The organism is Bacteroidota bacterium (assembly GCA_019637975.1).
Lineage (GTDB): Bacteria > Bacteroidota > Ignavibacteria > UBA10030 > UBA6906 > CAADGV01.
Map to the genome: position 1 here is coordinate 1 of JAHBUR010000017.1, position 90920 is coordinate 90920.

Below are 90920 nucleotides of genomic sequence, written 5' to 3' on the forward strand. Positions count from 1 at the left end.
GCAGCAGCCCCGATATGGGGTCGCTTCATGAAATACGTCAATGCAGACAAAACCATCAACATGCCACTTGAGTACTTTGTACAGCCGCCAACCGTGACGAAGGATTCGGTGTGTATTGAGACAAAACAGCTTGCAACACAATTCTGTCCCGGAAAGTACGCCGAGTATTTTGTGGATAGAATGCGGCCGGACAGTTGCGCAGTTCACACACATGCGCATTGGAGGGATTTCGAGGAGAGACGGGGAACTATCAACTACTAAAACAGAAAATGCCCCTCGGGGCACTCCTGCTCACAACAAAGTCCAGCACCAAGCTACAGGTTATTCCACCCGCAAATCGCGCTCAAAGATATCGTCATCATCGGGGTCGGCTGCGCGAATCGGCTCTCGCCTCGTCTTCTCGATCAGCAACAGCGGCACCGATGCCAGCGCAAGCAAAGCAAAAAACTTGAAAAATTTCATGTTGTTTCTCCCACCATGAGAAAATTGTTGTTGTTGTTATCGCGCTGAATCAATGTAACAGGACATCAAGGGTGTTATCGTGACTCTAGACACAAGGCGTTGAGATAGTCACGACTGCCGTGTGCCTTCGGATTTATCTGACATCCGGAAATGCCTCCAAATTGTCACTTTTCCCTGCAACTCAAGCCTTTGCCGAAAACGGCACAATACACTGTGAGCGGGAAGCGTTGCGGATGTTCCTGATCGAGTCTTGCTTGTCAATACCAAGACTTCGAAAATATACAAAAGGAAGAGAGGATTGCAAACACGCGGCGAACAACTTAACCCACACTTAATACGAAGTATCCTGCTGCATCAACAAATCACGAAAGCCTGAATTGTTGCGAAATCTGGCCAGATCGAGATCAAGCACACTCGCCGTAAAGAATCTTTTGTTCATCGCCTTAACGAGATACCGTGCGGCATCGGGAGATTGATTCCGCTGCAAGGCGTGGAGGCGTGCCGAATCATAGAGAATATGAACATCCGACGGTGAAAGAGCGAGGGCATTTGCGTTGCTCGCCAATCCATCGCCAAAACGGCCAAGCCGTGTGAACACAAGTCCGCTATAGGAATGCGCAGCGGCAGAATTGGGACGCACTTTGAGCGTATCATCGATCAGTTGGAGTGCCTGAAGAAATACCTTCTCCCACTCGGTTCTGGATTTTCCGGCAAGTTGATACATACGTCCGAGATCGTAATGAGCAATGAAACTCCCCGGTGCTTCCAAGGTCCGGCTTTTGAGAATATCAATTGCGCGTTCGTGTTGGTTCGTGGCAACCAACGCAACGAGGTATTCATCAGAATATGAATTGGACTTGCGATCGGAATGAAACTCGAGTTCGCGAAGAGCATTTACCGCATCGTTGTTCATCAGATGGATTGTTGCAAGCATCAAGCGTGAAGAGTGCGTACGCGGATCCCTTTCTACCAGTGTCTGTCCAGCTTTTACCGCTTCCTCGTTTCTGCCTGTCCGAAGATATGCAAGGGCGAGCCATCGTTGTGTCTCAATATCACTTGCGGCGATTTGCGCAGCCTGTTCAAGCCGGTTGACCGCTTGCTGAAAATCCGACTTGAAGAAATCAATCACACCCCACAGGCGATACACCTCGGATGATCCTCCTCCCAAATTCACAGCCCTGTGCAGACTTTGCTGTGCCGAATCAAGATACGGGGAGATCGTCTCTTGTTGAGATGCGTGAACGAGAATGTGTGTCCACCCTAATGACGTTTCGGCATAAGGAAACGTCGGATCAAGGCTCCGGGCACGGGAGAAAGCCGAGATAATCGAATCGAGCGGCACGTTGCCGGACTCACGCAGCATCGCACGTCCAAGCAAGTAACTTTCGTACGCTTCGGCGTTTACCGACGAGGTCATGAACGCAGCCTGCATTTCCTTTGCATCGACATTCATCGCGTTGGCCATTCTCGATGCTACGTCACTGCACCACACAGGTAATTCATCATGCATGCTGCCGGATGAGTATTCCAACACGGGTTTCCTTTGTTCCGTCTGAATCAATGTCACGTCAATGTTTGTACTTCCGCCGGTTCCGGCTATACTCCATTGCACAACATAGTCAGCACCTAACAGGCGCGCAGTAGCGATATCATCGCCGCTTCGTATTGCCCGTGAGGTGTTGGAGGAATATGCTCTCACAGCGCGTAAGTGAGAGAGGTGGAGAAGGAGTTCTTCGGTAAGGCCGTCGGCGATATATGCCTCGCTATGCGATACACTGGGCGGAAGAACGAGCACCCCGACCGTCGGTGGAAAATATGCAACCCGAACTTGATTGAGAACGATAAACACAGTAGCAACGCCGAACAAGGCAACCAGCGAAATCCCGAAAAATGACAGAATGCGCAAGCTGAAGGAACGCTTCTCCTTCCTGGCTTCCTCCGACTCGGTTGAGACGGGCACTTCCGCCTCGATCTTCCTATCCCCCATGATTTGAGATTCGACGGATTCCCGTGCAACCCTCACGATGTTTAGCGGTAGGAGTTCTTCCTTATTCTTCTCTTCTTCTCTTCGGCGTTGCTCTTCGTGGAGAAGTCGTTCAGACAGGTTCTTGGCCTTTTGGATTTCATGTTGCAATGCACCAGCTTCTGCATGGTTCGGTGCCAGCGTTGCAACGCGATCGAGATCGCGAAGCGCGTGCTCGTATTCTTCACGTTCATACTTCGATCGAGCTGAAAGGAGGAGGCCTGCTATACGTTCATACTTTGCGGATTCGTCTTCTCGAGTCGGAGGGATGTTCTCCTGGCTGAAGGCAACTTCGTCCATCACCTGCAGTTCAGGATACGCGTCAAACTCTGATTCTTCAATCGTGGATACAGGGTCGGAGCAGGAGAATGTCTCTTCTGCGGCGGAGAGGCTCTGGGATAGTCTCGCTTCCTCGGCTTCAATCCTTGCAAGTTCCGCGGCTTCCGCCCGCTGCCGGATTTCCTCGAGCAGCGTTGTCCTATCCTGAATATCATTGCTTTTGTTGAAACCCATTCCCTCTACACCGGAGCGCGATTCTTCAATGATTCTCGAACATATGCCATCGTATGGATTATCGGCAAAAGCCCCGGGACTCTTCAGGTCTATCTACCCTGCGAATCGGCGAGAATAACGAGGAGGTCTTCTTCCATTGAGGTTTTGGGGGATTCCACAACCCGTCCAATTTCAACGCCGTGTTTCAGGAAAATGAAGGTAGGCACCAATCTGATGTCATATCGCTCTGTAACGCCGTCGTCGCTCGCTTTTGTGCGGTCAACGCCATAGAATTTTATGTGAGAAGGAGGAATGGTGGCAAGGTCGGCGATCTTGAGGAACCGGGCTACCTCACGCTTGCTGTCACCGCACCACGTACCGAGTACGACAACAACCTCGACTCCCTCGTGCAGCGTCTGAATCATCTGAACAAAATTCTCATCTACCTGATATGAATCGTAGTTCTCCTGAAATCTCGGATATTCGGGCTGCATGAAATCTTCGCGCACAACCCATCCTATCACCATTTTCTCCGACGCCGTTTGCGTCTTTTCCGCTTCTTTCGTCGAACAACCTGCCAGCAGCAGCACGAAGAGCATTACGGACAATCGACCCATTTGTATTCTGTGATTTATTTTCATTGGTGAATCAAGTATATTATGTGCCCATTAAAGGTACCAACTCACGTACTGAAACACAATGCAAGGAAAGGGTCACGCAATGCCTGAAGCATTGGACAGACGTTACGATGTCCAGGATAGTTCCTCTATTGATGTACATGCCCTCGAGACGTTTCCCTACGAGTATCCCGGAAAGGACATCATCGTCAATATAGACACGGATGAATTCACCGCTGTTTGTCCCTGGTCGGGACTTCCCGATTTCGCCACAATAAGGATTGAGTACATCCCCAGCAGGTCGCTGATCGAACTGCGTTCCCTGAAGTATTATCTTCTTTCCTACAGAAATGTCGGGATCTACCAGGAACACCTCGTCAACCGGATTTTGGAGGATCTTGTGCAATGCTGCCACCCAAAATGGATGAAGGTGGCAGCCGACTACAAAGTTCGGGGCGGAATTCATACGATTGCGAGCCGTGAATTTTCGGCAAAGAAGAAACGTTCGTAACGTGCATGTTCAACACGTTCCTCATAGCCCTGTATGTGTCCTGCGACCTGATTGCCAACGTCACCGCCTCAAAACCTGTCACGGTGTTGGGTTTCTCGGCACCTGCCGGAGTGTTCATCTATGCGGTGACATTCACTCTTGTTGATCTCATCAACGAACGCCTTGGGAAAAAGGGGGCGCGGCAGGTTGTGTATGCGGCGTTCGCGGCAAACATACTACTTGCAGCGTACACGTTGCTTGTCGTTCATCTCCCCTCGCCCGACTTCTATACACATCAAACGGCGTTTGCGGCAACCCTCGGATCAACGCCACGCATTGTTGTTGCGAGCCTTGTTGCATTTATTGTCAGTTCGCTCATTGACGTCGAGATTTTTGCGTGGTGGAAGGAGAAGATTGGACGGTACAAATGGGCGAGAGTAATTGTTAGCAATGCGGTTTCTACATTTGTCGATAGTCTTGTTTTTGTTGGGATAGCGTTTACCGGGGTAATGCCGCTTGTTCCCCTGATTGCGGGCCAATATGTGCTGAAGATGGGAATAACGGTGGTAAGCGTTCCGCTTATTTACCTCATCCGTCAAGAAGCAGCGAAGGCAAGAAACGACTAACGAAGGCTCGATTTCAGGAACACTGCATCCGCCAAATTCCTGTGCAACCGCCTTGAAGAATCGAGACGGGAGATGTCAACCCGAAACGTATGCAGGCCTTTCCCTTTTGATGTTCTGCTCGAGAAGATCAATTTGCCCGAGGGATCGAACGCATAGGAATATCCGCCTTCTGTATCGCTGGCATTGCATCCGACAACAAAAATCTGGTTTTCAATCGCCCGTGCTTTCAGCAATGTCTGCCACGCGTCGTCCCGCACTCTCGGCCAACGGGCCGGAACAAACAGAATCTGCAAACCTCTAAGTGCCAACGCTCGGATCAATTCCGGGAAGCGCAGGTCATAGCAGATCACTACACCGGCACGCAACCATCCGTGTCGGGTTGAGATTCGAAACGTGGATGTATCAGACCTTCCGGGTCTGAAGAATTTCCTGTCGCCCGCCGGCTTGAACAGATGAATCTTGTCGTAGCGGTGAATGACTCTGCCGCGATGGAATACGAGAGAGGTATTTGTGGGAAGTAACGTTCCTTCGCCGAGGAACAGACTGCCGGCAACAACGGTGCAGTGCGTTTGTTTCGACAGGTTCCTCAGTGAAGAAATCAGTTGGTCCGCAAAATGATGCGGAGGCGTGCCCTGCCGGAGGGCACGATATCCTCCATCCATCAATTCCGGAAAGAGAAGAACATCTACCGATGTAAGGCGTGCAGCGAAGCGGGCATCATGAAGCGCATCGGCGTCAAAACAAAGACCCGCACGCAATATGCTCATCCGATCTTACTTGCGGGCAATATTGATAGCGCGTTTTCCTTTTTGCTCATTCTTCACATCGAACTCGACCAGGTCTCCCTGTCGCAGTTGATCCCGGAAGCCGGTTTCTTTCACATTGCTTTGGTGAAAGAAAATATCCTCGCCTCCGTTAACCGTGATGAAACCAAACCCCTTTGTTGCGTTAAAAAACTTTACAGTGCCTTCCATGCGAAATCCTTCCTTGTGTACTAAAAGAAAAAAACAGAAAGCCCCAATCCCGATGGTTCGGGACCAGGGCCGCAAATTACAGATGGTAACGAAGTCAGACCTTGCTCACGTTGGATGCCTGCAATCCTTTCGGCCCCTTTTCAACATCGAACTGAACCTTATCCCCCTCGTTCAGCGTTTTGTAGCCATCGCCAACGATGGCTTTGTAATGGACGAACACATCTTCGCCCGTTTCGCGTTGAATGAAGCCGAAGCCCTTGGCTCCGTTGAACCACTTAACTGTTCCTTTTTCCATCGGAACAATCCTTTCAGAAAAGTCCTACAAGCGTACGGCTGAGCCGCCCAGATAGGGCACCAGAATAATTTGCCTCTTAATAGCCAACAGCTCTGGTAGCGGGTGTCCACACTCAACTATCACCGCTGTTACGTCCTCTGCCGAACATTCGTACGAACTTCGCTGCAGCAACGGAACCATTAAAAGTGCAATAACGGTGTACTGTTGTTTGCGCTACCAAGATAGGATTTTGAAAGCCGAATTGCAAGCCCATTTTTGCGGTTTTTCTCAAAGAAAAAGGGTGGAACGTATCGCCTCGTTCCACCCTTGTGTCTTGACGGTTCTCCCCATCCCACCAGGGGAGAGCCTCAACCACCCGGCATCTCATTCCGTGAAAAAGTCATCAACATCGTAACGAAAATCCGTGTCCAGTAGTTGCGGGTTTGATGGCGGTTGCACCGAACCTGTGACTACAGTTGTTCTTCTACTGCTCAGGAGGAAGGGTATCGCAACCAACACACCAAGGAATGCTGATATAGCTACTGCTTTCATCGCTGTCGCGCCTTGCTATTGAATGCACATGAACACTTCATCACTTAGAATGCAGCTGTACGTTAGTGCGTACCAAGCCTGCACGTCAATTTCTTCCATCAGGATCATCTCCAGAAACTCCCGTTCCCCTTTGGAGAGTTGCCCGAACCGATATGACTTTTTCATGGCGTACCCCGCTCTGCTATGTTGTGATTTCTCTGCCATCACTTTTTAGTACGAAAGGTGTGCCAGAAAAGATTCCCCCCTATTTCAACACATCTTGTTTGACTTGCGAGCACATCCATGGATAGAGGAGGTATTTTTTGCCTATTCTTGTGGACAAAGAGAGGAAAAAAGTACATTCTGGTTCTTAGCCATGACCATCACATGGACGATATTTCTTCTTTCAAATCTATGAGATTTTGCCTATTATTGTTCCCGAAGCGACAACGTTTCCTCCCCTGTTCATTACCAAAATCGAACTCGACAGATTCTTACTTATCAATTCAACGTAGGAGAACTATCCCATGATGAAAAATATTGAACAGCTTTTGGGGGCAGATGCGAAAGGCCTGCTGGAACACCAATGCAAGACGATTCCCAAAGAATCACTTCACCTGCCCGGGCCGGACTTCATCGACCGCGTATGGATTCCAAGCGACAGGAAGTCGGGTGTGTTGCGCAGTATTCAACAACTGTACAGCCACGGACGGCTGGGCGGGACAGGCTACCTCTCGATTCTTCCTGTGGATCAGGGTATTGAACATTCGGCCGGGGCTTCGTTCGCTCCAAACCCGATCTACTTCGATCCCGAGAATATTGTAAGACTTGCAATCGAGGGTGGTTGCAACGCTGTTGCCTCAACCTTCGGAGTGCTCGGTTCGGTTTCGCGCAAATACGCCCACAAGATTCCGTTCATAGCGAAGATCAATCATAACGAATTTCTTTCCTACCCGAACTCCTACGACCAGATCATGTTCGGGGATGTTGATATGGCATTCGAAATGGGCTGCGTTGCCGTAGGGGCTACCATCTACTTCGGATCTGATGAGTCGAAGCGCCAGATTCAGGAAGTCAGTGCAGCGTTCAAGTACGCCCACGAGCTCGGAATGGCGACAATCCTGTGGTGCTATCTTCGCAATCCCGCCTTTAAGACGAAGGAAAAGGACTATCACGTATCGGCCGATTTGACGGGCCAAGCGAACCATCTCGGCGTAACAATCGAAGCCGACATTATCAAACAGAAACTGCCCGAGAACACAGGCGGCTACAATGCGCTGAACACAAAAGAAAATCCTTACGGCAAAACGCACAAGAAAGTCTACAGCGATTTGAGCAGCGACCACCCGATTGATTTGACGAGGTATCAAGTTGCCAATTGTTATATGGGACGATCCGGCCTGATTAACTCCGGCGGCGCTTCGTCCGGCGAAAGCGACATCGCGGAAGCCGCAAAGACTGCCGTCATCAACAAGCGGGCGGGCGGCATGGGGCTGATTTCGGGCCGCAAGGCATTCCAGCGCCCGATGGCCGAAGGCGTGACAATCCTGAACACGATTCAGGACGTGTATCTCGCCAAAGAAATCACCATCGCATAACGGGTAGAATATTTGCGGAAAAGGCGCCTTGGTTTTCAACGAGGCGCCTCGACGGCACGCTGACTTGCATTCCTGTTCAAATTCAAGTATCCTTCTGTCACACATTCCGGCTGTACTCAATTATCACACTCCGGGGAGTTCGTATGGCAAAGCCCTCACCTGCTGCACACTCGAAATCAGCGAAACCCTCATCCCTCGACCCCCTTATTGAAAAGCTGAATTCATTCTCTGCGGATAACTATTGGGATCTCGGAAAGTTTCTTGTTGAGAAGGTGATACCCGCTGCGTTGAAAGAAGGAATTTTCGGAGAACAGATTCTCAAGCGCATGGCGGACGTTCCGGGCTTCAAGTTCCCCTATCATATGTTGAAGCAATGTCAGATGTTCTATACGTACTACCCTGACGTTGAGAAGCGCCCTCTGCCTGAAATATTCTACTTCGAGCTTGCGACAAAAGTCGACGAAAGCCGCAAGAGAAGCGAATATGAAAAGACGGCAATAAGTCACAAATGGACGATTTCCGACCTACAGAAGAAAATTCGTGAAGACGAACTTGTCCGGCGGGAAGATGAAAAGACACGCTTCGGTTTTGACTTGAAGGAACGGAACATCTGGTCGTTCGACACACCCGATCCGCGTTTCGGTAAAGCCGGCTTCAAGGGTCGTCTGCCCGGGCAGGTGATTGCCAACGCGCTGTTCTACTACACAGAACCGGGCTGGTTCGTTGTCGACCCGATGGCCGGAAGCGGCACAACAGGCGATGTTATCGGATCGGTTCCGTACTTTGCGAATCGTACGATGAAGATGTACGATATCGAGCCATCGGATGAACGCATTCAGCGGGCGAATATTTTGCAAACGGGAATTCCCGAGCAATCCGGCACAGTTGACTATGTCTTCCTCGATCCGCCGTCGGATTTCTATCCAAAGGCCGGGGATTCTGATTTTTCCGCCGGCGCCGCGAAAGCGGATACGATGATGAAGCTGAAGTCGATTGCCCGCGAAGGCGTTCGCATATTAAAATCAAAGGGCAGGCTCTCCATAGTTGTCGAACCGACAGTCGGGAATTTCGGCTTCATTGATTTTCCGTTTGAAGTCGCTTCCGTTATGAAGGAACTTGCGATGAAACCGGTGGGGAAAGTGTACCTGCCGCGGCGCGGAGACTCTGCAAAAGTGCGTGCGCACACATCAACTGAAGGGCCGAAGCCGATGAGCAGTGAGTGCCGAGAGTTGCTTACGTTTGAGAAGCCTTAAGAACAAAGAAGGATCACTATGGCCGAGCGAAAGAAACTATCCGACGAGGAAATTCAGGCTTCTGTTTCTGCTTTGACGGGTTGGAGTATTCAGAATGCAAAACTGCATAAAGAGTTCATTTTCAAGAACTTTGTTGAAGCGTTCGGCTTCATGTCACGTGTTGCGCTGATTGCGGAAGGTATGAACCATCATCCCGAATGGTTCAATGTGTACAATAAAGTTGTGATGGATTTGACGACGCACGATGCAAGCGGCATCAGCAATCTGGATTTCCAATTTGCAGGAAAAGTGGAAAGGTTGCTGCAATAACACAAAGGGGGAATTTCTTCCCCCTTACTGATTTTGAGAATCCGTGGATGTTCTCTATTTCTTCAGTGACTGAACAAGGGAGTTGAAGTCACTCTCCGCCTCTGCGATGGTCTTTGCCGGTCCTGTTAGCTTGAAGAACACGGATCCTTCCGGTCCGGCCACAATCGCGCCAAGGAGCCTGTACTTCTCGAACTTCCCGCTTGATTGCATCATCGGGCCGCCCGGCGCAAGATACGTTCCGTCGATCTGCACCAATTCCACCTTCATGCCGTTCACCTCTTTCGAGGATTGCTTCGGCTTGCCGTTCTCAAACTGATTCACCCAACGGTCGATGTTCATCTGGACGTCGCCACCTTGTCCGCTACCGAAATAAAACACCCCGCACTCGCCGCCTTCCTTATCTCCGGCCGCGGCCGGAGTAGTGTACGTTGCAACTCTCATGGGCTTCTGTGATCCCTCACTCCATCGCTCCGGAACAGTCCAACTCACACCGGCGACCGAAGTTGCGCCTGTTACGCCAATATCGGGGTGGCCGCTGGGCAGTTGCTGCTGTATTTGCAGGTCACGCGGGGCTTCGGTTTGCGGTTTCTTGTCGTTGCAGCCGGCGAGCAGAATACCTGCGGCGGCAAAAAGGATGAAGAAGCGGCTCATAATACAACCCTTTGAAGATAGTGTTGGGGAAATGTGAATACGAAGTGTAGCTATGATAGCGGATTTCGCGTTTGCAAGCAAGCATATGAAGAGAATTTCAGAAAGGCGCGTGAAGTGAAGTACATCACCCTCCTGATCATGCCTGTTGAAAGGACGGGTCGATTTTTCTACATTCGAACTGCACTCGATTTCCGACCCGCGCTAATCACCGGGTCGTGTCAACCTCTACTCTGTTTCATCACCACGCGAGAGGAACTTCCATGCAAAACTCCGGGCTGCGCAAGCGTTCACTCGTCGCTGTTGGATACGTGATCATCATTACCTGTATTTTCCTCGTCGATCTTCGTGAGCCGCTTGCCTTCGCAATCTGGCCCCTATATGTTCTTCCTTTGTTTCTTGCCCGGTTTCACCTGGGGAGAAGACTCTCCATGTTGTTCGCGCTTCTTTCCACCCTCTTCATCGCAATTGCATTTTTCGTTTCGCCGATGCAGGAATTGGCCTCCTACGATTCCGTGAACCGCGTGCTTGGTTGTGCCATTCTCTGGTTCATTGCAGGTTCCGGAGTGGGGCTGAACACGCGTGAAAAGTCGGGAGACGGAACTCTGCCTGATTCGCATGATTGGACAGTCGTTCGCATTGTTGCCGCATACTTGATCGTCGCCGGAATCTGGATTCTCGCCTCCGACCACATGCTGGGCTCGCTCGTTTCAGACCCGGAAAAGCTCATCGAATTCTCCCAGGCAAAGGGATGGATCTTTGTGCTTTTCACGGGCACGCTTCTTTACGTACTGCTGCAGCGGTACGTCTCATCCCGCAAGCGCGTCGAGAACGACCTCCGCCGAAACCAGGAACGATTGAATCAGATCACCGGTGCAACGCCATCTCTCATTCTGGAAATTGACCGGCAAGGCCGGATTCTGTTCGCAAATCGAATGCATGATGAAACCACTCCATTCCGTCACATCAACAGCCAGTTTGCCTCTTGGTTTCCCGAACGCCGGCAGCCGTTTTTCAGGAACCTGATTGAGGAGGTTTTCGCAACGGGGGCTTCGCAATCGGCTGACTTGGAAATTTTGCTTCCCAAAGCAACCGTGCAGACATACGCCGCCGCTTTCACTCCTCTCCACACGGCGGACGGCATTTCAAGCGTTCTCGTGACGGCAACCGATATCACACGTAGAAAGCAGGCCGAAGATGCATTGAAGGAAAGCGAGGAACGCTACAGGTCGCTGTTTGCCAACAGTCTCGATGCTGTGCTCCTGTCATCCCCCGATGGCCGCATTCACGCGGCAAACGCCGCCGCATGCGCCATGTTCGGATATACGGAAGATGAACTCCAGCATGTGGGAAGGCAGGGCATTCTCGATGAATCAGACGTTCTTGTAATCGACGCATTACACCAACGCAATACCACGGGCAAATTCAAGGGTGAACTGACATTCACGGCGAAGGACGGAAGGCGCATCCCCTGTGAAGTCTCCTCCACCATATTCCCGGCAGCGAAAGGTGAAGATCGTACCAGCTGGATTATCAGGGATATCGTTGAACGCCGACGGCTGGAGGATGCCGTACGGCAAAGCGAAGAACGACTGCGCCTCGCACTTTCAGCTGCAAACCAGGGCTTGTTTGATTTGAATATCGTAACGGGTGATGCCATCGTCAATGAGAATTACGCCTCAATGCTCGGCTACGATCTTAGTGAATTTCATGAGACAAATGCAAGCTGGATCAGCAGGCTTCATCCCGACGATTTCGAACGCGTGACGGCAACCTACAAGGCGTACGTTGCAGGCGAAATACCGGAGTACAGTGTTGATTTCCGCCAGCGGACGAAGACCGGTAAATGGAAGTGGATTCTTTCCGTCGGGAGAATTGTCGAATATGACGTTGAAGGCAGGCCGTTGCGCATGCTCGGCACGCATGTGGACATCACGGACCGGAAAGCCAACGAAGAAAACCTTCTCAAGCTGAATCGCCTCTACTCCTTCATCAGTCAGGTCAACCAAGCCATTGTCAAGGCACCGACACGGCAGAAGGTGTTTGAAGATGTATGCAGAATTGCAGTTCAGTTCGGCAAGTTCCGAATGGCATGGCTCGGAGCCGTCGATGAACAGAACAATGTTGTTCCTGTAGCGCACGACGGCGCGGAGGATGGTTATCTTGCTGCTATCAAGAAGGTCACCGTCGACGAGACCCCCGAGGGAAGAGGACCCACGGGCAGGGCACTCAGGCTGGGAAAGCCCCAATTCTCCAACGATATTGCCGCTGATCCTCTCATGTCACCCTGGCGTGATGAGGCTTTGCGTCGTGGATATCGTTCGTCGATCGCATTGCCGCTTCATGTAAACGATCAGCTTATCGGATCTCTGAATTTGTATGCCGGAGAAACGAATTTCTTCACACCTGACGAAATCAGTTTGCTTGAAACCGTCGCGAACGACATCTCTACTGCAATCGAAAAGTTGCAACAAGAGGAAGTCCGCAAACAAACAGAGGAACAAATCCTGTTTCAGGCACGCTTGCTTAACACTGTCGGGCAAGCAGTTATTGCAACGACTTTGGACGGGACAATCACCTACTGGAACAAGGCTGCCGAACTACTTTACGGCTGGCCTGCTGCGGAAGCTACAGGGCGAAATATTCTGCAGACTATAATACCGGAATCATCCGGACATAATGCTGAAGATATTCTGAACGCGTTGGCGCAAGGAGCCACCTGGTCGGGCGAGTTTCTTGTCAGACGCCGCGATGGAACTACCTTTCCCGCAATGGTCAGCGACTCTCCTATCTATGATCAAAGCGGAAACCTTGTCGGTGTCATCGGCATCTCGACGGATATTACGGAACGGAAGCAAGTCATCGAGGATTTGCGAAAATCACATGAACGGTTCCAGATCCTCTCGAACGCCACAAACGATGCGATTTGGGATTGGGATATTCAAGCAGACAGAATATGGTGGAATGAAGCCTTCTACAAATTGTACAGCTACGAGCGTGATGCAATCTCCAACATCGCAAGCTGGGAACGTGCCGTACATCCGGACGATCGTGAACGCGTGACGGCGACATTCAGAGCGGCGCTGGAATATCGGGTCGACACGTGGTCGGAGGAGTACCGCTTTCTTCACGCAGACGGAACCTACGGATATGTTGTTGATCGCGGATTTCTCGTTCGAAACGACGAAGGCAAGCCCGTCCGCATGATTGGTTCAATGCTGGATATCACATCACTGAAACTGGCCGAGTTGGATCAACGGTTCCTCGCGGAAGAACGGAGCCGGCTCGTCAAACAGCTTCAGCTTCAATTCGACAGGATGCCGATCGGGTACGTACTCCTGAATGAACAACTTAGGATTACCGAATGGAATCCGAGTTGCGAGCGCATCTTCGGATATTCCCGGGAGGAGGTTATCGGCAAGCACCCGTATGATCTTGTTGTCCCCCCTTCGGCAAGGAATTTTGTCCAAAACTTTGTCGAGGAGTTGAAGCAATCCAATCAGACTCTGAGCGCAATCAACGAAAACATGACAAAAGACGGCAGAACAATCCTGTGCGAGTGGTTTGACACGCCGCTGAAAGACGATCATGGCAACTACATCGGCCTCATGGCAATGGTGCAAGATGTGACGGAGAGAAAGAAAGCCGAAGTGGAACTGATCCGTTCCAATGAGCAGTTGCGCCAACTGTCCAGGCATCTCCGGTCCGTACGCGAAGAGGAACAGAAAAGGATCTCCCTTGAAATCCATGATGAACTTGGCCAACAACTGACGGCACTGAAATTCGAGGCGGCAATGATCGAGAAGGCCGCTCTCCGCATCGACAAGCAAATTAACAGCGGGCCTATTCTGGACCACGTGCACGGACTGGAGAGCATCATCGACACAGCCATTTCGACAGTCAGGCGGATTGCAACCGAACTGCGGCCCGGCGTGCTTGACAGACTTGGCCCTATGGAGGCGCTTGAGTGGCAAGCTCAGGAATTTCAGAAGCGAACAGGGATTGTGTGCACATTCCATTCAGATGCCTCCCCCGACAATGTTGACGAGGACACTGCCACAACACTGTTCCGGGTGTTCCAGGAAACGCTTACCAATGTTGCACGCCATGCAGAAGCGTCGAACGTGCGGTCGCTGCTCACCGAGCGTGATGGTTTTCTGGAGCTTCAGGTTATCGACAACGGACGCGGAATCAGTGCCGAAGAAATTGCCAACACAACTTCCCTTGGCCTTCTTGGAATATCGGAACGGGCACGCATGGCGGGCGGAACCGCATCCATACACGGTACTGCGGGTCAAGGAACCACGGTAATCCTACGGTTGCCTCTTGTCGGATCTCCTCATCATCATAAGACACGCGCATGATTCGCATACTTGTAGCCGACGACCACGCCATGGTGCGTGAAGGACTCAAAAAGACGCTTGGCGACGAACCCGACATGCGTGTTGTTGGAGAGGCGAAAGACGCACGCGAAGTTCTCTCGCTTGCCCGTGACGTTCCCGCCGATGTTCTTGTTCTTGATATTTCCATGCCGGGCGAAAGCGGACTCTCGATCTTGCACGAACTCTCAAAAACTGCAAAACACCTGCGCGTTCTCATTCTCAGTATGCACCCCGAGGAACGATTCGCCGTCCGCGCATTGAAGGAGGGCGCATCCGGGTATCTGACGAAAGAATCTGCCCCTCACGAGCTTGCAATGGCAATCAGAAAAATTGCCTCAGGCCGGAAATATATCAGCACAGGAATGGCGGAAAAGCTGGCCGACGGATTGCAGAGCGGTAACACTGCGTTACCACACGAACTTCTGTCAGAACGCGAATATGAGGTGTTTTTGCAGCTTGCTTCAGGCAGGTCCGTAGGCGATGTTGCAAAAGTCCTTTCATTGAGCATTCCTACCATCAGTACACATCGCAGACGTATTCTGGAGAAGATGCACCTCCGCACGAATGCCGAGATTATTCAGTACGCGTATGCCAACAAATTGATTCATTAACGGAAGGCACGCCTTGACTCGCCATTAAACCGGTGTTTGTTCACACCGCTTCGGGCAAGTCCATCCTGCCAAATCGTCATCAGCGATATTGCTGTCAGCGGTATGATGATTTGTAAATCATACTCCTGACTACGCCTGCCGCCTCTCCCGGTCACTATCTTTCCGGTACACCTTTCTGACATGTGGCAGAAAGTCAAAGTCGTAACGGGGGAAACGCGATGTCAATAACAATTCTGAATACTCATGCTGCGCCGCAGGGCGAGGCAAGACGTTCTGTGTCCCTCGACATCATGAGCAAGGATCGGCTCGAGCGTATCCTGCAATACATGCATGATATTGTCGGCGAAGCGGACCTTGCCGGAATGTTCTTATACGCAAGTCCGTCATACAAAACCGTGCTGGGATACGAGCCGGAGGAACTTCTTGGCCGTTCGATCTTCGAGTTTGTCCACGGTGATGATGTGTGTGCTGTTCTGATTACGTTTGACAACGCCATCAAGACCAAATCCTCCGGGAGAGTGCAGTTCCGTTGCCGCAAAGCCGACGGCGAGTACATCTGGATGGAAGCCACCGGCAATGCAATCGTGAATGACGGTGAGGTCACAGGGGCGGTATTCAGTGCCCGCGACATTACGGAGCGTGTTGTTGCAGAGAAGAGTGTAGCCCACAATCATGCCCTGCTCCATGCCATCCTTGAGAGCAGCGATTCGGCAGTGTTTTCGGTCGACGGCAACCATTGTTACACCTCCTTCAACAAGGTTCACGCAACGTTCATGCGCGAGCTGTATGGCGTAGATATCCGCCCCGGCACGAGCATATTTGATTTTATGCCGGATGATTCTCTCACGTCCCAATTTAAAAAGCATCTGGAAAGAGCGTTGCGAGGGGAGTGTTCTTCGATTGACCTGCTGCATCGAAAAGAGGGCAGGTACTTTCAATGCACGTTCACGCCCATCCGAATGACTGCGGGAGATGTCTCAGGAGCCGCCATATTCGCGCGGGATATTACGCAACAACAACAGAATCTACGAGAGACCCTTGAACAAAAGCAGTTTCTGGAGGCGCTACTCGACGTCATTCCTCTTCCGGTATTTTATAAGAATCTCGAAGGCACATACCTCGGTGTCAACAGGGCATTCCAACAAATGGCGGGGAAAACCCGCGAACAACTTCTTGTAAGTACCGTTACCGATTTTACGACAGAGGATGAAAGCAAGATTCATCTTCAAGAAGATCAAGAAGTACACACGAATCGCCAACTCAGCGTCTATCATATCCCTTTTAAGGATAATGCAGGCAAAGTGCATCAACTGATCGTGCACAAGGCGCCCTATTTCGACATCAGCGGAAATCTCGCAGGGGTCGTCGGCGTCTCGATGGACGTAACAGAACTGAAAAGTACCTACGACAAGTTGAACGCCGTCGTGTCGCAAAAGGATCTTCTTCTGAAGGAAACCACGCGACAGCGTGCTTACTTCCAGCAACTGTTCGAGGCATCTCCCGACGCTATTGCAATTGTGGGACGGGAGGGTTTCCTGGTCGATATCAACCGGGCATTCACGGATATGTTTCACTACCGTCCCGATGAGGTTCGCGGCAGAAGACTTGAAGACTTGGTGGTTCCTCCCGGACTTCCTAAAGACTCCATCAAGCAGGCGGCGCTGAAAGGCGAGGTGGTTCGCAGCGAAACGCAGCGGATGCGAAAAGACGGCTCGAAGTTCACTGCATCTGTAGTTGTCTCGCCCATTCTGTTAAATGAGAGCACTGTCGGCCTTTATGCGGTGTACAGAGATATCTCTGCACGGAAAGCTGCCGAGGCCCGGCTTCAGCAACTCTCCGTCGCGGTGGAGCAAAGTCCCGCCTCTATTGTCATTACAGACACATCCGGTGCAATACAGTATGTGAACAAGAAGTTCACTGATGTAACCGGCTACACACTTGAGGAAGTTGTTGGCAAAAATCCCCGCATACTCAAATCGGGTGAAACTGGTGCTGAGGTATACCGGAAGTTGTGGGAAACCATCACGGCGGGGGGTGAATGGATCGGTGAGCTTCATAACAAAACCAAGTTCGGTGAGTTGTACTGGGAGATGGCTCATATTAGCGGCATCAAAAACGAGAACGGCGTTGTGACAAGCTTTCTTGCAGTCAAGGAAGATATCACCAGGCAGAAGCATGTCGAACAACTCCGCGTTCACCTTGAAAGCGAACTCCGCTCGCGCAACGTGGAGTTGGAGAAAACACTTGCCGAAATGAAGCGAATTCAGGAAGGCCTCATCCAATCGGAGAAGATGGCATCCATTGGCTTGTTGACCGCGGGCATCGCGCACGAGATTAATAACCCGCTTGCATTTGTTTCGAGCAACCTGAATCGTTTCAAAGAATATTTCGAGGATGTCATCACCCTGTTGGATGCGTGGCGGGAACTCGGCAAAATCCTCCCCGCCGACGGGACTGCCGCACAGCCTCTTGCCGAATTGCGTTCGAAGGAAGAACAGATCGATCTCGCATTCGTAAAAGAAGATTTCGGCACATTGATGCAGCACTCGCGTGTGGGCGCCGATCGGATCAAGTCAATTGTCGAGCAACTTCGCGGTTTCTCGCACATGAGCGATGCCGTTGACAGTGCCGCCGATATCAACAAGGCGCTTGAAGATTCCGTGACGTTGTCATGGAACGAAATCAAATACAAGGCAACAGTGAATAGGGAATACGGGGAAATTCCGCCGGTGTCGTGCAACCTTGGCGAGTTGAAGCAGGTATTTGTAAATCTACTCGTCAACGCAGCGCATGCTGTTGAGCCGATGGGGTTGATCACGCTGCGAACGTCGGTGTGTGATGATTATGCGGTGGTTGAAATTACCGACACAGGATGCGGCATACCGGCGGAGAATCTCCCTAAAATTTTCGACCCCTTCTTTACGACTAAACCGGTCGGGAAGGGAACGGGGTTAGGCCTGTGGATTTCAGCCACCATCATACAAAAACACGCCGGAACGATATCCGTGAAGAGCACGGTCGGGACCGGATCTACATTTGCCATCCGTCTGCCGTATCGGGAGAAGGGAAAAGGAGAGATAGCGGAATGAGTGAAGCGCTGACAGCCGGAACTTCCGGATGCACGCCACCGTCGGTGGTAGTGATTGATGATGAACCGGCTATTCTTGCAGCCGTAACAAGTTTGCTGCGCCGCCAGAAGCTTGCGGTTCGAACGTTTGATTCCGCGGCTGAAGCGCTTAACTATCTCAACCTGAACCCGACGAACATTATCATGTCGGATATGCGAATGCCCGACATGACCGGAAGCGACTTGTTGACAAAGGCGGCAACCATCAACCCTGACAGCATTCGTATTGCGATGACCGGATACGAAGACAAGGATGTCATTTTCGATGCCATCAACAACGGCATTGCCCAGTACTATATTTTCAAACCATGGGACGACGACGCGCTTCGCGAAACCATTACCGACGCAATTCGCGTACAAAACGAACTCGTCAGCCTTCGGCTTAAAGAGGGATTGAAGTCGCTTACCGCGCTTCCGTCACCTACAAAGTTCCAGACCGGGTTGTGGGAAGTGCTGTCAAACCCGGATTCAACTGCGCATGACCTTGCACAACAGATTGAAGGGAGCCCGGCTCTCGTCGCACGATTACTGCGTTCGGCTAACTCGGTGTATTTCGGGTCCCGACACAAGATCAGTTCAGTGCTTGATGCAATTCGGATCATCGGGACAGCCAACGTCGCGGCAATGGCACTCGCCGTGGAGTCGTTCGGTTCGATCTGTCAATGCTCCAAAATCGAACTGACTGCAGAGATTGATCACATTTGGGATCAGGCATTGCGCCGCGCCGGGCTTGCCAAAACCATCGCGGCCTCATGGAATGGGTTCGAGCAATCGCATGCCATCAATATCGCTGCACTCCTTCAGGAGATAGGCATGGTTGTTCAACTCTGCACAAAGCCGGAGAAGTATGCCCGTTACCGCGCTTCGATAGCCGACGGTACTGCGCCCCGGCATGTTGTCGAGCGTGAGATCTTCGGCGTAACACATGACGTTGTTGGCGAGGCTGTTCTCGAGTTCTGGAACTTCCCGAAATTCATCAGCTCTGCCGTTGGCCGTCATCACGGGAATGTACAGGGCGATAGTGTGGCAACAATTCTGCAAATAGCAAATGTTCTCGACAACGAATACGACGCGTCCCCCTACGATCCGTCCCTCAACGGTCTGATCGATAAATGGAGAACACGAATCTACAACTAAACACATGGCGCGAAACGTATGACCGAATCAACAACAACATCATTCACCCCCAATCGCAAAGTACTGTATGTGGATGACGAGGCCCACCTGCTCTCGTCGTTTGCCTCGCTTCTTAAAAAGAAACGGGTCGAGACTCTCGTGCTGCAGGATTCGCAGAAGATCGAGAGCGTTCTCTTTGAACACGGGCCGTTCGCAGCCGTGTTTTCAGACCAACGCATGCCCGTTGTGGATGGGGTTGCGGTGTTGGAAAAAGTGGCAAGATTTCACCCCGATACAATCCGTATTCTCGTAACAGGGTATGCGGACTATGCTGACACCATCCGCGCAATCAACGTGGGTGGCATCAGTCATTTCATCGCAAAGCCGTGGAAGGATGATGAACTGCGCAAATTGGTCGGCGATACGATTAGCAGATTCAATCTTGCAAAAGAAAATGCATTCCTTCTCGATGAGATCAAAAGAGCCAACGCAGACCTTCAGGAATTGCTGGACGGCACGGTAACCGGCACGGTTCAAATCCTCCGCGATATGCTCACGTACGGGCATCCGTCGGCTTCGTCGCAAGTCGAACGTATACGCAAACTCGGCCTGGCGTTTCTGGAGATGAGTCCGGACATTTCTGCACTGGAACAATGGGAAATACGGCAAGCCCTCAACCTCTTTAATTTCGGCCTCGCGTTGCTTCCGCCGTCTCCCGCAAAAAGGGAAACAACGCCGTTAACTCCCGAAGCGCGAAACCACACAACGGTTGCCGCCGAACTTCTCAAAGACATTCCGCGCTTTGAAGGCGTTGCCCGCATTGTTCTTTTGCAACACAAGAATTTCGATGGCACCGGGTCTCCTGCCAACGTTGCTGTTGCCGGAAAAACCATTCCCCTCGGATCCCGTTTGCTTCGTATTCTGCTTGATCTGGATGTTGCCCTGATTGCACGCAAGAACGGACGCTCAGCACTGGAAACCATGAGCCATCTGCCTTCCAAGTACGATACTGATATCATTGCGCGCATGTTGGGTGTCGCACCTTCATACCAGGATTCCGAGTTGCCGCAAGAAACGACATGTAATGTTCACGAATTTCGCCCCGGCATGGTTGTCTTGGAGGATATTGTCACGCAAAGCGGAAAACTTCTCCTCAAGTCGGGATTCAGTTTAACGGAAACAAGCCTGAAAATACTCCTGCAATGGCACAACGGCGACCCCGTTTCAGGAGAATTCCGGGTACGGCTGAGCGCGTAGTGCCTTCTGAAATTTGTTCGACATCACTATTCTGAATCGGCGCGGGATTTCGGCTTGCAATCCCTCATGAAAGCGCGTATCTTGAAACAGAGGTAACGCTCTCTCTTTCCTTTCGTTCTTTACATTCCCAACGCATCACGACTCCCGTTTCGTTTTTTCGCATTGCGCCGGTATGGCGTCGGAGTGTCTTCTTGCGTCCGAACATGAAGAATATCCGGAAGGAGATGATCACAACATGGTCACATTCAACAAGCCAAATCTATGAAGAAGTCCACGAAAGCAATTCACGCAGGATTACCGCACAAATCCCGCTATGGTGAAGTGTCGGTGCCGATCTATCAGAGTTCAACATTCTCCTTTCCATCCGCTGAAGATGGGGCCGCACGCTTTTCCGGAAACCAGTCCGGCTACATCTATACGCGCATGGGAAATCCGACGATCAACGCCCTTGAGGAGAACGTTGCTGTACTTGAAAATGGCTACAAGGGAATGGCAACCGCGACGGGAATGGCGGCAATCAGCACGGTGTTTCTTGCCCTTCTTGAGAAGGGATCACACATTATCAGCAGTGATTGCGTGTACGGCCCGACGCGAGTGATTCTTGAGACCGCGTTTGCAAAATTCGGCGTCGAATCCACATTTGTCGATTCATCAGATTTGACGCAGGTCGAGAAGGCAATCCGCCCCAATACGCGCATTGTGTTCATCGAAACGCCGGCGAACCCGACGATGAAAATTTCCGATCTTGCCGGAGCAGCACGTATCGCCCACAAGAACGGATGCGTACTTGTCGTTGACAACACCTTTGCCAGTCCGTACCTTCAACGCCCGTTTGAGCACGGAGCTGACGTTATCGTTCACAGCCTGACGAAGTTCATCAACGGCCACAGCGATGTTGTCGGCGGGATGATCGTCACGAGAGATGAATCAACGTACAAGCAGATAAAGCCGGTGTTGAACCAGTTCGGCGGAACGATGGATCCTCATCAGGCGTGGTTGGTGTTACGCGGTGTCCGGACGTTGCATCTGCGTGTTGAACGTGCACAGGAAAACGCAATGGCACTTGCACGCTTCCTCGAAATTCATCCCATGGTGGATTGGATTCTCTATCCCGGTCTGCCGAATCATCCCCAGCACGACATCGCGGCAAAACAGATGGACGGATTCGGCAGCATGATCGCCATTGGGGTGAAGGGTGGATTGGATGGTGGAAGGATTGTAATGAACAGCGTGCGACTATTCACTCTTGCCGTTTCACTCGGCGGCGTCGAATCTCTGATTGAGCATCCGGCATCAATGACGCATGCATCTGTATCCAAAGCGGAGCGGGAACTTGCAGGCATCTCCGACGAATTGGTGCGCATCTCCGTCGGATGTGAGGATGTGGGGGATTTGCAGGAAGATTTGGATACTGCTCTGAATGCCATCTCCGGAATGCTCAATCCGTTCCCGCTGGAAAGAGCAGACGAGAGACATCCGTTATTGGAGGAAGATAGGTAGAGGGTCGGCAGCGTGCCGAGAAATGCTTTTCGCCCCACAGCAGTCATTTGACGCACGAGAGAGCCTCATGAGCTCTCTCGTGTTTTTTGTACGACAACGTATTTCATACCACCTCAGAAAGCGCTGACAAATCCAGCGCTTATCTTGTTTGCTTTCGCCACAAAATCATACGTATACTCGCCGACAAGACGGATGTTGCGTGCAGGCAGGAAGCTGAAATGACCGGTTGCAGAATGGTACTTGTACGTTCCGGGGAGTATCTCCATCCAGTTATACAACGCAGCGGCATACCAGCGACTCTTGTCCCCGTCAGGTGAGTATATCATTTCACCAAATGCGCCGCGGGTTTTCGTTTTTCGTCCCGAGTTCATGAACGCGGGATCCGTGTCCTGACGTTCCACGTACTGCACATTCAACTCGAGTTGTTCTGTCGCAAGTGTCACGTCGGGACCGACCATCCAAAGAGAATTCACTTCGCCGAATCGTTCTTCCTTCCCAACATAGCCGAATCCGCCAATCCGGACATGCTCTGATACATCTTGCGACACACGGAGGAAGAAATTCTTATACTTGTCCGAATCAAAGCTGTACGGCGCATCCATTCGGCCAATGCCGCTGCCGTTCAATATCTCCAGCGTAATATCGGTTTTCGTGGGGAATCCGTATGTGAACATAATCCCTCGATCATAGGCAAGATTCACCCGCGAAAAGCCGGGCGCTGTTTTGTAGATCTGGTAGTCATCAAGTGTCAGGCGAAGCTCGCGCTTGAACAGCGGATCGGAAACTTGGAACTGTCCGAGATAGATATCCAGTTCGCTGCCGAAAAGGTTGTTGAACATGATGAACGCGTCTTCAATGCCGGCAACTTCTCCCCGCTCTGAAAAGAAGAAGTAGAAGTAGTAAGAAATATCCTTTGCAATGATCCCTCCTGAAAGAATCTTAAGCAGATACGGTGCCTGAAAGTCGAACCGGCGCGCGGTTTGAGGTTGCCAACGCATGTAGCCCTCAAGACGAAGAGCAAACGGAAGCTCTCGCATCAGCAGAAGTTCATCATCACCTGTATCGCGGAAGAATCGCGGCGATTCCTTGTCTGCAAGCTGGAATCCGTTTCCCGCAAACTCGTCGCCGTATGGTTTCAGCTTGGGAAACGGTGCGTGACATGTAGTGCAGCTCATATCGTATTTGCGGGCAAACGCAGGAATGGCGAAGCTCTGACCAACAAACAGTAGAATGCTGAGAAGAACGATCACATTTCTAAACGTGTTCATAATTGTGCCTTTGATTGGAAGAATGAAGCGCAGAAAACGGTGTTACTCTCGTGTGCCGGACTCCACTCATGGCAGAACGGTCACGGTTGTTGTGTGTGAGTTCACTTCTATGATTTCGGCTTCCTCAAGAGGAACACCTAAGAACTCGGCAATAGGTAACGGCAATTTCTGGTAGTTTAGCGTTGCTTTCACCGCCATAGAACCGGGCGGCGCTTTTGCCGGCAACGTCCATGTATATGTTTCCAATTTGGTTTCCCGCGGCCCGAATCGATAATCGGTTCCGAGAGATGCGGTGTTCCACTGCATGATGGTCATTCGCCCCTGCGGGTCAAAGTACGGCAGACGGAAAATCCGATCTCCGACCGGAACGCCATCACGTTGGATGCCTTTGAAGTCGGGGATGTCGAGCGGAATTCCGAAATCCTGATACGCGAGCGTATTCGCCGCAATCATATACTCTTCCCCCTCAAATCCCTTTTTGTCAACGGGGAGATGGTAAACATTGCCCTTTGCATCTGTTGCTTCAACATGCAACCAGACCAGCCTTTCTTCTGCCGAGCCGGTCGGGAATTTATGACCTGTTTTTTGGTTGAACAACGCAACGGTGAATCTGATACGCTCACCCGGTTCTAACTCACGAATGTCGGGGTGGATGCGTACTTCAATCGTTCCGCGAACTTTGCCGGGGTCATGCGCACCGTGAAAGAGATGCTGCCGCGCATCGGCGACTTGCGGCGCCAGTTGAGCAACCTGTCCTTGCGCCTTTGTCATGTGGCAATCCTGGCATCGCACGCCTTCCTTTGCGTACGGGCCTTCCTTCCACTCAAGATGTGTGGATTTCACCCAAACGCCATACGGATCCTTTTCGTTGTGGCATGTTCCGCAGAATTCCGCCGTCTGGATGAACTCTGATGGTTGTGTCTTATGTGCCGGTGAAACGACTCCCTCGCGCGGACCGTACTTTGTCTTCCCCGGCTCCGAGATGTAGTTGAAGTTGTACGGAACATCTCCCTTGAAACCGGTAATCGTGTGGCACACATCGCATGATACTGATTCGTTAGCTCTGCTGTTGAACTCCGGTTTCGGCGGAGGAACATCATTCGCAAGAAATGCCATCGGCGAATGACAACCGTTGCAGCCGGCTTTGACTTCGGCAACTTTGGGATCCTTTTCCGCATGCGGCACAGCCAACTTGAAATACTCGATCTCATCCCAATGATGCGTGTAGGCTTGCGACATCATGGCCTGAGTCCACTGCTGGTAGAAATCCACGTGGCATGATTTGCCGCAGGAAGCTGGCTTCTCAAATTCGTCATACGATCTGCTTCCAAGCGCTTCGTCCCCTGCTTTCTTCTCTTGAGCGTTGAGTGACATCAGCAGGATGATACTGGAGACCATCAGTGTGAAGGTTGTCTTCATGGGGAACCTCAGTCGTCGTGGCAATAATAATGGAAAGATTCATGTAGAGTATTCGGGGATGTGCAAAGAATGCACGTCGCAAAGTAAGTGCCACCACAAAATGCTGTAGAATCTGGTAATTCGGGAACTTTCGTTTAGGGGCGGAAGAGAACTTCGCAGATTTAGGAATGAAGCAGGAGCGGTAGGATTACGTTCTCTTCAGTAGATATACAAACAGCGGCGCCCCGATTGCGGCAGTAACGGCGCCTACGGGTATTTCGGTCGGGGCAAGGAGTGTTCGCGAGATGAGATCCGCAACAATCATGAAACTCCCGCCGAGCAGGATCGATGCGGGCATCAGCAAACGGTGGTCGGGGCCGAACATCATCCGGCACATATGCGGAATAATCAGCCCGACAAATCCAATCACGCCGCTCACGGAAACAACCACTCCCGTAATCAACGACGCGAGAATGTATGACAGACGCTTGATATGACGAACATCAACACCGAGCTGCATCGCAGTCTCGTCGCCTGTGGCAATGAGATTGTACTTCCTTGATTGCATCAGGAGAAAGGCGGAGGCAACAAGCACAAGCGGCGCCACAATCGTAAGTGATTCCATGTTTGCGTTGCTCAGGTTGCCCATCAGCCACAAGAATGAGTTGCGCAACTCCTGATTGAACAGGGCGATAATGAGGAGAACAGCGGCGTTGAAGAACGCGCCGATCATAACTCCCGCAAGAAGAAGTGTGTTGGTGTCAAGCTGGCCTCTCCGATGAGCAATAGTGTACACCAGCAACATCACAAGGGCCGATCCGAGAAACGACGCTAACGGAGTCGTCACTGCGCTGAACCCCAAACCTAACCCGATGGCAAGGATGGCTCCAACCGTTCCTCCGCTCGAAATGCCTAAAATATACGGTTCGGCAAGCGGATTCCTCAACAACGCCTGAAACACAGCGCCCGAAATCGAAAGGCTCGCTCCGACAAGCATCGCGAGGAACAATCGCGGCAACCGGATATCAACCACGATCGTCCTGAGCGATTGGTCAACTGACGCATCTCCGAAAAGCGAAGGTAAGATTGCAGCAAACGGAATATCAACGCTGCCGACAGACAATCCAACGATACAGACTGCAACCAGCAAGAGTGAAAGCAAAACGAGAATACTGATTGTCCGTTTCAGGTCAAGCGGTTTACGTTCGATGTGTGCGGCGGCCACGGTTCACTCCCAATCGCGTCGCCGGTTCCGGGTTGGTGTACGGCGGCGGGCTTTTTCGCGTGCAGCACGGCGCTCTTTGGGCGTCGGGTTGGTTGGTGCAGGCCTCATATCGTCTCTTTTGAACACAGCAACGTGTTTCCACATTTCGTCGACAAGTTCCCGAACGCCGGTGTTGGCAACAGCCGAAATGGGGAACGCCTTCACTCCCTTGAACTTCTTCTTCTTCAACTCCTTGAGCCCGTCATCGCCCACCGCATCGATTTTTGTTATTGCAACGAGCACCGGTTTTCTAAGAAGATCCTTGCTGAACAACCTCAGTTCCTTCTTGAGAACGGCAAAGTCCGACTCAATGTCGTCACGGGTCCCGTCGAGCAGAAAGACGAGCATCTTCGTCCGCTCGATGTGCCGGAGAAACTGAATGCCGAGTCCTTTCCCTTGATGCGCCCCTTCAATCAGGCCGGGAATGTCGGCAACAACGAAGCTTGCGCCCTCCGCAACGCGTACGATTCCCAAATTTGGAACAAGTGTTGTAAACGGATAGTCGGCAATCTTTGGTTTCGCCGCCGAGATCACGGAGATGAGTGTTGACTTACCGGCGTTCGGGAATCCCACAAGCCCGACATCGGCAAGCAGTTTCAGTTCCAATTCAATGTCCCGCTCTTCTCCCGGCTCGCCGACTTCATATTGTCGCGGCGCCTGATTTGTTGACGTCGCAAACTCCGCGTTGCCGCGGCCGCCCAACCCGCCACGCGCGACAATCAGTTGCTGGTCCGCTTCCGTCAAATCTCCGATCACTTCACCGGAAGAACCATCCCGCACAAGCGTACCAACCGGAACATCAATCACGAGATGCTCACCGCTCTTTCCTGTCTTGTTTGAGCCGAGGCCGTGAGCGCCGCGTTGCGCCTTAAACTGCATCTTGAACTGAAAATCGAGAAGGGTGTTGAGATGGGAATTTGCCCGGAGTATGATGCTCCCCCCTCGTCCGCCATTGCCGCCATCGGGCCCCCCTTTCGGAACAAACTTCTCGCGTCTGAAGCTTACTGTCCCGGCACCGCCATCACCGGCTTTGACATGAATGGGGGCGAAATCGATGAACTTCATTCAGTCTTTCGCAGTTCGGGCTGGTAACGCGCCTGCATCGCATCGGTGAACTCGACGACTTCGGGCGACAGCATGTCGAGTTTGTTCATCTCAAAAAGGTCGCGCAGATACGGTTGCGCTTCGCGCCAGGTCTTTGCCGTATTGAGAGATGTGAAGAATACGAAGCTCGAGTTTGCGTCATCATGAAAGATGGTGGAAATGAATCGTGCGCGCTGCCCGGTTGTCAGCATCTCGTGAATATCCGGCAACTCCTCCGGTACTTTTTCTTCAGCAGGACGTTGAGGGAATGTGAGCATCGTTTTGTATTGTTGTGTTTCGCGCTCTTTGGCGTATGCAACAAGCTCATCGGCGCTGACAACTGGCTGTACCGGCAATGGCGGTTCGGGAAGATCCTTCTCCAGTTCCGTCGTATCCAATTGTGTAACATCAATCGCAGCCGCTTCATCCGCGTGTTCTTCCACAGCGGGTGGCTCGCTGATGCCCGGCGAAACCGGCACAGATTCCTCTGCGGGTAGTTCGGCAACCTCGCGTGATTCAAGTCCGGGCGGTTCCGGCGAAGGTTCGGATTCAACGGCCTTTTCCGTGGCCTCAATGGTGTGTTCGATGGGTTTAAGAATCTCCTGTTCCGATTCCTGAACTTCTTCTTTCACTGTTGTTTCGACGTTGTAGAGGTCTTCGAGAATCCCCGTCAACTCTGCAATGGAAATCTGCGTGCGTGAGCGGACGTGACAAATACGCTCGATGTACTCCTTCACGCCCATCATCTTCTTATCATCAAAGAAGAGAAGAATCGACTCGACAGGAACGGGCCTTGTCGGGGTAGAGTCGCCATACAGCAGGAAATCGAATATCGGCTTTGTCAGATAGGCAAGCTCGCGGGGAGAATGCTGGCGGGCAATCTCTTCGTCGATCCTTGCAATCAACGTCGCAAAGGAGTGCTTGTCCATCTCATGCATATTTCTGCGTCGGGCATGCCGCTCGACAAGTGTTCCGTAATATGCGTAATCGACGACACGCTCGAATTTGCGAACGAGCGTTTCAAACGGAATCCGTTCCTCCTTCTCAAACATCATCTGAACCAACGTCCACTGCGGGCGACAAAGATAGTTTTCCAGAAAGTGAACCGTGTCCTCGACGAGCTTTTCAAACTCACTCCGCTGCAACACGTATTGCGTTGCGAGTGATCGAAGCACCGTTCGTTCGGCAACCACCGTGGAACCGATGCGTTTCGTTATGCCCGACAGCGTATGCGATTGTTTGAACTCATCTTCCAGACGATCCATCACGGCGGCAAGCATGTATGATTTCACCCCACGGGGAATTTGCGCCCCGACAACCTCGCTCAGAGGAAGCGCCTCCCGGCCGTTGATCGTCGACTCGATGATAATTTGCTTGATGAGTTCTGTTTCCCGTTCCAACATGATAGCGGATTCCCCTCTTGAAAAACTTCAACGGATAGTTGCGAAACTCTCTTATGCGTCTAAACTTACGATTTATTCTTCTGTGTGGCAAGGAGCGCATGAGATAAGGAATGAGAAGGGCATTATTGCTCTAAAACGGAGATGGACATACTGTCAATAGCATATCCGGTTACATGCTCCACGTGTTGTTTTGCCCTCGCGAGGCAGTAGACTTGATAGCCAGCCTCACGGACGAGGGCAACTTCGTGTTGTTTGAGGTACGCAACGAAGAGAAGTCCGGGATTTCCCGCTTTTTGAGTCAGGAGGAAGTGCCCCTGACTATAGGATAGCGAGTGTATAAGACTTGAATCGCCTGCTGGCTCGACATGTGGATTCTCAAACCAGAACGACGGGCCGTCGCTTGTCATGACAATGGCTTTCTCGGGCAGCGAATACGATCCGACAGCCTCGCGCTCGCGCAACATCTGAGTTCTATTGTGAAGCTCCTCGAAGACCATTCCTTCGTGTACATTTACGCCGAATGCGCGCCGGTTGCCGACCTGTATAACGTCAACTGTTACGAGCCCGGAAAGAACGAGCAGAACGGTGAACACGGAAAAGGCTCTTCGGGGAGAACATCTGTCCATCAGGAGCAGCAGAAAGGGGAGCGCCGGAAGCAAATATGCGCGCTCGAGCGGCAGCCACAGAAACAAAAGAAGAAACGTGACAACACCAATAATTGATGCCAGAATGATCGGATCGCGAACTCGAATTGATCGTACAGCCACTACCCGGTTCACAAAGAGAACATACCCCGCAACGGCCGCAGTAAGCGGACCGATGAAGTAAATTGAACGGTAGAGAAAAGCGGCCACGCGCATTACAGGTTCAAGATGCACGTCGCTCATTTGTTCACGCGTTGCAGTAAACCAGCCGGTAATCCCATATTTGATGACAAGAGGGAGAAATACAGCCGTTGTTGTCGCACATGTCACGAAAGCAAGTTTCAGCAATTGTCTTCTATCCATCCTCTGAGCAATGATCAGGCTCAATAGCGGCACCACGGCAACAAGATTTGCCGGGCGAAATCCGGCGGCGATCCCGAGCGCAATTCCCGCCAGCACAATGCGCTGTTTCAAGATAGCATGAAGTGACAGCAAGATTGCAAGAAGCGACCACATGTAATCGAGCGTGACAGCAGAATGCTGCCAAATAACAGGCGAGAACGCAAATGCGATGACCAGCATTTTCTGATGTCGCGCGAGCCGCTGGACTATACTGTTCCAAATATACACCGCAATGAGGGTTGCAACCAAGGTAGCCGCGTTGGAGAGCGGCGCTCCACCTGAAGGGACAAACAGCGCTGAAACGATTTCATGCAACGGGTAGCCGGGTAATCGGGATTCGAGGTACGTTCCCGTGTTCCGCAATGTCGAAGCCGAGTTGGCAACCAGCCACGCATCGGCATCCGCTCCATAACCTGTCCACAAGAAAGGAACTCGTGTGAAGACGACAGCGGAAAGTACAAGATAAAGCCAATACCGTGAAAGGAATGTGTCGTTGGAGGATAGACGATGCATACGGGCTCAAAACAACAGTAGGGACACAGCCACTTGTGTCCCTACGACTTTGATGAGATACAGCAAGGAAAACGCCGCGGTTACTCCTGGATGAACTTCGCTCTCATGTACTCGCGATTCAGTCGCGCAATATGTTCCACGGAAATGTTTTTCGGGCACTCGGCTTCGCATGCATACGTGTTTGAACAATTTCCAAAACCCTCCTCGTCCATTTGCGCAACCATTGCCTCGACACGCGCTTTGCGTTCGGCATGTCCTTGAGGAAGCAAGGCAAGTTGGGAAACCTTTGCACTCACAAACAGCATCGCCGAGCCGTTTTTGCATGCGGCAACACATGCGCCGCATCCGATGCATGCGGCGGCATCCATTGCTTCTTCGGCAACGGGCTTTGCAATCGGGATGGCGTTTCCATCGGGCGCACCGCCGGTTCTCACAGAAACGAAACCGCCCACGGCCATGATTCGGTCGAACGCCGAACGGTCAACAACAAGATCCTTGATAATGGGAAAGGGTTTTGCGCGCCACGGCTCGATCACAATCGTCTCGCCGTCGTGAAATGTACGCATATGCAACTGACAGGCGGTGACACCACGGAGCGGCCCGTGCGCCCGTCCGTTGATGTACAGGCTGCATGTTCCGCAGATTCCTTCGCGGCAATCGTGATCGAATGCAACCGCATCTTCGCCTTTACGGACAAGATCAAGATTCAGCAAATCCAGCATTTCGAGAAACGACATGTCGGGTGAAACGCCGGGCATGGTGTACGTAACGAACTGGCCGTCGGAGTTTCTGTCCTTCTGGCGCCAGATTTTCAGCTTGATGGTCATTGTGTTCTCGGACATTCGGTAATGCTCCTTGTTGTGTGGAAGCGGCCTTGGCCTCTTCAAAATTTCAGATCACTATTTGTAACTTCGCTGGCTCGGTTTCACGTATTCGAATGTCAGCGGCTCTTTGTGCAGCGTCTCCTTGCTGCCGACTCCCTTGAACTCCCACGCGGCAACGTACGAAAACTTCTCGTCGTCACGCTTTGCTTCACCGTCATCTGTTTGAGACTCCTCACGGAAATGTCCGCCACACGATTCTTCCCGATGCAAAGCATCGGTGCACATGAGTTCGCTTAACTCAAGAAAATCCGCCAGTCGGTGGGCCTTCTCCAATTCCTGATTGAATGAATCCGAGCTGCCCGGAATCAACGCATTGTTCCAGAATTCCTCACGCAGCTTCGGAATCTCCTGCAACGCCTCCTTCAATCTGCCCTCGGTGCGCCCCATACCGCATTTATCCCACATGATTTTGCCGAGTTGCTTGTGAAGCACATCCACCGGCTTCTTGCCTTTAATGGACATCAACCTGGAGGTCATTTCCGAAAGATCCCGTTCAGCATCCTTGAATGCGGCATGACTCGCATCCACTTTCGGGAATTTGCCTGTGGCAAGATAATCGCCGATCGTATACGGGATAACGAAGTACCCGTCTGCCAAGCCTTGCATTAACGCGCTGGCACCGAGTCGGTTGGCCCCGTGATCGGAGAAGTTGGCTTCGCCGAGAACGAACAAGCCGGGAATTGTACTCATCAGATTGTAGTCAACCCACAAACCGCCCATCGTATAGTGAACGGCGGGATAGATACGCATCGGCTGTTCATAGCCGTTTTCACCGGTGATCTGCTGATACATGTCGAAGAGATTGCCGTACTGTTCCTCCACCCACCCTTTGCCAAGTCGTTGAATGGTTGAAGAGAAATCAAGATACACGGCAAGGCCTGTTGCCCCGACACCGTGTCCCTTGTCGCACATTTCTTTTGCACGACGTGAGGCGACATCACGAGGAACAAGATTGCCGAACGATGGATAGAGCCGTTCGAGATAATAATCACGTTCATCTTCCGGAATATCGTTGGGATGCCGCTTGTCTCCTTTAGCCTTCGGCACCCAGATGCGGCCGCTGTTGCGCAGGCTTTCACTCATCAGCGTGAGCTTGGACTGATGGTCGCTTGATACCGGGATACAGGTCGGATGAATTTGCGTGAAACACGGGTTGCCGAAGAACGCTCCGCGTTTATGCGCACGCCACGTTGCCGTAGCGTTGCACATCATTGCATTCGTAGAAAGGAAGAACACGTTGCCGTATCCACCCGTAGCCAATATCACCGCATCACCAACGTATGATTCGAATTTACCGGTAATCATGTTGCGGGCAACAATGCCGCGTGCCTGACCGTCAATCACCACTAAATCAAGCATCTCTCTTCGTTCATAAAACTTCACGGTTCCCAAACCCATTTGGCGGCTGAGCGCGGAATACGCGCCGAGCAGAAGCTGTTGACCGGTTTGCCCGCGGGCGTAGAATGTGCGGGAAACCTGTGCCCCGCCGAACGACCGGTTATCCAGCAATCCGCCATACTCTCGTGCAAACGGAACTCCCTGGGCAACACATTGGTCAATGATGCTGTTGCTTACCTGTGCAAGACGGTAGACATTTGCCTCGCGTGCACGGTAGTCGCCTCCCTTTACTGTGTCGTAGAAGAGGCGCCAGATGCTGTCACCATCGTTGGGGTAGTTCTTCGGCGCGTTGATGCCCCCTTGCGCCGCAATGCTGTGGGCACGACGCGGTGATTCGTGATAGCACAGTGCCGTCACGTTGTATCCCAATTCGGCAAGCGAAGCTGCCGCGGAGGAACCCGCGAGTCCCGTACCCACGACAATGATGTGATACTTGCGCTTGTTTGCGGGGTTCACCAGCTTCATGGTGAAGCGGTGGTTATCCCACTTCTGTTGTACGGGTCCGTCAGGAATTTTCGAATTCAGTGTCATGGCGACTCTTATCGTTTAGTATGCAAAGAGAAAATACAATGGGATGATGGCGAAACCGACCGGGATCAACAACCAGAACACAATACCGATGGCATGCACAAGCTTCTCAAGCTTTCCGGAACGCACGCCGAATGTCTGAAAGGCCGATTGAAATCCATGCTTCAGGTGATACGCAAGAAATACAAGTGCAACAATGTAAAACGCCACATACGCGGGACTGCTGAAGGCATCAATCATAAGCTGGATCATCGGGCCTTTGCCGAGGAAGCGCGACTCCACAAAGAACGTATTGACATGAACGACGAGAAACACACCGACGAGTATTCCGGTAAGCCACCCGAAGCGCGAACTCCATGTACTGTTCTCGCTCGCTTTGTTCACTTCGTACTGAATGGGCCGCGCCTTGCGATTGAGAAGATACAGATAGATGCCCAGGATGGCATGAAGCAGAAAGCCCGCAAACAGACCCCACTCCAACGGACGGATAATGGGATGGGTCGCCATGAAATGTCCGTATATTTCGAACATCTCGGCTCCCCGGAACTCGGCGGTGTTGCCGCTGCTCGCTTGAAGAGCAAAGAGATTTATGGTGAGATGCACAACCAGAAAACTGCACAGGAACAATCCCGAGAGTGCCATCGTGATCTTCCTGCCGACAGATGAGCTAAGAAACGTTGCGGTTTTTCCCATTGAGAGTACTTTCTAAATTGTTGGAACCTCCTGAGGAGTCCATCGGACCTGGAAATGAGGCTTGAAGAACATGGTAAGCTGAAACCGGGAAGCAAAAGCCCGAAAAAATGTAAGAAGGATTCTGAACTTTAGCAAGGCTCAATCAGGTCGCGACGCGCATAAACCGGACAATTGAAATTACTGCGCCAAGCAATCCCAATGCAAGGCCTGTTGCTATTACAACTGCATAGAACACCGACGGCATGTGAATGTATGCCGAGAAATCGCTTGCAACCAGACGGGCGGCATATTCCAGCACAATGTACAGTACACCCGCAGCAATCATTCCACCGACAACTCCCTGTACCATTCCCTCGATGAGGAACGGGAGTCGGATGAATGTCCATGTCGCGCCCACAAGCTCCATCGTTCGAATCAGCTTTCGTTTCGCGTAGATAGCAAGCCGGATGGTATTGGAGACAAGCAGGATTGCCGAAATGCTGATCAGCAACCCGAGGCCGAGAGTCACATTATTGATGGTGGTAGTTCTTTTGTCAATCAACTCAAGCAGCTCTTTCCGATAGATGATCTGATCTATTCCTCGAAGGGCAACAAGCTCGCGATAGATACCATCGACGGCGGCGGTTGTCCGGAAATCGGGCTTGATATAGATCTTGAACGACGGCGGAAGCGGATTGAAATCAAGAACCTTCTTGATATCCTCGCCGAACTCTTCCTTGAAGATCTTTGCCGCCTCATCTTTTGAAATGTAGATGAGACTGTCAACGCCCTTTACAGCCAGCACACGGTTGATCAACGTGTTGATTTGATCGCGGGTTACCGGCTCCTGCAGAAACGCCTCCAGTTCAACCTTTGCCCTCAACATCTCGATGAAGCGCGACGTGTTGATGCTGATAACGGCAAACACGCCTAACAATACCAGCGAAATGCCGATAGTGATAATCGAAATAGCCGTCGAGAGTTTGGTTCGCGTAAAGCCGGAAAGGCTTTCTTTAACGGTATAGGAAAGACTCATGTTGTTGCTTTAGAAATTCGATTCGTCGCGCCATCGAACAATTTTCCAGGGCGAGGTGGTTGTTGTCTGTTCGAATGTGAGATTGGCATATCCCCCGATGCGCTCGATGGAACTTGGATTAAACGTGATTGTCAGATTAAACCCGCGGACAAAGTTGATCCGCTTTGCAGTGGTTGATGTATCAACAGAACTTGAAACAATGTTATTCCATATCAAGTCAAGTCGTTGCGCGTTCTGGAACAGGCCGTATGTCGTACGCAATTCTGTATCCCGTCCCCACGTCACGTCGATTCCCCCGTTTTCATAATCACGGTACACAAACACAAACGATTCATCGAGCAAGGGCGCATACACCGACGTATCGCGGAATGTGTACGCAACACGCAAACATTGAAAAATCCCCTCCGGCGACGATGGATCGCATGACGATGAAGCGGGCGACGTATCGAGTCCGGGCGCGAACGGGTTCTTGCATGTGAGACTCACGAGAACAAGCAGGGCACAGCCCGGCAACAACACCGATTGAGCTGAAAGCTTCATCAGTTGCTGAATTTGCCTTTGAAACTGCTCCAGGTCAAATCGTTTGTGGTCTTCAAATCTACCCACCGTGAAATCGTCCACTCACTGTTGTCATTCACCAGAGTAAATTGCGTCGTTCCCCGCGCAGTTTGCGTGAAGCCCGGCTCGATATGTTCGAATGTCAACGTATAGTCGAAACTGTACGTGCGGGAATCCCCGCTGATGAGTGAATCTTTCGGAATCAACGTGAGATTGGAAAAACTTTGCGGCTGCCTTCTTTTCGCAACAAGATTTTGAAAGTAGGATTGTTCCTGCTGTAGTGTCCAATTCCGAAGAACGCTTGCGTAAATCTCCGCCGCATCACCCGACGGAATGAATGTGAAACTATGTTGCGAACGGGTCGAGTCGGTGAAGTTGGCAACATAGCCCGCAACATCCTGCTGCCCGATGGAGTTCTGCAGATTCAGAATGACGTTCGAGGGAAATGTCCGCGGAAGATACTGAAAGCCGGATTGCGACGGGGGCTCTGCTTCACGCGGCTCGAACACGTTGCATCCGGCAGCGAGAAGCAAACACCAAGTGATATGAATTCCCAACTTGTTCACAATTCAACCCGTCCTTCAAGCGCACGAGAGAGGGTCGCTTCATCGGCAAATTCGAGATCGCCACCGACGGGAATGCCGCGTGCGATACGGCTCACCTTCACACCCAACGGCTTCAGCAATTTGGTCAGATACAACGTTGTTGCTTCACCTTCCACGTTAGGATTGAGGGCAAGAATCACTTCGCTTACTTCCCCGTTCATTCGTTGAATCAACTCGCGTACTTTCAAATCGTCCGGCCCGATGCCGTCAAGCGGAGACAGCGAGCCTCCGAGAACGTGATACAACCCTTTGAACTCGTTTGTTTTTTCCACTGCCATCACGTCGTTCGGCTCCTCGACCACGCAGACAATGCTCCGCTCGCGTTTGGGGCTTGAGCAAATGGGGCACGGATCGATCTCAGTGATGTTCCAGCACGTAGAACAGTAGCGAATCTTATCCTTCACATTCACCAATGCCCTCGCCATCTGCACAATCTCGTCGCGGGGCTGCTTCAGAATATGCAGGGCAAGACGTTGCGCCGTTTTTCTGCCAATGCCCGGCAGAGCCGCAAATTCCTCGATGAGTTGTTGTAGCGCTTCTGATGTATAAAGCATACAATTGTTGGTTACATTCCCGGCAAATTCAGTCCGGGGATGTTGGGCATCATGCCGCTCGTGACTTTTGCCATCTCTTCTTGTGCCATCCGCGACGAGTCTTCGAGTGCCTTGTTCGTTGCCGCGAGAACAAGATCTTCCAACATCTCAACATCGTCCGGGTTCACGACTTCCTTGTCGATTTGAATCTTCACAACCTGCTGCCTTCCGTTTGCGGTCACTTTTACCATGCCTCCGCCTGAATCTGCCGTAATGGTTTTCTGCTCAAGTTCCTGCTGTACTTGGGCCATCCTTTCCTGCATCTTCTGAACCTGCTTCATCATTCCGGCCATGTTCGGCATGCCCTTCATTGCGTCCCTTTCGATATTGAGTTTTGATGTGTTCGTTTCTGAAAAAATATACCCTTATACGCAAGGAAAGTCAACGAGATGGGTGGCTGCCAAACCTATGGTTTCATTGGATAAATTCCGGCTTGCAAATCTGACGCAACTTGTTACTTTTAGAGCGAGTACTATCACAGGGGCCTGCTTGCCACAAAAGTCCGCACTCGGTTTTCTCGCAGCGATTGTCATTCTTGCCTGCACGTTCGTCTTGTTCAGCCCGACGATGGGATTCGATTTCGTGAATTGGGACGACGACATGTACGTGTACGAGAATGATCGTGTTCAGGCGTTCACCGTCGAAAACGTGACGTGGTTTTTCTCGCATTCCTACTATCATTCGTACATTCCCCTCACCATGCTCTCCCATATGATTGATTTCGCTATCTGGCGGTTCAATCCTTCAGGACATCACCTTACGAATGTCATTTTGCATGCGTTGAATGCAGTTTGGGTATTTCTGTTAAGCCTCCAACTCTTTGCCATCCTCAAACACGGAACGGCAGTCCGCGGGTTTCGTGAACTGCTGTTTCGGGAAGTGGACCGTGCAATTCTCTTCCCTGCCGCATTTACCGCCTGCCTCTTTGCGTGGCATCCGTTGCGGGTTGAATCGGTTGCATGGATTTCGGACCGGAAGGATCTTCTATGCTTTTTCTTCCTCCTCCCCGCGACCATTTATTACATCAACTACATTGCGACAAGAGGCACGCCGAATGCCCGACGTTGGTATGTGACAGCTTTTGTCCTGTTCGTTCTTGCTTGCTTTGCAAAGTCTGTCGCAGTGGTTGTACCGGTTGTGTTTTTATTGATAGATGGAGCCTTTCTTCACAGAAAGAAACGGGGTATATCTCTCAAGAGTCTTGTTCTTGAGATAACGCCTTTCGTTCTTGTCGCTGTCGTTGTTGGTGTTCTCGCCATCAGGAGTATGCCGGAGCTTTCAACAAGCGATATATACGAAATCCTCGCTCCGGTGCAGAGAATGCTTCTCCCCTTCCACAATCTCGTGTTGTATATCGGAAGAACTCTGTTCCCCTCCGATCTCTCGCCGATGTATCCGCTTGCAGGAGAGGGGGAAATGATGGCATCAGTTGCGCTGTTCGCCGCCGTTTCGGCTGCATGTCTTTTTCTTTTCAAGAAAGAAGTAAGAATGCCGTTGTTTGTCCTCGGGGCGTACATTGTACTCGCTGCGCCTTCGGCCGGATTTGCATCCGCTGTCGTGCAAACAACAGCAGACAGGTATTCCTATTTGTCGACAGTACCGCTGTACTTGCCGGCCGGTTGGATTCTGGGAACATTGATCGAGAAGTTTCAGTTTCGGAATACGAACGTCTATGCGATTACGGGAGTTGCCGTGCTTGCAGCGGGATTTTTCGGCTATCTGAGTCTCCGCCAGTTGCCGATGTGGATGAATTCGGAAACCCTTTGGGGACGAACGATAGCGTTGTATCCGACTATGCCGCTGCCGCACAACAACTACGGATTGGCGTTACAGGGACGGGGGGCTTTGGACAAGGCCGAGGAATCATTCCGGCGTGCCATTCAACTCAAGCCCGATTATCTTGAAGCACATTTGAATCTTGGCAACATCATGTTTACGAAGGGAAATTGGGATGAAGCGGAACGGCTGTTCTTGCGCGCTTCCGAGCTGCAGCCGAACCAAGCCGAAGTGTACAACAATCTTGGTGTGGTAGCGAACACCAAGGGGAATACGCTGGATGCCCTTCACTGGTTCCGGCGCAGCGTTGAAGTCAATCCCGAATACGCGCACGGATATTTCAATCTCGGCGTGCTGTACGAGAAGATGGGAAACGCGACCGCCGCCACAGAGGCATTAACGAAGGCGGCCCGTCTCGGACATCTTGCTGCCCAACATTCGCTGACGAAAGCCGGAGTTGTGTGGTAGTTTCTTGCCTTCACTTCCTTACTTTTGTATCTTGATACGCAGATTTTGCAGCATTCGGGGCGTAGCTCAGCCCGGCTAGTTCCATTCCGACCGAACTTACCGCTTCCCAGGTAAGTTCGTCTTGTCGGAATGCGAATCCCGCCGGAGGCGGAAAGCGCGCCCGCTGGCAGACAAAGAGAACTGTGTTTCACACGGGGCGTAGCTCAGCCCGGCTAGAGCGTGGCGCCTTCGGCGCCAAAGTCGCAGGCTCGAACTCATGGTGGCATACATACTGCGTAGCCAAAAAACAGGAAGATACTACACCGGTGTAACGGAGGACCTTGCAGCTCGTCTGCAACAACACAATGCCGGTCGGACTTCCTCGACACGACACGGGGTACCGTGGGAAGTCGTCTATTCACGCAGCTGCGAGAACCGTTCGCTGGCTGTGCAATTGGAACGTGAAATCAAATCTCGCGGAGCAAAAAGGTTCCTTGAGAGTCAGGAGTATTTCAAAATCCTACGGGGCGTAGCTCAGCCCGGCTAGTTCCATTCCGACCGAACTTACCGCTTCTCAGGTAAGTTCGTTTTGTCGGAATGCGAATCCCGCCGGAGGCGGGAAGCGCCCGTTGGCAGAACAAAAGAGAACAGTGTTTCATACGGGGCGTAGCTCAGCCCGGCTAGAGCGCTTGCTTTGGGAGCAAGAAGTCGCAGGTTCGAATCCTGTCGCCCCGACTACAATAAGACAACGGTCGCAGGTTCTCAGCCGAAGGCTGATCCGCCTCCGGCGGAGAATCCTGTCGCCCCGACGAACATCTTTTTGTGAGAAAACAGGTTGAGTTTTGTGCAGAGAGGATTCACCCGCCCGCGGTAACCATCAACAACCCTCGCCGCAACAGTTCCGCACACACTCTCTCCATCAGCATATATTCCCCAATGTGCAAGGAGGCACTCCATGTGTAAGCAACACTCTTCACTTGTAACCGCAGTAATGTTCATTCTGCTCAAGCTTTCGGCGTTTCAGATCGTCTTTGCCGCAAACGTGACAAACGCCATCGTCGTCGGCGGTGTTACAGAGAGTTCCGCGCGATTTTGGGTGAGAATATCGGGACCGGGAACAGTTCAGATGCAGCTTTCGCAAACAACTGATTTTTCTTCTCCCATCCTCAGTTCACAGGAGAGTGCATTGGAAGTGCGTAACTATGCGGCTATCGTCTCCGCCCAAGGATTGCAGGCAGACAGGAAGTACTACTACCGGGCGTTAGTGGATGGAGTCCCCCACACACGCATCGGCTCCTTCTACACATTTCCATCACCGGGAACCGCTTCCAACTTTACGTTTGCATTTGGTTCTTGCCAACAAGGCTCGCCATTTGTCCCCAGCTCCGGCAGAGGCGGCGTATTTCGAGAAGTCGTGAGGGCACATCCCAAGTTCTTTCTCCAGATCGGCGATTGGGGGTATCCTGACACAACGGATAACATCCCTGAAGACAGTACATTCTTTTCCTATGATTACAGCCGTGTTCAATCGAGTTATCTTGAACGAACAATACCCGGCTACCCGATGGATTCCCTGATGCTCATCTCACCTGTAAACTACGTGTATGACGATCATGACTTTCTGAACAACAACTCCTCGGCAACAACGGCAAGTTTTTCCATTCCCGTTCGACCCAGTCCGTACGGCGATGACTTCATTGCACGGGAGATTCTTGCCTTTCCGGAGGGCCGCCTGAACAGCATCCGCGGCTACAAGGAGAACATGCCGACCTACCCGCTTGTGAACGAATCACGCGGCATCTATCATAAATTCACGTACGGCAATGTCGATGTCTTCATGCTCGATTTGCGTGCGCAGCGCTCGCCGAATCAAGAGAGCCTGAGAAAGAATTCCGCAACGCAACGCTGGGAGTTTGTTCCACCGGCGGGACATTCCATCATCGGCAGAACCGGCGCACCCGGCTCCGGCCAAAGTCAACTTGATTGGTTTTTAGGTGAGCTTCAGGCTTCGACTGCAACGTGGAAGTTCGTTACCAGCACGGTTCCGTTTAATGTTTCCCAGATAGGGGCATTGCTTGCGGGAATATTTCTTCAGGATTCCCTTATCACTCTGCCGGGTGTGCCCATTCCGGTGAGCGCCATTTTTGCGGCAATGGAATTGACAGACAAGTGGTGCGGCTTTCCGCAGGATGCGCAGGCGGTTCTCGATTTCGTCAACACGAATAACATCAAGAACGTCATCGTCCTGAGCGGCGATCAGCATACCGCTGCCATTGATGACGGGGCAAATGCAGGCTTCCCCGAAATCATGGCGGGCGGGCTCGACATCACCAACTCACGAATCGTTGCCCTCTTCGAGGCGTTCGGACTTCACATCTGGAACAAAGGCGGACAGGGAATCACGACAAACGAATTCAATAACGCGTACGGGAAGATCAATGTCTTTGGCGAGGACTCCGTCCAACTGCAACTCATCGATGAATTCGGGACGATGTTCGCCACTCACACTGTTCTGAATCAACTGACAACCGGGGCGGAAGAAGCTTCCGGGCCGTCAGCTTTTGCATTACTGCAGAACTTTCCGAACCCGTTCAATTCGACGACAACAATCCGCTTCAACATTCCTCACGTGCAGACACGTAGTCTTGTAACCCTCAAGGTCTATGATGTTTTGGGGCGGGATATTGCCACGCTGGTAAACGAGGTTAAGGAGCCGGGCACACATACCGCCTTCCTTGATGCCACGAACCTTGCAAGCGGCGTGTACTACTATCGCCTGAAAGCAGGGGAAAACGTCCTGACGAAGAAGATGGTACTTTTACGATAGTGCCAAATGACCGGCGGAGGAGATCCGCTGCCCGTCATTTTGACGGCAGCACAAATTGCACAACTACGGGGACCGTCTCACTTTGTTTCTTGTCTGTCCCCCCTTCGCTTTTCTCCTCATAGAACTTGTATGCCGTAATCGCCTTCAGCACTTCTTCGTCGCAGCCGCCGCCCAAGCGCTTGGTGATTTTCACTTCGGAGATGCGTTTCTCTTCATTCAACGCAACGCTTGCGAAGACGGCTCCCTCAATTCTTTTGCTCACTGCCTCCGGGGGGTAAGCGATTTTCGCCTCGAGCGATGCAGGACCCTCGACGATAAGTACCGTCGGGGATTTGATTTTCTTCGGCAACTCTTCCGAGTTCTTTTTGATGATATCCGATTTCGGGCTGAGTTTGAATTTGAAGGGGATGCTGACCCAGCAAGCAACGGGTTTCTCCTTGATTGTTCCGGGCGAAAACCGGAATTGCCGCGCTGCATCAATTGCCGATTGTTCGAACGCTTTCTCGGACGATTTCAACACTTCGATCTTCACAGGAACGCCTTTGTCCGATACAAGAACCTTTAGCCAAACCAAGCCTTCAAGATTGTTTTCCATTGCTTCCTTTGGGTAAACGGGATGTACGCGGGAGGTGATTGCCGGTTCTTTGTCAACCATTTCGAAGGCACCGTCTTTCTCCTGCGCGTTCAACCATGTTCCAACAAAGAACAGAAGAAAGACAACGAGATGTCGTTTCATTTTTTTTCTCCTATTGAATGTCGTGATGAGTCTGATTGTGTGTTCCCTGCACTTCTACGGGCTGCAGGCCGATAACGTACACTACCTTTTGCGGTTCACCTTTCTTCGTTTGACGTTCTGACAGGAACAGCATCGAGGTTGCAAGCGAAGCAATGAGCAGGAGGAATGCAGCGGCGAGAGCGGGGGCCGGAACGGCAAACTTCTCTTTCCAGAATTCTGAGAACCTGGATCTGTGCGACGTTGCAGTGTGAAGCGGCATCGACAGAACCTTCTCGTCCAGCGTTGCAGGAACCGCCACTTCCTTGCTTGCCGTAAGAGCAGACCGCAACTGCAGCAGGGTTCGCATGTAGTTCCTGCACCGTTTACACTCCCCCAAATGATGGAAGGTCGTTGCGGACTCCGGCTCCTGTAACTCGTTGTCCATCAATGCGCTGACGAGCTCCTGATATTCGTTGCAGTTCATGACTTCGCCCTTTCTCTCATCATTGGCTCAAGGTTCTTTGCGAGCGCCTGCCGCGCTTTGAAAAGCCGGGACTTCACCGCACTCTCCGTCGCGCCCGTGATGCGGGCAATCTCGGTGTACGAAAGCTGCTCATATTCCCGCAACATCAATACTTCACGGTACTCGATTCTCAGACGGCTCATCATCTGATGGACAATGCCGCTGATGTCTTTGTCAACAAGAAGCGTTAGCGGCGTCTCTTCGTCCCACACATCATCCAGCCCGTCATCTGATGATGCTTTGCGTTGGCGTAAGTTCATCAGAGCCTCGTTGCGCGCAATCTGAAATATCCAGCCGCGAAACGAGCCGGGATTGCCGACTGTGTGTGCGCCGTTACATATCTTCACGAATGTATCATGCACAGCATCTTCCGCCTGCGCTTCGTTCTTGAGCAGATGCAGGCAGAAGCGGAAGAGATGCACCTTGTAGCGACTGTACAGGTGTGCAAGCGCTGTACGCTCGCCACGGCGAATGCGCTCAAGCAGTTCTTCGTCCGAATCGGGATGCATGGCCTGTTCAGTTGCTTCGGTAGTCTCTGTAGAGAAGATGCACAAAGGGGAGAAAAGTTGCTGGGAGGCTGTTGGGCAAAGAGACTCTGCGCTTCTCCGCCACTTTTCTTGACATTACAGAGAAAACCGGGTATCTTGCTGCTGTTGGAAAAACCTTGGTTCCCGTTCTCTCAATTGCCGACGCCGTGGGGACAAGGCAGGGTGGATGACCTTACCTTACCTTACCTTACCTTACCTTACCTTACCTTACCTTACCTTACCTTACCTTACTGCGCTCGCGCATTCATCGTGACACTTTTGGTGGAGGAATCACCATGAACAAACGCATTGTGTTCATTCTCGGTTTCACAACTCTTCTCCTCGGCGGACAAGTGTCCTCGCCGCTGTACCGCTCGCCCCTCTACCCACAGCTTGAAGCGCTGAAGGAGCGTGGGATGACATACCGCCTGCTGGACAACGATCTTGTTGAAGTGAAACAAGAGTGGAGCGGCATGTCACGAGTATTCTCCCTCCGCATGCCGAGTGACCAAGAGATACGCGCATGGGCACAAGCACGGGGCATTCCAATAATTGAAATAGATCCCAACGCGATTGATACGAGCAGGTTTACAGGGTGGTACAGATACTGGACGCAGGTGCCGTTGTCGAATGATGTGCTTCTGCCTCTTGTTGTTGCTGACATAAACCGCAATGGGAAACCAGAAGTGTACGGGTCATTTCGAAACTTTGCCTCCACGGATTTTGAAACTCGCACATATGAGGTTGATAGTGCTGGCGAAGTAATGTTGGTTCACAATTATGGTCAGCCAAGACCGGGAGTATCACGACTCGCAGTGGACGCTGATTCCGATTCCCTACTGGAAGTAGTATTCACGCTTGGCGGCATACTCAAAGATTACGAACAAAGCACAATGTCACACTTTCCTACTGAACTAAGATTCTCTTATCAACGCTACCAAAGTCCTGCCGTGGGGCCGGGCCTTACTGGGATCTTCATGGGCTCCTTGGACGGGGATGGCTTCGTTGATTTCCTCTATATGGGTTCCGAACCTGACTCGGCTGACACAACACGAGGAATAGTGAAGCAGTACGTCGCAGAGTTTGATCCAGTGCTTGGCAATTTTCGTCGAGTGTGGAGTCAAGCATTGCATCCCAATCTTGGTGGCTTTGCGGTCGGTGATTTTGATTCAGACGAAAAGATGGATTTTGTATCGTCAAGCCTGTTCGGTAATGTGTATTTGGTTGCAAATACCGGGAATGACCAATATCAATTAGTGTGGCAGGATAGTTTGCCTTTTGTGAATGCGTACTATCAAACAGCAGGTGATGTGAACGGAAACGGCACACCAGAGTTCTTTGTCGGCGCCGTGATGAACGGATACTATCTGATGATGTACGAAGCGGACTCTGTTCATCACTACTCGCCGAGACTTCTCCTCCACTTTCTTGCCGGGGACCTGTACCCGAACAACTATTGCGTTGACGTGGACGGAGACGGAAGAGTGGAATTAGTGACAATGGTTGGGACGAATCTAATCATTCTCAAGGCAGATGCAAACAATCACTATTTCGTTTGGTATCTCAAGAGAGAGGACAGGAAGGATGCATTTGGTATCTGCGATTTTGACAGAGATGGCAAATTAGATTTCATCATAAGCAAGTCAGAGGTAAACAGTCAAGGTCGGCTCCGACTCTATGCAGACGCGTATCTCTCCTCCGGCCCTGTAGACGTTTCAGAACCACGAGTCCAAAGAAGGACAAGTTCTTTCCAAGTCGACACCTATCCCAATCCATTCAATCCTGTCATTACAATCAGGTATCAATTGCCAACTACAGACATGGTTTCAATTGTTGTGCTGGACATTGGCGGAAGGGTTGTTGCCAGCGCGTTGAATAAGAGAATGCAAGAAGCCGGTCAGCATTCATTACAATGGAACGCGGATGGCTTGCCGTCAGGTGTGTATTTTGTTCAATTGAGAAGCAGGATGGATGTCTTAACAAGGAAGACCCTTCTTATTCGGTAACCCAAAGGAGGTTGGGAACTGCCGGATGAGGAAGTAATAAAAACCGGGCGGCAGTGCGTTCTCACCGCCGCCCGTCTAACGGCAAACGGTTGTCCCGGGACAGCTTGGCTTCGGATGCACTCGGCTGTTCCGGAGGTTTGCCGTTGGTAAAGTGCATAACAAAGAATCAACAATCAACACCAACTTTACCAACGGAGGTACTTATGTGTTCTCCACGATGTATTCTCGCTCTTTACTTCCTCGTTTGGTCATACGCGGCAATTGCCCAGCCAAGCTTGGAAGACACACGCTCGCTTTCTGTCACTGCTCACAGTATGGCATCGGATGGTTACGGCCTGCATTCGGTTAGCGTGGATGGGAATGGGTATGTAAATCACCATTTGCTGGATAACAATGGCGTTATTATTTCCGGCTACTCCAGCACCATTGCAGCCGGTCAATATCCCGTAGTTACGTCTTTTGGCGGTAAGCTTCGCGTTGCATTGAAAACTGGTCAGCAATCAACCACACTCTACCAGAGCAGCAACGGCGGAGCGTCTTGGTCTGCGATTCCAAATATGCCGACAATTACATCGGATGTTTTCGATCTTGATTCCTACACTGATGATTACGGTACGCATATCGTATGGTCTACGGGAACTTTCGGAGATGTCGAAGTGTGGCATATGAGTTTCCGAGATAACACAAGCGAATGGTCTACTCCCTTCAACGTCACCAACCTTGCGTCACCGGAGTACGGGTACCGTCCGAAGGTTACGGCAAGCGAGACAAAGGCGAATGTGTTGTTCTTATGGAGCGGCCAGTTGCACTCCCGTGATCTCACCCTCAGCACAAACCAGTGGGATAACAGCTACGCAACAGTACCAAACACCAATGCTGCCCTTGCGGTGAACGCCGTAACCTTGGGAGATTCTGTTTATGCTCTTTTCGCACTGATGCCGACAGTACAGGAAAGTCATCAGTATCAAGATTTCTTTTTCACTCAGCGACACAAGAATACGACGACTTGGCTGAACCCGACCTATGTATCCACAACGACATACGGCCTCGCCTATAGCTATTTGCGCAATCGCATGGTAACGGCGGGCGACGCGGTCTACTTTCTTATCAACTGTAATTACAATTTTCTGATACCTCCGCCAGAGCAGATGTGCTATATCCCCGTGTTGTATCTATGGAGGTATTCTTCCGCTTCCGGTCTTGGCCCTGAGGCGTTGTTTGTCGGCGAGACAAACTTGGAGGCAACAGATGGCTCTTCGCTGCTTCTCAGCAAATGGAATAATGGCGTGTACGCGTTTTGGTCGGGCGATCCAAACGGCTACAACATGCGCCGCAAACCATTCGCGCTAAACGGAACCGTTTCGGAGAGGACACTTCTCACGGGAAACAATTGGGTGAGCTACGTTAGCGGGATAGCAGACGGTGCTACGTTCGACACAAGTGTTGCGGTTGATGCCATGCCCGGTTCCGAAACGTTTGTGCTTGCAAGTGGTACAGCATCTCCTACGAAATTGATCGCTTTAGGAACCTTGAACGCACAGCAGAACTCGCGCTTCACGTGCGGCGAAAACACGAAAATCGAAGTATACGGCCAACTGAATGCGCTCGGAACAAGTTCGGAGCCCGTTGTCTTCGATGCAGCAAACCCGGCACAGAAATGGGACCGTCTCGCAGTTTCAACCGGGTTGGCCGTTTCAACAATCAGTTACTGCACAATTCTCAATGCAAACATTGGAGTGGATTGCGCGTACTCGCGGCTCATTATGAGCAACGCAACAATTTCGGAATGTCTCACGGGGTTATCCGTCATCAATCCACATCCGAAATACTATTGCATAGTGTCGCAGTCCACGATCAGTAGCTGCGAGTACTATGGCGCGAGCGTGTTTGATTCCTACGGTGTATTGTTGGATGGCAATCTCATCGCGGACAATGATTGGGGTGCAATGATCAGCGGTGGAACGGCGTTGCTCACAAAGAATGCCTTTGCCGGAAACAATGTTGGCTTTGCTGCATCATACGGGTCCTACCCGCGCTTGGGCGAAATGGCATTAGACAGTCCGGGCGAGAATAGTTTCGACAACGCAACCATTGAGATAGCCGCCTTTCTTACCTCGGCGCCCTTTATGGGCCTCGCATCTCAATACGGAGACATGGGTGGATACAACTGCGTGATTAGTGACGCTCCTGTATTTGTTGACGCATACGACGAGTCGTATGTACTTGCGCAAAGGAATTCGTGGAACGCCGATCCACCGGACGATTGGCGTTTCCGCGTGTGGGATCATGCAGTGATTGATTACGACAAACATCTCCCCGAATGCTCTTTTCTGGAAGCAAAACCGGTCGCGGGTCAACCCTCGCTTCCTTCATTGATGCGAGTGACTCCAGAAAACCGAATGTTGTCCGAGGGAATGATCCATCTTGGCCGAAGAAGATTCGGAGACGCTATACAGACACTAAGGTCCCTCGTTGCGGACTACAGCACGTCTGCCGAGGCGCGGGCTGCTCTGGTACACCTTGCGCACGCATACCGTGCATACGCCGCGGAACGGGGCAATGATAGCTCGCTGCAAGTGATGAGGCTCTATTTGAGAAACCAGGTGCTGCACAATGAGAACAGCAGTATGCGGAGAATCGCCAGGATTTTGCATGCCGGCGAATTGTCAAAGGCGGGCGATTTTACGGGCGCCCAGCAGCAATATAGCACGTTGATTAACGAGTCACGCTCATCGAACGAGAGGCTTCATCATGTATTTGCTGCCTTCATGCTCCAGGCAATAGCGATGGAAAGCAAGAGCAGCGCACTGCCGTATCTTACACGCTTGAGAGCCGAATGGCCCAACGAACATTTGTCGAAGTTGGCTCAACTCCACTTCGATGGAATTTCTCCGATCTCACGCAGAACTCATCTTGAGAAGAATGGTGCGACACACAATCCCCAAGCAGTACCGCAATCGTACGCACTGTTCCAGAATTATCCGAACCCGTTCAATCCGTCAACAACCGTCCGGTTCCAAACCCCACATGACGGGTTCGTTTCAGTCAAAGTGTACAACATGCTCGGGCAGGAGGTGGCAACTCTTGTCAATGAGCAGCGAGTGGCGGGCGTGCATGAAGTGATATTCGACGCGTCGAGGTTCTCCTCCGGCGTGTACATTTACAAACTTACGGCGGGCGGTTTCACAGCAGCGAAGAAGCTTGTGCTGGTGAAGTAAACTCCGTGTGCAATGCCAGATCACCAACAAAGGGCGAGTCACTTGACTCGCCCTTCTCATTTCATGGCGACAGTACAAACCTTTTGCACAGTTGTCGTCACGGCACCGAGGTCGCGCACGTCTGCCGTGACGACCCAGTGGAGGTTCTACCGCTTCTTCGGCAAATAATACTTCTTCGTATACTCCACCACCATCCTATCCGTATTGTACTGCGGAATGAGTGACGCCATCGAGTGGCGAACACGCTTGAGCCACGCATGCGGGATGCCGTCCTTGCCGCGGTCGTAGAACAACGGGAGGACTTCTGTTTCAAGAACGGTGCGGAGCGAGTACGCGTCCTTGTCGTCTTGTTCGTGATCGGTCGGGGCGGTGGCATCTTCGCCGACAGCCCAGCCGTTTTTGCCGTCGAACGCTTCACGCCACCATCCGTCCATCGTGCTCACGTTCAATCCGCCGTGCAGGATTGTCTTTTCGCCGCTTGTGCCGCATGCCTCCATCGGGCGCCGGGGCGTGTTCAGCCACACGTCGGAGCCGGAGACGAGGTAGCGCGCAACGTTGATGTCGTAGTTCTCAACAAAGACGACCTTGCCGAACATGTCGAGCCGTTTCGTCATGTTGATGATTTCCTGGATGAAGTGCTTGCCGGCATCGTCCCGCGGGTGAGCTTTCCCCGCAAAAATAATCTGTACAGGTTTCTCTTTATTGTTCAACATGCGGATGGCCCATTCCATGTCGCGGAAGAAAAGCGGGGCACGCTTGTACGTGGCAAACCGGCGTGCAAAACCGATCGTCAGAACGTCGGGAGAAAGAAGATTCTCGTAGACGCCAAGGCCGTCGCCGCCGTGGCGGAGGTGTTGTTCGCGCAGCCGCTTGCGGGCAAATTCAATCAGCTCGCGGCGGAGTGAAGTACGCAGCGCCCAGAGTTCGGCGTCGGAAATCTTCTTCGACTCGATGGATTTCTGCCAATACTTCGCATCGCGGATGCGTTCATGCCATTTCGTTCCGAGCGTGCGGCTGAAAAACTGTGACGCCGTCGGCGACGCCCAGCCGTTGATGTGAACACCGTTGGTTATGGCTCCGATCGGATCTTCGTCTTTGTTCCAATCGGGGTACAAATCCTTCCACATCTGTACGCTCGTTCTGCCGTGCAGTTCGCTTACGCCGTTCGCGGCGCGTGACATCTTCAGAGCGAGTACCGTCATGCAGAACGTCTCGTTGATATCATCGGGGCGGATGCGGCCGTAGCCCATCAAGTGATCGATAGTCAGTCCCGATACCTCGGAGAATTTGTGGAACGCCGTATTCATCAGGTCGCGGCTGAAGCGATCGTGGCCCGCAGGGACAGGTGTATGCGTTGTAAACACACAATGATCTTTCACAAACGCTTCTGCTTTTTCGAGAGGCTTCTTCGCATTCAGTTGTTCTCTCAACAATTCCAAGGTCAGGAATGCCGAATGTCCCTCATTCATATGAAAGACGGAAGGATTGATGCCGATGGCCCGCAACAACCGCACGCCGCCGATGCCGAGTACAATTTCCTGAGCGATGCGCGTCGTCTGATCGCCGCCGTACACATGCGCTGTGATCTCGCGGGAACGGTCGTCGTTTTGCGGCAGCTTGGTGTCCAGAAGATACACGGTGACTCGGCCAACATGAACTGCCCACGCTTGAAACGCAACGAACGTGCCGTTGATTTCAATCGTGCAGACAACGGGATTTCCTTTCTTATCCTTGACGAGAGTGAGAGGAAGTTTCAGCGGGTCATAAACAGGATAGAGTTCTTGCTGCCACCCATCGTTGGAGATTTGCTGGTTGAAGTATCCCTGACGGTAGAACAGACTGATGCCGACAAACGGCAGGCCGAGATCACTGGCGCTTTTGGCATGATCGCCGGAGAGGATGCCGAGGCCGCCGGAGTAGATGCGGAGACTTTCATGCAAACCGAACTCGGCACTGAAATATGCAACGGGGGCCTTCTTTAACGACGATGCATTCTTCGATCCCCACGTTCCCTTCTGACTCATGTACAATCGGAAATCATTGCACACTGCACTCGCATGCTTGAAGAAATCGGGATCCTGTAATTTTCCGCGTAATTCTGGGCCGGAAATCCAGTTCATCACCTCGACAGGATTATGATTGCTGTGTTCCCAGAAGAACGGAGAGAGTTGTTGGAAAATAGACTGTGCCGATGGATTCCACGACCACCACAGGTTACGGGCAAGCTCGTGCAACTCTGTTACAACCTTATCGATGTGTGTTTCCGAGATTCGTTTGATTGCCACGATGATGAAGTCTCCTAGTAAAGATGAAACATAGTCCTTGCCGCACGCTTACGTGCCGGGCGGTGGTGGATCTTCCGCTACCGTATGTATCGGCATGGAATACACTCCTGTGCAGATGCCCCTTGTGATGTCACGCCTGCTGCGCGACAAGAGAGTCCGCTTTCTTCTTGGTCATGCGGTTTCGTTCGTTGGCATCGAGATACCGTTTCCTGATGCGGATGGAGTTTGGCGTGACTTCCACGTATTCGTCGTCACTGATCCACTCGACGGCTTGCTCGAGTGTGTGAATATGCGGCGGCTCAAGCCTGATTGCCTCATCAGCCCCTGAGGCGCGCATGTTGGTAAGCTGCTTCGTTTTGCAGACGTTCACAAGCATATCCTGCTCGCGCGAATTTTCGCCGACAACCATTCCCGCATACACCCGTGTTCCGGGTTCAATAAAGAAGGTGGAACGTTCGGCAAGCTTCCACATTGCATAGGCTGTTGCATCCCCCGTTTCCATGGCAACGAGGGCCCCTTTGGTACGATGGGCGATGTCGCCTTTGTAGGGCTCATACCCGGCAAAGTTGTGATGAAGAATGCCCGTGCCTTTCGTCTGCGTCAGGAACTCGCCGCGGAATCCTATCAGGCCGCGGGCCGGGACGTAGAACTCAAGACGCGTGTTGCCGCTGGCAGAAATCATATTCTTCATTTCGCCCTTGCGGCGTCCGAGATTCTCAATCACCACGCCGATGTGTTCTTCGGGCACATCAATAATAACATGTTCAATCGGTTCGGCAAGGACGTCGTCTATCCGCTTGTAAATGACTTCGGGACGCGAGACCTGCAATTCATATCCCTCCCGCCTCATATTCTCAATAAGAATCGCAAGATGAAGTTCTCCGCGGCCACTCACCTTGAACACATCGGGTGAATCCGTCAACTCAATACGCAGACTGACATTCGAGCGAAGCTCACGCGTCAACCGCTCGGCCAGATTGCGCGTCGTAACGTACTTGCCGTCCAATCCTGCAAACGGCGAGTTGTTGACGATAAAGTTCATCGATAGTGTCGGCTCTTCGATGGCAACGAACGGCAGCGGCGTCGGATCGGCGGCATCGGCAATCGTTTCGCCGATATCGACATCTTCCATTCCTGCAAGCGCGATAATATCGCCGGCACTTGCTTCATGCACTTCAATACGCTTGAGCCCGTCAAACGTGTACACTTTGGTTACTTTGGCGTCTTCAACGACCTTGTCGCGATGGATGATCTTCATCGGCGAACCTAACTTGATGGTCCCGCGGTGCACACGTCCTATCCCCAGGCGTCCGAGATATTCACTGTAATCTATTGTGGTGACGAGCATCTGGAACGGGGAAGCAGTATCGCCGGGCGGCGGCGGAACGGTGTGAACGATGGCATCAAGAAGAGGCTCGAGCGTTGTACTCTCGTCGTCCAATTCCCGTTTTGCAATTCCTTGTTTTGCAATGGCATAGATGGTCGGGAAATCGAGCTGATGATCGTTGGCGCCGAGCGAGAGGAACAACTCGAATACCATATCGAGAACTTCGTGCGCCCTCGCATCTTTCCGATCTATCTTGTTGATGACCACAATCGGTTTGAGATTGAGGTCGAGGGATTTTTTGAGAACGAACTTCGTTCCCGGCAAGGGGCCTTCCGCCGCATCAACCAGCAGAAGAACGCCGTCCACCATCGTGAGCGTGCGCTCGACTTCGCCGCCGAAATCGGCGTGACCCGGTGTGTCAACGATATTGATCTTTGTTCCTTTGTAATGGATGGAAGTATTCTTCGCGAGAATCGTGATACCGCGTTCCCGTTCAAGGTCGTTCGAATCCATTACCCGCGTTACCATTTGCTGGTTTGAGCGGAATGTACCGGTTTGCCGAAGCATGTGATCCACCAGCGTCGTCTTGCCGTGATCAACATGCGCAATAATGGCGATGTTGCGTATATCTTCCCTGCGTGCCGTTGACAATCTGTACCTCTCTCCTTCAAAAAAAGTCGTGGAGAATAGCGTTCGTGCGAACCTTCCCCCAAGAACAAAAAACGCTTCAAGCACTCAACCGCCTGCTCGAAGCGGCATCAATATAGGGATTGACGGGCAGAATTCCAATCACGAAATCTTAATGCTTCTTAATGGGAAATGGAACAGGAGAGTTGGAAACAGAAAGATGTTTGCAGATTCGCCGTGAAGACGTATCTTATGCTGTTTTTAATTCCCGAATGAGGGTAGAATGAACATTTCGTTGTCAAACAAAGTCAGCCTGATAACGGGCGGCTCGCGCGGCATTGGTGCAGCAACAGCGCTGATGCTCGCCGAAGCAGGCTCGGAGATCATCCTCAACTACGCTCGCAACACCGAACGGGCTGGCGCGATTGCAAGCGCGATCCGTGAACTCGGGCGCAAGGTTCTTGTACAAAAGGCGAATGTCGGAAACGCAGCCGAGGCTCGCTCGCTGGTCGAAGCGGGCATCACATCATTCGGCAAGATCGACATCGTCGTGAATAACGCAGGCATCTGGACGTACGGCGAGATTGGGGCGATGGACGAAAAAGTGTGGGATGAGACGATGGATGCCAATCTCAAAAGCATTTTCAATATCTGCAACGCTGTCGTCCCTCACATGAAGCGCAATGGCGGCGGACGAATTATCAATGTCGCTTCAACTGCCGGACAGCGAGGGGAGGCGTTTCACTCGCATTATGCCGCGTCGAAGGGGGGAGTGATTGCTTTCACGAAATCCATCGCCGTCGAGCTTGCGCCGTTCAACATCCTCGTCAACACCGTTGCGCCGGGTTGGGTTGATACGGAGATGACGGAAGCTGCTCTGGGCGATGAAATGTCCAGGAAGGAGATTGCCGCGACCATTCCGCTCAATCGGATCGCAACGCCCGAAGATATTGCCGGACCGGTTCTCTTTCTCGCATCCGATCTTGCGCGGCACATCACGGGCAGCACGATCAGCGTCAATGGCGGCAGCGTGCTTCTGTAACATCGTCAGGATTGTGCTATGATCGTCATGAAATTCGGGGGAACATCCGTTGAGGATGCCTCCGCGTTGCGGAATGTCGCGCAGATTGTTGATGCGCGTCGACGCCTCAAACCGCTTGTCGTCCTTTCCGCCTGCGCGGGAGTAACAAACGCCCTCATCAAAACGGCACACGACGCGGCGGCAGGAAACAAAAAAGAGGCGCTGAAGGGATTTGCGGCGATGCACGAGCGACACAATATGATTGCCGACGAACTGCTCGGCTCCGACGCGCATTCCGCAAAAGAAGTTTTTGAATCGGATTTCGCCGAGCTGCGGCAGCTTGTGCACGGACTTTCCATTTTGAACGAACTGACGCCGCGGGCGCTGGATCAGATTGTTGCACACGGCGAACGCTGGTCGTCAAGGCTTCTCAGTCTATTTCTTCAGAAAGAGAAAATCCCTGCCCTGTTCGTTGACGCGCGAACGGTGATGATTACGGGAAACGAATTCACCAAAGCCGCTCCGCTGTTCGACATCATCGAAGAGAAAGCGAACGAAATCCTTCAGCCTCCGCTCGAAGCCGGAAATATTGTCGTGACGCAAGGATTTATCGGCTCTACAAAAGAAGGCATTACCACGACAATCGGCCGGGGCGGTTCCGATTATTCCGCTGCGATTTTGGGCGCAGTATTGAATGCCGATGAAATCCAAATCTGGACCGACGTTGACGGCTTCCTGACTGCCGACCCGAAGATCGTTTCAGATGCCCGCAAGATTCGTGAGATGACGTTCACCGAAGCGGCAGAGCTAGCCTACTTCGGCGCGAAGGTGCTGCATCCGAGCACGATTCTGCCCGCCGTTCAGAAGAACATTCCCGTCCGTGTACTCAACTCAAGGCGGCCCGAGGGAGAGGGAACCCTCATCACCAACACGGCCCCGGGATATCCGGGCTGCATCGTGAAATCGGTGGCGTACAAAAAGGGAATCACCGTCATAGGCATTCAAAGCACGCGCATGCTCATGGCGCACGGCTTTCTTGCCCGTGTATTTGAAGTGTTCGAGCGCCACAAGAAAAGCGTGGATGTTGTTGTCACATCGGAAGTTGGCGTGTCGCTCACGGTTGACAACGATTCCGATGTAGAGAAGATTGAAGAAGAACTTGCCCGCTTCGCGGATGTGAAAGTCGAGCGAAACAAGGTCGTCTTCTGCGTTGTCGGCGAGCGGATGAAGCTGACAAAAGGCGTAGCCGCTCGGGTCTTCAGCGCGCTTGCCGATGCAAAAGTGAACATCGAGCTGATCTCGCAAGGAGGATCGGAAATCAATCTTACATTCGTTGTTGATGAGGCAGACGTGGACAGGACCGTGCGTGCCCTGCATATCGAGTTCTTTTCGGATAATGCGGAAGAGGCGGGGTTGTTTGATGAGATCCCTGATAACAGTAACAGAGTGTGACACGAGGAGGAAGCATGGCATTCACAACCATCTTGATGAAGAAGTGGAAGGAGATTGCATAAGAAAACATGACCAATCTTGTCACATTTTCCGTTAAGAATTTTCTCTTCCCGCAGATTTTTTTCTTGACACTACTGTATTTCTGACGTACATTTCTCCCGTGATGGGAGAGAGAAACAGAGCCAAGCTCTCTCTCTCTCTCTCTCTCTCTCTTAATATAGCAATGATCTGAAGTTCGATACTCGAATCCTCCTCCCGAACCGCTGAAAGGACGAACATGAGAAGAGAGAAGCTGATTGCGGCGAGGGCCTTCCTGCATACCATTTCCACATCTACTCACTGCCATATCCATACGCTCAAGGGTGAACTATGACTTCGCGCGGAGCTTTCCGTCTGTTCAGCATGTTCATTGCTCTCATGTTTGCTCTGCCGCCGGCGAGAGCCGACGAGCCCCTGAGAACTCTTCAATCGTTCGGCGTTGCCGTTCAGCACGGCCAGCCCGTCTATCCCCTCCCTGCCAATGTTGCCCTTGGCCTGTTCAATCCCGACCCACTCCCAGATTTGTTGTATCATGTTGAAAACACAGTCCAACTCTGGCAGAATAACGGCGATGGTACTTTTGGAATAAGGCCGGTCTTTGAGCGACGAGCGCAGGGAACCATCCTAAAAATGGAGATCCGAAAGAGCAAGATGATGGGGGACAACATTCAAAACCCCGCGAGTTGGGGAGAAATTGTCCTAGCATATGCGAACGGGTCCGAAGAAGTAATTTCGCATACGCGTATTCTGCAGAGTAGGACACCCTTTGCATCACTTCCCCAACACTCCAACGGTCCGCAATTGTGTTTTCGCGAGGTATGGAAGAGTGAACCTAATGCTGGGTTGTGTGACCAAGTTTCCATAGGCGATATCGATAATGACGGCCGGTTAGAAATGGCATACTGGTTCTACTCACCACCCGGACAGCCCGACGTAAACCGGCTTGCCATCTACGAGGTCGTAGGAAACGATTCAATCCGTCTGGACTGGGATACCTTGTTCTACGGTGCAGCGGGAGGTCCGTTTGGCCTGTCGGACATCGATAAAAACGGCCGTAAAGAGATTCTGATTTTTCGTAACGGATGCGCATTTGTTGAATGTTTTGGGCCGGGACAATACCGCTACTATTCCACAAACCTCTACCCTCCCATCACTGGTGCAACATTCCGCATGATGGAAACGGATATTGATCATGACGGCACAAAAGAAATAACAATGCTTACAAGTGATCTCAATGCAGTAGGAGAACAGACGATATTCTCAATTGGTCGATACTCAGGGAAAGGACAGGCCTCGGATGGCACTTGGTCTATATCGTTCAGCACAGTTCAACTTGCCCGCTTCCCATGGTACTCATTTGATATGGCAATTGGACAAATTGATGGTACAGGCCGAGACGAAATTGTCCCGGCAGGAGGATCGTTTGGGGTTAACCAACCTGTCCCAATAAACTATCTTTGGTACAGCGGCATCCCGGGCTTACAACTGTGGCAAAGGCGACAAATCCACACCGGCTTGAAATCGGGAACGGGCGCAGTAATGTTTGCGAATTTGGATAGCGACACGGTCAAAGAGTTCATCAGCGGTGCGCCCGGGCCTATCGGACATGGTTCCATGTTTGCGCTGAAGTATATCTCCGATACAACCTGGACTGTGTTATGGGCCGATTCTTCACTGCGGAACGCACCGCTGTGGGTGAACGCAGGAATGCTTTCCGGCACACCCGTCGTCGCCGGGGCGAATACATTCAGTCCGAACTTCGACACCATTTGGAGCAAACTGAATACGTATGCCGCCAACGGCGCGAGCAATGGGGTTTGGTTGCGAGATTCCGGATCGATTCAACAATTTCATTTCGTCGATATCAATCACAATGAGAAAACAAACCTTGTCTTTGCCCAGTTGTCGCATCAGTTGAACCACAGGCTGGCAGTTTTTGAGGCCGAGGAGCCAACTCGTGTTCCCAACGCGGAGCACTCCCCGGCATCAATCTCATTGCATCAGAATTACCCAAACCCGTTCAACCCGACTACAACGATACGCTTCGAAATTCCTCTTGCCGGCTTGGTTAGCATAGCAGTATTTGACATTGTTGGCAGGGAGGTGAAAACGCTCATCAACGATAACCTGCAAGCAGGGGTGCATAAGGTCACCTGGAATGGAACGAATAGCAAAGGAGGTGATGTGAGCAGCGGCGTGTACCTGTACCGGCTTGTCGTATCCGACCGCAACGGTAATGTGCACAGCGCAATAAAGAGAATGGTTCTCATAAAGTAATCGCATCGACCGGCAGTCAGCCGGCAGAAGAAAGCACGACATATCAGGCTTTTCGCAAGGTAAAAAGAGTCAACTCCGGCACTGTTCCCAACCTAATCGGCGGACCCCAATAGCCGACTCCGCGGTTCACGTACACCCACATGCTGCCGTGTTTGTGCAATCCTTCGATGTACGGTTGGTTGAGCCGTGCAAGATAGTTGCCGGGAAAATACTGTCCGCCGTGCGTATGCCCCGAAAGCTGGAGGTCGAATCCTGCTTTCGCGGCTTCTGCAATGCTGCGCGGTTGGTGGGCAAGGAGAATTTTTGTCAATCCCTCCGGGGCTCCGGCAATTGACGATGAGGGATTCGACCTGTGTGCGCTTCCGAAATCCCCGCCGCCGTAGTCCGTCACGCCCGCGAGAACAATCTTCCCTTCTCCTTTTTCAACGATACGATGCTCATTCACCAGCACGTCGAACCCGAGGTGCGACGCCTCACGCATCCACGAATCAACTCCCGAATAATACTCATGATTCCCGGTGGAGAAGTATGTCCCGAACGGCGCCTTCAGTTCCTTCAGCGGAGCGACATCATCCCGGAGCCACGCAACCGAGCCGTCAACCAAATCTCCCGTAAAGACAATCATGTCCGCTTTCTGATCCAGAATCTGCGCGACAACCTCCTCCACATACTCCCGCTTGATCGTCGGGCCGACATGCAGATCGGAGAATTGGAGAATGCGAAAGCCCTCGAACTCCGGCGGAAGAGTGCCGAGAGGAATATCCACCGATTCGACAGTCGGGCGGCGGTGTGCCTGCATGAATCCGTACCCGCTTGCCGCGGCGGCAAGGCCGATGATGCTGATGTTTGTTGCGTGCACAAGAAATCTGCGGCGATCGTCGTTCACCGGCGCCGGCACTGGATTTTTTGTGAAGATCTTCTTCCCCTTTTCGATGAGTCTGCTTGCCAACACCACAAGATCACGCAAGACAAAGAAGGTCAGCACGAGCGTGAAGAACCCCATGACGATGTAGCCGAGATAGGAAAGAATGTCCAGCACGCTGCTTTGAACGCCCGCAAGGAAGAAGGCAAACGGGACCTGGGGAATGAGAAACAGGAGAATCACCACAGCCCGGGCAATGCGCGCCTGTTCGCGAGTGAATTGCGCCGCCTTGATAACCCGCCTGCCGACATACCAATGCGCCAGCCCGATGACGCCGAACCATATAGAGAAGAAGATGAGAAATTGAAGTCGCATGTACTCTGTTACAGATTTGTTTGTTGGAGAACTCGTTGCACAGTCAAACGGCAAAACGCGTTCGATAGTTTCAATCTATGCAATTCCCTGATTTTTCCATCGCGAGATGCCTGCTGCGACGCTGTGGTTGCATTGCCATTCGGAACCCTTTTCTCTATATTTTTCCTTAAGAATAATGCCACAAAGGAACCAAGAACTCGAAGGATTCACAAAGGATTGGAGGAGACTGGGATTTGTGAATTCTTCGTTACTTGAGTCTTTGTGGCTTCATCCGTACATAAAGTACAGACATCTGAACTGAGGAAAGGTGGCGTTATGGCTCTCTCAAAGAAAGCAAAAATCTGGATCATAATTCTAGGTATCCCCGTTGTGTTGATTCTCGGCGCAATCGGCGTTCTGAAATTCTACTTTACAAACGAGCGACTGAAAGCCCTTCTGATTCCGCAAATCGAATCGGCCACCGGACGGCAAGTCACCATCAACGATATCAGTCTGAACATCTTCCCCGCCATTGCTTTGGACGTCCGCGGTCTCACGATTGCCAACAAGGCGGGCTTTTCCGAGAAGCCGATGCTAGCCCTCGACAGAATGTTGGTTGATGTGAAGCTGCGTCCCTTGTTTGACAAACGAGTTGAGATTTCATCCCTCCTCCTCGAAAAGCCGAGCTTGATCCTTGAGACAAATGCTGACGGGTCGGTGAATTACAGGGAGAAAGCCGCTCCGGGCGCTGACGAGCCTGCGCCGACGGGCGAACCTGCAAGCATAGCCGGAGTCCTCCTCTCCGACCTTCGCATCATCAACGGATATATCGAGCTGGTTGACCGCCGCTACAATTCGAAGCAGGTGTACGGTGGTTTCCACGAGCAGGCGAGCGTTGATTTCAATCCCTCCACCAACATTGCACGCATCGAAAGCAAAACCGCCATTGATTCGTGGAACTACGGTTCTCTAACCTCGATGCTTATCACCGATTGGCGCATCACCGCTGACGCAACGCTTCTCTTCGATGTAGCGAAAAACCATCTCACCATCGAAAACGGCAAGGGTTTTTTGAACGGCATTCCGATGGATGTTTCGGGAATGGTGGATATGATGGACAAGCCGACGATGGATCTGGCGATTGAAGCAAAGAATGTGAATGTTGCACAGCTTCTGAATCTGACTCCGCGGGAGTATGTGGAGAAGATCAAAGGCGTGAAAGGAAACGGCGAGGTAGAGGCGAAGTTCCTCATCAAAGGAATGTACGACAGCGAAACACAGACGCTGCCCGACATTACAGGCAACATCAACTCGACGAACGCGTCCATTCAGTATCCCGATATCCCGAAGCCGATCACGAATATCAACATCGTTTCTGATTTTGTCAGAACAAAAACAACGCAGGAATTCCACATCCGAAAACTCTCCGCCAATCTCGGGCAGAATCCCATTTCGGCGACTGTTGATGTGGTGAACTTCGATGATCCCTCGCTGACCATGGCAATCAATGCGGCATTGAATCTTGCCGAGGTGAAAGACTACTATCCCGTTGAGGCGGGCACGACACTCAGCGGCAACATGAAAGCCAACGTTAACATTGCCGGGAAAACAAGCAACCCAGACGCGATGAAGGCGTCCGGCAATATGGAATTCCAAAGCGTCACGATTGCGACAGCAACAAGCAAGAATCCGGTAAAGGATATGAACGGCACGATTACGTTCAACAACCAGATTCTTGAATCGAAGAAACTTTCGATGACGATCGGCAAATCGGATCTGGCGCTGGCGTTCACCGTCAGAAATTATCTTTCGATGATGTCGGATAAAAAAGATGCGCCGAAAGCGACGGCGAATGCGTCGCTCACCTCCAATCGGCTCTTTACTTCCGACATCATGAGTGATGACGAGACGAAGCCTGCGGGTGGCACAGCTCAACCGAAACAGGCAAAAGCGGCAATGCCTCTGCCAAATGTTGACATGGACATTGCAGCAAACATCGGCACGTTGACCATGCAGAAGTTTGAGATGAAAGATGTACGCGGCACGATGAAAATCGCCAACGGCATCATCAATATGCAGAACCTGACGATGAAGATGTTCGACGGCGCGATTGCGAGCAAGGGCTCGATCAATCTGCAGAATCCGGAACGTCCAACGTTCAACCTGAATCTTGACATGAGCAGCCTCAACGCGAACACGGCATTGTCCTCGTTTACATCGTTCGGGCAAAGACTGCTGGGCGATCTGAATATGAACATCCAGATCAACGGAGCGCTGGATGATACGCTTGGGCTTATACCATCCTCGCTGAATGCGAGCGGCAAAGCCGGTGTCAACAACGGCAAGGTGCAAGGCGTGAAAGTGAATCAGCAAATTGCGAGTCTGCTCAGTGTTCCGGATGTAGCGGAAATCAATTTCAAGGATTGGGTGAATGCGTTCAGCATCAAAGACGGGCGGGTTAACATCCCCGACTTGAATATTGCAGCCCTCGGTGCCGACTACACAATCGCCGGCTCACAAGGATTGGACGGGTCGATGGATTTCAAGATGGCGATGCTGCTTTCCGAGGCAACGTCGGCAAAGGCGAGTGTTCCGGGATTTGCAGGCGAAGCGCTGAATGCGTTGAAGGAACCTAACGGCAGATTGAAGCTCGATTTCCTCGTTGGTGGAAGCGCCGATAACCCGAAAGTCCAGCTTGACACACAATCGCTGCAGGCCCGTGCCGCCGAGTTCGCAAAATCAAAGCTCGACGCCGAGAAGCAAAAACTGCAACAGAAACTTGAGGATGAGGCGAAGAAAAAAGGGGGGGATCTTCTCAAGGATTTGCTCAAGAAGAAATGAGGACATATCCGTAGGGACGTTCAATTGAACGTCCCTGCACCTACCGTGAAGACCATCCGCCCTAAACAATCCCTCGGACAGAATTTCTTGCGCGATGAGAACATCGCCCGGAAGATCGTAGGCTCGATGAACATTCAGCCCGGCGATCTCGTTCTCGAAATCGGACCCGGAGAAGGGGCACTCACCAAGTATCTCGCACAACAAACCAACGGACTGATAGCAGTTGATTTAGACCGGCGAGCCGTTGATCATATGCACGGGTTGTTTCCCGGCGGAGAAGTGGAAATTCTCCATCAGGATTTTCTGGAATCAGATTTCGGGGGGATTCTCAGGAAGCGTACAGCAGCACAACTTCGCATCATCGGCAACATTCCGTACAACATTACCAGCCCGATTCTCTTTCATATCCTGGATCATCGTCAGCACGTGGGGGATGCAACGCTGATGATGCAGAAGGAAGTAGCGAAGCGGTTGGTGGCGAAGCCGGGCACGAAAGACTACGGTATTCTCGCCGTGTTCTGCCAACTGTTTGCCGATGTCGAGCTATTGTTCGATGTTTCGGCAAAGTGTTTCTTCCCTCCTCCCAAAGTCACATCGTCGGTCGTTCGCATGAAGATGCTCGGGGCGCCCCGCTATCCGGTCAACGACGAGGTATTCTTCCGGAAGATGGTCCGCTCCATTTTCGGGAAGCGACGGAAGACGCTGCGCAATTCGCTGGGGTATTTCCTCGACCCTCTCCCTCACTTGCCGGAACGTTTCGATTTAACGAGACGGCCGGAAAACTTGTCGCTTCGTGAATTGGCAGAGTTGGGAAACATGCTTGCAACACAGAGAGAATAGAAGGCGACGTGTCCGGCCTCAAACACCGGCGTTTTTTCGGTTGCTTCTCGCTGCCTCATCGGCTATATTTTTCTAATAGAACCACGCCTGTTTCGCGACAGGGGATTCATTGACCGTTACAAGGAAAGTGACGATGAAAAATGTGTTTGCGATTGCAGCAATGTGCTGCCTCATTTCGGTTTTGCAGAACAACACGGCTGCCCAGTACGCCGACGGTTTCTGGCAGGACGTTGCCGAGTCAGCGATCTCGCCTTCGGGTGAGCGACTGATTATTCCGGTCGCATACAGAACCGTAACGTTAAATTTGCCAGGACTGACTGGTCTTCTGTCTCAGGTTCCCTGGGAGGAGAACGTGCGGGCTTACCATTCACAGGTTCTGCTCAGCCTTCCGCTTCCCGATGGATCGTTCGGACGCTTCCGCATTGTTGAGTCTCCGATCATGGCACCGGAACTTGCCGTACGCTATCCCGAAATCAGAACCTATCTCGGTCAAGGAATCGACGATCCGACGGCAACCGTCCGTTTCGATGTAACACCGCGGGGATTTCACGCAATGATACTCTCCGCCGGGCCGACCGTCTACATTGACCCGTACAGTCGCGGCACTACGCAGCACTACATCAGCTATTATAAACATGCAGTACTTTATGAAGAAGCACGCCGGTTTGAAGAGATCGGGGTTGAAGATCCGGACGGGCACATGGCGGCAGAGATTGCTTCGCTCGTAGCGGCAAATCGCTTTACATCAATCGGCGAACAGTTGCGGACATACCGGCTGGCGTTGGCGTGTACCGGTGAGTACGCGACATTTCACGGAGGCACGAAGCCGCTCGTACTTGCGGAAATGGTTACCGCAATGAACCGCGTGAGCGGCATCTACGAACGCGAGGTGGCAGTCCGCATGGTCTTGATTCCGAACAACGATACATTGATCTATCTGAACGCGGCAACGGATCCTTACACCAATAACAGCGGCTCGACGATGTTGGGCCAGAATCAAACAACCCTTGACAACATCATCGGGAATGCGAACTACGACATCGGCCATGTGTTCAGCACAGGAGGAGGAGGCATTGCGGGACTCGGCGTTGTCTGCCGTACAGGCAACAAGGCTCGCGGTGTTACGGGGCTCCCCTCACCTATCGGCGATCCGTTTTACGTTGACTATGTTGCCCATGAAATGGGGCATCAGTTCGGGGCAAATCATACGTTTAACGGCAGCTCCGGATCGTGCAGCGGCGGAAACCGGAATGCCTCGACGGCGTACGAACCCGGAAGCGGCTCCACGGTTATGGCATACGCGGGTATTTGCAGTCCGCAGAACATTCAAAACGCCAGCGACGATTACTTCCACGCCGTCAGCATCGACGAGATTGTCGCTTACACAACAACTGGCTCGGGCGGAGGCTGTCCTGCGGTTACATCAACGGGGAACAATGCCCCGACCGTTGATGTCCCGGGACTCGGGATAACAATTCCGTTGGGAACGCCGTTCTTCATGCCGGGGTCGGCATCGGATTTCGAGAATGATCCGCTCACGTACACGTGGGAAGAGTTCGACCTTGGACCGGCGGGACATCCCAACACACCGAGCGGCAATGCGGCAATCTTCCGCAGTTTCAAAGGTACAATTGCGGATTCCTTACGCTACTTCCCGCGCATGTCCGACATTCGCAACAACACCCAAACGATGGGTGAAATTCTTCCAAGTTATGCGCGCACTCTCACCTTTCGCCTGACTGCACGCGACAATCGGGCAGGAGGAGGAGGAGTGGGATTTGGTTCCACCGCAATTACGGTAAGTAGTGCGGGGCCGTTCATAGTCACATCCCCGAATACTTCCGTCACGTGGCTCAGAAACTCCGTGGATACCGTGAGATGGAACGTTGCGAACACGAATATTCCCCCTGTCAGTTGCACGAACGTGAATATCCTCCTCTCAACAGACGGCGGACTTACGTATCCGACGGTGCTGGCGGCAAACACACCGAACGACGGAGTTCAGGCGGTGACTATTCCGAACGTTCTGACGACCACCGCCCGCATAAAAATCGAAGCGGTGGGAAACATCTTCTTCGATATCTCGAACGTGAACTTCGCCATCGGGCCGGTCGCCTCTCCAGCGCTGGTTTCTCCCGCAAATACCGCAACGGGGATTCCCACATCCACCGCTCTCCATTGGCGCACAGCAAACGGAGCGTCGACATACCACGTGCAGTTCTCCAACGACCCCGGCTTCGGCACCCTGATTGTGAATGACTCCACACTGACGGACACCTCGCGCGCACTCAGCGGATTGAACAACAATACGTTGTACTATTGGAGAGTACGAGCGAAGAACGCCGAGGGAGTGAGCGGCTGGTCGGAATCCTGGAATTTCAGAACCATCATTGCTCCGCCCGCTGCACCGGCACTTGTGTCACCCCCGAACAATGCCGTCAACCAGCCCGTCTCTTTGACACTGCAGTGGAGTTCGGTCATCTTCGCAACGTCTTACCAGCTTGAAGTTGCTACCGATTCCGCGTTTACGGTAATAGTTGTAAGCGACTCAGTGGCAGGAACATCACGCGGAGTCACGCTCATGAATGAAGTCAAATACTACTGGCGTGTGCGTGCCCGCAACGCTGGCGGATTGGGGAACCCTTCCCCCATCTGGAACTTCACAACCGAGGCGGCGCTATCGGTGGCGGGGCGACAAGGGATTCCGTCCGATTTCCAACTGATGCAGAACTTCCCCAATCCGTTCAACCCGTCAACAGTGATCGAGTTCGCGTTACCGCGCGAAGTGAACGTGACGATGGAGGTGTTCAGTCTTATCGGGGAACGTGTTGCGTTGCTTGTTAATGAGAAGAAAACTGCAGGGTATCACTTCGTCGCATTCGATGCGAAGGGACTCGCCAGCGGATTATACATCTACCGCCTGCGAGCAGGAGATTTTATACAAACGCGAAAGCTCGTATTGTTGAGGTAGGAAATACTCGGGAATTCGTATCAAAGCCCGCTTCGGCGGGCTTTGATGTTTAATGAGATCGTGCAACGAGAGAGTTCCAACACATTTGGGCGATGCGGGCTATAATCAGCTCATTTGTCTCGTCGTTTTCCTTTGAGTTCGACACGAAGACAGCAATGGCACAGTGCCTTCCGTCGGGCAGCGTCACGATGCCAATGTCGTTTACTGCGGCCGCTACTCCTGAATTGTCACGCCCCGAAGTTCCTGTCTTGTGCGCAACGATGGTTCCCGCAGGCAGGCTGCCCCTGATTCTCTTCGGTCCGGTTGAGGTCTCGACCATGATCTTCCACAGGAAGTCGAACCCGTTTGAAGAGAGCAGGCTTCTCCGATAAAACAACTCGAGCAATTGCACGGCGGCGACCGGCGTTGTCCAATTGGTGAATTGAACATCCCAGGCTTTGTGCATTTCCTCCTCTGTCGATTTTATAGAGACATCATGAACTCCCAAACCGTGTATATATTCCTCCACTTCCTTGGTCCCTCCAACAAGTCTGAAGAGAATATCACATCCATTATTGTCACTTTGAGAGACGGTGTACGCGAGAATCTCGCTCAACGGAAGTTCGATTCCTGCATCAGGATACCTATCCCTCAAGGGGCTCCACGTATCGGGCAACAGATCCTGTTTCGTAATTCTGATTCTCTGATCGAGGGCGAACTCGCCTTCACCCACCTTATGAAGAACGGCCAGCGCGAGATGGAATTTGTAGACGCTTTGCATCGCGTAACGCGTATCGCCGCCAACGACTACTAATTCCCCGTTGTCGAAATCCATGATTGCAACACCAACATCGGCCTGCTTTGTTTTGAGAAATTCCTCAATATCGGTTTTCAGCCTGCCGGTTTGAGCAACGGCGGATTGAAACAGGAGGAGAGCCAGAAAGCCCGCGGCCGCAGATTTCAGGAGAATCATGGAGTCCTTTCTTTTTGATTGACGAATCCGTACTTCACAAACGCAAAACTTCCGAACGCCCGCAACGCTTCCGCCTGGGCATGCACAGTGCCGATGTCGCCCACCTTGTATCCGTCTTCCCCGCCGTGCAGGTTCCATCCGTTACGGATGCCGTTATCGCTTTCCCGATGCAGCGTAACGGTTGCCTTCCCGTGACCGTTCGTCCACACGTGGTCGAGCATACGCTCGATCTTGCCCGGCAGATCGGCGAGTTCGTCGGGCGCAAGCAGATAGGCTTCGAGCAGAAAATTCACAAACGCGCCGTTGCCATCCATATGTGTTTGGTAAAAATCGGTTTGATCGACCCAGTTTGCCTCGGGGCTCATGATATGCCGTGCAGTGGCAACGGCAATCTTCCTGTACTTCTCGTCATTCGTCGCACGATACAGGGCTGCTGCCACGGCACAGTATCCGGTTCCATGCCACGGTAACTCTTTGCCGAACGCCGCACGGCCCGGTCGCCCCTCCCATCTTCCGTTTCCCTTGTACAGAGTCTTTTCGACGCCCGGTATGTGGCCATCACCGTTCCACACAAGCAGCGCATCGTCGAGATAGCGCTGTTCTCCCGTTGCGTTGAAGAGCAAGCAGGCAACCGTCACCATCTGATTCATATTGCTGTTGGTAAAGATCGGCTCGTTCACGCGCGCAGCAGGGGGCCAATTGTACCATGTCCAGAACCCTTCGTGGTTGGAAAGCCGCCCCTCCTTGCGTGCGCCGTCGTAGCGCTTCGCGGCATTCGTTACGAGCGGCGTGTTGATCTTTCCGGTAACATCCCACCACTTGAGTTCTGCCAGCGCAGCCCATGCCCTGTCGTCCACCCAGTATCCGTTGTCGAGTCTGGTCAGATTCCGCTCGACGATATGATACCGCAGCAGCGTGCTGTCCCGCGTCACAGCAAACAGAAACGCATCGCCGATTGCTCCGTACGCCCCTTCCCAACCGGGAGTGTAGACGCGGTGGAAGAGTTTTCCGATTGCGTAGGCACGTTGAAGCCAGAGTTCGGCAGGTTCATATTGCTGTGAGATTGCAGGGACCGGTTGACCGGGGGCCGTCTTCCCTTCTTGCCTCGAAAGATAAATGATAGCCGCAACCAGAAGAATAGCACCAACCGCGAACAGGATTATCGTTGCATTTCCAATTCGCGAAACGACTTGCTCCTTGTTATACCTCTTTGTTTTCGACAGCTTCGTCAATTCTTTACCAATGTCATGATCATATTGCGCGGACTAAGGGAACTGCCCGCCTCACTCAACGAATCAACAAGAATTTCCTTGTTGCACTTGATTTTTCTGTCTGCAACTTGTACACATACACCCCGCTCGCGAAACCGCCCGCAGAGAACTTCACGGACTTGAACCCCGGAATCTGAACATCATCCACCAACGTTGCGACCTCCCGGCCCAGAACGTCAAACACTCTAAGCGTAACATGTCCGCCTGTTAAAAGTTGATAGCTGATGGTCGTGGCCGGATTAAACGGATTCGGGTAATTCTGATGAAGAACAAATGCATCCGGCACAATCTGTCCGGGATTCACGGATGTCAGTTGAATGAACGGCGAGTAGAAAACCGTGCCGAACACCGCGCTATCAGGCCGGTGGTAAATCCAGCTCTCGATTACCAGAGAATCGTTCGACCCCCAGTAGTTGTTTTGGGCGGCAATATCTTGTGTACCGTTGTTGTACAGTTGATAGATGGTGCCGCCGTTATTATTGTTGTCGAATATATTCTTGCCGTCGTCCGTCGTGTCGGCATTGGTAAGATCGCCAATCACCGGTTTCGGCGAATTGTTGAGTCCGGCTGAAGAGACGATCGTGATACCCCAGTAATTGTCTTTCAGGATATTCCCTGTGATAATCGGAGAGTTGGATGGCCCGCCGGTCTGAATCGTGATTCCGCTTCCTGAAACAAGCGGATCGGGATTAATGCGGTTGTTCTCGATACGATTGTAGCGGATGATCGGGCGCAACGTTCCCCCGGCACTCAATCCCTGTACAACAATCCCAAAACTGTTGTTGTGGAGATAGTTGTGCTCGACAAGCGCATTGCACACATCGCTGCCGGTTAGGGTCACAAGACTGATTGCTCCCGCCCGGAAATAATTCTGATTGTAGATTTCATTTCCGCGGATGATCGGATTGTTCGTTCCCTGCCCACCAATGGCAATCGCATTGCGGGCTCCGGTATTTTGATAGTTGTTGTACCGGAACAGATTGTCTTCAATGAGAGGCGACGAATTGACGTTGGCGGTGATCGCGGATTGGCGATTGTACTCAAACACGCAATCCCTGATCGTCGGGCTTGCTTCGAAGCAACGAACGGCGTTCGTGCTGTTCTTGGTAAAGAGGGAGTTCGAGATTGTTGTGTTGGCGTTGAAGCAATACACAGCGTCCACCGCGTTCATGATCCTGCAATAGGAGATCACACAGAGAGAATCAACCGACGTATCATCAAACCGGAAGCCGCGATACCAGCCCGCACTGTCAACGCTGCCTTTTACAATAATCGAGTCGGTTGCCGTTCCGATGGCGCGCAGGATGCCAAAGACTGTGAAGCCTTTTCCCGTTCCTTGTGTGACAGTAACGACGGATCCCGGCACAATATCCAGCCTGTCGTTTGCCGAGATTGTGATCGTATCCGTCATCGTGTAGTCGGGAAAGGTACCCGTCAGCGTGCCGCCGGAAAACACAACGAGACTGTCAAGATTCCACTGCACGCCAGTGTTGGGCGTCGTATAGCCCGCGAAGGCGTGACCGGTGATGATCGAAACAAACAGAATGAAGAGAGTTCTTAGCATAGGGGTTCGTTCGAAATGAATGTAGCTCGATAAAATGTAGGGACTGAGGCAACCAACTGCAACATTCGCAACACATCAACGGGGTTCAAGCAACACCATCGTCTCCATTGTTGCGGTTCCGGGAAACATGTCGAAGGGTACGGCACGTGCCGGCTTGTACCCGTGCCTCTCCCACCGTTTCAGCTCGGTTGCAATCAAATCAATCTCGCAGAAAATGTGAAGCACGCGCCGGGGTTGTTTCGCGGCAATACCCTCGATAACACCAGCTGACGTCCCTTTGCGGGGAGGGTCGAGAAGCACAATATCATGCTTCCGTATACTCGACATGATTCGCTCAAGTGATTCGTCGTTGATATCACTTCGGATGAAGCGAACGTTGGGTACTTTTTGCCGCTTTGCGTTGGCAATTGCTGATTCAACTGACAGAGCCGACACTTCTACCGCAATCACAGAATCCACGCTTCCGGCAAGACACAACCCGAACAATCCGTATCCGCAATACAAATCGAACAACGTTGATTCCTTGGCCGGTTGCAGAAGTTGATCTGCGGTGTGAACCATCTTTTCAAGAATCGCCTGATTGATCTGTGAGAACGAGAGCGGCGAAAACAGGAAACTCCTCCCCATTGTCCGGTGGAAGATCTCGGGTTTGCCGAACAGTTTCTTGAACCTCGGCCGTGAGTCCGGACTCCTCGAACCAAGATAGTACCCAGGACTTGTCGTATCCTCATACATGAACACACCGGTGATGCTCCCACTTTTTTTCGTGAGGGATTTGGAGAGCGTGTTGGCAGCGTGAACGGCTTCGGGGGAGATATCATTTACATTAAAAATGACAGTTTGTTCCGAGTAGTTTCCTTTGATCACCACATGATTCAGGACTTTCGCGAGTTTCTTGGCATACGGTTTGGAAATACTCTCTTGAATATGCTTGTAGATAGTGCTATGCGCGCTCGGTTCGATGGCACATCGCATAACTGGAAACGGCTTCAGTTCACCTGCTTCGTTCGGGCTGATGAGTCCGAGCCGGACAGAATCACGAAACGAGAACATACGGCGCTTTGTTGTGGTGCGGTACTCTCTGCCGAGAGGGGATCGGATGAGCGGGTCAAGGCGGCATGAAACCCTCAGCGTCTTCCAGAATTTCTGCAATGCCTCATTCTTCAATACGGCTTCCGCATCGTACTCCAGATTCACGGCATGACACAGCCGGCATCGTTGCCCGGTCGGAGACTGGCATTCGCCTTCGCCGAGCAGGCGGGGAGAAATCTGTGCTGCTGTAATGGTTGAGAAGAGAACCTCTTCAAATAGCTGCATGAACTCTTTCGATGCGAGACGGATACCGGCTCGTCTCAACAGGTGCACATTAATGGGAAAGTTGGTGAAGTGATTTTTCGAGCAGGGGCAACATCTCTCGAATCTCGGCCAGCGAGACTGCTCCCACGGAAAGTCTGAACCATCCTGACTCTTCATTCATTCCGAACGCCTGAAACGGCACAATGGCCAATCCCGCGTGATGCAAGAGGTAGCGGCGTATGTCCTCGTTTGTGTCAAGCATGTCGCCCGACGGTGTCTTTCTTCCGTTCAACGCGAAGCGGGCTGTCAAATATATCGCGCCCATCGGAGTAATCGCATCGACCGGCAAGCCCTGCTTGCGTAACAAGAGAAGGCCCTTGTACAAGGCATCAAGTCGTGATTGCAGTCCCGCCTTCATTTTCTTGTGGTATGCTTTGACCTGATCGGTGGCGCTCAGGAGTTTGGCTACCGCGACTTGCTCGGCACGCGGCGCCCATGCCCCGACATGCCCGATGATGCTCGACATTTTCTGAACTACATCCGGCGGACCGACAACCCAGCCGACGCGAACTCCCGTTGCGGCAAACGGTTTTGAAATGCCGTCAACGAAAACCGTGTACGGCTCCATTTCGGGACGCAGAGTTACCGGATTGTAATGCACGGTCGCGCCGAATGTCAGCATCCAATATACTTGATCATACATTACAAACAGCGGTCGCTCATCGTGTCCGCGGCGCGCATTCTCCTCCAACACAAGATCGCAGATTTCCTCCAGCGCCTCTTTGCTGAACGCCGTTCCGGTCGGATTCAGCGGAGAGTTGAGGGCAAGCAATCGTGCTCCACGAATATGCGGCTCGAGATCTTTTCGTGTGGGGAGAAAAGCGTTTTCGCTGTTACAGATAACAGGTACGCCTTGCGCCCCGACCTGATGGCAGTAGTGATTATTGTTCCACGACGGAACCGGATACAGGACACGATCTTCCGGGTCAACAACTGCGCGATACGTGCCGTAGATTCCCGGACGCGACCCGCCGGTCACAAGCACGGATTCCAAAGGATATTTCAGATTGAGCCACCGTTCATAGAAGACAAGAATGGATTTCTTCAGCGGCAGCATACCATCGGAAGGAGGGTAATTCGTTTCGCCGCGCTTCAATGCTTCCCTGATATTCTCTTCTAAGAATTTCGGGATTCTGAATTCCGCAGGACTGAAATCGCCTACCGTAAGATTGCAGATGGTTTTCCCTTCCGCCACCATGCCGCGAATATCTGCAGCAATTTTCAGAATCTCCGACCCGATCAAACCCCCGGCCATCGCCGAGACCCGACGCGCTGCACGGTGGGAAACGTTTCGCTCCGCCTTAACAAGATGTTCTTTCTGCATAAGGTGTCTCCGTCGTGGAAGTTACCTGTGTCTGGAAATGAATATAGTGTTTTCACGATGAAGAAGGAACGGAGCGAGGAATCGCGAAGGGGACACTGCACGGACGATTGTAGAAACAACAAGGCCCACACATTATCAGAACGGCATGAGGTGAGCAGAACTTCCAGAATCTGACGAAACTCTTATGGCATATTCATTGAACCTATGTGAGCAAATCGGATTCCTACGACTGCCTTGGAATGTGTACATGAAACAACTTAGCGAAATTCGTTCGTCGTACCAATTCAAACTCATTGCTGCATTTGCTGTTCCGTGGTTAGCCGTTGTTGTGTTCGGGCTAACGTTCTATCCCGGGAAGCAGAAGGCATTCAGCACAGAGGCGGCACTCAAGCAGGCGCTGACGCTGAGTGAAATGCTTGCGTTCTCTGTCGGCACCGGACTCACGGAAAACAACTATGAAATGGTTGAACGTGCTTTTGAATGGACAAAAAAGGATAGCAATGTCTCGTATGTGACTATCCAGGACGAGGGGGACAGTTCCATTCTTGCATATAATCCCCGGCAATCAGCCGTAGGAAAGAGTTCAAAGCTCTTCACCGAGAGGCTTATTGATATTGGCGAGTCAAGCATCACTGTGTATACGCCTGTTGCAAATCAGTCGCGCAGATTAGGAACGATCATACTGGAATATTCGCTGGATCTTTATCAGAATGAGATTGCCGATCAGCGCCTTGTCTCCATAATCGTCAGCAGCATTATCTTTGCGATAGGACTCTATGGCATCGTTTTGCTTGCTCGAGAAGCGGCGAAAGTCCGGCAATACAACAAGGGCTTGATCAAGGCAACAGCACGGGCAACCGAGCAGGCAAAAATGCTCGAAGTGAAAGCAGCAGAACTGGAACAAGCCCGGAAGACTGCGGAACGGAATGCCAAACACAAATCGGAATTTCTGGCTAATATGAGCCACGAAATCCGGACGCCGATGAACGGCATTCTCGGCATGACGGAGCTTGCGCTCGACACCAATCTTTCGGTGGAGCAGAAGACATATCTCGATACCGTGAAGAGTTCGGCGGAAGCGCTTCTGACAATCATCAATGACATTCTCGATTTCTCGAAGATCGAATCCGGCAAGCTTGAACTTGAATCCACCGAGTTTGACATCCGCGACACCATCGGGCTCGTGTTGAAAGCGCTGGCTGTTCGTGCGCATCAGAAAGACCTTGAACTTGTCTGCAATATCGCATCCGATGTCCCGATGCGCGTAATCGGCGATCCGGTTCGCATCAATCAGGTTATCACAAACCTCGTGGGCAACGCCGTTAAATTTACCGAGCGGGGGGAAATCTCACTCAATGTGCATTGTGAGACCCTTGGAGATGATTCTGTTGTGCTCCGATTTTCCGTCAAGGACACCGGTATCGGCATCCCGGCCGACAAGATGAAACGCATATTCGAGCCGTTCTCGCAAGCAGATCATTCCGTGACGCGAAGATTTGGCGGAACAGGACTCGGCCTCACCATCTCGCAGCAACTCATAGAGATGATGGGGGGGAAGCTTGCTGTAGAAAGCGAAGTCGGCAAGGGAAGCACATTCCACTTTGCTTCACATTTCGGATTACGGCAACAGCAGCCTGCACGCTTCGTCGCTCCTGCCGAACTTTCGCTCGACGGACTTCCGGTACTCGTGGTGGACGACAATGCCACCTCCCGGTATATTCTCGAAGTCATGCTCTCCAACTGGCGCATGAAGCCGCGCCTTGTGGATGGAGGCCGTGCCGCTCTTGAAGAGATGGATCGAGCCAGAAAGCACGGAACGCCCTTTGCGCTGATGCTGCTTGATATCATCATGCCGGACATGGACGGTTTCGAACTCGCACAGGAAATGCAACATCGCGGACTGATGACGGAAACGCATGTCATCATGCTCTCGTCGTCAACTCAAAAAGGAAATGCCGACCGTTGCAGGGCATTGGGCATCCATACATATTTGAAGAAGCCGATCATTCAATCAGAGCTGTTCGACGCGATCATTGAAACGCTGCACGCACATCCCACAGTCGTGGCCAACACGGCACACAAGGTCGTAACAAACGGACCAAAGCTTCAACGTCCGCTATATCTTCTCCTTACGGAAGACAATCCCGTCAACCAGATGTTTGCCATTGCTATTCTCGAGAAGAAGGGGCATCGCGTGCGGGTTGCAAACAACGGGCAGGAGGCAATCGACATTCTCAACAAGGAACAGTTCGATGCAGTGTTGATGGATATTCAGATGCCCGTGCTAGACGGGTTGGAGGCAACACGCCGGATTCGCGCTGCTGAAGAAGGAACGAACAGGCATATCCCCATCATTGCCATGACTGCACACGCAATGGAACGCGACCGTGAAGAATGCCTGCACGTCGGCATGGACAACTACATCTCGAAACCGATTCGTACCGAGCATCTCTTTGAAATCCTCGACGGCATTGCGCCCTCCGTTGAGATACCGGACGCGCAGCAACCCGCGCAGGTCGCCGCCGGCCCGATGCTGACATTTGAAAAACCTGTACACGGTACAGACTCTGTCATTGAAGATCCATCAGTATTTGATCGAGCAGACGCTGTTGAACAATGTCTCGGCAGCAACGAGATGTTGACGCAGCTGGCTCGTGTCTTCCTGCAGAACGCTGATCAGATGATGGCTGCAATCGACTCAGCGATCAACGATCAGGATCCGAAGGCCCTTCACCGTTCGGCACACACGTTGAAAGGTGCCGTGGGAAATCTTGCAGCCAAGAAGACGTACGACGCAGCGCTGCAACTCGAACAAATGGGCCGCAACAATAACCTACGTGGTGCTGTCGAAGGGTTTGAGCGACTCCGACAACATCTCCGGCAGTTGAGACTTCATCTGCAGGAATTCGAGCAGGTTGCTGCATAATCGATCAGGACAAATGTATCATGATACAATCAGAAAAGACACGAATTCTCATAGCGGAAGATGAGCCCACCCAGGCTCTTAAGCTGCAATTCATTCTTCAGCAAAGCGGCTATGAGGTTTCCGTTGCGGAAAACGGCATGCACGCGCTCGATTTGATCAGACAGCAGCCCCCTGCTCTTGTCATCAGTGATATCATGATGCCTGTGATGCATGGCTATGAACTCTGCAGGGCGATTCGAGCCGATGAATCGTTGAAGAATATGCATGTCATTCTCCTGACTTCGCATTCAAACCCAACAGACGTGCTCCACGGATTGGAATCAGGAGCGGACTCTTTTGTGACCAAGCCCTACAATGCAAAGAGTCTCCTCGCCCGCGTCCACCAGATCTTGTCAACCACGGCCGAAGGAACTTCCGGCAATGCGCGGCCAACCGTCGATATTACCTTCGACGGGGAGAAGTACTCCATCAACTCCAGCCGGCAACAGATACTCAATTTCTTCGTCTCGACCTATGAGTCGATGATTCAGAAAAATGCCGAGCTGGCAAAGGCCCGCGACGAGTTGCAGTCGCTCAGCGAAAATCTCGAACGCAAAGTCGGGGAGCGAACACAGTGGCTGCAGGAAGAAATCAAGGAACGTCAACGCGTCGAAGAACAGATTCGCGAGCAAGCCGCCCTTCTTGACAAAGCGCAGGACGCGATTGCTGTTCACGATCTCGAGGGAAATATCGTGTACTGGAACGAAAGCGCCACTCGAGTATATGGTTGGGGCGCTGACGAAATCATCGGAAAGAACGCGGAAGAGATTCTCTACAAGGAAGTGTCGACTGCAGCCGCCAATAGTCCCCTCAGACGGGCCCTCGAAAACGGCGAGTGGAGCGGCGAGCTCAAGCAAACGACCAAAGACGAAAAAGATATCACAGTACAGAGCCGATGGACGCTCGTTCGCGACAACAACGGTGAGCCCAAGTCCTTACTGGTAATTAACTCTGATATCACCGAAAAGAAGCGACTCGAGGCACAAGTCCTGCGCACGCAGCGTATGGAAAGCATCGGCACGCTTGCCGGCGGTATTGCACACGACTTGAACAATGTGCTCTCGCCGATTCTGCTGTCCGTCAACCTCCTTGAACGAAAACTTCCGGACGAGCAAAGCAAGCAAATTCTCAAACTCGTTGAATCGAGCGCGAGGCGCGGCGGCGCCCTGGTAAAACAGGTGCTGACGTTTGCCCGGGGGTTTGAGGGAGAGCGGACGTTGATGTCTCTCTCTCATATCATTAAAGAGTTACAGACTTTTGCCACTCAATCGTTCCCGAAAACGGTTGAGCTTAAAACCAATTGGACAAAGAACCTGTGGAACATCCATGGTGACCCGACGCAAATTCATCAGGTGTTGCTTAACCTGTGCGTGAATGCCCGCGATGCCATGCCTCACGGCGGCAGCGTCAGAATCTCCGCGGAGAACACAACGCTTGACCGGAACTATGCCGCCATGAATCCGGAGGCGAAACCGGGTCTCTATGTCGCCCTGAAAGTGAAGGATACGGGCACGGGAATCCCGCCGGAGGTGCTGGAGAGAATTTTCGAGCCCTTCTTCACAACGAAAGAGGTCGGAAAAGGAACAGGAATAGGCTTGTCAACACTCCACGCAATCGTCAAAGGGCACGGCGGGTTCGTGACGGTTCAGACAGAGGTAGGTAAAGGAACTGAGTTCTCTGTTTACCTTCCCGCGGTTGAATCAACAGCGGGTGAATTTGCCGACTCGCAAGAACAAGCAATTCCGGATGGCGCGGGTGAGCTTGTGCTGGTTGCCGAAGACGAGCCTGTAATCCGCGAGATTACGAAGGATTCACTTGAGCGGCATGGCTACAAAACAGTCATTGCCACAGACGGCATTGAGGCACTCTCGCTCTATCTCCAGCATAAGGACGAAATCAAATTGGTGGTATTGGATATGATCATGCCGTACATGGACGGACCGGCAACCATTCGTGCGCTTGAAAAGATGAACCCCAATGTGAAGGTCCTTGCGGTAAGCGGTTCGACGGAGAAATTCAAGCTTGCGGAAGCAGCCGCTCGTAAGCCTCTCCGCTTCCTTCCGAAGCCATACACAACAGACAAACTGCTGAGCGTGATGGATGAGGTGCTGCACGAAGCCGCATAGATAGGTTTCTTCTCCCTCAAACGTCTTGCACGCGAGAGGGATTGGAACGGTGGCCGTTAGTGGGGGACTGGCGGCCACCATTTTTTTATCCTTATTCCCAACAATCAGCCCCGACAGGTCCACTGCCCGTCGGGACTGCGTGTTCTTCTGCCGGCTATCTCCAAACGGCCAGCAACCCTCCCATCAATACCATGCAGAGGAAGTTGTATCCCATGCTGATGAGATACAGGCCTGTTTTCCGAAATTCAAATGTAACCGATTGATAGGCAGTCGTAACAACCATACCGATACACAACATTCCGCCGATTTTCATTCCCTGGAGAAACGTCTTCGATGCCGTGTAGTGGACAAAGTAGTCCATCACGTATGCAAGAACAATGCACATCACAAACGTAACGCCGTACATCATGGCCGGATTCGTTGAGGACTTGCGAATCTCCTCCTCCGTTTTTCCCACCAACGCCATCCACTGTCGGGCAAACAATAGATTCGAATACCAGAGTCCACCCAGCATCATCGGGATGATTGCAGCCACGATGATTGCAAGCCAGTTGATACCTGAATGAGGCATAGCAGTGTTCCTTTTTATGTTGTGAGAGATCTGTAATTCCCCACCCACATCCTCTTCAACAATTCCAGAAAAGCTACCGGCGTCGCGGACGATTTTTCCTTGCCTTCGCCGCCTTCTTCTTTTTCGGTGTTGCCTTCTTCTTTGCGACTTTCTTCTTTGCCCTTTTCTTCGGTTTCGGGGGTTCACTCTTCACAATCCCGATCGTGTTGCCGTCCGGATCGCGAAACATCGCCATCGTAACCATGCCGGGAATTTCCATCGGCGGCATGACGATGGTTCCACCGAGACCCACGGCCTTATTCAGGGTCTCCTGCAGATCAGGAACTTCCGCGTAGAATGTAACGGGTGGAGCCGGCTGGCTCGGATCGTTTTGCCCGATACCGCCTTGAGCCCCTTTCGAACTACCGGTGCTGACAAGTCCGTAGTGCATCGGATTGTTCGCGTTAACACTCCAACCGAAAAGTTTCGAGTAGAATTCCTGCAATTGATCGGCATTGTTGGAATTGATTTCCCAGTGAACAACGGGTGCACCCATAGCAGTACTCCTTTATTATTTGAGGGGATGTTGGATTATGTGATGATGAAGAGTGTGAAGTCGAATACGTTTTATTCGTGTGCTGGTTGCAGGTCAGAAATGGCGTCGGTTCGCCGCCGGAATGCTCGTGAGATTATACTAAGAAGGGTTCAGCGATGCAAGAGTGAACACAGCACACTGATAATATCGCGGCCCCGAAAATGGGCCAATTGCACGAGTTTTGCAGGAGTTCTGCCCCGGGAATGATGCACCGATGCCCCTCGCATCTCTCCATGCATCGCAACATTCACTTCACAAGATTCAGCCCCTGTAGTGCCAGCGTATCTCCGGGACTGAGCATTAACGCGTTGGTGAGAAGCATGCGCGCCTTTTGCCTGTCGCCCAAGTAGTAGTATGTCCATCCAAGAGAAAGGTTCGGTTCATACTCGGCGGGATAGCCGGTGTGGACTTTTTCGAGATGGCGTCTTGCCTCGTCATACTCCCCGTTGTTCAGAAGAATCTGTCCGAGTCGAAGATTGGCAGTGAAGTGCATCGGGTCGAGTTTCAGGATGGCCCGATACGTTGCCTGCACGTTCTCCCAATCATTCAACGCCGAGAGGGGTAGCGTACGGCCGAGCAGCGCTTCGATGCTTTTGTTGTTGGCAATGGTGTTTGCCTGGGTATAGTATTTGTTAGACTCCTCGTAATTCATCAACGAATAGTACAACCAACCGAGACGGATATTGATGAGATAGTCGTTCTTATTCTCCTTATACACGTCCAGCAAAGATCGAACGGCTTTCTGGTAGTCACCCGTCGTCTCAAATTTCAGCGATTGATGGAAGGCCTCAACCTTTCCTTTGTTCTGGGATAAGACAGCCCCCGCCAGCACCGCAATGATGATGGCGGCCAGCAGCACGCTGAGTAGAGTGAAGTGTTTCATTCTGATGTCTCCTCGTTTGTTATTCCCGTTGCAACAAATGTGCGGCCCCCCGGCGCAGATATCCGGATTTCCTTTATCATTCCTTCTGCATCGATAGTGAGAGTTCCATCAAGCGTTTTTTGGTAGAACGAAAACAGTCCGGTACCTTTCAATCGAATATTGTTGGAGATTGTGAATTCGCGGCTCTCCTCCGATCGTTCCGCAAACCTGAATGAGGCGCTCGCGTTCAGCTGCGGACTGAACACGAGCAAGAACTCGGAAAGATAGCGTACAGCCCCGCCGACAGCCTTCGACACAGGATAGCGATCAGTCCAGACAAGATTCGGCTCGTAGCACAACGGCACCTGCACAGCCATCAAGAAGAAATGATACAACGCCGAGCGCTTGTTTCCCACAAAACCGGTCAGATAGAAAATCTTGCCAACCATTGCGACGGATGCTGTCGCTCCGGCGGAAGATTCTATGAACAGGCTGTTCAGGATATCCACTTTCACTTCCCACTCCTCGTTGAACGCCTCGTCATCAAATGAACAAACGAACGAAAGCTTATCCCCCAACGTGAACTCGAACGTCCTTCTGATTATTTTGTGCAATTCGATATTCCGCACAAGCATATTCTCTTTCGGATGATCAAACGTGTGCAGAACACATCCGTTCTCTGTCTTCTCCAAATAATGGCCGATAGGATGTTCGAATGTTTTGTCCCCCAACTTGTCCGTCATCTGAAATTGGAAATGGAGATGCGGAGTAGGCGAGCGGCCACTGTTGCCGCACATACCGACGGTATCCCCTTTTTTCACCCGCTGCCCAACAACAAGATTGGTTGCATGCGGCTCAAGATGGGAAATTGCTGAAAAGAGATTGTTCCCGTGATCGATGATGACCGTGTTTCCCCAATTCGACTTCAGATTGACCGCGCCGACCTCGTTGTTGGGAACACCATCAACAATACGGACGACTGTACCTTCAAGAGGCGCTACAACGGGAAGCCTGTTGCAGTAGTAGTCACTCAATGCCGCTCCGTTGTTGGCATATTCCTTACCCTCCTCATCCGTCACAACAAAATCCCACGCATGACGCCACTTGTCTTTGTGTGTGATGGATCCATTCTGTCCCTGCGACACGCGCCACTCGCCGAAGAAAGGCAGTTCGGGCACAACTGCTTTGAATCGCTCGAAGCGCGACACACGATTGTGATGGTAGTAGTAGTTCTCTTCCGGTGTGCCCGGCTGGAAATAGAGAAGCACAAGATCACTTTGCTCGCGACGGAATTTGAGACTGTAAATCACTGACAAGACGACAAAGTTAAACGGAAGTACCAGCAAGGGTAATTGATAGCCGGACAGCAGTTTGAGGAAGAAACCCGTCAGAATCACAACAACAAGGGATGAAATAACGGAGAGAAGGAACGATTTCTTCGACGGAAGGATCAGATTTCCGCCAAGCGCAAACGCCGTTAGTATCGAATTGAATCCCGCAAAGATCAGAAACCACTCGTCAGCTTCCTGCATGACGAAGTCTACAAAGAACAGGCTTGAGACAAACCCGACGATGCTCAGCGTAAACATCACTCGCGAAAGAAAAAGAAGGGCAACAGCAAAGACAACCCCCGACAGCATGTCGGATTGAAACACGATCAATCCAAGACTTCTGAAATACGTCTTGACAACCGGTGGCAGCATCGCAAGGAATTCCGGCTCGGTGAATTCGAACGGCTTGCTCTCTATTCCACGCAAGTTGGTCAGGAAGATGATAAACACATACAACGTTAGAACAAACGGGAGACTCAGGCCCGGCAGGTTAAACACCGCAGCAAGATGATGCTCAAGTACAGCAGAGACAAGGAACGTGATAATGATGAAGATGCCGATCAGGACGAGAAAAAACGGCGTCAGCTTGAAGTAGAATACCGCAGCGGCACCGAAGAGAATGCCGTTGAACCCATAGAATCCGCTTCGGATTTTTCCTTCATCAAATTTCAAGACCGCGGCGGTGAGATTTGAAAGGACGACTCCCAACAATGCGACAAGTCCCAGTTCGGGAACAACAAACGTCGCCGCCAGAACTACCCCGCCGAACCACTTCCGGTTGGAAAAGAAGATCTGGGCGTAGCTGTAGAGAATGGAGTCGAGAAGAAGATTCATGATGTCAGCGGGATTTCTTCTCCTTGAGTCGGGCGGGAAGTACTTCTTGCTGCGCAAGATACTCCAGCGTTTCTGCCTTGCGAATCAACTCAACGCTCCCATCTTCCATCACCATAACCACATTCGGCCGCATCGTGATGAACTGCATCCATTGCGTCATGTTGTATGCACCGACGTGGTTCAGTACAAGGCGGTCACCCTGCTTGAGTGTCGGCAGAACTATGCCGTCGCGCAACACATCAATATTCATGCACAACGGGCCGTAGATGACAGCATCCTCGGTATGCACGCTCGGCTGCTGGGCCGGTTGAATCTTGTGCTTGTACCAGAAACTCGTGAACATCAGGTTCACCCCCGCATCGACAATAATTGCCCTGCGCCCGGTTGAGAGTCGCTTGTTTGCAATGACGGTTGTGACGAGGTACCCTGCATTGTCAATGAGTGCCCTCCCCGTCTCAAGAATTAGCGTCGGCAAATCTTCCGGCTTGATGGAAAGCTGGAACAAGCCGGAGGCAATTGCATCGGCGTACTGTTCAAGACTCGGTACAACTTCTTCCGCCGGCAGGTATTGCCCGATCAGGGTATTCTGCGATGCAAAGCCTCCGCCAACGTCAATGTACTCCAGCGTGATGTTGAATTCATCATGCATACTTTTCGCAAGAGTTGCGAGTTTACTGGCGGCAACACGATATGCCTCTGCGCTCATCATATACGTACCGATATGTGTGTGCAGCCCGATGAGTGTTAGTCGCGGATTGGCGACAATACGCTTGATGGCCTGCCATGCCTCGCCGTTCTCGTAATTGAAACCGAACCGGTCCCACAACGGATAGACACCGACGTCCATATTCACGCGAATGGCGATCTTCGCCTTCAGTTTTTCAGTATCCGTAAGCTCGACAATGTGATACAACTCGTCGAAATGATCAATATGAATCATCGCGCCTTCGCGTATTGCCGTACGGAGCACTTCGATGCTTTTTTCCGGTCCGTTGAAGATGATGTGTTCGCCCGGAATACCCAAAGCCCGCGCCTTCCGGTATTCAAATTCGGACACAACTTCCGCCCATGAACCTTCCTGATGAAACACGGAACAAACGGCATCGAGGTAATTCGTTTTGTACGACCACGCAAATTGTACACGGGGATAGCGGTTCTTGAAGACGCGATAGGCATTCCGCTGATTCTGCCTGATGGTTTTCTCCGACAGAACGAAGAGAGGAGAGCCGAATTTTCCGGCGAGATCCTTAATCAACACACCGTCGATATTGTCACGAACGGAAGTTGACGGCCCGCTGCCGAATTTGTTCATGATGCCCGACTGATGCTTCGTCACAACGGGACGTTCGTATGTTCTCTTTTCTGCCATGACTATTTTTCTCCTGCAACCACTAGTTTTTCAAATTCCTTCATGGTGGTGATATAATCCCACGAATAGCGGATGAAAATCGTACCGATCGTATATGCTCTGAATTGCGGCATCTGCTCTCCGCGTGCAAGCTTCACAAGTGCATACGGGAGATTCTGTCCGGCACCTGTAGCGAGATGAACCCACGCCGGAAAGCGTGGATTAATCTCCAACAGAAAATACTCATTAGTTTCTTTAGATTTGATGAACTCCAATTCAAGCCCGCTTTGCCACTTCAACGCTTTGACAATGTCTGCCGCAAGACTGATCAGAGCTTTGTCATCCACCGTTACGCCGGCCCATCCTTTCCCTTTGTCCGTGATGTACAACTTGCGCATCGGGACGGCGCCGATAGATGCACCGCTGCCGTCGCCGAGCGCAACAACGTTGAATTCATCTCCCGTCACATGCTCTTGTATGATGATGGGAAGCCCCCATTTGAGTCGCAGTTTGTCGAATGCTGCATGTGCATCGTTGAAGTTATGGGCGATGTACGCGTCATAGAAAATCCCCTTCACCACCACGGGATAGTTGAATTGATTCGGGATGTTGTGAAGATCCTGCAGCGATGATACAAGAATGTTTTTCGGCACCTTGAATTTGTGTACCGTGCAGAAATCGAACAGCTTGTCCTTTGCGCGCAGGTTTAGTTGGTCAAACGTCGGCAGGAATGTATGAATGCCGAGGCTCCGCAGCCGCTCACTCAGCTTGATAAATCCGTACAACTCCGAATCAAGGGTGGGAACGATGACATCCAACTTTTCCTTGGAGTGGATGTACGCAATCCGCTCAAACAGCGGTTCCAATCCGCTCGACGGATAGGGAATAAGATAGCTTTTGTCGGCAATGTTCTCCATGTAGATTCCCGGGTCGAGCGAATCATACGACAACCCGATAATCCTCCCGGAAAACTCCGGCGCCGAACGCAGGCTCCGTATGACCGGCACGCCGGGTCCGGGATTGTCGGTGGCGTTCAGCCCTGTAACGGCGATGTTCATTTGGTACGTATCAGTTTGAAGGATGAAAGTTGATTGATAAAGTCATCGAAGTCGCGGACAAATGTTGCCCGCTCAACGTCATACAATTCAAGAACCTTCTGCTCGATTGCCTCGCGGGTGTCTCCACCCTGAAGCATCTTGAAGATCTCCTTGCCGATTTCATTCAGCGTAAATGTCTCGCCCGTGGAAGCGAGGAAGAGAAACCCCGAATCGCTTACGGCAAGACTTTCAGGAACGAGATACGTGTTCATGGAATATCGCCTTTCTTGTAGATCATTACATTCCGACAGGACACGGGTGAACCGTATCCCCACAACTGCTTCGTAGGGACACGCTTCCGGCATGTCCTGCAATGCCTTGAGACTTGAACAAAATTTCACCACTTTGTGTCATGCTCGCACGCCTTCGCCAATTTCTTTCCGCCGAAATTCGAAATCAAACAGCCGATCTTCTGAAGGGTCTCGCTGTCGTGTTCATGATTCTTGTGCATCTTGTTGAATTGTTTTCGACGCCGGCAATCTATGAGAGTATTGCGGGTCGCGTCGCGTTGTTTCTCGGTGGACCACCCGCTGCACCTGTTTTTATGGCCGTGATGGGCTACTTTCTTGCCTCATCACGAAAGTCTTTCTTTCAACAGATACGCCGCGGAGTTTTTCTTTTTCTCGGCGGAGTTCTGTTGAACATCGGACTGAATCTCAATCTTCTCTTCTCGATTCGTTCGGGCCGGTTTGATCTCGATCCGCTTGCATACATCTTCGGTGCCGATGTTTTGCCACTCGCCGGATTGAGCGTAATGGCTATTGCCCTTCTTCGAACCATCTTCCGGCAATCATGGATTGCTTATCTCATTCTGGCCTTCGCCGCTGCTGCCCTGACTCCCCTCTTGCATAACATAGAGTCGTCCGATCCGTTTCTCAAGTACATTGTGCCGTTCTTCTGGGGAAAGTCAAGCTGGTCGTACTTCCCTTTGTTTCCATGGCTCGCATACCCGTTGCTCGGATACGCGTACAAAATCGGGAGCGAAAGCTTCACACTACATTCACAAATGACGCCGTTAATTCGTTTGCTGCTTCTTGCCTTCTGTGCTTGCTGCCTTTTGATGTTCTCAAAGAATGCACTCGCGATTTCTGTTGATCTGTCCCGTTACTATCATCATTCGCTTTCATTCACCCTCTGGGTGGCTCTATTCCTCTGCGCCTGGAGTTTGCTCGTTTCATTTTTCGAAGAACACACCGGTAATACTCTGCCCGTCCTTTACATCAAATGGATTGGCCGCAATGTCACCGCTGCGTATGTCTTTCAATGGCTCTTTATTGGTAATCTTGCTACCGAACTCTATCGCACACAAACTGTGATTCAGACTCTGATCTGGTTTTTCGTTGTTCTCGCTGCAACAAGTTGTTGCATTCCTATCTGGCAAAGGCTCAAACCCAAACTGGCTACTTTATTAGCGTCATCCGTTTCGTTTCAGTGAATCCGCCTGCAGAGAGCCGTGCATAGTACACGCCGCTTGGCATTCCTGATGCATCCCAACGGATGGAATATCTTCCCGGCTGCAATGTTTCGTTTACCAGTTCGGCAACCTCCCTTCCTAACATATCATACATCTTCAATACCGCATGGCCGACCTCCGGTATCCGGAACCAGATCTGTGTCGAGGGATTGAATGGATTGGGAAAATTTTGCTCAAGCATGAATCCCAAAACCTGTTGATCAACCAAACGAACATTCGCCGGAGCCATCTCAATCACTGTGAGAATAGGCTTGTCCCGTGCAAAACTCGCCGAAGCGATTGCCATATCAGGCCGCCCGTCATTGTCGAAATCTCCCACTGCGACCTTTGACGGTCTGAACCATCCCTGATCGGAACCCGGGGTGATGTTATCGGTGGTATCGTCCTGGTAGACTGTTGTCCTGTGATAGTTTTGCGGGTCGGTAATTGAACCCCCGGCATATTTCCATTGAAACACTGCCTCATGGTAGCTTCCGGCAAGATACAACTCGGGCACCCCATTCAAATCAATGTCGCCTCTTGAAACGCCGGCAATCCCACGGTACGGATCGTAGGCATGAAGCAGAATGATATCGTTGCCCGTCATCTGCCCGACATCGCCCGGGTTGGTTACGACGTACACACGCCCATTCGCTGTCGCGATGTAGAGTTCGCAGGTTGCATTGTTGTCGTAATTTGCCTCTGCAAAGCCCATATTGGAGAGATCAATGGTAAGATCATTGTGATAAACGTTGGCGACGCGTGCAAACGAGTCGGGGGAGCCGGTATGTTCATAGAAGGCTAAGTGCAACGGCTCCCAGCCGGCGGCAACAATCTCTTTTCGTCCATCACGGTCAAGGTCGGTTGCTTCAAGCGCGTAGCCGACGTAGGCGAATGTTGTTGAGTCTTGAAACTCAATGTTCCAGACGGGATTTTGGAAGGTCGACCCGGGGGCAAGAGAGAATACCATGAAACGGCTTTTCGGAGTAGAATAGCGTTCCTGAATTGCAACAGCCACTTCCTCTCGACCATCGTTATCGAAATCACCGGCGATGATGGCAGTTCCTTCATCAAATGCGGCGGGAAGGTTGAGATTCCACGTCGCGGTCGGCAGAGCCGGAAAGCCGTTGTCCATTCCATTCCATTCAAACACATAGAAGCCGTGGTACGTCGAATCGTACGGATCGATCAGACAGAGAATCTCCTTCCAACCGTCACCATCAAGGTCGGCGACGGCAACGGCGCTGTAGTCGTTGGAATACGGATAGAACGAATAGCTCCACACGTTTTGATAGTTGTTGTTGCTCGCGTACTCGTACAGATAGACAGCATTATGATACACACCGCTCCATGCCGTTGAGAGCAAAAATTCCTTCTTGCCGTCATTGTCCAGGTCAAGCTCGGATTTCATCATGGACCATGCGATGCTGCTCGGATGCAGGCCGCCGGAGTCCCATGGAACGGTTCTCCATACGGGCGCAAATGACGACTGGGCATATGATTGCATTACCAGACCGGCACCTCCACCAAGTATTGCCAGCGTCAAAACGAAATATCTCATTGATAACATGTTTTTTTTATCCCTAAATCAAGAACTGCTGTCAGAATACGAGGCGCAAACCCAATGAGCCATACGTCGCCGAGTATTCGTCATGCCCGTTATACTCGAACGAAGGAATGACATAGAATCCTCCGACGATGTTTACAACAGCCTTTGCCTGTACAAGTCTCGTTTGCACAACACGCTGGTTGTAGAGAACGAGCGTTTCGTCGTCAAGGTAGAACGCGCGCCGCCCTATGCCGCCGGACACCACAAAGTGGTACCTGCCACCAAACGGAATACTGACGGTTTGATGCAACCAGAACAGCGAAGGAGTCCACGATGCATTACTTGCGATAGCCGTTGTGGTTGACCAGATTCCGGCAGTAACTTCAAAGGAGAAATATCCACGAACAATGCGGGTGGCAATCTCCCCGCCCGAAAGGGAGAGCGTGAACGATGAACCGGCAACCTGAAACGGCGAGAACCAATAGCTTGCACCGCCCCCCATCCAATGAAAATTTGTACGTTCGGAAAATAATTGTATCTCCCCTTCATCCAGGTACGCGTAGTGACCCGCAAGTGTGATCCGAGGCGGCAGGAATTTCGATGCACGCGCTGCGACGAGATGTTGGGTGTAGTACTTACCGCCTGCGTCATCACGCTCGAGCCAGAGGGTACCGTAGCCTATCGTGTAATAGTCCACCCAGGCATTGGAGAGGGTGGCGAAGCCGCTGAGGGAGCGCGACTTGGTGCCGGTAGAATAACTTCCCAGTGTGCCAAATGTCGAAACCATAACATGCAAGGGGGAGGGCAAAGGAATAATTCCTCCGTCGTTCGCGTCGGTCGAACTATCGCGAATACCACCACTCGCCGCAACAACAAATCCCAACAATCCCGAAACAAATGTCATACTAACTCCATCGGTTCTTACAAGAACGAATTACCGCCTCAGCGGGCATCCCAACACCGGATTGTTTCATGAATTACCTCAACGCATTAGATGTATCGTTGCGAGGTTTGGAGGCGGGAAGTCCAAAGACTTGGCTTCTTTTCTGTCAAAGAGGTCAGGTTCGTCCGCGCCGTCACAAGGGGAGAACGCAAACTACGAGGATTAGACTCAAACTGACTGTAGAGAGTTTAATCATATTCTATGCGAAATGGAAGGATGGGGCAATGCGCAAGTAGTCGCCTTGGATTTCCGATCCGGCATTATGGCACGTACAATCCCGCCGAACTTCCCACCCACGCCATGTTCTTGTTGTGATCAACGCCCATCATTTTGCCTCGGCCCATGCGAACGAGATTGGCAACCGGCGTCAGTTCCCCCCCTTCCGGCCAGATGAACATGATGCGGACTTCGGCTTTTGTTCCGCCGTGCGGCGTTTGAATGAACGCGCCGTATTCGACTCTTTCCTGAAGAACATAGTCACCCCGATGCCGGTCGGGTACGGCATCGATGTCGGCTTGTTCAGGTGAAATGATGACGCCGCTTCCGGCAAATGAAAACAACGGTTTCAGCACCCAATTCTGCAAGTCGTCGGGCACGGACTTGAGTTGGTCGAGAAAGATCGTCTTGGGAACGGTGGGATGATGAAGAAATGGAAGAGAGAACTTGCTGATCAGATAGAACCAATTCGGATGCCCCGCCCATTCAACATCCAGCTCGTCTCTGAAGCTGAACGGAAGTTGCGCTTCTGATTTGATCAACTCATCAACGATGGCGCGGTTGTAGATACGATGAATGGGAACGAGCGTACCATCCCGCCAGTACAACAATTGCCTCCCCTGTTTAACAACATCACGAATGTTCACTGTTTGCGTACCGCACAATCTGTCGGTGAGAACGAAATCGGGACGCGTCTTCTGACGTACAGGGTCGAGCTCCAGCAACACAACATTGTCCGGATCATGGTTTCCGAGAACAGCATTCCGGAACAGCAACGTGTATGCTTCAAAGTCAAGATTCCCCAACAAATAACGGCACTCACGAGGCAATTCAAACACTTCTTTGAACAACATCGACTGCAAAGGCTGGAATGCAAAGAGAGTCGGAAATCCCTGCAGTTCAATCAAACGTGGCGCAAAGGAACCATCCGGCAGTTGCACGATCCCGAAATCAACAGCAACAAAGACGGGTTGAGGAGTCTGATTCGGGACATGGTATTCATGCGGAATCGTCTCTGCTGCGCGCCGGAGATACTCTGCATTGTTCATCAACTGCATGATAATCTCGTGCCCGGCTTGCGACATTGTTGCCATGAGTTGAGAAGGGATGAAGAACGGCGTCTCAGATACTCTGAACTCCACTTGAACACCGCATGTTGCATCGAGCCGCCTTAAGAAGAGGCGGTACTTTTCATCAGTGAAGTTCTTGTTATAGTATTCGCGGAGATGAGGAACCATCGAGTTGGCGTTTCATTCTTGGGGGATGACATAAAATTCTGCACGTGCAAAGGCAGAGTGGAAACCATCAAATAAGAAACTCGCCCCGTTCCATCACCTGAAGGTCGTCGATCCAAATATCGAACCTCGTCCCGACAACATCAATATGGGTGGATGATGTCCAGTCTGCGCCCGTATGTTCGGAGTAGGGATGGCCGAAAGCAATATGAATCCCTGGAATTTTCTCGTCCTGCAGTATGTGTCCGATAACGTGCTTGAGTTGGATGTTGGTGCCGATGGCAAACTCGCCGACCCGATCGCTGTTCTTATCGGTATGGCAGTAATCCCAGAATTCACGCTCCAGTTCTTTGTTGTCACAGTGAGCAGATACCATCCGGCTATCTGTGATCTCGACTGTCACGGGAGTACCCTGCAAGTCGCCATATTTCGCGCAAAGATAGTCGCCCACCACCCCATCCACAATGAAGGTTCCGTTGACGTTTGCGGGAGAGGTAAAAATCTCCCCGCCGGGCAGATTGCCCCACTTGTCCGGACTGATAATGCCGCTGGTTTTGAGCCATTTCAGTTTCGGGCTGAGTTCAGCCGTTATGTGTGTTCCGAGCGAAGTCTTGCAGACAACTTTCTTTGCAACGCGGGCGAGATTCCAGACACGCGTGCTGATTTCGTCCACCTTGTTGAAATCGGCACGCATGCCTTCTTTCATAATCTGATGATTCACATTGATCATGTGCCCGTGGCGGAGACGATGCTCGGTGACGACTTTCGTCATTTGCATGCGAGTGCGCAGTTCGCCTGTCTGCCCCCACGCCGCATAGACGCTCACTTGACTGGTGGCGAGATCATCAAGAATCGGCTGCGGCATGTCAACGTGCGGTCGGGGGGAGAAGTCTTCCAGCAGAAATTTGTTGCAGCGCGCCCCCACTTTCTGCGCCTCGTTGCAGATGGCCGCGGCAATGTCATGCGTGCGTTCATCCGTAATGATCGTGACCTTCTCATGCGGCTTGATGCGCAAACACACGTTTACCGCGTTGTACGCGCCTTCCATCAGTTCTTCATCGACCATAACATCATCAATCACAACACTCATCAGTCTCCTGTCTATCACGCTTCGGCGGGCATACCCAGCCCGACACGGGTTTCTTCAATAATGTAATCAACGACCGCTTTCAGATCCTGTGTTTGCTCCCACACTCGCAACTGCCGCTCGGCACCTGTACCCATTTCCAGAATCCTGTGAACGTAGTTGATTTCTTCCCGGCTCTGCAATTCATCAACAACATCATCCACGAACTGCAACAGTTCATAAATCAGATCAACAGCCGGAAGTTCGGTTTGCCTTCCGAAGTCGATCAATTTCCCGCGGATGCCGTACCGGCTTGCACGCCACTTGTTCTCCATAATCAACGCGCGGCGGTACAGGCGAAATCCCATGTTTGATGAATAGAGATTGTACAGTTTCACAATGACGGCTTGCATCAACGCCGCAAGCGCCACCGTTTCTTCAGCCCGCATCGGGATATCGCAAATGCGGAACTCGAGCGTTCCGAAAAAGGGATGGGGACGGATATCCCACCATATTTTTTTCGCGTTATCGATACAATTTGTTTTTATCAGAAGATTGACGAAGCTCTCATATTCTCCGTAACTCTGAAAGTAATCGGGAATGTTTGTGCGCGGAAACTTGTCAAACACTTTGCAACGGTACGACATAAGCCCCGTATTGCGCCCCATCCAGAAGGGCGAGTTGACGGAAAGCGAAAGAATATGCGGAAGAAAGTAGCGGGCCGCGTTCATCAGATGAATCGCCGCCTCCTTATCTTCAATGCCGATATGAACATGCAAACCGAAAATAAGATTTGCGCGGGCAACCTG

72 protein-coding genes and 1 tRNA gene are annotated in these 90920 nt (G+C 51.8%); 27 read left to right on the plus strand and 46 right to left on the minus strand.

Annotated elements, in window-relative coordinates; genetic code table 11:
• A partial coding sequence (locus tag KF749_10695) for a hypothetical protein (GenBank protein MBX2991620.1) occupies window positions 1-261 on the plus strand: 261 nt, incomplete at its 5' end.
• Window positions 262-321: 60 nt separating this feature from the next.
• Here the strand turns inward: KF749_10695 and KF749_10700 are convergent.
• From KF749_10700 to KF749_10710, 3 genes are all read right to left on the minus strand, one after another.
• Window positions 322-462 carry a hypothetical protein gene (locus tag KF749_10700; protein ID MBX2991621.1) on the minus strand — a complete coding sequence of 47 codons (141 nt, stop codon included), beginning with the start codon at window positions 460-462 and terminating at the stop codon, window positions 322-324.
• A 331-nt stretch (window positions 463-793) separates the two neighbouring features.
• A complete protein-coding gene (locus KF749_10705; GenBank protein MBX2991622.1) occupies window positions 794-2998 on the minus strand; it encodes a tetratricopeptide repeat protein in 2205 nt (734 codons plus the stop codon).
• Between the two features lie 89 nt (window positions 2999-3087).
• Window positions 3088-3594: a thioredoxin family protein gene (locus KF749_10710; protein ID MBX2991623.1), complete on the minus strand. Its 507-nt coding sequence runs from the start codon at window positions 3592-3594 to the stop codon at window positions 3088-3090.
• Between the two features lie 103 nt (window positions 3595-3697).
• Here KF749_10710 and queF point away from each other — a divergent pair, with 103 nt between their 5' ends.
• Together queF and KF749_10720 are read left to right on the plus strand one after the other, a co-directional pair.
• Window positions 3698-4105, plus strand: coding sequence for a preQ(1) synthase (gene queF, locus KF749_10715; protein MBX2991624.1), 408 nt, complete (start codon window positions 3698-3700; stop codon window positions 4103-4105).
• A 5-nt stretch (window positions 4106-4110) separates the two neighbouring features.
• Window positions 4111-4710, plus strand: a complete 600-nt coding sequence (locus KF749_10720; protein MBX2991625.1) for a queuosine precursor transporter — start codon at window positions 4111-4113, stop codon at window positions 4708-4710.
• Here the strand turns inward: KF749_10720 and KF749_10725 are convergent.
• From KF749_10725 to KF749_10740, 4 genes are all read right to left on the minus strand, one after another.
• The gene (locus KF749_10725; GenBank protein ID MBX2991626.1) at window positions 4707-5477 is read right to left on the minus strand and encodes a carbon-nitrogen family hydrolase; all 771 of its coding nucleotides are present in this window, start codon (window positions 5475-5477) and stop codon (window positions 4707-4709) included. The two genes, KF749_10720 and KF749_10725, sit on opposite strands and share 4 nt — an antisense overlap.
• 6 nt (window positions 5478-5483) lie before the next feature.
• Entirely contained in the window at window positions 5484-5684 is a 201-nt protein-coding gene (locus KF749_10730) for a cold shock domain-containing protein (GenBank protein ID MBX2991627.1), read from the minus strand.
• A gap of 94 nt (window positions 5685-5778) precedes the next feature.
• Window positions 5779-5979 carry a cold-shock protein gene (locus KF749_10735; protein ID MBX2991628.1) on the minus strand — a complete coding sequence of 67 codons (201 nt, stop codon included), beginning with the start codon at window positions 5977-5979 and terminating at the stop codon, window positions 5779-5781.
• A gap of 546 nt (window positions 5980-6525) precedes the next feature.
• Window positions 6526-6675 (minus strand): hypothetical protein, encoded by a 150-nt coding sequence (locus tag KF749_10740; GenBank protein ID MBX2991629.1) that lies wholly within the window; start codon window positions 6673-6675, stop codon window positions 6526-6528.
• A 341-nt stretch (window positions 6676-7016) separates the two neighbouring features.
• On the opposite strand from KF749_10740, the gene KF749_10745 reads away from it, so the two are divergent.
• The 3 genes from KF749_10745 to KF749_10755 all read left to right on the plus strand — a co-directional run bounded on the left by KF749_10745 (window position 7017) and on the right by KF749_10755 (window position 9649).
• Window positions 7017-8087: a class I fructose-bisphosphate aldolase gene (locus KF749_10745; protein ID MBX2991630.1), complete on the plus strand. Its 1071-nt coding sequence runs from the start codon at window positions 7017-7019 to the stop codon at window positions 8085-8087.
• Window positions 8088-8230: 143 nt separating this feature from the next.
• The gene (locus KF749_10750; GenBank protein ID MBX2991631.1) at window positions 8231-9340 is read left to right on the plus strand and encodes a hypothetical protein; all 1110 of its coding nucleotides are present in this window, start codon (window positions 8231-8233) and stop codon (window positions 9338-9340) included.
• 18 nt (window positions 9341-9358) lie between these two features.
• Window positions 9359-9649: a 4a-hydroxytetrahydrobiopterin dehydratase gene (locus tag KF749_10755; protein MBX2991632.1), complete on the plus strand. Its 291-nt coding sequence runs from the start codon at window positions 9359-9361 to the stop codon at window positions 9647-9649.
• 54 nt (window positions 9650-9703) lie between these two features.
• Here the strand turns inward: KF749_10755 and KF749_10760 are convergent, their stop codons facing one another.
• Window positions 9704-10171 carry a hypothetical protein gene (locus KF749_10760; protein ID MBX2991633.1) on the minus strand — a complete coding sequence of 156 codons (468 nt, stop codon included), beginning with the start codon at window positions 10169-10171 and terminating at the stop codon, window positions 9704-9706.
• A gap of 389 nt (window positions 10172-10560) precedes the next feature.
• Between KF749_10760 and KF749_10765 the strand changes: the two genes are divergently transcribed.
• The 6 genes from KF749_10765 to KF749_10790 all read left to right on the plus strand — a co-directional run bounded on the left by KF749_10765 (window position 10561) and on the right by KF749_10790 (window position 22290).
• Window positions 10561-14661, plus strand: coding sequence for a PAS domain S-box protein (locus tag KF749_10765; protein ID MBX2991634.1), 4101 nt, complete (start codon window positions 10561-10563; stop codon window positions 14659-14661).
• Window positions 14658-15290: a response regulator transcription factor gene (locus tag KF749_10770; GenBank protein MBX2991635.1), complete on the plus strand. Its 633-nt coding sequence runs from the start codon at window positions 14658-14660 to the stop codon at window positions 15288-15290. Before KF749_10765 ends, KF749_10770 begins: the two co-directional genes overlap by 4 nt.
• Before the next feature lie 218 nt (window positions 15291-15508).
• Complete coding sequence (locus tag KF749_10775; protein MBX2991636.1) at window positions 15509-18379, plus strand: PAS domain S-box protein; 2871 nt, start codon at window positions 15509-15511, stop codon at window positions 18377-18379.
• Entirely contained in the window at window positions 18376-19554 is a 1179-nt protein-coding gene (locus tag KF749_10780; GenBank protein MBX2991637.1) for an HDOD domain-containing protein, read from the plus strand. Before KF749_10775 ends, KF749_10780 begins: the two co-directional genes overlap by 4 nt.
• Window positions 19555-19572: 18 nt before the next feature.
• Window positions 19573-20790 (plus strand): response regulator, encoded by a 1218-nt coding sequence (locus KF749_10785; GenBank protein MBX2991638.1) that lies wholly within the window; start codon window positions 19573-19575, stop codon window positions 20788-20790.
• Between the two features lie 261 nt (window positions 20791-21051).
• Window positions 21052-22290 carry a PLP-dependent transferase gene (locus tag KF749_10790; protein MBX2991639.1) on the plus strand — a complete coding sequence of 413 codons (1239 nt, stop codon included), beginning with the start codon at window positions 21052-21054 and terminating at the stop codon, window positions 22288-22290.
• Window positions 22291-22403: 113 nt separating this feature from the next.
• Here KF749_10790 and KF749_10795 read toward each other — a convergent pair whose 3' ends face one another.
• From KF749_10795 to KF749_10860, 14 genes are all read right to left on the minus strand, one after another.
• Window positions 22404-23561, minus strand: coding sequence for a hypothetical protein (locus tag KF749_10795; protein MBX2991640.1), 1158 nt, complete (start codon window positions 23559-23561; stop codon window positions 22404-22406).
• 63 nt (window positions 23562-23624) lie between these two features.
• The gene (locus KF749_10800; protein MBX2991641.1) at window positions 23625-24932 is read right to left on the minus strand and encodes a NapC/NirT family cytochrome c; all 1308 of its coding nucleotides are present in this window, start codon (window positions 24930-24932) and stop codon (window positions 23625-23627) included.
• A 232-nt stretch (window positions 24933-25164) separates the two neighbouring features.
• Window positions 25165-26181, minus strand: coding sequence for an iron ABC transporter permease (locus tag KF749_10805; GenBank protein ID MBX2991642.1), 1017 nt, complete (start codon window positions 26179-26181; stop codon window positions 25165-25167).
• A 3-nt stretch (window positions 26182-26184) separates the two neighbouring features.
• On the minus strand, window positions 26185-27285 hold the full coding sequence (gene obgE, locus KF749_10810; protein ID MBX2991643.1) for a GTPase ObgE: 1101 nt from the start codon (window positions 27283-27285) through the stop codon (window positions 26185-26187).
• The gene (locus KF749_10815; GenBank protein MBX2991644.1) at window positions 27282-28706 is read right to left on the minus strand and encodes a hypothetical protein; all 1425 of its coding nucleotides are present in this window, start codon (window positions 28704-28706) and stop codon (window positions 27282-27284) included. The genes obgE and KF749_10815 overlap by 4 nt, the downstream gene beginning before the upstream one ends.
• Window positions 28707-28828: 122 nt before the next feature.
• Entirely contained in the window at window positions 28829-30265 is a 1437-nt protein-coding gene (locus KF749_10820; protein ID MBX2991645.1) for a DUF2029 domain-containing protein, read from the minus strand.
• A gap of 80 nt (window positions 30266-30345) precedes the next feature.
• On the minus strand, window positions 30346-31092 hold the full coding sequence (locus KF749_10825) for a succinate dehydrogenase/fumarate reductase iron-sulfur subunit (protein MBX2991646.1): 747 nt from the start codon (window positions 31090-31092) through the stop codon (window positions 30346-30348).
• 72 nt (window positions 31093-31164) lie between these two features.
• Window positions 31165-33078, minus strand: a complete 1914-nt coding sequence (locus KF749_10830) for a fumarate reductase/succinate dehydrogenase flavoprotein subunit (GenBank protein MBX2991647.1) — start codon at window positions 33076-33078, stop codon at window positions 31165-31167.
• Between the two features lie 15 nt (window positions 33079-33093).
• Window positions 33094-33768, minus strand: a complete 675-nt coding sequence (locus KF749_10835; GenBank protein MBX2991648.1) for a succinate dehydrogenase cytochrome b subunit — start codon at window positions 33766-33768, stop codon at window positions 33094-33096.
• A gap of 142 nt (window positions 33769-33910) precedes the next feature.
• Window positions 33911-34783, minus strand: coding sequence for an ABC transporter permease (locus KF749_10840; protein MBX2991649.1), 873 nt, complete (start codon window positions 34781-34783; stop codon window positions 33911-33913).
• Window positions 34784-34792: 9 nt separating this feature from the next.
• Entirely contained in the window at window positions 34793-35323 is a 531-nt protein-coding gene (locus KF749_10845; protein MBX2991650.1) for a hypothetical protein, read from the minus strand.
• Window positions 35323-35907, minus strand: a complete 585-nt coding sequence (locus KF749_10850) for a hypothetical protein (GenBank protein ID MBX2991651.1) — start codon at window positions 35905-35907, stop codon at window positions 35323-35325. The genes KF749_10845 and KF749_10850 overlap by 1 nt, the downstream gene beginning before the upstream one ends.
• Window positions 35904-36500, minus strand: a complete 597-nt coding sequence (gene recR / locus KF749_10855) for a recombination mediator RecR (protein MBX2991652.1) — start codon at window positions 36498-36500, stop codon at window positions 35904-35906. Before recR ends, KF749_10850 begins: the two co-directional genes overlap by 4 nt.
• A gap of 11 nt (window positions 36501-36511) precedes the next feature.
• Window positions 36512-36850 (minus strand): YbaB/EbfC family nucleoid-associated protein, encoded by a 339-nt coding sequence (locus KF749_10860; GenBank protein ID MBX2991653.1) that lies wholly within the window; start codon window positions 36848-36850, stop codon window positions 36512-36514.
• 178 nt (window positions 36851-37028) lie between these two features.
• On the opposite strand from KF749_10860, the gene KF749_10865 reads away from it, so the two are divergent.
• The 3 genes from KF749_10865 (at window position 37029) to KF749_10875 (ending at window position 39497) form a co-directional block, all read left to right on the plus strand.
• Complete coding sequence (locus tag KF749_10865; GenBank protein ID MBX2991654.1) at window positions 37029-38783, plus strand: tetratricopeptide repeat protein; 1755 nt, start codon at window positions 37029-37031, stop codon at window positions 38781-38783.
• A 256-nt stretch (window positions 38784-39039) separates the two neighbouring features.
• Window positions 39040-39309 (plus strand): GIY-YIG nuclease family protein, encoded by a 270-nt coding sequence (locus KF749_10870; protein MBX2991655.1) that lies wholly within the window; start codon window positions 39040-39042, stop codon window positions 39307-39309.
• Between the two features lie 113 nt (window positions 39310-39422).
• Window positions 39423-39497: transfer RNA gene (locus KF749_10875), tRNA-Pro, on the plus strand.
• Between the two features lie 27 nt (window positions 39498-39524).
• Here the strand turns inward: KF749_10875 and KF749_10880 are convergent.
• Entirely contained in the window at window positions 39525-39719 is a 195-nt protein-coding gene (locus KF749_10880; GenBank protein MBX2991656.1) for a hypothetical protein, read from the minus strand.
• Here KF749_10880 and KF749_10885 point away from each other — a divergent pair.
• Window positions 39718-41589 carry an alkaline phosphatase D family protein gene (locus tag KF749_10885; GenBank protein MBX2991657.1) on the plus strand — a complete coding sequence of 624 codons (1872 nt, stop codon included), beginning with the start codon at window positions 39718-39720 and terminating at the stop codon, window positions 41587-41589. The two genes, KF749_10880 and KF749_10885, sit on opposite strands and share 2 nt — an antisense overlap.
• Before the next feature lie 34 nt (window positions 41590-41623).
• Here the strand turns inward: KF749_10885 and KF749_10890 are convergent, their stop codons facing one another.
• Genes KF749_10890 through KF749_10900 form a run of 3 tightly spaced genes read right to left on the minus strand, consistent with a single transcriptional unit; the run spans window position 41624 to window position 43336 of the window.
• Window positions 41624-42325, minus strand: coding sequence for a TonB family protein (locus tag KF749_10890; GenBank protein ID MBX2991658.1), 702 nt, complete (start codon window positions 42323-42325; stop codon window positions 41624-41626).
• A 10-nt stretch (window positions 42326-42335) separates the two neighbouring features.
• Window positions 42336-42788, minus strand: coding sequence for a zf-HC2 domain-containing protein (locus KF749_10895; GenBank protein MBX2991659.1), 453 nt, complete (start codon window positions 42786-42788; stop codon window positions 42336-42338).
• On the minus strand, window positions 42785-43336 hold the full coding sequence (locus KF749_10900) for an RNA polymerase sigma factor (protein ID MBX2991660.1): 552 nt from the start codon (window positions 43334-43336) through the stop codon (window positions 42785-42787). Before KF749_10900 ends, KF749_10895 begins: the two co-directional genes overlap by 4 nt.
• Before the next feature lie 314 nt (window positions 43337-43650).
• Here KF749_10900 and KF749_10905 point away from each other — a divergent pair, with 314 nt between their 5' ends.
• Both KF749_10905 and KF749_10910 read left to right on the plus strand, forming a co-directional pair.
• The gene (locus KF749_10905) at window positions 43651-45360 is read left to right on the plus strand and encodes a T9SS type A sorting domain-containing protein (GenBank protein MBX2991661.1); all 1710 of its coding nucleotides are present in this window, start codon (window positions 43651-43653) and stop codon (window positions 45358-45360) included.
• A 203-nt stretch (window positions 45361-45563) separates the two neighbouring features.
• Entirely contained in the window at window positions 45564-48578 is a 3015-nt protein-coding gene (locus KF749_10910; GenBank protein ID MBX2991662.1) for a T9SS type A sorting domain-containing protein, read from the plus strand.
• 146 nt (window positions 48579-48724) lie between these two features.
• Here the strand turns inward: KF749_10910 and glgP are convergent, their stop codons facing one another.
• Window positions 48725-50833: an alpha-glucan family phosphorylase gene (glgP, locus tag KF749_10915; GenBank protein MBX2991663.1), complete on the minus strand. Its 2109-nt coding sequence runs from the start codon at window positions 50831-50833 to the stop codon at window positions 48725-48727.
• Between the two features lie 160 nt (window positions 50834-50993).
• Window positions 50994-52841: a translational GTPase TypA gene (gene typA / locus KF749_10920; GenBank protein MBX2991664.1), complete on the minus strand. Its 1848-nt coding sequence runs from the start codon at window positions 52839-52841 to the stop codon at window positions 50994-50996.
• A gap of 259 nt (window positions 52842-53100) precedes the next feature.
• On the opposite strand from typA, the gene KF749_10925 reads away from it, so the two are divergent.
• The 3 genes from KF749_10925 (at window position 53101) to KF749_10935 (ending at window position 57606) form a co-directional block, all read left to right on the plus strand.
• Complete coding sequence (locus KF749_10925) at window positions 53101-53859, plus strand: SDR family oxidoreductase (GenBank protein ID MBX2991665.1); 759 nt, start codon at window positions 53101-53103, stop codon at window positions 53857-53859.
• Between the two features lie 18 nt (window positions 53860-53877).
• Complete coding sequence (gene lysC / locus KF749_10930) at window positions 53878-55290, plus strand: lysine-sensitive aspartokinase 3 (protein ID MBX2991666.1); 1413 nt, start codon at window positions 53878-53880, stop codon at window positions 55288-55290.
• Between the two features lie 369 nt (window positions 55291-55659).
• The gene (locus KF749_10935; protein ID MBX2991667.1) at window positions 55660-57606 is read left to right on the plus strand and encodes a T9SS type A sorting domain-containing protein; all 1947 of its coding nucleotides are present in this window, start codon (window positions 55660-55662) and stop codon (window positions 57604-57606) included.
• Between the two features lie 43 nt (window positions 57607-57649).
• Here the strand turns inward: KF749_10935 and KF749_10940 are convergent, their stop codons facing one another.
• Window positions 57650-58843, minus strand: a complete 1194-nt coding sequence (locus KF749_10940; GenBank protein ID MBX2991668.1) for a metallophosphoesterase — start codon at window positions 58841-58843, stop codon at window positions 57650-57652.
• A gap of 315 nt (window positions 58844-59158) precedes the next feature.
• On the opposite strand from KF749_10940, the gene KF749_10945 reads away from it, so the two are divergent.
• From KF749_10945 to KF749_10955, 3 genes are all read left to right on the plus strand, one after another.
• Window positions 59159-61663: an AsmA family protein gene (locus KF749_10945; protein MBX2991669.1), complete on the plus strand. Its 2505-nt coding sequence runs from the start codon at window positions 59159-59161 to the stop codon at window positions 61661-61663.
• Window positions 61664-61708: 45 nt separating this feature from the next.
• The gene (rsmA, locus tag KF749_10950; GenBank protein MBX2991670.1) at window positions 61709-62503 is read left to right on the plus strand and encodes a 16S rRNA (adenine(1518)-N(6)/adenine(1519)-N(6))-dimethyltransferase RsmA; all 795 of its coding nucleotides are present in this window, start codon (window positions 61709-61711) and stop codon (window positions 62501-62503) included.
• A gap of 133 nt (window positions 62504-62636) precedes the next feature.
• Window positions 62637-65474, plus strand: a complete 2838-nt coding sequence (locus KF749_10955) for a T9SS type A sorting domain-containing protein (protein MBX2991671.1) — start codon at window positions 62637-62639, stop codon at window positions 65472-65474.
• A gap of 49 nt (window positions 65475-65523) precedes the next feature.
• Here the strand turns inward: KF749_10955 and bla are convergent, their stop codons facing one another.
• From bla to KF749_10980, 5 genes are all read right to left on the minus strand, one after another.
• Entirely contained in the window at window positions 65524-66426 is a 903-nt protein-coding gene (bla, locus tag KF749_10960; GenBank protein ID MBX2991672.1) for a class A beta-lactamase, subclass A2, read from the minus strand.
• Window positions 66423-67658, minus strand: coding sequence for a hypothetical protein (locus KF749_10965; protein ID MBX2991673.1), 1236 nt, complete (start codon window positions 67656-67658; stop codon window positions 66423-66425). The genes bla and KF749_10965 overlap by 4 nt, the downstream gene beginning before the upstream one ends.
• A 55-nt stretch (window positions 67659-67713) precedes the next feature.
• Window positions 67714-69261: a T9SS type A sorting domain-containing protein gene (locus KF749_10970; GenBank protein MBX2991674.1), complete on the minus strand. Its 1548-nt coding sequence runs from the start codon at window positions 69259-69261 to the stop codon at window positions 67714-67716.
• A 75-nt stretch (window positions 69262-69336) separates the two neighbouring features.
• Complete coding sequence (locus KF749_10975) at window positions 69337-70617, minus strand: class I SAM-dependent RNA methyltransferase (protein ID MBX2991675.1); 1281 nt, start codon at window positions 70615-70617, stop codon at window positions 69337-69339.
• Between the two features lie 10 nt (window positions 70618-70627).
• Complete coding sequence (locus tag KF749_10980) at window positions 70628-71872, minus strand: aminotransferase class I/II-fold pyridoxal phosphate-dependent enzyme (protein ID MBX2991676.1); 1245 nt, start codon at window positions 71870-71872, stop codon at window positions 70628-70630.
• A 316-nt stretch (window positions 71873-72188) separates the two neighbouring features.
• Between KF749_10980 and KF749_10985 the strand changes: the two genes are divergently transcribed.
• Both KF749_10985 and KF749_10990 read left to right on the plus strand, forming a co-directional pair.
• Window positions 72189-74867, plus strand: coding sequence for a response regulator (locus tag KF749_10985; protein MBX2991677.1), 2679 nt, complete (start codon window positions 72189-72191; stop codon window positions 74865-74867).
• Between the two features lie 20 nt (window positions 74868-74887).
• Entirely contained in the window at window positions 74888-77032 is a 2145-nt protein-coding gene (locus KF749_10990) for a response regulator (protein MBX2991678.1), read from the plus strand.
• A gap of 154 nt (window positions 77033-77186) precedes the next feature.
• On the opposite strand, the gene KF749_10995 is transcribed toward KF749_10990, so the two are convergent.
• The 7 genes from KF749_10995 to KF749_11025 all read right to left on the minus strand — a co-directional run bounded on the left by KF749_10995 (window position 77187) and on the right by KF749_11025 (window position 83861).
• Window positions 77187-77603 (minus strand): DUF1761 domain-containing protein, encoded by a 417-nt coding sequence (locus KF749_10995; protein MBX2991679.1) that lies wholly within the window; start codon window positions 77601-77603, stop codon window positions 77187-77189.
• A gap of 73 nt (window positions 77604-77676) precedes the next feature.
• Window positions 77677-78138: a VOC family protein gene (locus KF749_11000; GenBank protein ID MBX2991680.1), complete on the minus strand. Its 462-nt coding sequence runs from the start codon at window positions 78136-78138 to the stop codon at window positions 77677-77679.
• A 286-nt stretch (window positions 78139-78424) separates the two neighbouring features.
• Complete coding sequence (locus KF749_11005; protein ID MBX2991681.1) at window positions 78425-79060, minus strand: tetratricopeptide repeat protein; 636 nt, start codon at window positions 79058-79060, stop codon at window positions 78425-78427.
• Window positions 79057-81204, minus strand: a complete 2148-nt coding sequence (locus KF749_11010; GenBank protein ID MBX2991682.1) for an urea transporter — start codon at window positions 81202-81204, stop codon at window positions 79057-79059. The genes KF749_11005 and KF749_11010 overlap by 4 nt, the downstream gene beginning before the upstream one ends.
• Before the next feature lie 4 nt (window positions 81205-81208).
• The gene (locus tag KF749_11015; GenBank protein ID MBX2991683.1) at window positions 81209-82573 is read right to left on the minus strand and encodes an alanine racemase; all 1365 of its coding nucleotides are present in this window, start codon (window positions 82571-82573) and stop codon (window positions 81209-81211) included.
• Between the two features lie 2 nt (window positions 82574-82575).
• Window positions 82576-83634 (minus strand): ATP-grasp domain-containing protein, encoded by a 1059-nt coding sequence (locus KF749_11020; protein ID MBX2991684.1) that lies wholly within the window; start codon window positions 83632-83634, stop codon window positions 82576-82578.
• Entirely contained in the window at window positions 83607-83861 is a 255-nt protein-coding gene (locus KF749_11025; GenBank protein ID MBX2991685.1) for a PqqD family protein, read from the minus strand. The genes KF749_11020 and KF749_11025 overlap by 28 nt, the downstream gene beginning before the upstream one ends.
• A gap of 140 nt (window positions 83862-84001) precedes the next feature.
• On the opposite strand from KF749_11025, the gene KF749_11030 reads away from it, so the two are divergent.
• Window positions 84002-85084: a DUF1624 domain-containing protein gene (locus KF749_11030; GenBank protein ID MBX2991686.1), complete on the plus strand. Its 1083-nt coding sequence runs from the start codon at window positions 84002-84004 to the stop codon at window positions 85082-85084.
• Here the strand turns inward: KF749_11030 and KF749_11035 are convergent.
• The 5 genes from KF749_11035 to KF749_11055 all read right to left on the minus strand — a co-directional run.
• A complete protein-coding gene (locus tag KF749_11035) occupies window positions 85050-86663 on the minus strand; it encodes a T9SS type A sorting domain-containing protein (GenBank protein MBX2991687.1) in 1614 nt (537 codons plus the stop codon). The two genes, KF749_11030 and KF749_11035, sit on opposite strands and share 35 nt — an antisense overlap.
• Before the next feature lie 40 nt (window positions 86664-86703).
• Window positions 86704-87555, minus strand: a complete 852-nt coding sequence (locus tag KF749_11040) for a hypothetical protein (protein ID MBX2991688.1) — start codon at window positions 87553-87555, stop codon at window positions 86704-86706.
• Window positions 87556-87854: 299 nt separating this feature from the next.
• On the minus strand, window positions 87855-89048 hold the full coding sequence (locus KF749_11045; GenBank protein MBX2991689.1) for a hypothetical protein: 1194 nt from the start codon (window positions 89046-89048) through the stop codon (window positions 87855-87857).
• A 67-nt stretch (window positions 89049-89115) separates the two neighbouring features.
• Window positions 89116-90135, minus strand: coding sequence for an aminopeptidase (locus tag KF749_11050; protein ID MBX2991690.1), 1020 nt, complete (start codon window positions 90133-90135; stop codon window positions 89116-89118).
• A 14-nt stretch (window positions 90136-90149) separates the two neighbouring features.
• The coding region (locus KF749_11055; protein MBX2991691.1) for a carboxylate-amine ligase at window positions 90150-90920 on the minus strand (771 nt) is incomplete at its 5' end.

Bases quoted from the DNA above. Each gene is read 5' to 3' on its own strand.
- KF749_11050 (MBX2991690.1), bottom strand. From the start codon at position 90,135: ATGAGTGTTGTGATTGATGATGTTATGGTCGATGAAGAACTGATGGAA.
- KF749_10885 (MBX2991657.1), top strand. From the start codon at position 39,718: ATGTGTAAGCAACACTCTTCACTTGTAACCGCAGTAATGTTCATTCTG.
- KF749_10980 (MBX2991676.1), bottom strand. From the start codon at position 71,872: ATGGCCGGGGGTTTGATCGGGTCGGAGATTCTGAAAATTGCTGCAGAT.
- KF749_10720 (MBX2991625.1), top strand. From the start codon at position 4,111: ATGTTCAACACGTTCCTCATAGCCCTGTATGTGTCCTGCGACCTGATT.
- KF749_10870 (MBX2991655.1), top strand. From the start codon at position 39,040: ATGGTGGCATACATACTGCGTAGCCAAAAAACAGGAAGATACTACACC.
- KF749_11025 (MBX2991685.1), bottom strand. From the start codon at position 83,861: ATGAACACGTATCTCGTTCCTGAAAGTCTTGCCGTAAGCGATTCGGGG.
- KF749_10705 (MBX2991622.1), bottom strand. From the start codon at position 2,998: ATGGGTTTCAACAAAAGCAATGATATTCAGGATAGGACAACGCTGCTC.
- KF749_10890 (MBX2991658.1), bottom strand. From the start codon at position 42,325: ATGAAACGACATCTCGTTGTCTTTCTTCTGTTCTTTGTTGGAACATGG.
- KF749_10710 (MBX2991623.1), bottom strand. From the start codon at position 3,594: ATGGGTCGATTGTCCGTAATGCTCTTCGTGCTGCTGCTGGCAGGTTGT.
- KF749_10785 (MBX2991638.1), top strand. From the start codon at position 19,573: ATGACCGAATCAACAACAACATCATTCACCCCCAATCGCAAAGTACTG.
- KF749_11030 (MBX2991686.1), top strand. From the start codon at position 84,002: ATGCTCGCACGCCTTCGCCAATTTCTTTCCGCCGAAATTCGAAATCAA.
- KF749_10815 (MBX2991644.1), bottom strand. From the start codon at position 28,706: ATGTTGGAACGGGAAACAGAACTCATCAAGCAAATTATCATCGAGTCG.
- KF749_10745 (MBX2991630.1), top strand. From the start codon at position 7,017: ATGATGAAAAATATTGAACAGCTTTTGGGGGCAGATGCGAAAGGCCTG.
- KF749_10990 (MBX2991678.1), top strand. From the start codon at position 74,888: ATGATACAATCAGAAAAGACACGAATTCTCATAGCGGAAGATGAGCCC.
- KF749_10880 (MBX2991656.1), bottom strand. From the start codon at position 39,719: ATGGAGTGCCTCCTTGCACATTGGGGAATATATGCTGATGGAGAGAGT.
- KF749_10895 (MBX2991659.1), bottom strand. From the start codon at position 42,788: ATGAACTGCAACGAATATCAGGAGCTCGTCAGCGCATTGATGGACAAC.
- KF749_10900 (MBX2991660.1), bottom strand. From the start codon at position 43,336: ATGCATCCCGATTCGGACGAAGAACTGCTTGAGCGCATTCGCCGTGGC.
- KF749_10905 (MBX2991661.1), top strand. From the start codon at position 43,651: ATGAACAAACGCATTGTGTTCATTCTCGGTTTCACAACTCTTCTCCTC.
- KF749_10945 (MBX2991669.1), top strand. From the start codon at position 59,159: ATGGCTCTCTCAAAGAAAGCAAAAATCTGGATCATAATTCTAGGTATC.
- lysC (MBX2991666.1), top strand. From the start codon at position 53,878: ATGATCGTCATGAAATTCGGGGGAACATCCGTTGAGGATGCCTCCGCG.
- KF749_10790 (MBX2991639.1), top strand. From the start codon at position 21,052: ATGAAGAAGTCCACGAAAGCAATTCACGCAGGATTACCGCACAAATCC.
- bla (MBX2991672.1), bottom strand. From the start codon at position 66,426: ATGATTCTCCTGAAATCTGCGGCCGCGGGCTTTCTGGCTCTCCTCCTG.
- KF749_10725 (MBX2991626.1), bottom strand. From the start codon at position 5,477: ATGAGCATATTGCGTGCGGGTCTTTGTTTTGACGCCGATGCGCTTCAT.
- KF749_10730 (MBX2991627.1), bottom strand. From the start codon at position 5,684: ATGGAAGGCACTGTAAAGTTTTTTAACGCAACAAAGGGGTTTGGTTTC.
- KF749_10940 (MBX2991668.1), bottom strand. From the start codon at position 58,843: ATGCGACTTCAATTTCTCATCTTCTTCTCTATATGGTTCGGCGTCATC.
- KF749_10845 (MBX2991650.1), bottom strand. From the start codon at position 35,323: ATGAAGCTTTCAGCTCAATCGGTGTTGTTGCCGGGCTGTGCCCTGCTT.
- KF749_11045 (MBX2991689.1), bottom strand. From the start codon at position 89,048: ATGGTTCCTCATCTCCGCGAATACTATAACAAGAACTTCACTGATGAA.
- KF749_10735 (MBX2991628.1), bottom strand. From the start codon at position 5,979: ATGGAAAAAGGAACAGTTAAGTGGTTCAACGGAGCCAAGGGCTTCGGC.
- KF749_10750 (MBX2991631.1), top strand. From the start codon at position 8,231: ATGGCAAAGCCCTCACCTGCTGCACACTCGAAATCAGCGAAACCCTCA.
- KF749_10955 (MBX2991671.1), top strand. From the start codon at position 62,637: ATGAAAAATGTGTTTGCGATTGCAGCAATGTGCTGCCTCATTTCGGTT.
- recR (MBX2991652.1), bottom strand. From the start codon at position 36,500: ATGCTTTATACATCAGAAGCGCTACAACAACTCATCGAGGAATTTGCG.
- KF749_11000 (MBX2991680.1), bottom strand. From the start codon at position 78,138: ATGGGTGCACCCGTTGTTCACTGGGAAATCAATTCCAACAATGCCGAT.
- KF749_10835 (MBX2991648.1), bottom strand. From the start codon at position 33,768: ATGGGAAAAACCGCAACGTTTCTTAGCTCATCTGTCGGCAGGAAGATC.
- KF749_10985 (MBX2991677.1), top strand. From the start codon at position 72,189: ATGAAACAACTTAGCGAAATTCGTTCGTCGTACCAATTCAAACTCATT.
- KF749_10740 (MBX2991629.1), bottom strand. From the start codon at position 6,675: ATGAAAAAGTCATATCGGTTCGGGCAACTCTCCAAAGGGGAACGGGAG.
- KF749_10970 (MBX2991674.1), bottom strand. From the start codon at position 69,261: ATGCTAAGAACTCTCTTCATTCTGTTTGTTTCGATCATCACCGGTCAC.
- KF749_10840 (MBX2991649.1), bottom strand. From the start codon at position 34,783: ATGAGTCTTTCCTATACCGTTAAAGAAAGCCTTTCCGGCTTTACGCGA.
- KF749_11040 (MBX2991688.1), bottom strand. From the start codon at position 87,555: ATGACATTTGTTTCGGGATTGTTGGGATTTGTTGTTGCGGCGAGTGGT.
- queF (MBX2991624.1), top strand. From the start codon at position 3,698: ATGCCTGAAGCATTGGACAGACGTTACGATGTCCAGGATAGTTCCTCT.
- KF749_10700 (MBX2991621.1), bottom strand. From the start codon at position 462: ATGAAATTTTTCAAGTTTTTTGCTTTGCTTGCGCTGGCATCGGTGCCG.
- KF749_10765 (MBX2991634.1), top strand. From the start codon at position 10,561: ATGCAAAACTCCGGGCTGCGCAAGCGTTCACTCGTCGCTGTTGGATAC.
- KF749_10825 (MBX2991646.1), bottom strand. From the start codon at position 31,092: ATGACCATCAAGCTGAAAATCTGGCGCCAGAAGGACAGAAACTCCGAC.
- KF749_10935 (MBX2991667.1), top strand. From the start codon at position 55,660: ATGACTTCGCGCGGAGCTTTCCGTCTGTTCAGCATGTTCATTGCTCTC.
- KF749_10775 (MBX2991636.1), top strand. From the start codon at position 15,509: ATGTCAATAACAATTCTGAATACTCATGCTGCGCCGCAGGGCGAGGCA.
- KF749_11010 (MBX2991682.1), bottom strand. From the start codon at position 81,204: ATGAATCTTCTTCTCGACTCCATTCTCTACAGCTACGCCCAGATCTTC.
- KF749_10995 (MBX2991679.1), bottom strand. From the start codon at position 77,603: ATGCCTCATTCAGGTATCAACTGGCTTGCAATCATCGTGGCTGCAATC.
- KF749_10925 (MBX2991665.1), top strand. From the start codon at position 53,101: ATGAACATTTCGTTGTCAAACAAAGTCAGCCTGATAACGGGCGGCTCG.
- KF749_10770 (MBX2991635.1), top strand. From the start codon at position 14,658: ATGATTCGCATACTTGTAGCCGACGACCACGCCATGGTGCGTGAAGGA.
- KF749_10910 (MBX2991662.1), top strand. From the start codon at position 45,564: ATGTGTTCTCCACGATGTATTCTCGCTCTTTACTTCCTCGTTTGGTCA.
- KF749_10830 (MBX2991647.1), bottom strand. From the start codon at position 33,078: ATGACACTGAATTCGAAAATTCCTGACGGACCCGTACAACAGAAGTGG.
- KF749_10820 (MBX2991645.1), bottom strand. From the start codon at position 30,265: ATGCATCGTCTATCCTCCAACGACACATTCCTTTCACGGTATTGGCTT.
- KF749_10860 (MBX2991653.1), bottom strand. From the start codon at position 36,850: ATGAAGGGCATGCCGAACATGGCCGGAATGATGAAGCAGGTTCAGAAG.
- obgE (MBX2991643.1), bottom strand. From the start codon at position 27,285: ATGAAGTTCATCGATTTCGCCCCCATTCATGTCAAAGCCGGTGATGGC.
- KF749_11005 (MBX2991681.1), bottom strand. From the start codon at position 79,060: ATGAAACACTTCACTCTACTCAGCGTGCTGCTGGCCGCCATCATCATT.
- KF749_10800 (MBX2991641.1), bottom strand. From the start codon at position 24,932: ATGTCACTCAACGCTCAAGAGAAGAAAGCAGGGGACGAAGCGCTTGGA.
- KF749_10755 (MBX2991632.1), top strand. From the start codon at position 9,359: ATGGCCGAGCGAAAGAAACTATCCGACGAGGAAATTCAGGCTTCTGTT.
- KF749_10780 (MBX2991637.1), top strand. From the start codon at position 18,376: ATGAGTGAAGCGCTGACAGCCGGAACTTCCGGATGCACGCCACCGTCG.
- KF749_11035 (MBX2991687.1), bottom strand. From the start codon at position 86,663: ATGAGATATTTCGTTTTGACGCTGGCAATACTTGGTGGAGGTGCCGGT.
- KF749_11015 (MBX2991683.1), bottom strand. From the start codon at position 82,573: ATGGCAGAAAAGAGAACATACGAACGTCCCGTTGTGACGAAGCATCAG.